This is a genomic window from Polyangiaceae bacterium (assembly GCA_020633235.1).
Classification (GTDB): Bacteria; Myxococcota_A; Polyangia; order Polyangiales; family Polyangiaceae; genus JACKEA01.
In genome coordinates this window covers 114,237-228,432 of the sequence record JACKEA010000005.1, presented here as the reverse complement: position 1 = coordinate 228,432, position 114,196 = coordinate 114,237, and the positions used below count along the sequence as shown (strand labels likewise).

The following is a 114,196-nucleotide window of genomic DNA, read 5'->3' as shown; positions in this document are numbered from 1 at the left end:
GACCAGATCGTAGGTCAGCGTCTTGCCTTCGGCGAGCACCGCACGCACCGCGCTCTCCACGGCATCCCCCGCTTTCACCAGATCCGCGTCGTCCTTGCGATCTCCGAGCCACTTGAGCGCTTCCCCCGTGGCCAGGATCATGGCCATGGGGTTCGCCTTGTCCTGTCCCGCGTGCTTCGGCGCGGAGCCGTGGATGGGCTCGAACATGCCGTGCTCGTCCCCCACGTTGCAGCCCACGGCGAGGCCCATCCCGCCCTGCAGCACGGAGGCGAGATCGGTCACGATGTCCCCGAACATGTTCGTGGTGACCACCACGTCGTAGTACTCCGGCTGCCCGATGAGCCACTGGGTGAAGGCGTCGACGATGGCCACGTCCTTGTCGATTTCCGGGTACTCCCGGCCGACCTCTCCGAAGACTTCGTCGAACAGGCGACAACCCTCGAGCACGTTGTTCTTCACCAGCACCGTCACTCGGCGCTTCCCGTCCTTGGGCGCGCCATTGCGCTTCTTGGCAAGCTCGAAGGCAAGCCGGATGACGCGCTCCGACGCCGCGCGGGTGATGAGGCGCACGTCCGTCGCGGCCAGCGCACGCCCGCCGGGGCGCGACGTGCCACCCATTCCGGAGTAGAGCCCCTCGGTGTTCTCGCGCACGAACACCATGTCGACGTTCTCGGGCTTCCACACCTGCTGATGCGCGCCGCTGATCCGATGCGTGACGCCGTCGTACAACTTCACCGGGCGGATGTTCGCGAACAGATCCAACCGCGTGCGGTTCCCGAGCACCGGCGAGTACCCCGCCATGTGACCGTTGGGCATCATCACGGGGCCCTTGCCCGTAGGCGACGGCCAGCCGACGGCTCCGAGCAGGATCACGTCGGCTTGATGACAGCGCGCCTCCGAGCCTTCCGGCCAATCGCGACCGTGCTCGAGGAAGTACTGCCCACCACAGGGGATCTCGTCGATCGCGAAGGAGAGTTTGAAAGCTTTCTGCACGCGGTCGAGCACGCGCCGCGCCTGGGTGGCGATCTCGCGACCAATGCCATCCCCCGGCAGCAGCACGACGTCGTAGGTCTTCGCCATGCCTAGCCATGCCCGCGTGCCCCGGATGGGTCAAGCGCGAGGAAAGACGCGCTGCGGCAACAACTGACGGGCGTCGCGCCGAACCAACAAACAAATGATCAGAGGCGGTCGGAGCGGTACAGCGTGGGAGACGTGCCCTCACTCACCGTGAGCAGGCTCGTGCCGTCGTGGGAGAAGCCGATGGCCTCGCCTTGGGGCTCCTTGGCGAGAGGCAGTGGGCACGGCTCGGTGGCGAAGGCGGCTTCGAGGCGCGCCCCCGCGGGCCGGCGCCACGCGAAGGCCGTGCCGTAGGTGCGCACCACCACCAGGCTGCCGTCCGGGGAGACGTCGCCTCCGGTGGCCAGGGTGCCGCCGCCGAGCTTGGCGAAGTCGACGACGGCGACCTGCTCGAGCTCCATGCTGCCCCCGAACGCGAGGGGTGCCCCGGCGCGAAACACCGGCGAGCTGCCGAGCACTTCCTTGGTGACGATGTACAGGTCACCGCTCAGCGGGTCCACGAGCAGCGTCTCGGCGTTCCAGGCCTTGCCCTCCGGGTACGTCAATGTGAGGGCTTCGGCGCTCACGCTCTGGGCGGTGGGCTCGGGGATGCGATACACGCGCACGGAGCTCCGCTGCTTGGCGTTGTCGCCGATGTCGCCCAGGTACAGCGCCACACCGGGGGCGCGCGCGATGTCTTCCCAGTCCACGGCCTGGGCGCCGGAGACGTTCACGGTGGCGGTGAGCTGACCCTGCGCGTCGAGGTGGAAGACGCGCGGGGAGTCCCCCGAGTCGTTGTGTACCCAGTAGCCCGTGGAGCCGGCGACGATGCCGCTGGCCTCGGTGATGGCGGGCGCATCCACCACGCCGGCGGCGACGGGCTCCGCGAAGCTGGGACACGCCGGCAAGCCGGGCGCGTCGGCACCGGAGTCCGCGGCGGCGTCGGCACCGGACTCGAGAGCAGCGTCGGCGCCCGAGTCGAAAGCGGCGTCGGCGCCCGAGTCCACTTCGGCTCGAGGCGTCGCCGCTTCGCTGGACGAGCAGGCGACGAGCAGCAGCGCGACGAGCACCTCACGCATCGCGCATCAGACTGCGGGCGATCTGAGAGACCTGGATCTCGTCGGTGCCGCCGTAGATCTGCAGCACCTTGGCGTCCCGGGCGAGCTGCTCCACCTGGTACTCCGCCATGTAACCGTTGCCGCCGAAGAGCTGCACCGCCTCCAGCGCGACCTCCATGGCGGCGCCGGCACAGTACAGCTTGCAGGCGCTGGCTTCCGCCAGGCTCATCTTCTTGCCGGCGCCCGTGAGCTCGATGATGCGATAGGCGAGGTTCTGGATGTTCATGCGCGCCACTTCCATCTTGGCGAGCTTGAGCTGGATCAGCTGGAACTCGCCGATGGGACGGCCGAACTGCACCCGCGTCTTGGCGTACTCCACACTGAGCTCGAGGCAGCGCTCCACGATGCCGAGGGCCATGGCCACCACGCCCGTGCGCTCCGCCTTGAAGGTGTCTTTCGCGCCGGTGCGATAGGAAATGTCCTCCGTTTCGCCGAGCAAGCGGTCCTTGTCGACCCGCACGTCGCTCAGGAACAGCTCCCCCGTGGGCGACGAATGCATGCCCATCTTGCGTAGCGGCTTGCTCTGCTCGAGGCCCGACATGCCACGCTCCAGCACGAAGCTCAGCACCTTGCGGTCCTTCGGGTCGTTGCCTTCATCGAGCTTGCAGATGAACACGATGGTGTCGGCGTAGGGGCCGTTGGTGATGAACGTCTTGTTGCCGTTCAGCAGGTAGCCGTCGCCATCCCGCCGAGCGCTGGCCTTCATGGATCCGAAGGCGTCGGAGCCCGAGCCCGGCTCGGTGATGGCCCAGGCGCCGATCTTGTCGAGGGTCAGCAGATCCCTGGCCCAGCGTTCTTTCTGGGCGCGGGTGCCCTTGCTCATGATGGTGCCGGCGGTGAGCCCGGCGCTCACCCCGAGCGCCGTGACCATGCCCGGGCTGTGGCGCGAGAGCTCCACGATGGGGATCATCTGCATCGCCATCATCTCGCCGGCGGCGGGATTGGGTTTGATCTCGTCCGACTCCGGCTTGGGCGTGCGCTCCAGATCAGCAGCGAAGCGCGCCAGCGCCATGTCTCGTAGACCGAAGGTCTCGAACATCTTGCGGAGCACGTCATAAGGCGGCAGGTCGCCGTGCTCGAGCTCCTCCCGGCGAGGGACGATCTCTTTTTCCACGAAGCGCCGAAAGGCGTCGCGAATGGCCCGGTGCTGCTCGCTCCACTCGATCATCGCCCCGAGGGTACGGCATCGGCGGGGCAGGACAAGAGCCGGGCGACGGCGGTCTCGCGGACCACGGCGCAGCGCGCGAGCTCTCGGTCGAGGGCGGGCAGCTCGAGATCGGGGCGGCTCAGCACCCAGCTCGGGCCCAGAGCCCGCAGCCGCCGCAGGGCCGCGGTGTCGGGATCCGCCCCCGGGGCGTGAGTCCAGACCAACGGCACCAGCGTCTCCGCCAGGCCCGCCACGCGGATCTCGTCCTCGCTCCGCCGGATGCGGTCGACTCGCAGGGTCACGCCCTCTTGGCGCGCGAGCTCGTAGGCGAGCAGCGTCGCATCGTAGAAGGCGACCGTCGCCACGCGGGTTTGGCCGGCGCGGCGGATCTCCTCGGCGAATCCCCGAAAGCTCGGCCCGGACGCGTACAGCGGCGGGAGCAGCGGTGCGGCACGCACCAAAAACGCGACTCCCGCCGCCGCGATCCACACCTGGCCGGCGACGGGCAGCTCCGCCTCGGCCACGACCTGGAGCAGGAGCGGTAGTGCCAGCACCGCGTAGTAGGGCTGCATGCGCACGAAGGGCGACAGCGCGAGCACGGCGATCAGCAGGCCGAGCGCCATGGTCCCCGCCAGCGTGGAGAGCACGCTCCGACGCCAGATCCAGAGCCCCGCCGCCGTCAACGCCAGCGCCACGCCCACGCCGCCGGCGATCTCGCTGCCCACGCCCAGGGAGATCTCCCCCAGGCTGCGCGCTCCCCAAGCGATCTGTGGCCGCGCCACAGCGACGTCGTGGGCGATGCGGTCCGCCATCCAGGCGCGGTAGCCCAGCACCAGCGACGGCGCGCCCAGCGCCATGCCCAAGAGCAGCCAGCGGGGTGGTTTGCGGTCGCGCCACCACAGCATGGCCACCGCGGGAAGGATCGCGAACAGCGCGAGGTAATCGAGCCAAAGGCAAAGCGCCGTGAGCACTGCAGCGGCGCGCGAGCGCCGCGTCGCCTCTCCCGCCAGCAGCACCAGCAGGAGGCCCACCAGCGTGAGCTCGCTGACCTCGCGGGACCGCGCCACGAGCACCGGCGAGAGCGCGGCCACGACGGCCGCCACGCATGCCGCCGCTCCGATTCGACCGCGTGCGCGCCAGAGCGCAAACACTAGCCCTGCCGGAAGTAATGCGCCCGCGAGCAGCGCCGGCAAGCGCACGACCCACTCCGCTTGCCCGAACACCTGCACGGCATGCAGCAGCACGAAGAGCCCTGGCGGCCGCCGATCACGGAGGCCCGCCCCGGCGAGGATCTCGCTCCAAGACGAGGCGCCGATCTGGATGCGCTGCACGTCCTGGTCCCAGGCAAAGGGCAAGTCGAGGTGTAGCGCTCGGAGCACCAAGCCCACGCTCAGCGTGGACAGCGCGACCCACAGGGCAGCGCGCGGAAGCGTGCCCAGGAGCAGCACGGCAGCGAGCACGCACAGCGCGAACGCGATGCCGGGGCGCGGCAACCTCGCGGCGCGCACCAGCGGCACGCCGTCCACGCTGAGCCCGCCGGGATCGCGCGCGCGAACGCGCTCCGCAAAGGCGCGCGTCACAGCCCCTGCGTCCGGCGCTTTCGAACGAGGCTCCTCGAAGTCGACGCCGAAGCTCGGAGTCTCCAGCACGTCCTGCCACTGGCCCTTGGGCACCACGTGGAGCTCGATGTGTTCGTCGCCCCGCGAGGCGACGAACACCACGTCGTGCTCCTGGCCCCGCCGCGGGGGTGACAGCCGATAGCCCGCGACGGGGGCGCCCAGGTCGCTCCACGCCCAGCCCCGCGCTCGGGCCCGCGGCCAGGCCAGCGCCAGGGCCACGCAGAACAGCAGCAGCGCAGCGACAGCGCGCTTCATGCCGGCAATGCTACCCTGCCGGGCCATGAGTGAGGCCTTCGAGCGCGAAGTCCGCGAGTTCATCGCGCGGGAACGCCCGCCGCGGCCGGAGTTCAAGCTGCCGCAGACGTTCCTGGAGGTGGAGTCGAAGGAGCAGTTCGACTACCTGCGGGCCTGGCAGGCCAAGGTGTACGATGCCGGCTACCTCGGCTTCGACGTTCCCGAGGCGTACGGCGGCCGCGGCATCCAACCCGACAAGAAGCGCATCGTGGAGCGGGAGCTGGCTCGCGCCCGCGCGCCCTTCTTCGTCAACACCATCGCCCTGACCTGGGTGGCGCCCACGATCTTGACCTACGGCACCGAAGCCCAGAAGCAGCGCTTGCTCCGCCCGTTGCTGCGAGCCGACGAGATCTGGTGTCAGGGCTTCTCCGAGCCGGGCGCGGGCAGCGATCTCGCGAGCCTCACGACGCGCGCCGAAGCGACGAGCGACGGCTGGAGCGTGACGGGTCACAAGGTGTGGACCACCCTCGCCCACTTCGCCAAGTGGATGATCCTGCTCGCTCGCACGGATCCGACGGCCCACAAGTACGCAGGGCTTTCCTACTTCTTGTTCCCCATGGACGCGCCCGGCGTGAGCGTCCAGCCGCTGATCAAGATGACCGGCGAAGGTGGCTTCAACCAGGTGGTGTTCGATTCCGCGCCGATGCCCCAAGACGCGCTCCTCGGAGAGCTGGGCCAGGGCTGGGCCATCGCGATGACGACGTTGATGTTCGAGCGGGGCGCCGCCGAAGGCTCGAGCAGCGAGCGGGCGGCGCCGTTCTTCGAGCAGCTCGCTCGGCTAGTGGAGCTGGCGCGGCGCACGGGACGGAGCGAAGACCCCGTGTTTCGCGATCGCATCGCGCAGCTTTGGCTCGAAGCGCAAGCGTTGGCCTTCGCGACCCCGCGGGCCGAAGCCGCGGCGCTCAACGCCGAGCGCCCGCTGGCGCTGCCGCTGATGAACAAGCTCGTCGGCTCGGAGTGGAACCAGCGCCTCGCCGAGCTCGCCTGCGAGCTGCTCGGCCCTGAAGCAGGGCTTTGGCTCGGAGAGCCCAGCGCCCCCGACGGCGGCGAGTGGCCGCGGGCGTACATGAACTCCTTCGGTATGACCATCGGCGGCGGCACCAGCGAAATCCTGCGCAACATCTTGGGGGAGCGGGTCCTCGGCCTGCCGAAGAGCAAATGACGCCCTGCTACGCTCCGCCCGCTCTCGGCTTCACTGAAGAGCACGAGCTCGCACGGCAGGCTGCGCGCCGCTTCCTCGCCGAGCGGGCGCCGCTGTCCGGCCTCCGCAGCCGCGGCCCCACGGACTTCGATCGCTCGCTGTATCGCGAGATGGCCGAGCTCGGCTGGCTCGCGCCGGAGGGGGGTGGCTTGCTGCGCGCTCTCTTGCTCGAAGAGATGGGCCGAGTGCTGTTGCCGAGCCCCTACTTCGCGTCCCTGCTCGCCCTGCTCACCCTCGACGCCGACGGCCCCGAGGCGTCCGCGATCCTCCGCGGCGAGCGCATCGCCACCTTGGCCCACGTGGAGCCCGGCGGCGCGTGGCTCCCGGACGCGCTCACCACCCGCAGCGATGGCCAGCTGCTCCACGGCGAAAAGTCCCGCGTGCCCTGGGGCGAGGCGGCAGAGCTCGCCGTCGTCGCCGCCCGAGAGCCCGGTGGTGAGGTCGCGCTGTTCTGCCTCGAGCTCCCGGGTCACGGCGTCACGGTGATCCCCGAGCAGTGCGTCGACGCCACGCGCCCGACGGCGCGCCTGCTCCTCGATGGCGCCCGCCCGAGCGCGCGTCTTGGCGGCGACGGTCGCACGCGTCTGTGCGACGCGCTCCTCCGGGGCGCCGCGCTGCTCGCTTCGGAAATGGTCGGCGCCGCCGAAGCGCTGATGACCATGACCCGCGACTACGCCATCGATCGCAAGCAGTTCGGCCGCGCCATCGGCAGCTTCCAGGCCGTGAAGCATCCCATCGTCGACGCCATGATCGGCATCGAGCTGACACGCAATCTCGCCCTCGGCGCCGCCAGCTTGCTCGACAGCGAAGGTTTTCAGGCTCCCGCTCACATGGCCAAGGCCATGGCCAGCGACGTGTTCTCCGCCACCGCCCGAAAGGGCGTCCAGCTCCACGGCGGCTTCGGTTTCACGTGGGACGCCGACGTGCACTTCTTCTTCAAGCGTGCCCTCGACAGCCGCTCCTCCCTCGGCGACGCCAGCTACCACCGTCGCGCGTTGGCCAAGCTGCTGTTCGACTGATCTCGTTTGGTTGTTGGTGCGGCGCGATGCCCGTCGCGGCGCTACGGCTTCGGCTTCTTGCGTCGCCGCTCCGGCGGGAACACGAAGCGCGCGTGGCCGGCTACCAGCGGATCCGGATCGGCCCGGTAGCCTTCGAGCACGGCGCGGCGCTCTTTGGTCCAGCCGCGCTTGGGGCGCGCGGCGAGCTCCAGGGCGGCGAGGCCGAGGCGGCGGAGCCGCGGATCGTCTGCGTCGCGGAGCAACGCTTCGAGCGCCCCCGGGCGCACGGCCCTGCCGATGGCCGCGACGGCGGCGCCCATGGCGTCGAAGTGGAGCAGGGAGCGCTGGGACAGGCGCGTGAGGAGCGCGACCAGCTCGCCCTCGCTCCGAAGCACCGCGGCCAGGGCCAAGCTCTCCGGCACCAACGTGGGCTCGGGCTCGATGCGCTCCAGAAGCCCGCGGCCCACCGCCAGCACGGGCACGGAGGCGTAGGGCCCCAGGCGTGCCACGAGCCCGGTGTGCAGCGTGCGAAACGTGCGCCGGCGGTCGATGAGCTCACAGATGCGATCGAGCACCTGGGGCGCTTCGTTCGGGGCCATGCGCTGGAGCACCGCGGCGAGAGCCGTGGTCACCTCGTCCTGGTACGGCGCGCCGAGGTGTGCGAGGCAGCTCTGAAATAGCAGACGATCGCGATCCACCAACGGCAGGTAGGCGGCCCGGGCCAGCAGATAGCGGCGCGCTTCCGGCTCCGGCCGCGCCAGCACTTGGGCCAAGAGCTCGGTGAGGCGTCGCTCCGCATCGGCCGCCAGGCGTGCCACGGGAACGTCCGCCAAGCGGCTGGCGACGACCCAGTCCGGATCGGCCAGCGCCTCGGCAAACACCGCCCAGCTGCGCTCGTCGTCCAGGTGATCCCACAGCGCCCGCAGCAGGGCGATCTTGACGTCGCGATGCAGCGCGCCGCGGTCCAGCCCGATCAGGAACTCGAAGCCTTCACGGCCCGCCAGCTCGCCGGCGAGGCGCAGCACTTCCTTGGCCACCGTCACCTTGCTCATGGGCGCCTGGCGCAAGAGCGCGAGCACGCGCTCTTGCGCCAGCTCCCGCAGCACTGCCCGCAACGCGTAGATCGCCCAGCGCGAGCGTTCGTCCCCGAGGGCCTCGAGCAGCTGCCGCGGGGCCATCGGATCGTCCACGCGACCGAGAGCGCGGGTCACCAGCTCCCGCATCGGGGGCCGCTCGTCCTCCGCCAGCGCCGTCCAGTGCTCGAAGGGCGCGAAATCCAGCATCGCCAACGCGCCCACGCCTCGACGGAGCGTCGGTACGTCGCGTTTCGGATCGTGCACCATGGCTGCCAAGAGCCCCGCCTGCGCCCGCTGTTGCGCCGCGCTCCAGGTGCCCAAGCCCGCGTCGAACTCGATCACCCACTGGCTGCGCCCGGAGGCGAAGCGGCCCTTGATGACCTCGCCCTTCAAGAAGGGCGGCAGCAGATCTTGTCGCGAGGTGCTCACTGCCCGCGACACTGCGGGCAGCACGATGGCGCTCGCGTCGCTCGCGAGCAGCGCGGGGAACAGCTCGCGGAACCGCTCCGGCGCGTGGCGGCGCAAGAGGTCGAGTGCTGGGCCAGCCACTTGAACGAAGGGCTGTTCGCTGGCGACGGTCTCGAGGGCCCGCACCAAGGCCGGAACCTGTGCGAGTCGATCTCCGAAGGAGCGCGCGAGCCACAGCAGCGCCCCCACGCGCTCGCGGTGGGTCCACTCCTGGCACAGCGTCTCCACCGCCGGAGCGAGCGCTTGCGCCTCGCGCGGAGTGAGGCCGTCCACCAGCCCCAGGCTGGACGGCACTCCGCGCACGGCCAGGAGCTTCGAGAGCCACTCCGCGGCCCAGGGCGCGTCCCGACGAAATAGCCGCACACATGTCCGCTCGATGTGAAAGGACGTCGTCGGCGACAGATCCGCTGCGTCGAGGGCGTGCTGAAACACCTCCGACAGCGCCGGCAGGATTTCGCGAGAGAAGGCCCGCAGCGGCAGCTCCGACAGCGCCAGGAGCATCGCCTGGCGCACCGGATCTTGCTCGAAGCGGCGCGACGCCACCCGCTCGAGGGCGCCCGCCATGGCCTCGGGGTACGTCGCGGGCACGGTCGCCAGGGCCCGCATCGCCACCGCTCGCACGGGTCCGTCGGGATGGCTGGTGAAGGACGCGAGGGCCGCCGCGGCTTCGTCCAGGGGCAACAGCGCGGCGTAGGCGATGCGCTCTTCCGGGCGCGTAGCCAGGGCCGGCACTTCCTCCAGATGGCGGCGCGCTTCCCGCGCCTTCAGGTCCCGCGGCAGCGTCGTCAGGTGCGCGAGGGGAATGACGCCCACCTCGTTCTGTGCGGCGGCGCGAAAGCGCCGGAAGGCGCGCTCGCGGTCCTTCGACTCGGGCGGCACGTAGCGCAACAGGAACGCCCCCCAGCGCCCACGGCCGTGGCGCAAGAAGCCGTCGATCACGATCTCGCGCTGCGCCGCGCTCAGCCGCAAGAACCAGCGCCGGGCGCGGGGGCCATCCGACAGCGTGGCCGCCGCGTGCTCGACGAGATAGGCGAGCCGCTCGTCGTCCAGCTGGTGCACCACCTTGTCGAAACGCACCGCGCCGAAGGGACCCGGTGGCGGCATCGGGCGCAGTGACTCCCGGAGCTGCCGCAAGAGGTCGAAGGTCAGGATCGGCTCCCGCCGCAGCAGCAGCGCCATGCTGGCGCTGAGCCAATGCTTCGGCTCCGTGCCCTGCTCGAGCAGCCGCTTCACGAGCGGTAGCGTGGCCGCCGCCGCGTGCTTGGCGAGGAGCGGCAACACCGCCAACAGTTGATAGCGCGTGCGCGGGTCGAAGGAGCTTGCGACGCGAGCCTCGAACAGCCGCGCCAGCTCCTCGGGATGGCGACGCGCCGCGCGGCGCAGCCCATCCGGCGACAGACCCTCGACGTACTTTGGGAGAGCGTCCGGCGCCGCGTGCCCGACGAGCTCAGGCTCCGCGTCCAGGGCCTGCGCCAAGAAACGCTGCAGCGGGGCGAGGCGCCGTCGCTGCACCAGCAACGCCACCAGCTGCCGGAGCGCCACCCGCGACGGAGCGCGGGACAGCGCAACCACGACGGCGTCGTCGTCGAGCACCACCGCCGCCGCCTTCTGGGCGCGGCGCCGCACGGCGCGCGACGTGTCCCCGAGCATGCGCTGCACCAGCACGGGGTCGCGACTTCCGTAGCAACTGGCGACCGCCAGGCAGCGCCGATAACGGTCCGGCGCCGCGGCAAGCGCCTCGATCGCGTCGTTCGCGCCGGCGTCCCCTGCCCGCGCCGCGCGCCCGAGCTCCACCAACTGCCGCACGCGCTCCACGTGACGGAGCGGTTCCACGCGTTCGACGACGTCCATCCCGACTTCGCACGATATCAAGCCGCGAGCTTCCGCGCCGCACCAACAATCCCCAAAACCAGGTACGGTAAGCGCGTGGGGCTCTTCGATCCCATCCTTCCGCCCTACGACCCTCTGAAATGGGAGAAGGCGTCGCTCCCCGAACGCGGACGCCAGGTGTGCGAAGCATGGGCGCTCCAGGGCTACGGCACCCCGCTGGGCGTGTACGGGTTCTACCTCTTGAAGCTCGCGCTGTACGTGGGCGGTTTCGTCGCCATCGCTAAGGCCACCCCCGGTATCACGAGCTGGCTGCATCCGCTCGCGTTCCAGAAGGCCATCGTCTGGAGCTTGCTGTTCGAGGTGCTCGGTCTCGGCTGCGGCAGCGGTCCCCTCACCGGTCGCTACGTGCCTCCCATCGGCGGCTTCCTCTATTTCCTGCGCCCTGGCACCACCAAGCTGTCGCTGCTGCCGCGCACGCCGCTGCTCGGCGGCGACACCCGCAGTTGGTTCGACGTGCTCCTGTATCTGGGCATCGTCGTCGGTGCGGTGCGCGCGCTGATCGCTCCTCGGCTCGGCCCCGCGGAGCTCCTACCCCTCGCCCTCCTGGTCCCAGTGGCGGGCCTCGCGGACCGTACGTTGTTCCTCGCCGCGCGGGCCGAGCACTACTGGGTCACGATCGTGTGCTTCGCCTTCGGGGGGCAGTGGGTCGCCGGCGCCAAGAGCGTGCAGCTCGCGCTGTGGCTATGGGCGGGCATCTCGAAGCTGAACCATCACTTCCCCGCGGTGGTGTGCGTGATGACCAGCAACAGTCCCTTCACGCGCTTCGCCTGGCTCCGGCGCCGGCTCTACCGCGACTACCCCCGCGATCTGCGGCCGTCGCCTCTCGCCACCTGGATGGCCCACGCCGGCACCGCTCTCGAGCTCGGGGTGCCCCTCGCCTTCGTGCTCACGCCGCTCGGCACTCCGCCGCTGGTGGCCATCGTGCTCATGCTGTTGCTGCACGGCTTCATCACCAGCAACGTGCCCATGGGCGTACCCATCGAGTGGAACGTGATGGTGGTGTACGGCGCCTTCGCGCTGTTCTGGGCCCACCCGGAAGTGTCGCCCTTCGCCGTCTCGTCCCCGCTCCTGGCAGCGTTCCTGGTGACGATGCTGGTCGTCGTCCCGCTGCTCGGCAACCTGTTTCCCGAGCGCATCTCGTTCCTGCTTTCCATGCGCTACTACGCCGGCAACTGGGCGCACTCCATCTGGCTCTTCCGCGGCGAGTCGTACCAAAAGCTCGCGCGCTTGAAGAAGAGCTCCGGCTGGATCTACGACCAGCTCGCCCTGCTCTACGACCGCGCGACCTCGGTGGGTCTGGCCAGCAAGGTGATGGGCTTCCGCCTGATGCACCTCCACGGCCGAGCGCTCCCGCGCTTGATCCCCAAGGCCGTGGATCGTCTCGACGAGTACGAGTGGGTCGACGGCGAGATCGTCGCCGGGCTGGTGCTGGGCTGGAACTTCGGCGACGGCCACTTGCACCAAGAAGCGCTACTCCACGCCGTCCAAGCGCAGTGCGATTTCGCCCCCGGCGAGCTCCGCTGCGTCTTCGTCGAGTCCGAGCCGTTGTTCCGCCCTCGCCTCGCCTATCGCATCGTCGACGCCCACAGCGGCGAGATCGAATCCGGAACCCTCCCGGTCACCGAGCTCCGACAGGTCCAACCCTGGAGCTCCTAGCTCACCGCTCGTACCTCGTAGCTCACAGCTCGTTGCTCACAGCTCGTTGCTCACAGCTCGTTACTCGTTGCTCACAGCTCGTTGCTCACAGCTCGTTACTCGTTGCTCACAGCTCGTTGCTCACAGCTCGTTACTCACAGCTCGTTGCTCGTTGCTCACAGCTCGTTACTCACGGCTCGCACCTCATGGCCTCGACCTCCAAGATCATGTCGGTCCGCCGCGGTACCACCGCGTCCCGCTCCCACTTTCGCCTCGTGGCTCGCCCGTCCACCCCGAGGGCGCCAGCGCACGGAAGTCCTTTCCCCGTCACACGCGCCGTGCCCGTCGTCCGTGCCCATCCCCGTGCCCCGTCGTCCGTGCCCATCTCTCCATGCCCGTGCCCGTCTCCCGCGCCCGTGCCCATTCCCATGCCCGTCTTCGACCGCGCTGTTTCCGCGGCGGGCCAACAAGAAATCAGTCCAGCAGCGCAGCCAGCTCCGACACGTGATCGTCCTCCGCCCCCATGTGCCGGAGCGCCGCAGCCAGCTCCGCGACGTATTCCACGTTGTGGCCGCTGGGCCCGCGGCTCTGCTTCACCTGCGCCGCGATGGCGGCAAGCGGCGCGGGCCCCAGGTAGTTCTCGTTGTCCTCGGTGGCGATGTACGTCACCCCGCGCGGGGCGAGCGCGCTACCGTCGCCCTTGAACAGCGGTAGCTCGAGCCGGCTGTAGCCGCCCTTCTCGCGATGATCGAGCTGCGCGATGACACGCTCCACGTCGTCCTGGCTCACGCGGTACGCCATGCCCCAGCAGCGCCCGCCGGGATCCGGCACCAGCGTCACCACGCGACCCGGCGCCCCCGGCACCCCGCGGTGATCCGTGGACCCCTGCCAAAAACGCCGCGCCCAGCCGACGACGAAGGCCGGCTCCTTGTCCAGGTGATCGAACGCCGGGCGCCACACCAACGAGCCGTAGCCAAACACCCACACGCCTCAGCCCTTGAACATCTTCTCGATGGCAAAGGCCACGCCCGCAAGGCTCTCCCCCGCGATCAGCCCCGAGGCGATCACGACCAGGAAGCGATCCGACCAGTTCTTGAAGCGCCGCGCGACCAGCCACGCGATGACGCCGCCCAAGAACATCATGATCGAATAGTAGGCCGGCACCACCAGGGCCAGTCCCATGCTCGCCGGGCTCGGAACGAAGCGCCGCACCTTGGGTGGCGAGAGCCGCTCCGCGATGGCGAGCACCACACCGACGGCAGCAGCGATGGCGATGGCGTGGAGCGCTCCCGCCGGCATGGTCTCGATGCCCTTTTGAAAGACCTCCGCAACGGCCTTCCACTGCGCCACCGCCGGTGCGGGCCAGTCCTTCGTGAGGAGCATGCCCTTCGGATCCGGCACCAGCACCAAATACGCCGCGCTGCCCACCAGCGCCCCAGCCAGCACGCCCAACACCTGAGCGATGGCCTGCGGCCTGGGCCACGCGCCGAGCAGGTGCCCCGCCTTGAGGTCGTGCAGCATGTCCGCACACTGGCTGGCGGCGCCGCCGGTGACGTTGGCCGCCATCAGGTTCGTGGTCGCGTCCCCCGGAGCGACGGCGCCGAAGCTCAGCTGCGTCACCTTGCCCATGGCTCCCACCGGCGTGATGCCCGTCTCGCCCGACACGCGCCCGGCAACGATGGCCAGCACGAAGGTCAGCCCCACGCCAAAGAGGGCAACGTACCAACGAATGCCGAACAAGGCGACCTGCAGCACGACGGACACCAGCGCCACCACCGCCAGCAGCGAGAAGAAACGCTTCCGTCGGAAGTCGTAGCCTTCGGCCTCTGCGACGGAGCGGCCACCGCCGCGAGCCCCGGCGAAGGCGCGGACGATGGACCGCGCCGAGAGCAAGAACGACGTCAGCGAAGAGCTGACCATCAGCGCCACGCCGGGCCACAGCATCCACTTCACCAGCGGCCCGAACCACACGTCCCCCGGCTTGCCCGCCATGGCCCAGCCGCGGTCGAGCACCTCCGGCGCGATGACGCCCCAGCCCACCGCAGCGCCCAGCAGCAGCGAGACGCACGCCCGCGGTCCGATCAGCGCTCCGACCCCGACGAACAGGAGTCCCGGCTCGAAGGCGAAGCCGAGGTTCTTCAGGGTGGCGGTGCCGGAGGCGAGCTTCATGCTGCCGGGGACCGGCACCTTGGGCAGCTTCAGGAGCTCTTCGGCGCTCTTGACCGCCGCCGCCATGCCACCGGCGAGCAGCAACGCCCGAACCCGCGCCATCGCTTCGGCGCCGCGGGCGTACATCTCCTTCAGCGTCTCGGCGGTGGCGATGCCGAAGGGAAACGGCAGCTTGTCCACCAGCAGCATTTGGCGTCGGAGCCCCACCCCCACCACGATGCCGACGCAGGCCACGGAAAACACCCACACGCTCAGCCACTGCCAGGCCAACGTCTGCCCCGTGAGCATGGTGAGAGCGGGGATGGGCGCCACCAGCCCCGCGCTCGAAATGCTGGCCCCCGCGCTGGCCGCCGTCTGGCTCACGGTGTTCTCCATGATGCCGAAGGGCGACGTCTTCCCCAGCCGCTGACCCAGCTGCCAGAAGGCGTAGCCGAGCAGCGCAGCCGTGATGCTCATGTTCGTGCCCCACCCGATCTTGAGCCCGCTGTAGATGTTGCACAGCGACAGCACGGCACCGAGCACCATGCCGCTCGCAACGGCGCGCAGGGTGAGCTGCGCCACGTCGGCGGAGGCGGGAGCGGAAGCTTCGAGGTCGGCCACGGCAAGCGAATGTAGGGGCAAGGCCCAACCGGTGCTAGCTTTCTCGACCTTGGCCAAGCACGCTTTTGTCGACCAGCGCCTGACGGCGACCGAGCCCGGCGCCCTCGATCGCGTGCTGCGCGATGCCCATCCCGGCGCCAGCTGGAACGACGTGCGGCGCCTGGTGGAGAGCGGCAAGGTGCGCGTGAACGATGCCCTCGAGCTCGATCCCACGCGCCGCGTGGACGCCGGCGCCAACATCGAGATCCGCCTCGCGTCGCCGCGCCCTCGGGGCTCCGCCGCCAAGCCCCGCATCGTGTTCGCCGACGCTCATGTCGTCGTCGTGGAGAAACCCGGCGGCATTTCCACCGTGCCCTACGACGAGCGCGAGCGAAACACCCTGGTAGATGTCACCAGAAATTTGTTGGAGCGGCGCGAATCCCGTCGCGCCGCCCCCTTGGGCGTGGTGCAACGTCTCGACAAGGAGACCAGCGGGCTGGTCGTCTTTGCCCGCACGCTGCCGGCGAAGCGCACGTTGAAGAACCAGTTCCGGGCCCACAGCGTCCATCGTCGCTACGACGCCCTGGTACACGGCGACACCACGGACGCGCGCTACGAGAGCCGCTTGGTCAAGGACCGGGGCGACGGTCTCAGCGGCTCCACCGACAACCCCAAGCTCGGCCGCGTCGCCATCACGTTCGTGACGGTGGTCGCGCGGCTCGACGGCGCGACCCACGTGGAATGCCGCCTCGAGACCGGGCGCACGCACCAGATCCGCATCCACCTCTCGGAAGCCGGACATCCGCTCCTCGGGGAGCGGGTGTACGTCCGCGGCTACGACGCGCCGCTCATCCCCGCGCCGCGACTGATGCTGCACGCGCGGGAGCTCGGTTTCGTGCACCCCAGCACCGGCCGCCCGATGCGCTTCACCCAGCCACCGCCGGACGACATGCGCGCGCTGATCGAACGCCTCACTTCGTCGGCTGGATCTCGATCACCGTCACCGCGCGACACTTCACGTCGACGGTCTGCCCCTCGCTGATCCAGCGCACGTTCTTGCCACTGCCGATGCGCACGTACTTCATGCCGCAGTTGGAGAGGTTCTTCGCGTTGGTCGACCCGATCTTGAACCCCGTCGCGTACACGTCCGCGTCGGCGGAAGACTTCACCACCAGGTAGCCCTGGCTCCAGTTCAGCTTGGAGCCGTCGTCGCCATCGTCCACGTAACCCTTGGCGCTGGCGCTCGGCGCGGCGCTGGCGATCGGCGCAGCGCTGGCGCTCGGCGCGGCGCTGGCCGTGGGCTCGTTCGACGGCTGGGCGGTGGGCGTGGGCACCTTGGCGATCACGGTGTTGGCCGTCGGCGACGCCGTTGGACGACCCATCAAGAAGTACGCGCCGGCCGCGCCGGCGATCACGAGCAGCACCACGACGACCAGCACGACCCCGACGCCCGAGGAACGCGGCACGGGGTCCGCCATCACCTCGGGCTCCACCGGCGGCGGCTCCAGAACGATGGGCTTCGCCGGCTCCGGCTCCGGCTCCGCTTCGGGCTCGGGCTCGGGTTCCGGTTCCGGTTCGGGCTCCGGTTCCGGCTCCGGTGGCGGGACGCTCTCCAGCTCGCTGTCCAGGATCAGCTCGCCCGACTCGTCCTTCACCGCCACGGGACGCGGGGGTGCGGGGCGCGCGCCAGCCTCCTCGATGCGCACGCCCAGGGGCGGTGCCAAGGACACCACCGCGGGAGAGCTCGCTGGTGGCGGCAGCTCCAGTCGCGGCGAGCTGTTACGCGGTCGATCCAACAGCGCGAGATAGCCGTCGCGCCACGCTTCCAGATCGCCCCCCAGGCCGTCCATGATCTGGACACCGAAGCCCGGCGGCACGGTGGCGGCCGCCGTTGCGCCGAAGGCTCGCCGCCACGCCACGCGCCCGAGGAGCCGCACGCGCTCCTTGGTGCGCGGCGGGTGCAGCTCGATCCAGACCTGCTCCGTGGTCGGCGCGGCCAGAGTGCGGATGTACACGCCACCCGCGCTCACGTTGTAGGTAAACCCCAGCTCGTCGTCGTCCTCGCCCGCGCCGCGGAACTGCACCGCCGTGCCGTACAGCACCCGAGGGCTCGAGCGCGCCGCCTTGTCCGCCCCGCTGAGCATTTCGTTGGAGGCAAACAGCACGCTTTCCGGCGGCATGTAGGCGCCCATCACGGACACGTGATCGAGGCCCACCACCGCTTCTCGCAGCGCCTCCAGCTCTCGGCGCTGGGCGGTGACGATCCACACGGCATCGCAGCCCGCCTTGCGGGCCTGCTCCACCAGTGGCCGCGGCGCACCCAGCTCCGCGCTGGCCACCACCACCTTCACGCCGCCCTGTTGCGTGTAGAACTTCAGCGCGACGTCATCCAGCGCGTATTTGACCTCGTAGCCCGCGTTCACGAGCACGCGACCGAAGACGTCGCTCCGCCCGCGATCGCGATCCGCCACCACGGCCTTGCCCCGCTGCCGCGCCGATTGGGGCGCCGCGCTCTCCGGCAGCGACCTCAAGCGCGCCATCAGCGCCGCGCGGGACGAGATCGAGATCACGTCGTCCGCGCCCAAGGTGTAGAGCTTCTCGATGTAGGCGTCGCTCACGTCGGCGGTGAGCGCGATGATCGGAACCGACGCCAGCTCCTTCTTGCTGCGAACCTTCTCGCAGATCTTCTCGGCCTTGCTGATGGCCGTATCGAAGGTGACCGCCGCCGGGTCGTGGCGCTCCAGCCACGCCAGCGCAGCGATGGTGGTCTCCACGTTGGCCAGCTCCAACTTGGCGGCCGTGGCCAGGGTGGTCAGGCTGCGGCGGCGCTCGGCGTCGAGCTTGCCCAGTACCAAGAAGAAGCGCTGGCCCATCCCAGCTCACGTTAGTAGACCCGGCCGCCGATCGCGATACCCCGGTCAGCTCGAACGACGGCCACGCCACAAAAGCACGGCCCCGACCAGGGCCGCAGCCAGCCCCGCCCAGCCGTCCACGTTGCCTCGCGGCTCCACGTGCGCACCGCATCCCATGGCCGGACCGCACAGGTCGCTGGCGCCCGCCATGTTGGGATCCAGCCCCTGCTCGAGCTCGTCGGTGTCGCTCACGCCGTCGTTGTCGCTGTCGGCGCCGCTGGCGCGCATGTTGTCGATGGCCGGCTTGAGGCCATCCGCGCTGCCGTCCCACAAGTTGTCGTACAGCGTGTTCACGAAAGGCTGCACCACCGGTCCACCGCCCGCATCGTCCACGTGGCACATCGAACAACGCACGTCGCAGGGCGTGTTGGCCACGTCCGAGAGCTTCTTGGCGAACTCCGGAAGCGCGAACGCAGCGCCCGCCAGGGTGAGGGTGAGAGCGAACGCCAGAGCTGAAACGGTCTTCTTCATCGTCGTCCTCACAAGTAGGCGTGCAGCTGCACCATGAACATGCCGCCGTTCTGGCGGCCAATGGCATCGACCCGTGCTTCGAGGTGCGGCAAGAAGAACCAGTCGGCGGAGAGCCAGCCTCCGAAGCCCGGCTGCCCGGCGCCGGGAACCTTGTCGAGCTCCGGCAGGCCGGGCCCCGGTGGAGTGGTGCGGTGGCCCGCGTCGAGCACCTCCGCGGCGGGCATCAGGTGCAGACCCTGAACCAGCTCCCAGTCCAGCTGCGCCAGACCGGTGTAGCCGATGGTGTGACGCGACAGGTGCAGCACGTCCCCTTCCGCCAGCAGCACCAGCGGCTCCGAGATCACGATACGGGCAAAGGCGCCGTGGGCACCGCGCGTGGTGCTGTCTTGCTCTCGGGTGATGGCGTCTGCCTTGGCGAAGGTCAGCAGGCTGGAGACGCCCACCGCCAGCGGCGTGGACACCCGATACTCCATGAACATGCTGTAGCCGCGCTCTCGGTACTTGTCCGGGTTGATCTGGTAGTTGCCCGCGAGGCCCATCACCTCCCCCCGGAGCTTCTCGCCGTTGTAGGCCACCGCCAGGCCGTGGGATTGATCCGACTCTCGATCCGTGCGCGTGGCATCCCGCACCCACATGATGTGCTCCGGGATGCGTAAGCCGAACGGTAGGTTCAGGCGCCCCGCGCGCACCGTCACTTGCCGTTGGCCACCCAGGTCCACACCCACCCAGTGCGTGCGGCTCAGCAGATTCCATTGGTTGCCGTCGTTCGCCGTCGTGACCTGCGCCGCGCGCGCGTGGGGCGAATTGTTCGCCACCCGCGAGGCACCAATGCTGCCGCCGAAGCGCAGGCGTCCGAGGGACAGCTGCCCGTACAGATCCGCCTGCATCGGGAACGTCCGCACGCCCCCGGCATTGGCCACCACCACGTGACGGTAGCTGCCGCCGAGCAGCAGGAAGTCTGGCGTCGGGAACAGGCCCCACATGAAAGCGGCGCTCTTGGCGACGCCGTCGTCGCCCTCGCTCTTCGCTTCGGCCTTGGGCTTCTCTTCGTGGGCCTTCGGCGCAGCGGCACCTCCGCCGTCGTCCTCGTCGAAGGAGTCGAAGGAGTCGAAGGAAGCACCCGACGTGTCCGTGGTGCTGGCCGCCGCCGAGCTGTCGTCCTTGCCATAGTGCATGCGCAAGAGCAGGTCGCCCTGTGCACGGCCGTACGCGGTGAGCAGCTCACCACCACTGGGATCCGCATGGCACACGTTGCAGCCGCCGTAGCCGTGGCGAATCATCCACGCGTACGCGTGGGCGGGGCGGCTCCAGCTCAACACCACCAAGATGGGCAGCAGCACGAGGGGAAGTCGGAGGGCGAGCGCGGACGCCCGCGCCAGCGGGGAGATGGGAGAAGAACGCATCGATCGTTGCTCCAACCGGGGTGCGCCCAAGCAGGGGCCTTCCCGGATTCGGACGCCTTAGTAACGAATTGTCGTCGATCGCAGGCAACGCGCCATGACGGTTGTCTCACGCCTGCGAAGCGCAACGTCGCTGTGCCGACCCGGGACACGCTTTCGCGGCAGTGCTGGCTGCCGCGAAAGGGTCACTCGGAGCGGGACACGAGGCTCGAACTCGCGACCCCAAGCTTGGGAAGCTTGTGCTCTACCAACTGAGCTAGTCCCGCAAGGTGGACGGGGAGTCTAGTCCCCGCCCTCGAAGCTGGCAATCCACCTTCGGCGCCCGGATGCTTGACCCGAAGCCCCGCCGAAAGTAATCGATGGGCCGGGCGCCACCGCTTTTCGGGGCCCAGCGGAGCAGCATTGAAAACGGCAACGATCCTTTCCGTTTGCGAGTGCCAGGCGCGGCTCGGCGCCGAGCTGGACGAGAACCGCCAAGTGGTCTCCGGTTGGGCGAAGGATCGCCGTCGCCGGCTGACCCGCGAGGCCCCCGCCCACAGCATCCATCCGGATCACGACGTGTTCCAGGTCGCCTGGTTCTGCCCGTTCTGCATCCGCAACACCACCCGCTCGTTCCAGAGCACCGGCCTCTCTTTCAAGGAGCCGCCGGAGCCCACGCCCGCGCCGGCAGCAGAGCCCGTCGCTGCCAGCTGATCAGGCGGCCTGCACGCGAAAGCTGTCTTGGCCGCCGGCGAGCTGGCCGAGCAGCGCCGTCATCACCCTGACGCGCGCATCGTCACGATCGCGCCGGCGGAGCCACAGCGCTTGCTTCAGCGCGTGCTCCGCTTCGTCGCGCCGCCCAGCGCGCACGCACTGCGCCGCGTACAGGGTCCACAGCCGCGGGCTCGAGCTCTCCTGGCAACACGCTTCCTTGAGCACCAGCATCGCGCGTCGGTCTTCGCCCCGGCGACGGTGTCGCCACGCTCGCCGAAGGAGCATCTCCCCCTTCGGCTCGGGCTGTACGGTTCGGCGACGACGGCGCATGACGATGGTTCCTACGGACGAGAAGCCGAGAACGATCTCGGCCCAGCCGTGGTTTCCATGGTCAGAGCGTCCGGGCCAAGTTCTCGACAGGACGTTTTCCGTGCGAGGCCCGTGCCAAAGCGAGGTTCCGCGGCGCACCAACATCCAGAAGCCCCAATGACTTCCAGCATTTATGTTGGTTCGCCGCGGAAACCGCGCGCCCCCGGAGCCCGCCGCGGCCCATGACAGCGCGGTCGCGGCGGAGTCAGAGCGCCGCGCGGTACATCGCGAGCAGCTCGTCGCGGCTGCAGGGCCGCGGGTTGTCACGGTGACACGCGTCCTTGAAGGCCTTGTCCGCGAGGGTCGGCAGCATGCTCTCGGTGACGCCCACCTCGGTGAGCGACCCGGGCAAGCCGAGCGCTTGGCGGAAAGCCGCGACGGCGCGCGCGGCGGCGCCTTGGTCGGGGTCGGCGCCGAGCAACAACGCGATGTGCAGCTCGCGCTCGACGGCCGCTTCTTCGTTGAAGGCGAGCACGACGGGCAGGCACAGGGCGTTGGCCAAGCCGTGGTGCAGACCATGCTCACTGGACAGCGGGTGCGCCAGGGAGTGACACGCGCCGAGACCCTTCTGGAAGGCGACGGCGCCCATCATCGCGGCCTTCATCATGCCACCCCGCGCTTCGAGATCCTGTCCGTTCGCGACGGCGGTGGGCAGGTGCTTGACCACCAGATCGATGCCGGCCACGGCGATGGCGTCTGCCATCGGATGATCGCCGGCGGCGAGGTAAGCCTCCACGTTGTGCGTCAGGGCGTCGAAGCCCGTCGCCGCAGTGGTCATCGCAGGCATGCTGCGGGTGAGCTCGGGATCGAGGATCGCGACCTTGGCCAGCATGTGGGGCGAGAACACCACCGTCTTCAGGCCGCTCGATCGCAGAGTGAGCACGGCAGCGCGACCCACCTCGCTGCCGGTTCCGGCGGTGGTCGGCAGCGCCAGCAACGGCGGGAGCCCCGCCGGCACGTGGGCACCACCGCCGATGGCGTCGTCGAGCTCTTCCCACTTCTTGTCGCTCCGGGCGCGCACGCCGATGAGCTTCGCGGCGTCCAGCGGCGAGCCACCCCCCACGGCGACGATGCCGTCCGCCGAGTGCGCGGCGAAGGCCTTGGCGCCGGCCTCCACGTTCGCTTCCGTGGGGTTGCTGGCGATGTCGTCGAACACCGCCGTCTCCACGCCCTTTTCGGCGAGCGAGGCGAGGATGCCGGCGAGCAGCCCGGCCTTCTTCACGCCGGCGTCGGTCACCACCAGCGCGCGCCGCACGCCGAGCGCCTGGGCTTCTTCGCCGGTGCGCTTCGCCTCCCCGTTGCCGAACACGATGCGAGTCGGAAAGCTCCAAAATGCGGTCATGGGTCGGTTCCTTCTTTCAGATCACTTCGAAGTAGCGCGACAGCTCCCAGTCGGTCACGGCCTTTTCGAAGCAGCGCACCTCCCAGTCGCGGGTGCGCGCGTAGTGGTCCACGAACTCGGCACCGAAGAGCGCGCGGGCCGCCTTGCTGGCGGCGAACAGCTCCGTGGCCTTGCCCAGCGTGGTGGGTAGCTTGCCCGGGCCTTCGCTGCCGGGATCCCCGCGCGTCTCCAGCGGTAGCGGGAGCTTCTTCTCGATGCCCCAGAGGCCGGCACCGAGAGACGCCGCCATCGCCACGTAAGGGTTCATGTCGGCCGCGGTCTGCCGATACTCGATGCGCTGCGACGTGTCGTTTCCCAGATCGATGAGACGAATGGCGCAGGTGCGATTGTCCTGTCCCCAAGAAGCGACCAGCGGCGCCCACACTCCCGGCACGTAGCGCTTGTAGCTGTTGATGGTCGGCGAATACATCGCCGTCAGCTCCTGCATCAGCGCCATTTGCCCGGCAATGTAGTGCTTCATCGTCTTCGACATGCCGCGCTTGTCCCGGGAGTCGAAGAACGCGTTCTTGTCGTCCTTCCACAGCGACTGATGCAGGTGTCCGCTGCAGCCGGGGAGGTCCGCGTTCCACTTGGCCATGAACGTGACGGAGAGACCATGACGATGCGCGATCTGCTTCACGGCGGACTTGAACAGCGCCGCCTTGTCCGCCGCCGCCAGAGCGTCATCGTAGCGAATGGCCGCCTCGTAGACGCCCGGGCCCGTCTCCGTGTGCAGCCCTTCCAGCCCGATGTCGAAGGCCTTGAGCCCTTCCATCAGGTCGCTCATCAAGTCCGAGTCCTGCCCGGAGCGCACCCAGCTGTAGCCGAACATGCCGGGGTCCAGCGGGGTCAGACCCTTGAACTGCTTGTCGTGCAGCGTGTCGCGCGTCTCGCGGAAGAAGAAGAACTCGTACTCGGCGGCCAGCTTGGCCGAAAACCCGAGTTTCTCTCCGCGGGCGATCACGCGCTTGAGCAAGGAGCGCGGGCAGGCGGGATGGTCCTTGCCACTGCCGTCGCGGAAGTCCGCGATGAAGGCGACCACCCCCGGCTCCCAGGGCACGAGGCGCAGGGTGCTGGCGTCCAGCACCGCGTGGGCGTCGGGATAGCCCGTATGCCAGCCCGTGACCTTGGCGTTGTCGTACAAGACGTCCGCCACGTCCCATCCGAAGATCACGTCACAAAAGCCGAACCCCTTGTCGAGGACGGAGCGGAGCTTTTCGAGACTGACGTACTTGCCGCGCAGCACGCCGTCCAAGTCGAAGCCGCCAATCTTGGCGCGCGAGATGCCCTGACGTTCCAGCTCGGCCACCAGCGCCGCGCCGTCGTGGTTGTCGGCGCGGGTCGCGCGCTTTCGGGTTGCCATGGCCGAGCAACGTAGCGAAGGCGCTCGGCTGCGGCAATCGGGCTCAGCCTGACGCCGTTGACCGCGCCTCGCCGACCACGCTCTCGAGCGCCTCGGCCAGCGCGTCCACCGTGTACGGCTTCTGCAAGTAGCCGACGACGCTCTGATGGCCGCGCACCGCGTCCGGCACGTCGTCTTCGGCGTAGCCGCTGGTGAGCACTACCGGCAGCCCCTGGCCTTCGGCCTCGAGCTGCTCCAGGAGCATCGTGGAACCCTCCCCCGGGAGGTTCACGTCCAAGAGCAGCGCGGAGAAGTGCGCGCCCGTGGTGTGCAGCTGCGCCAGGGCGTCTTCGGCGTCACTGGCGGTGTCCGCCTCGAAGCCGTGCTCCCGCAACAGCTGAGCGGTGAGTGACGCGAGGCGAAGCTCGTCGTCACAGATGAGCACCCTGTGAGTGCCGTGTTTCGTCCCCCCTACCTCTCGCTCCACCCGACGCACCTCCGACTGCGGCGCTCCTCCCGGAAGCACGACACTGAAGCGGGAGCCACCTCCCACTTCGCTCTCCACCTCGATGCGGCCACCCGCTTGTCGCACGATGCCATAGGCGGTGGCGAGGCCCAACCCAGTCCCCTCGGAGTCCGCCTTGGTGGTGAAAAATGGCTCGAAGATCTTGGCGCGAACCGCCGGAGACATTCCGATCCCGTCGTCCTGGACCTCGATCCAGACCTGACCGTCTGGGGTCTCACGGGTGGCGATGGTCACGGTACCCCCGCCGCGGACCGCGTCCCGGGCGTTGAGCAGCAGGTTCAGCACCACCTGATGGAGCTGACAGGATCCGATCCACACCCAGGGCGTGTCGGCGGCGAGCTCGGCGCGAAAGCGAACCCGAGGATCGGAGCCACGGGACACCAGAGTGATCGCTTCCTCGACGATCTCGTTGGCGTTCACGTCGGTGGCGTCCGCGTCCGAGCCGCGGCTGAAGGTGAGCAGCTGCCGGGTCACGTCCCGAGCCCGACGGGCCGCAGCCTCCGCGGCGTCCAGAGCGTGGGCCGCCTCCCGCGGCCGGGAGAGCTCCGCCCGCGCCAGCTCCAGACTGCGCATCATGGTGGCGATCAAGTTGTTGAAGTCGTGCGCCACGCTACCGGCTAGGCGCCCCAGGGACTCCAAGCGATTGGCTCGCTCGAGCTCCTGCGCCATGCGATTGCGCTCACTGACATCTCGAAAGAAGACGAAGCTGGCGTATCCATTTTCCACCGGAGCGCGAGACACCAACGCTTCCACGTCCACCGCCGTGCCATCGCGACGCAGAAATCGCTCCGCCCGGAGCGGCACTTCCCCGCCCTGCTCGGCGATGCGCATCCGCTCGCGCACCACCTCCCGGTCCTCCGGGTGCACGAACTCCAGGACGGATTGCCCCACCATGCCATCCGCCGACGAGTAGCCGAGCATGCGGACCGCCGCAGGGTTCACGTACAACAGCACGCCCCCGCGATGCACGGCGATGCCGTCCACGGCGGAGTCGACCAACAGGCGAAAGCGCTGCTCCGATGCTTCGAAGGCGCGTCGCATCTCTCCGCTCTCCGCCAGGCTCTCGACGAGCACGCTGACGGCTCCACCCACGGCGAAGGGCATCATCACGACGCGCCAAGGCGCGAGCTCCTGGGGCAACCCGAGGACCGCGTCGCGATCGAGCACCGACGCGGTTCCGGCCAGTGCCCGCTCCAGACAACCGGCGAGCTCCGGCACGTTCGCGGAGAACGCGCCGTCGTGCCAGTGCGACAGGGTGCGGTTCTCGGCGAGCAAGCGCCCTTCGCCATCGACCACGGCGAAACCCTGTGGCGCCGAGTCCAAGGCTCGACACACGAGCGCCGCTGCGGTCAGCAGGCGATCTTCCCGATGCAGCAAGCTGGCGGTACTCACGAACCCCATCCCCTCCTTCGACCCGAGAGCCTAGCCGAGTTTCCCGAGCAATGCTCGCTCAGCGGCGGAAATGCCGAGCGATTCCCAAGCCCAGCAGCAGCACCCCCACCAACATCAGAGGCCCCGCAATCCACCCCGCGCGCAGTGGTCCGATCGCGAACACCTCTCCACTGGAGGATGCATAGGTTTGATCCGCCACGGTCACGATGATGCTGAGGGCCAACAGCACGATGCCCGGCGCCAAGCGCCGCCCGAGCCCCGGCTCGGGCGTGGGGCCTGCGCTGGTGACGGCGTTGGGCATCGACCAGCGGGGTGCCTCGGGGGGTGGCACGCTGGCGACAGGATCCGGCGTGCCCACCACCGGGTGCTGCGCGCCGCTGACGCTGCGCGGCGGCGACGAGTCCACCGCGGCGAAGCTGCCGCTGGCGCTCCGAGGCGGCACACTGTCGACGGCCGGGTGCTGCGCGCCGCTCGCCACGCGCGCCCGACCCGAAGCCGGCGCCGGCGAGATCGGGGGAGACCAGTGCGGCGCGCTCCCCGCCGGGGCTTCCGCGGCGGGCCACGCACTGCCGCTCGCGGTGCGAGGCCGCTGCGCAGGAAATGTCCCGCTCCCTTTGCGTTCGGGGACCGGCCAGTTGGGCGAGCTGCCCGGCACTCGCAGCGATGGGCGTTCGCCCGGCGGCAAATCGAGATCGAGATCGACCGCTGGCGGCGTCTCCTCCAACTCGAGCTCGACCCGCGCCGCCGGCATCTGTGGTCGCGAGTGCGAGCGGGCGCGCTCGGGCACGGGCCCTAGATCGGGGATCTCGGCCAGCTCCGGCACGGCGTTCGAAAGCCGTGGCGCCACCTCCGCGGGAACCGTCTCGGCGAACCGTGACGACGGCGCCACGCTCGGCGGACGAGCCGGAGGCAAGGAGGCGATCTCCACCTGCTCCACCCGCGGCACGTGGCCACCTTCTGCCCGTGCGTCGAGGGGTGCTGGGGCGAACGCATCCCGAGCCTCTCCTCGCACCCCGACCGCCTGCACCAGATCGTTCCAGAACTTGCCGGCGTCGGGGTAGCGCTCGCGTGGATCCACGGCCAGCGCGCGCTCGAAGATGGCCTCCACGTCGTCGCTGACGCGAATCCCCTCGTTCCGTGGTGTGGGACGCCGCGTGGGGTCCAACACGGTCCCCATCATCCCCGCGTGATCACCGTCGATGATGGTGCGGCCCGCCATCACCTCCACCAGAGTCAGAGCCAGACCCCATACGTCGGTCCACGGCCCCGACTGTCCAAACCGCTTGGGCACCCACTGCTCGGGCGCGCCGTAGGCCGGTGTGAACGAGGAAAACGCGCTGTGAGTCTGGCTGGCGCGACCCGCCACTTGGCTGGCCACGCTCTTGGCCTTGCCGATGCCGAAATCCAAGATCTTCGGGATCTCGTCCCCCGCCACGTTCGCGATGAAGATGTTCTCGGGCTTCATGTCCCGATGCACGACCGAGATGGGTCCATCAGGGCCCATGAAGTTGTGCGCGCGCTCCAGAGCTCGAGCGACGGGAGTCAGCATGCGCACGAGTTTCTTCAACGACAGTGGAGCGAGGCCCTGGGCCTTGCGGCGTTCCACCACGGCTTCGAGGGTCTCTCCCTCCAGCCATTCGAGCGCCATGAAGGGAACGAAGGTGCCGTTGTCGAGAGTGACGGCGTCCACGTGAAGGGGGCGCACCACCGTTGGGATGCTCGCGGAGAGCCGGAACAACAGCTCCGCTTCTGCGCGAAACTGCTCCAGGAATTCCGCCTGGTGCTCGGACCCCAGTTGCTGCGGGATCTTCAGGCACTTCAAAGCGACGGGCGCGCGGAACCCGACGTGGTGCGCGCGATACACCACTCCAAAACCGCCCTCGGCGACGACCCGTTCCACCTGGTACGTGCCGGCGATGACGCTTCCAACGATTCCGAAGACGTCGTCCGCCATTTTCACCAAAGCGCCGGGTCCCCCGCGGCGTTCGTGCAGGGTACCAGATACGACGCCGAACGCCGAGTCAGCGATCCCGAGGCAGCAGCTGGTAGACGATGAGGCCGATGCCGGCGAGCAGCAGCACCCCAGCCACCAGCGTCGTGTTGACCGGCCCAAAGCCCAGGGATTGCCCGGTGTTGGCCTGATACACCCGCCCTGCGCCACCGACCGCCATGCCAACGGCGACCAGCACCAAGCCGATCTTGAGCCACGGCGGTGGCGTCTTGGGGGGCGCCTCCATGCCCAGGGCGGGCGGGACATGCCGCGCCAGGGGACGGCCGGCTTCGCGGATCTGCGCTCGGTCCCGCCCCTCGCCCACGTCCAGCTCCAGAGCACCGGGCGTACGAACGGGGGCCCGCGGCACCGACGGTAGAGGTGCTTCCATGCCATAGGAGCGGGCGAGCTGAGGCGGGGGCTCGGCCGCGGGGGGCGCGGGGGCGTGCGCAAATAGGTCTTCGGGCGGCGCGGGCGGCGCGGGCGGCGGGGGCGGCGGGTCCGGCAGGTCGCCGAAGGGGTCCCCCGCGGGCGCCGGCGGCGGGGCCGAAGCCACCGGCTCCAGCCCCGGCATCGAGTCCGGAGGGGGCGGTACGCTGTCGAGCTCGAACAAGTTCTGCGCCGCCGCGGCGGTCTGCTGCACCGTCATCCGCCCCGGCGCTCGTCGCGGTGGCGCTGGGGGCTTCGACGGCAGCGACGCTTCGCCTCCGAAACGCGGCGGCACCGAGGGGAACGAAGCCTCACTGCCGAAGTCCCCACCCGGCGGCACCGACGGCAGGGGCGCTTCGAGTCCCGGCGGCACGCTGTCGAGGCCGGCGTCGAGCTCGTCGTCGGAGTCCTCGAAGGGGTTGTCCACGCCCAAGGTCGGTCGCGTCGGAGCGCGCTGCGGCCTTGGCGGCGCCGGCCTTGGCGGCCCGCGTCGTGCTCCCGGGGGCAGCGCCGCTTCCACGACTTCCTCCCGAGGCACGGCGCCGGCCTCGCGCCGCGTGTCCCCGGCGCGCTCCTGCTTCATGCCGAGGGCCACCAGAAGCTCGCCCCAGAACACGCCCACGTCGCGCTGGCGTTCTCGCGGATCGACGCTCAGGGCGCGCGCGAACACGGCCTCCACGGCGTTGTCGACCTTCACTCCATGCGCCTGCGGCGTCGGCCGTTCCAGCGGATCCAAGGCGATGCCCATCATGGCCGCGGGATCGCCCTCGATCACCGGCTTGCCCGCCAGCGCTTCCACCATCGTGAGGGCCAAGCCCCAGACGTCCGTCCACGGTCCGATCTGACCGTAGTGCTCGGGCTTCCACTGCTCCGGCGCTGCAAACGCCGGCGTGAAAGACGTCACGTTGGCCTTCTCGCCCCCGCGCCCGGCCACCTGACTGGCAACGCTCTGAGCCTTGGCCACGCCAAAGTCCAAGATCTTCACCACCTCTTCGCCCGCCACCTTGGCGATGATGATGTTCTCGGGCTTGATGTCCGAGTGAACGATGGAGACCTGCCCCTGACGACTGCTGAAGTTGTGCGCCTTCGCCAACGCATCAGCGACGGGCCCCAAGAGCCGCACCAGCTTCTTGATCGGCAACGGGGCGCGCTGCTGCTCGTTGCGGCGCTCCACGATCACGTCGAGGGTTTCACCTTCGAGCCACTCGAGCACCATGTACGGCACGAAGGTGCCGTCGTTGGTGTTGAGAGCGTCGATCGCGAGCGGACGCACCACCGTGGGCAGCGCCGCAGACAGCGCGAACAGCAGCTCGCCCTCCGCCCGGAACTGACGCAAGAACGCTTCTTGACGCTGAGCATCGAGCTTCTCGGGAAGCTTCAGACACTTGAGCGCCACCGGCGCGTTGAAGCCTTGATGCTGCGCGCGGTAAACGACGGCGAAGCCGCCCTCGGCAACGACGGCTTCGACCCGATACGCGCCGTGGATGACGCTCCCGACGATGTCGAAGACGTCGGCCACCATGATCAGTCGCGGTACCTTATCCCGAGCGAAGCCTCGGGAACAACGCCCGCACTTTGCATCAGCGCTTCTTTTGGATACGAGATGACATCGTGACGGACGCCGCCCTGCCGCCTCGCCCCGGACTTTGGGCCGGATTTCGTGCGGTGTTCCGTGGTCTCGGATTCATGTTCCGAACGCCGGCGGCATGGCCCGCCGGCTTGGTCCCCGCGGCGATCTTGTTCGGCCTCTCGGCGCTGTTCGTCAGCCTCGCGGTGCTCTGGGTCCAGCCCGCCCTCGAGACCTGGATCGCTCCCAGCCACAGTTGGTATTCGGAGCTCGGCACCGCCATTGCCAGCTGGGTCGGCGCCCTGCTCGCCAGCGTGCTCGGCGTGATGATCGCCGCGGCCACCACGCCACCGCTCTCCGGCCCCGCGCTGGAGTCGATCATCGCGCGCCAGGAGAAGGCCCTCGGCATTCCCGAGCGCGCCGCTCTCGGCTTCTTCGCGGAGATGTGGTTCGGCTTGAAGGCGCAGGCCCTCGCAGCGCTGTTCGCGGGCCCGCTCCTGCTCCTCTTGTGGATCGTCGAGCTCCTCGCGCCGCCCGCCGCCGTGGTCACCATCCCCGCCAAGCTCCTGGTCGTAGCCCTGGGTCTGGCGTGGAACCTGTTCGACTATCCCCTCACCTTGCGGGGCGTACGCATGCGCGATCGCCTGCGTTTGGTGCGCGCCTACAAGCCCGCGGTGCTCGGCTTCGGGCTGGGCTTCGCGCTGTTGTTCTGGCTGCCGTGCTTCTCGATCCTGATGCTGCCCGTCGCCGTGGCCGCCTCCACGCGCCTGGTGTGGGAAATGCTCAGCGCGGACCGCGAGCTGCTCCCCGAGCTCCCGCGTCCGTGACGGGTATCGCGCCGGACCGAAAAGCTGCTGCCCCAAGCTCGGCTGCTTGGGGTTGGTCCGCCGCGGAAACCGCGCTCAGCTCAGGTCCACCGCGATGCCGATCTGCCGGCGGAGCTTGAAGTAGCGTTCACTCGTGCAGAAGGCGACCAGATCCTTGGCGAGCTCGCCGCTGGGCCCTTCCTCGGCGCTCAACACCTCGGTGGCCGTCACCAAATCGTTGGCCAACAGCAGCCCGGCGCGACACGCGGTCTTGTCCACCGCGGCGCTCCAACGCATCAAGTTCGTGCGGCCGCCCTCCTCCACAAAGCGCAGGAAGAAGCCCCTGAGAACGTCCTTCTGCTGCGGCTCGAGCACCGGCTCGATCGCCTGAGCGATGGGCGCCACGCGGCGCTTCATGTCCTCCGCAATGGGCAGCCCGGGGTTGCCCACGGTGAGCGCGGCGAGGAACAGATCCTCGAGATCGGGCACCGAGGAGTACAGCGTCTTCACGAAGTGATCCCCGCGATAGAACGCGAGGTGACGGCCGACGAGGAACGCGTGCTCCGGCTGCGTGCGCCCGGAGAGCACGCGCTGCCCCACCACGGTGAGGGGCGGCACGCCGGGAATGTGCTCGTAGCCCACCGCGCGATCCTTGTTCAGGAAGATGGGCGGCGGCGGCAGGCCGAGGATCGCCGCACCCCACGGCAGCGCGCGAACCGCGGTCACGGTAGCCTTGGCCGGATCCTGTCGCGTCGTCGCGTCCGGCACGTACAGCTTGCCGTCCCGGCGCAGCGCCGTGACCCGTCCGAGCAACACCGCCGGCACGATCACCGAGAAGATCTGGCCAGTGAGCACTTCCTGCTCGGGGTGGAACAGGAGGTCCGTCCAGCCATTGGCCGTCACGCTGGTGCGGGGCGCGATCAAGGTGTGGCTCTGGTGCTTCTCGTACACCGCCCGCTCCGCCGAGGTCGCGGCACCCAAGGCCACCAAGGCCTGGGCCACGCACCATTGGCGGTCGAGCTCGCCGCGCGCTTCGTAAATGCGGTACAGCGCCCGCACGGCGTCCGGATTGCTCGGATCCCGGCGGATCCGTCGCCACGCTTCGTCGGGATCCTCCGAGGCCACGTCCGCCGCGGTCTCCAGCTCCGTCAGATCCACCTCGACGTTGATCTGCGATTGCGCGCGTTTGAGCTCGGCTTCGAGCTCCCGCACCCGGCCTTCGAGCACCTCGATGCGCTTGAGCAGCAACGTGCGCCCCGGATCTCCGGAAGCCTCCACCTGGAGCGGCGAAAGCGACTGGGCCGGCTCCTCGTAGTGCTCCACGATGCGCACCTTGTGGCGCGTCTCGTAGGCCGCGACCATGGCCTGCTCCAAGCGCAGCAAGCGACTGCGGTCGAGCCCCAGGTTGTCCGCCGCCTTCTCGAGTCGGGCGCGCTCTTCGGCGGTGATGACGCCGTCTTCGAGGGCTTCCGCGAACAGTTCCTCGTACTGTTCTTCGAGCGGCCCGAGGCCCAGCCCGCCGCTCACCTCACCGGGAGTGAAGCCCGCTCCGAACTCGAACCCGCCTTCCTTCGGTGCGTCGGTCATCCCACACTCTCCTTCATCGGCTCCAACTCTTATCCGGTTTGTGGGCGTCGTAAAGCTCCACCGCGCCCGCGACCGCCCCTGGAAAAGCGTGATACGATTGGAAACACGCGCCGGTTGGGATGGCGCGCCACAGCTCCAAGGAGTCGCACTCGTGAGCCCTTATCGCACTACTCTTGTCGCCCTATCGAGCGTTTTGGCCCTCGCGTACTTCGGCTGCAGCAGCAGCGACGGCGGTGGCGGTGGTGGGGGCAACGGCGGCAGCGCCAACGGCGCGGGCAATGGCGGCACGTCGGGGACGGGCACGGGTGCGTCGTCCGGCAACGGCGGCACGGGCAACATCATCAGCACCGACGGCGGCGGCACCGGCGGCAGCGGCGCCACCGATGGCGGCTGCACCTCCGCCACGGCGATCGGCGAGCTGGTACCCGCGAACCTGCTGTTCTTGATCGACCGCAGCGGCAGCATGAACTGCAACTTGCCCTCCGACGGCCAGAGCACCGCGCAGTGCGAGGCCCAACCCATCCCGCTGATCGATCCCAACACCAGCAAGTGGATCCTGACCCGCAACGCCCTGAAGCAGGCGATCTCGGATCTTCAGACTGCGCCCAACGTGAGCGCGGGGTTGACCATGTTCCCGGTCGACGGCACCGACTGCGGCGTGCAGCAAACGCCGAACATCCTGGTGCAACAGTTGGACGCGACGCAGAACACGAACCTCGACAACTTCTTGGACACCGTCACGCCCAAGGGCAACACGCCTTTGGCCGGCGCCACCATTCTCTCCTACGCGTACCTGCTCGATCAGCTGAGCAAATCGAATCTGCCGGGCAACAAGTTCGTGGTGCTGCTCACGGATGGCTTCGAGACCTGCAAGCCCGACGAGATCCCGAAGCTCCTTGGCAAGGACGTGCCCGACGCCTACGGCTTGCTCGGCATCCGCACCTTCGTGATCGGCGTGCCGGGTAGCGAGGACGGCCGCGCGCTCCTATCGCAGATCGCCTACGAGGGCGGCACCGCCAAGAGCTCCACCTGCGTGCACAACGCCTCCCCGGCGGACGTGGGCGACTGCCACTTCGACATGACCACGTCGCAGAACTTCGGTCAGGACCTGAAGGACGCCCTCACCGCCATCAGCGGCGCGGCGCTGGCCTGCGAGATCGACGTCCCGGCGCCGCCCCCCGGCAAGAAGATCGACTTCGATCAGATCGGCGTGCAGCTGAACGGCGGCGACATCACCAAGGACGACTCCGTGGCGTGCGATCAGGGCGCCAATGGTTGGCAGCTCACGAGCGACAAGAAGAAGATCCTCCTGTGCGGCTCGGCTTGCGACGACGCCAAGAAGCCGAACGCCGAGCTCAAGGTCGTGCTCGGCTGCCTGCAAGACATCCGGTAGCGTGCGTCGAACGGTCGCATGGGCTGCGGCGCTCGCCGTCGCGGCCTGCGCGAGCAATGCTCGCCCGCCACCCCCCGCGCCGCCGCCACCGCCGCCACCACAAGTGCCCGTGGCCGCGGCGCCCATCCCCGACGCAGCAGTGGAAGTCGGCGCCGACGCCAACATCGACGCGGAGCCCACCGACGCGGGGGTGGACGCGCCGCCTCCAGCTCCGGTGCTGATGGAGCTCGAGACGCCCTTCAAGCTGTGGGAGCGCCCTCGCCCAAAGGGCGCCGTCAACGCCGCGGGAGAGGACGAAAAGCTGGCGCGCTGGAACGTGGGCGGCACGGGGGATCCCGAGTTCAAGTCCAACAAGAAGAGCTTTCATCCGGGGGCGCGAGTGGTGGTGAACACGCGCCTGGTGCGCGGCTACCTGCCCAAGCACGCACCCTACGACCGCCGCCGGGGGCGCTACGTGAACGTCTTGAGCCTCACCAGCTTGCTCGCGCGTTCCCGCTCTCGTGGCTATTGGCCCTTCCGGCTTTGCTTCGAAGACGGCCTGCGCAAGGATCAGAAGATCCACGGCAAGACGGAGCTCGGCCTGCGCATCGGGGGCGACGGACGCGTGCGCCGCTCGCGATTGCTGATGACGAAGCTCCCGGATCGGGACGTGGCGACGTGTCTGACGGAAGCCGCCAAGAAGCTGCCCTATCTGCCGCCACCGCGGGGCCGCAGCATCGACGTCGTGCTCACCGTCGAGATGTGGCCCGGCGACGCCCCCGTCGTCCAGACCGACGCACCCAAAGGCGCACCGGAGATCCCGGGCAAGCTCGACGCCAACGCCGTCGCCCAGGTCCTCGAAGCGCATCGTGACGCCCTCGCCGACTGCTACCGCACGGGGCTCGAGAAGGACGCCGGCCTGTGGGGCCGCGTGCAAGTGCGCATCGAGCAGGACGCCACGGGCAAGGTGCTCGACGCGCGAGAAGACGAAAGTCATTTTCCCGATCGCGGCGTGAGCCGCTGCGTGGTGAGCACGCTGCGCCCCGCGCACTTCCCCAAGCCCGACGGCGGCCCACTGATCTTCGTGGTTTCCGTGAGGTTTGGCGCGCCACCTCCACCGCCGGCCGAAGAGCCCTGAGCCTTTTCCACCGCGGCCCTTGGCCTTGGGGACCGGGTATGGAAAGGTCGCCGCACCAAATCCGCGGCTCGAGCCCTCCGCCCGTGCGGAAGACGACGCGGCATTTTGAGGAGGAACCTTGGCAATGCGATTCAATCAAAGCGTTCTCACCGCCATCGCGTTGTGCGCCTTCGTGGGCGGGCCGAACCTCGGCTGCACCGCCAGCGCACAGATGGGCACCCAGATGGAGACGGCTCCGCCACCCCCGCCCCCGCCACCCCCGGATGACGACGGCGACGGGATCCTGAACGCGGACGACAAGTGTCCGAGCGAGAAGGAAGACGGCAAGGCCCCGAATCCGAACGACGGCTGCCCGAACTTGGACGAAGACAGCGACAACATCCCGGTGCCGCAGGACAAGTGCCCCGCGGAACCGGAGACCGTGAACGGCTTCGAGGACGAAGATGGCTGCCCCGACAAGAAGCCCCTCGTGCAGCTGGTCGGCACGCGCGTGCAGATCAACCAGAAGATCCAGTTCAAGCACGCCTCCGCCGCCATCGAGAAGGAGAGCGAGCCGGTGCTCGACGCGGTGGCGGATCTGATGAAGAAGCACCCCGACATCCAGCTCGTCGAGGTCAGCGGCCACGCTTCCAAGGAAGGAGACCAGTGGTACAACCGCTCCCTCACGCAGAAGCGCGTGGATTCGGTGGTCAAGGAGCTCGTCAAGCGCGGCGTGGACAAGGCCCGCTTCCTGTCCCAGGGCTACGGTTTCTACTGCCTGCTCGACGAGGGCGCGACGGAGGAGGCCAACGAGAAGAACCGGCGCGTGGAGTTCAAGGTGCTCATCCGCGACGGCAAGGAGACCAGCGAGAAGCGCGGCTGTGAGGCCGCGGAGAAGGCGGGCCTCAAGCCCAAGGCGCTGCCCAAGGAGCCGTGGAAGCCGCCGGCGCCGCCGGCCACCGCGCCGGCCTCGGCAAAGGCGGATCCCAAGGCGGCCACCGGCAAGCTGGCGAACCCGAAGAAGTAGTCACCGTTGTTCGACGAGGATGCGACGGGCGCTGCCGAGCGGTGCCCGTCGTTTCTTTTTGTGATCGCCGTGGCCGCGCTGCCCCGACAACACTCGGCTCCTTCTGTTTGTTGCTGCGGCGCGATACCCGGCGCGGAACGGCGCATTCTCGGCCCCGGCGCTTGACGGCGCACTCCCCGCCCACCACCTTCAGCTCGTGCGCTGGCTGTTCCTCTTCTTCATCGTCGTCCCCCTGGTCGAGCTGTATCTCTTGCTCTGGCTCGGCAGCATCATCGGCTTCTGGCCGACGGTGGGGATCACGATCGTCACGGGCGTGCTCGGGGGCAGCTTGGCCAAGCGCGAGGGCATTCGCGTGTGGCGTCAGTGGCGCACGGCGCTGGCGGAGATGCGCCCACCGGAGACCGGCGTGGTGGATGGCGTGTTGGTGCTGATCGGCGGCGCGCTCTTGATCACGCCGGGCGTGCTCACGGATCTCACCGGCCTGTTCCTGCTCTTGCCGCCCACGCGCAAGCTCGTGGCAGCGGCGATCCGCCGGCGCATCGACGCCAAGATCGCGAGCGGCAGCCTGCAGGTGATGGACGCCTCCAGCTTCAGCATGGGGTTCGAGCCCGAGCCCATGCGCTGGAGCGAGCCAGCGCCGCGCGCCAGCGGGTCCGACGTGGTGGACACCACGGGCGAGAGCGTCGACCTGGACGCGCCGGTGCTGCCGCCGCGCGGAGGCTAGCTAGCTAGTTGCAGGTGGGGAGGCCGGGGCTGGTGCCGCCGTCTTCCGTCGTGGGTCCCGAGCAGTAGCCCTTCTGGCTGACCACCGTCGCGAGGGTCTCGAGGCCGGTACCCGCGAAGGGACGACACACGAAGCTCGGGTTCAGACAGTCGCCGTTGCAGGAGCAGAGCTGCGCGCACGAGCCTTGATCGCCGATGCCCGCGTTGCTGCCGAGCAACGTAGAGGTGAACAAGCAGAAGCCGGGGGCCTTGTCCCCCTGGACGCCGGACCAGCCGCACTGCTGGCTGGCGCCCAAGGTGCAGCGCTCCGTACACGTGTACGTGAACGGCACGGAGCTGCCGCCGTTCACGATACCGGTGCAGTTGCCCTTGCACTCGCCCACGCCACCATCCATCTGCGTGCACTGGGCACCAAGCGCCTTGCCCGTCGCCGCGTTGGCGCGACACACGCCAAGCGCCGGGTCGCAGAACAGGCCCGAGCCGCAGTCGCTGTTGGCATTGCACTGCGGCAGGCACGCTTGTCCGCTCAGCGTGGTGCCATCCGCGCTGAGGGGGCTACACGCCATTTCTTGTCGGCCGTGACACTTGCTGGGCAAGAACGAGCTGCCCGGATTGCCGAAGCTGCAACCCTCGAAGCAGAAGCCCGAGCCGGTGGTGTACTCGAGGCACACGGCGGTCGGATCGTACGCGGAGCAATCCGTATCTTGAGTGCAGCTCGTCGTGCACAGTCCCTTGGCGGGACCACCGCCATCGAGGGCGCCCGACGCGGGCGTGAGGCACGTTAGACCGCCGCACTCGGCGCTGGTCGCGCACGCACGCCCGAGGTCGCCGCCACCCGCGCCGCCAGTGGCGCCAACGCCACCCGTGGCACCCACGCCGCCGGTGGCGCCCACGCCGCCGGTGGCGCCCACGCCGCCGGTGGCGCCCACTCCGCCGAAGCCCCCCGTCGTTCCGGCAAAGCCACCGCTGCCGCCCACTGCGCCGAACCCTCCGCCGCCGGTGTTGCCGAAGCCACCGAAGTTGCCGGTCGCGCCATTGCCACCGCTACCCCCGCCACCACCGCCGCCGGCCGAGCACGCCACGACGATGAGCCCCACCGCGCTGCCCCCAAGCACCGCCTTCAGCATGCGCGGAGTATGGCCCCGTCACCCCGTACAAAGCAAAGCGCCCCCTCGGAAGAACCGAGAGGGCGCCAATGCTGTTGTGGGACTGGGAATATCAGTCCGTGGCCGCGTCCGTGGAGCCGGCGTCCGAGCCGCCAGCGCCACCCGCACCGCCAGCGCCGCCGGCGCCGCAGTTGACCAAACCGGTGCTCGTGCCGCCGTCCTCGTTTTGCGGCAAGGAGCAGTAGCCCTTCTGGTTGACCGCCGCTTCGAAGTTCGCGTCTCCAAACGACCGACAGATGAAGTCGGGGTTCTTGCAGTCAGCGTTGCAGGAGCACAGCTGAGCGCAGGAGCCACGATCGCCAATCCCGGGTGTGCCAGGAATCAGTGTGGAGCTGAACAGGCAAAAGCCCGGAGCCGTCTCCCCCGTAACCCCTGACCACCCGCACTGCGGCTGAGCACCGATGGTGCATTGCTGAGTGCAGGTGTAAGTGGCGGGCGTAGAGCTGCCGCTGGTCACGATACCGGTGCAGTTACCCTTGCACTGGCTCGCGCCGCCGTCCTGCTGCACGCACTGCTCGCCGAGGTCCTTGCCGCTGGCAGCACCGCTCACGCACAGGCCGCTGCCCGGATCGCAGAACAGACCGGCGCCGCAGTCGCTGTCGGCGTTGCACTGGGGCAGGCAAGCCTGACCGCTCAGCGAGCTGCCGTCGTTGGTCAGCGGGCTGCAAGCCATCTCCTGACGGCCATGGCACTTGCTGGGCAGGAAGGTGCTGCCCGGGTTGCCGAAGTCGCAACCCTCGAAGCAGTAGCCGGTGCCACCCGAGGTGAACGTGAGGCAGGCCGCGTTCGCATCGAAGGGCGCGCACTCGTTGCCGCCGTCCGTGCAGGTCGTGGTGCACAGGCCCTTGGCCGGGCCGCCGCCGTCGAGCGCGCCGGAATTAGGCAACAGGCAGGTGAGGCCATCGCCGCACTCCGCATCCGTCGCGCAGGCGCGACCGAGCTTCACGGTGCCGCCGCCGCTGCCGCCAGTACCGCCGCCGCCGGTGTTACCCGTCGCGCCGGTGCCCGTCGCCGCGGTGCCACCACTGCCGCCGATGACGCCGCCGCCGCTCCCACCGGAGCCGCCGCCGCTGTCATCGCTGCTACAACCAAAAGAAATGCCCGCGCCAGCCACGAGCACAGTCAAACCCAACCAAGGCAAAATTCTCTTCATGACGTCCCAAGCCTCCTCAACGGATCAGCGGCCGGCCACTTAGCACGGGCAGCCGGACCCACCAAGACTTACTTCTTTAAAAATCGACCGCTCTTCAACCGGAGGTTCTCCCGAACCCTGACAAGGATGGACGGAGCAGAGCCCGTCTCGTTTCAATCAGGGGTCTAGCGCACAACCTCGCCGAACGCCCGTGCCATGGAATATTCCAGCATAGTCACAAGCTCGCCAACAATTCTGGTGGCTCCAGACAAGCTCAAGGGTTCGCTTTCGAGCCGACAAGCGGCGGAAGCGTTGGCGTTGGGGGCGGCGCGGGCCGCCCCCAACGCACGCGTGGAGCAATGCCCCATCGCCGACGGCGGCGAAGGAACGTTGGAAGTGCTGGCGGCGCTCGATGCGTCGTGGCGCTGGCGATCCGCGCGGGTGTCCGGACCGAACGGCGCGCCGCTCGATGCGAAGTGGCTGCTGTCCGCCGACGGCACCACGGCGATCGTGGAGTCCGCCGAAGCCGTCGCCCTCGCCCACTGCACCGCGCGGGCGCCCCTGACGGCGACCTCCGCGGGCGTCGGCGAGCTCGTCGCGCTGGCCATCGCCGCGGGGGCTCGCCGCGTCGTGCTCACGTTGGGGGGCAGCGCGACGACGGATGGCGGCGCGGGAATGCTGCGCGCGCTCGGCGCCGTCATCGACGACGCCCGCGTGGATCTCGCGCCCGCGCGGGCGCGCCTCGCCGGCATCGAGCTCAGCGTCGCCTGCGACGTCGACAATCCGCTGCTCGGCGAAGCCGGCGCGGCGCGGGTGTACGCGCCGCAGAAGGGCGCGAGCCCGCGGGACGTGGACGAGCTCGAAGCACGCCTCGCGCGCTTCGCCGCCGCCACCGAGCCGGAGCTCGCGGCCGCCGGCGGCGCCGGAGCCGCCGGCGGCCTCGGCTTCGGCGCGCTGCTCCTGGGCGCGCGCGCCATGCGCGGCTGCGACTGGCTGCTCGATCGCGTGGGCTTCGACGCGCGCCTCGACGCGGCCACCCTGGTGCTCACCGCCGAGGGCCGGCTCGACGCTCAGTCCTTGCGCGGCAAGGCGGTGATCGCCGTCGCGGAGCGCGCGGCGCGTCGCGGCGTGCCGGTGATCGCCATCGCGGGCGCCGTGGACGTCGACCCGGCGGCACTGCGCGCCCGCGGCATCGTCGCGGCGTTCAGCTTGTGCCCGCGTCCTTGCAGCGAAGCCGAGGCCCGCGCCGAAGCGCGGCCCTGGCTCGAGCGCGCCGCCGAGCACGCCGTGGCGTGCCACGGCGTGCCCGCGCCGCACCAACAAAAGTAGCCGGACACTATTTCGCAGGGCACAGCACTCGGAGGGCGTTGTCGCTCGCGATCTTTCGGATCGCCGAGGCGCTCATGCCGGCGTCTGTGAGGGCCGCCCACAGGCGCGGGTAGCGGGACGCATTGATGAGCTCGTGGGGCGGCCAGATGCCACCCTCGAAGCCGGAGCCGATGGCGACGTGATCCACGCCCGCCACGCGCACCACGTGCCGGACGTGGCGCACGACGTCGTTCAAGTCGGGGCGACGCCCTCGGGCGAGCATGCTGGGCACGAAGCTGATGCCGATGACACCACCGGTCCCGGCGATGGACACGATCTCCTCGTCGCTGAGGTTCCGCGGGTGGTCGGTCACGGCGCGAGCGTTGGAGTGCGACGCCACGACCGGCACGCCGTCGGCGCGAGCGATCTCCACGACGTCGCGCACGGTCATGGCCGACGCGTGGGACACGTCGACCACTCCCCCGGCCTGGTGGATGGCGTGCACCAGCGTGCGCCCCTTGGCGCTGAGCCCGGTGAGAACCGGCTCCGGCGTGGACGCGGAGGTAGCGAGGTCGTCGTCCTCCGTTCGCACCAATCCGAACAGGCGCACGCCGCGGGTCACCCACAAGCCCGCGGAGGTGGGGGCGCCGGCGAGCTCCCCCGCCCCTTCGATGGCGAGCCACGTGCGAAAGCCGGAACCAGCGCGCCGACAGCCGGGCAGGCGCAGCTCCGGCGTCCGGTTCAAGGCACGCTGCACGCTGAGGTACACGGGCAAAAGCCGCTCGGCACGCGGTTCGCTGCGAAGCCCGCCAAGCAGCGGCAGCACCACGCCATACACGCCCCCGTGACGCATCCGCGCGAGATCCGCCTGACCGCTACCGAGGGCCATGGCGCGCCCCTTGGAGACGAGCTGGTACGGCAGGTGGACGCGTAGGTCGACGACGGCGACCTTCAGCGGAGCGGGCTTCGCACCGGCGACGGGCAACGGCAACAAGAGCAAGCCGAAGAGCGCCGCCAGCGCGAGGCGAATCATTGCTGGAGATCCGGACTGCGCGACGACGCCGGCAACACCACCACGCGTTGCTCGCCCTGAGCGCAGGTCTCGCTGACGCATCCGGGGCGTCCACACTCGAAGCGGAAGGCGAGCACCCGTGCCCCACTGGGCATGGGACCCATCACCGTCTCGAAGCGCTGCACGCCGGCCATCGCCCCGCCGGTGGGCAGCAACGTCTGGCGGCGCTCGCCGCCGTCGTCCACGCGATAGCGCAGGACTCCGGGGCAGTTCGTGCGCACGTGCAGGCGACTCTCGGCGGGCATCTCGTGCGCCTTCTCGGCGAAGGACCACGGCACGCTGCGGGGCACGATGCGACGTCGAACCTCCGCCGGTACGGAGAGGCCCGCCAGGCGGTACGCCGCCATGACATGCGCGCGAAACAGAGCGTCGAACTCGTCGTCGTGGCCCGAATCCTGGTCCGTCCCGTACCACCAGAACCAGTCGCTGCCCTCGGCGGCGTACAGCGCCTCGAAGGCCTCTGGGGCCGCCTCCGGCGTGAGACCCGCGTCGGACAGCGCACGGCGCAAGGCACCGAGCAAGTTCCAGGCGCGGTTCTCTTCTTCCTCACCGATCCAGGTGCCGAGATCCACCCCTGGTGCCGACCCGCTCTCGTCCGCCCAGGAGCCATTGAACAGCTCGTGCACGCGCTCGAGCCCGGCCACTGGATGCGGCGCCAGATCCCGCGCGGCGTTGCCGTCGAGATACTCGGAGAAGGTGACCGTCTCGATCTGCGGCTCTGCCACGCATTCGGCGTACAGCGCGCGCAGGAACGAACGGCCGTCGTCGACGTATCCGCCCCAAGGATTTTCGCCGTCGAGGGCAACGGTGACGACGCGGTCCTCCCCGCTGACCCGGCTGGCCAGGCGCTCTTTCAGATCCGTGAGCCAATGCCGGGCGGCGCGGGCGGGGTCCGCGTAGTGTTGATAGCTGAAGCCGATGGCGTCCGCGAGCTGGGTGTCGCGGAAGAACACGGTGAGCTCCGTGCCCGCCGCCTCGGCGCGATAGGGCTGACACGCGACGTCGGGATCGTCGACGGCGTAGCCCCACTTGCCGGAGCGCGCCAAGACGCCGCGGTCCGACGCCAGCCAGCGCACGCCGTGCTCGGCGAAGATGGGCACGACGAAGTCGGCGACGGCGCCCTCCGCCGGCCACATGCCTCGGGGCGGCACGCCGAAGCGCCGCGTGTAGTCCGCCACTGCAGCGCGCACCTGCGCATGTGCGTCCTCCGGGTGGGCGAAGCGCTCCGGGAGCCAGGTGCCCGCGCGGTCCAGCGTGGCGCGGTCCGTATCCACCAACAGCGGCAAAATGGGATGGTACTTGGGCGTGGTGCTCACCTCGATCTGCCCGCGGCGCTGCAGCTCGGCGTGGAGTGGGACCACCGCCTCCATCACCGCTTCCTGCTCCGCGATCATCTCGAGCACGTCTTGGTGAGAGAAGCCGGCGCCCTGCTCCACGAAGCGTCGAACCGAGGCGACCTTGCCGGTGGGCAACCGGAGCTCGCCGCGGCGGAGCTCGCTGGAGAACCACGCCAAGTTGAACCACATCTGCAGATCCCGCAGATCTTGGGCCGAGAATGGCTTCTCGGCGGCGTGCCGGGCAAACAGCTCCGCGTAGCGGGGATGACGCTCGATCTGGTTGTGCCAATGGGCATCGAAGAACGACGCCAGGAGCTGGCGGCGCTCTTCCGCATCCAGCTGCTCGGCGGGCTTCCTCGTGAGCTCGAGGGCCGCGTCGGTCATCGTGTGCGCGACGTAGCCATCGAGCTGCAAGAGCAGCACCGGCGACAGATTGATGGTCAGATGCAACGCCGGTTGCTCCGCCGCCAACGCCGCCATTCCGAGATAGTCCCGGAGCGCGTGCAAGCGAGCCCACGGCTGGCGCAGAATGGCCGGGCCCGGGCCTGCGTGGTGCGGCGCGTACAGCGGCTGGTGCTGATGCCACAAGAGAGCCAGCAGAAGCTTGGGACCGACGGAAAAAGCGAACTGCTCGCTGGAGCAGTCGCCCCCCTCGGCGTCGCTACCGAGCACGGTGTACTCGACGGAGTCGCCGCGCCGGAACCGCCCGAGCTCGATCTCCCAGATGCTGTTCGGACCTTCGTTACACAGCCAGCGCCCCTTGCGGACGAGCTCGGTGGCGCTGCCGTCCTTGCCTCGCACACGACACGTGGCCCACACCGACTGACCGGGAGCCACGGGCCAAGTGCCCACCCGCAAGCGTATCCGCTCCTCCGGCGCTGCGCGCAACGGCATGCGCGGCGCATCCGCCGTCATGTGCCAGATCCTCACCACCACCTCCCGGGAGCCGCGTTCATGCCTGAGCTCCTTCGTAGCGGAAGCATCGCGCACTTACTTGCCGAAGCAAACGCGCAACGCGGATTGGCTCCTCCACCTGCAAAAGATCCGTGATGCTGACCACCCCGGCCAGATGCCCGTTTGGGTCCACCACGACGAGACGAGACTTCTGATGCCGAGCCATCAAGGCTTCCACCTGGTCGAGGCTGTCGTCCCCACGGCAGGCGATGACGGCGGTCGTCATGATCGCGCTCGCGGTGGTCGTTTCCACCGGCAGCTGGTCCGCGCACACCCGGAGCGCGAGGTCGCGATCCGTGAGCACACCGACGACCGTTCCCTCGCGGTTGCACACCGGCAAGAATCCGATACCGGCGGCGCGCATCTCTCGCGCAGCCCGCGCTGCCGTCGTCTGCGGCGCAATTGCGGACAGCTGGCGCTTCATCACGTCCTCGCACTTCATGGGTCCCTCCCTCGGGCCGCGCGAGACGATGGGGCGCGTCTCGCGCGGCCCTCTGGGCCTCAGGTCTTCTTCACCGAGATTTGCTTGGGTTGTCCTTCAGGCTTCTTGGGGATCAGAACGGAAAGCACGCCGTCCTTGAGCTCCGCGTGGATCTTGTCCGCGTCCACGCCCTCGGGCAGCGTGAACGCTCGAGTGAAACTCCCCACGGTGCGTTCGTAGGCATACAGCGTCTCCCCCTTCTGGGTCTTCTCCGCTTCGCGCTTGCCGCTCACGATCAGGCGATTTTGCGCGAGCTGCAGATCGATGTCCTCCGTCTTGATGCCGGGCATGTCCGCCTTGAACACGAAGGCCTCGGGAGTCTCCTTCACGTCGAAGGCGGGCCAGAAGCTGGCGCCTTCCGGCTCGAAACGTGCGGAGGTGAAGGGGTCCCAGCGCATCAGCTCCCGCATGACGCGGAAGGGATCCCAGTGTCGCTGAGCGATCGCCTTGTCCTTCTGGACCTCGATGTCGGTCATTGTCACGTCCACCCCTTTCTCAGTGCGGCAGAACGCCGCGGAGCCTGGTGGAGCAATCTCCATTCCAAGCAACTGCCGGGATAGGAACGCTTTCTTGCGCACGCGGTGCGCAAGCCTCGATGGCCAGCGTCAGCCTTGCGCACACGACGGGACACCGAAGCAGTCGCACGTCGGCACGGCGAATGCAGTGCTTCGAGGCATGACCCGCGCCTTTGTCGTCGCCCTGTTGCTCACCGCCTGTGGTCCACCCCAAGTTCCGCCACCCTACCCTGCACAGCGCGGAGAAGCACCGCGCTCGAACGCCGCCATCGACGGCGAGGTCCTGGGCGTGGATCAGACGCCTCCCTCCGCCCAGCTCGACCGCTCCGTGAGCCTGGTGATCCGTCCCGAGGCGGACCAGCCCGTGGAAGTGCACCTGGCCCCGCAGTGGTACCTGGACGAGCACGGCATGCACATCGCAACCGGTGAGCGCGTGCGGATCCGCGGCAAGGGCGTCACCAAGGCGGGCAAGACCGTCATCGAGGCGTCCCGCGTGGAGAAGGGCAACCAGACGCTCGAGCTGCGCAACGCTAGCGGCAAGCCCTTGTGGCAGTCCGATGCGGATCTAACCGGGGGGCGGTGACGACGGCATTTGCGCCACCAGGCTCTGCAGGATCGCGAGCCCCATCGATATCTTCTCGAAGAACGATTGCGAGTGCGGCACCAGGAAGAAGCGCGGGTGTTTCGACCATTGGGCGCGGAGCAGCCGATCGAGCTCCCGGGCCTCTTCTACGGACTCGGTGCGAGCCGGATTGCCGCTGTTGATCTCCAGTCCTCCGGCTGCCGCGCTTTCGAAGAACACCACTGCGCCGTAGCGGGAGAGCTCCTGCTCCAGCGAGGTTCCCATTGCGTCGAAGAACTCCTCCGGCGGGCCGGGCCAGTACACCGAGCCGTCCACGGTACCGCGGTCGCACAGCAAGACGCGCGTGGGGTGTGCCGCGGATTGCACGTCCTCGATGCCGCGCTGCACGTGGAAGATCGCAGTCTGCACCGCGCGGAGCGCGTCGGGCTCCCGTCGCCGCGGAAAGCCGCCGGTGAACATGATGGTGGCGGCTTCGGGAACCAGCACCACCCGGGAGCCGATCTCCCGGCGAAACAGATCCGCGGCCGTGGTCTTGCCCCCACCGGGGCCGCCCGTCAGCACGATGCGGCAGTGGTTGTTCTCGGCGATTTCCTTGCCCATCTCGCTACTCTTCCCCGCGGACGGTGAGCACCGGGACCGGCGAGCTCCGGACCAGCTTCTCCGCCACGCTGCCGAGCATCCAGCGTTTGACGCCACCGCGACCGTGGGTGCCCATCACGATCATCGTGTGCTCCGGCCCCAGCGCGGCGAGCACCGCGCCGGCCGCGTTTCCGCGCACCACCCGGCTGTGCACCTTCACCTCCGGCGGCAACCCCGCGCGCCCGAGGAACTCGCGCATTTCTTGATCCGCGTTCTCTGCCACGATCTCTTCCAGCGGTCGCGGCCTTCCGGTTTCGTCCGTCACCCGCATGCCGGGCGGAGCGTCCGGCATGCACTCCCAGGCGAAGACGACGTCGAGCCCGGTGCCCAAGGCGCGCGCGAGATCCGCCGCCACCCCGAGCACCCTCAGGGAGTGCTCGGAGTAGTCGACGGGCACGAGCAGCGTCATAGCCGTTCTCGAGGCCGCATGGTCTCCGGCGGCGCCTTCGGCTCGAACGTCATCACCACGTGGTACACGCCGCCGTCCAGCTCGGTGCGCACCTCCATGCCGCTGCGATAGAACACGCCCAGCATCGCGGCGTTGGACGCGAACACGTCCGCCGTGAAGCCGGCCAGGCCGCGAGCCCGGGCGATGTCCCGCATGCGCCGCATCAACAAGGTGCCGAGGCCCTTGCCCTGCCACTCGTCCTGCACCACGAAGGCGATGTCCGCCAGGCTGGTCGCAGGGTCCACGTCGTAGCGCGCCATGGCCAGGATCTCGCCGCTGGGGTCGGTGCCTTCGCACACTACCAGTGCCATGTTGCTCTCGTAGTCCAGCTTGACCAGGTCCTGCATCTCTTGATGGGAGTGGCTCCGCTTGTACTGCATGAAGCGCTGGTAGGTGCTCTCGTCGCTGAGCCGGTAGAAGAGATCCTGCAGCGTCTCTTCGTCGGCCACGCGTACCGGACGCACCAGCACGGTGTGGCCGTGGAGATCCTCCACGCGCTCTTCCTCCCAGGGGTACACCGCGCGCGGCGCGACCTGGTCGGGAAACACGTAGCGTCGCCCCTTGGCCGCTGACAGCAGCTCTCCCCGGAAGTCCGGGTGAGCGATCTCGATCAGCGCCATGGCGCGCTGTCGGATGCTCTTACCCCACAGATCCGCGACGCCGAACTCGGTGACCACGTAGTGGACGTCCCCGCGGCTGGTGACCACTCCGGCGCCCTCTTCCAGCACCGCTCGGATGCGGCTCATCTTGCCGTCCTTCGCGGTGCTGGGCAGCGCAATGATGGGCTTGCCACCGTTGCTGCGACCGGCGCCGCGGATGAAGTCCACCTGCCCGCCGATGCCCGAGAAGAAGCGGCCCATGAGCGTGTCGGCGGCCACCTGCCCCGTCAGGTCCACCGCCAGGGCGGAGTTGATCGCGACCATGTTGTCGTGCCGGGCGATGGTGAACGGGTCGTTGGTGAAATCGCTGGCGCGCATCTCCACCGCGGGGTTGTCGTCGATCCAGTCGTACAGGCGCTTGGTTCCCATGGCGAAGCTGGTGACGATCTTTCCGGGCAACAGCGTCTTCTGGCTGCCGTTCACCACGCCGGACTCCACCAGGTCGATCACGCTGTCCGAGAGCATCTCGGTGTGCACGCCGAGGTCGTGATGATTGGCGAGGGCCTCGGTGACGGCGTGCGGGATGCGACCAATGCCGGTCTGCAGCGTGGCACCGTTGGGGATGAGCGTCGCCACGTGGCGACCGATCTCGCGGCACACGTCGTCCAAGGGCTCGATGGCGAGCTCCGGCAGGGCGGCGTCCACGGGCACCAGGGCATCGAAGCGATTGACGTGTACGAAGGAGTTGCCCAGCGTGCGGGGCATCCGTGGATTCACCTCCGCGATCACCAGCTCCGCGGCATCCACGGCGGCCCGCACGATGTCGAGGGACACGCCGAGGCTCACGTAGCCGTGGGCATCCGGCGGGCTGACCTGCACCAGCACCACGTCCACGCGCACCCGGCGCGAACGAATCAGCACCGGGATTTCCGACAGGAACACGGGCATGAAGTCCGCACGCCCTTCCTGCACCGCCTCGCGCACGTTGGCGCCGATGAAGAAGGCGGTGTGTCGGAAGCGCTTCTCGAGGCCGGGCTTCACGTAGGGCGCCGGCCCCAAGGTCAGCAGGTGGACGATCTCGTTGTCCGCCAGGTGATCGCCGTGGGCCACCAGGGCTTCCACCAAGCTGGCGGGCTCCGCGGCGCCGGATCCAATCAGGATGCGACGGCCCCGCGGGACGAGACGAATGGCTTCTTCGGGTGTAGCGACCTTGTCGGCGTAGAGCATACGCCAATCCATGTCAGGCATCGGGCTCCTGTAGCGCGACGAGGACTGCGCTTGTCGAGCGAGCAGCTCTCAGTCTTGTCGATTGATCAGAGGGGCATTCTCGTGGGAAGCGACGTTGCGATCCACGTAGTGATAAGTGTGGGCGCGGACGTGGTGCTCCTTGTGCCGAGCGCACCACAGCTCCTTGCCGTCCGAGTCCTTGCGCGCCTGCACGCAGGCGGGGCACGGCGGCTCGATCTCCGGCACCGGCGCGCCCTGATCCTTGGGCCGCACCACCAGCACCGGGCAGGGCGCCAGCCGCACCACGCCTTCGGCGACGGACCCGAGCAATAGCCGGCGCAACCCGCGACGCCCATGGGTGCCCACCACGACCAAGTCCGCTTCCAAGTCGGAGGCCAGCTGCGCCACCTCCTCCGCGGGGGAATCCAGCCGAAGATGCGTCACCGCCCGCTCGAACACCGGGCGATCGAGCGCCTCGCGGCGAGCGACGAAGTCCTCCAGCCGCTCTTCGACGTACAGCTTCAGCTTGTGGGAGGCCTCTTCCATGCTGAGCGTGGTGATGTCCCCGCCCGTGTCCAAATGCACCATCGGCCCATAGCCGCGAGCCACGTTGATCACATGGACCTCTCCGTTGGGCTTGTCGCTGGCCAGGGTGAACGCGTGCTCGAGGGCCGTGTTTCCGGTCTCCGAAAAGTCGATGCCCACGACGACCACGTACGGGACCTTGCTTCTTGCGTTCATGGCGGGCTCCTCTCGGCCGCTGCGCGAGCGACTCCGCCCGGCGAAATGTGCACGCTACGTGCCAATGCCGGGGGCCCCCGTCGCCCCGCTATCTCTCCCCCTGGGGTCGCAACCATTGCGCAAGAACGAGCAAAAGCGCATTCCTTTCGCCGGCAAGAAGCCGGTGTTTGCTGCAGTCGCGTGGCCCGAGCCTTGCTACGGTGACGGTCCGGCGCAGCATCTGCGGCTGCGGATGGAGAAAGACGATGAACCCCATCGACGTGCTCCAGCGTGAGCATCAGCTGATCGAACGGATGCTGAGCGTTCTCGACGCGCTCACTTCCCGCGCCGAAGCCGGAGAGCCGGTGGAGCGCGCGGATCTCGAGCGCTGCGTGAAGTTCTTCCGCGAGTTCGTCGATCTCGGCCACCACGAAAAGGAAGAATCGATCCTGTTCCCGGTCCTCACGGACCTCGGCTTCGATTGGAGCAGCGGTCCCCTGGCGCGCATCCGCAAGGAGCACGACCAGGAACGCTACCTGATGCGCTCCTTGCGCCACGCCGCACTGCAGAAGAGCGAGTGGAGCGTGGACGGTCGCCGCCACTTCGTCAGCGTTGCCCGCGAGTTCCTCGAGCTGCAGCGCACCCACCTCATGCACGAGAACCTCGATCTCTTTCCGCTGGCTCGCACGAAGCTCCCGGAAGACCGCGGCGCCAAGGTGGTGGCGTCTTTCGAGAATCTGGACGGCGAGCGCGAGAACTTCGACGAGCTCGTGGCTTCCGTCGGCGAGCTGTACACGCGCTACCGTCATTGATTTTTTGTCGGGGCAGCGCGGGCACGACGTTTCCGCGGCGGCCCGGCAAAATCAAGATCCGCGAGAAAGCTTACCGAGCAGTTTCTCGGCTTCGCCCACGAGCCACACGGCCATCGAAAGGCCCAGCACCACGGACACGTCGCGGAGCGACAGCGGCACCGTCTGGAACACGGACTGCAGCACCGGCACGTACACGGCCACCGCTTGCAGCCCCAGCGCGACGACGAAGGCACCGAGCAAGCGCCAGTTCTTGCCGAAGCCGAGGGTGAACACCGAATCCCGACGCGAGCGCGAGCTGAGCGCGTGGAACAACGGCGCCACCGCCAACAGCGTGAAGGTTGCCGTGCGCGCCACCGCGAGCTCGCCACCGGCGAGGTGAACGTAGCTGAGGCGGTAGCCCTCGAACACCAGCAGACCCAGGACGCCCATCAAGGTGCCGTAGCCGAGCAGCCAGCGGAGCTCCCCGGCGCTCACCAGCGCGGCCTCGCTATCGCGCGGCGCCTCCCGCATCGGATCGCCGGTCGCCGGTTCCATGCCCAGGGCGAGGGCGGGCAGTCCGTTGGTGATCAGGTTGATCCACAGGATCTGCGTCGGGGTCAGGATCGGCTGCCATCCGAGCAGAGCAGCGACCAACACGCTGAGCACCAAGCCGGTGTTCACCGCGAACAAGAACACGATGAAGCGCTTGATGTTGCCGTAGACGATGCGCCCCTCTTCGATGGCAGACACGATAGTGGCGTAGTTGTCGTCGAGCAGCACCATGTCGGCGGCCTCTCGGGTCACGTCGGTGCCGCCCTGTCCCATCGCCACCCCGATGCTAGCGGCCTTGATGGCGGGCGCGTCGTTGACGCCATCGCCGGTCATGGCCACCACCTCCCCCGCGGCCTTGAGCGCCTGCACCAGCTCGAGCTTGTCCTGGGCGGTGGCGCGCGCCAGCACGCGCAGATCCCGCACCCGCGCCCGGCGCTCCGCCTCGGACAGTGCTTCGAGCTCACGGCCGGTGAGCACGCTGCGGCTACGCTCGTCGTCGGACAGGTCGCTCAGCATGCCGATCTCCCTCGCGATGGCCTCCGCCGTGCGAGGGTGATCGCCCGTGATCATCACCGTCTTCACGCCGGCGCGGGCCGCCCGCCGTAGCGCTCGCGGCACCTCCGGCCGTGGCGGATCGGCGAGCCCCACCAGACCGAGCAGGGTCATGTCGCGCTCGAAGCGCGCGATCACGTCCACGCGGCGAGAGCTCGGCGGCGGGTCGTCGGCGGGGACCACGGAGCGCGCGACGGCGAGCACGCGGAGCCCGTCGGCGGCCCAGTCTTCCACGGTCCGGTGCACCCGCTCGCGCTCGGCGTCCCCCAGCGGACGAAGCTCGCCGTCGTCGTGGAGCACCGTCTCGGCGCGTTCGAGAATCGACTCCGGCGCACCGTGGGCGAAGGCGAAGAGCGCGTCCTCCCCGCGAGCCACCACCGTGGTCATCTTGCGCTCGCGGTCGAAGGGAACCACGCGCTCCACCGGGTAGCTCTCGCGCTTCTTGTCCGCGCGGCTGGCCAGCGCCGAGTGCAGCGAGAGCAGCGCGGCGTCGGTGGGATCCCCGCGGATCTCGCTCTCGCCCCGTTCGTTCTCGATTTCCCGTGCGGCGGGCGAGAATCCGCAGCCGAGCACCAGCTCGCCGAACGGGTGGTGCGGCAAGAAGCTGGCGGGCTCTTCGTCTCCGCGCTCGAACACCAGGGTCTGTTCGTCGGCGCCAAGCTCCACCGTGAGCTCGCGGCTGCCCGCCAGCATGCGCCGGACGGTCATGCGGTTCTGCGTGAGGGTACCGGTCTTGTCGGTGCAGATCACGGTGGCGGAGCCCAACGTCTCCACGGCGGCCAGCCGGCGCACCAGCGCGTTCTTCTTCGCCATGCGCTGGACGCCGAGCGCCAGCACGATGGTGGTGATCGCCGGCAAACCTTCGGGGATCGCCGCCACCGCCAAGCTCACCGCCGTGAGCAGCAGAAAGCCGATCGGCGCCTCGAGACGCACCAGACCGACGGCGAAGACCACGGCTCCGACCAGCGCGCAGCCCACCACCACCCAGGTGCCGAAGCGGCGAAGGCTCTTCTGCAGGGGAGTGTCCGGCGAGCGGACTTGGCCGAGCAGGGTGGCGATGCTGCCGAGCTCGGTGCGCATGCCGGTGTGCACCACGACGGCGCGACCGACCCCGCGCCCCACGTGGGTTCCCATGAACAGCATGTTGGCGCGCTCCGCGAGGGCGGTCTCCGCGTCGAGGCGCGTGGTTTCCTTCTGTACGGGTTGGCTCTCACCGGTGAGCGCCGCCTCCGTCACCACCAGATCCTCGGCCGCCACCAGACGCGCGTCCGCGGGCACGCGATCGCCCTCCGAGACCAGCACCACGTCTCCTCGAGCCACCTCCGCCGCGGGCACCCGAACCCGCTCGCCCGCACGAAGCACCGTCGCCTCCGGTGCCCCCAACCGGCGCAGCGCCCTCAACGCTCGCTCCGCCTTCCGCTCCTGCACGAAACCGATGGCGGCGTTCATCAACACGATGATGCCGATGGCGATGGCGTCGCCGAAGCGGCCGAGAAAGGTCTGCTTCTCGGGTTCGGACCACGCCAGAGCCACGGCGAGGGCCGCCGCCACCAAGAGTGCGATCACCGTGATGTCGGTGAACTGTTCCAAAAACTGACGCACCGGCGATGGCGGGGCTGCCTCCTCCAAGACATTGTCGCCGTCCCGCTGCCGCCGCTCGGTGGCGTCGGAAACGGACAGCCCCAGGGCCGAATCCACCGCGAATCGCCGCTCGATCTCCGCGATCTCGCTGGCCCACGGGGGAGCCACGTTTCGCAGATCATGCGTCAAGTCCGATTGGGGACGCAGCCGTTGCGCCCTCTTGATGGGGGCAAAGGAGCCTTGGCTCTGACCCATGTCGGGACACTCTTCTCGAAGCGGCGCCGGAGGCGCTGGATTGCAGTTACACCGTGTGACCGACCCGGGGGAAGTGCCACCCCTTTGGGCCCGGGCACGCTTCTTGCGATGCCGCGGCCGAAAATGTCTGAGCAGCCGTATCGTGGTTCGGAAGGGCGCCTGGAGAAGTTCACCTACGACGACGCCATCGTTCGCAAGTTCACCTTTGCGACGATCGTGTGGGGGCTCGTCGCGACGTTGGTCGGGTTGTGGGTGGCGCTGATGATGGTCGTCCCCTCCCTGTCCTTCAATCAGCCCTGGCTGACCTTCGGTCGCCTCCGGCCCCTACACACCAACGCAGCGATCTTCGCGTTCGCGGGGAACGCGATCTTCGCCGCCGTGTATTACTCGACGCAGCGCTTGCTCAAAGCCCGCATGTTCAGCGACAAGCTGAGCGCGTTCCACTTCTGGGGTTGGCAAGCGATCATCGTGTCGGCAGCCCTCACGCTGCCCTTCGGGATCACTCAGTCCCGCGAGTATGCGGAGCTCGAGTGGCCGATCGACATCGCCATCGCGGTGGTCTGGGTGGCCTTCGCGATCAACCTGTTCGGAACCATGGCGCGACGCCGCGAGCGGCACATCTACGTCGCCATCTGGTTCTACATCGCGACGGTGATCACCGTCGCGATCCTGCACATTTTCAACAATCTCTGGATCCCGGCGGGGCTGTTCAAGAGCTACTCGATCTACGCGGGCGTCCAGGATGCCTTCATGCAGTGGTGGTACGGCCACAACGCCGTCGCCTTCTTCCTGACCACGCCGTTCTTGGGCTTGATGTACTACTTCCTGCCCAAGGCGGCGAACCGCCCGGTGTTCTCCTACCGCCTGAGCATCCTGCACTTCTGGTCGCTGGTGTTCATCTACATCTGGGCCGGACCGCACCACCTGCACTACACGGCGCTTCCGGAGTGGGCCTCGTCCCTGGGCATGGTGTTCTCGCTCATGCTGTGGATGCCCTCCTGGGGCGGCATGATCAACGGCCTGCTCACGCTGCGGGGCGCCTGGAACAAGGTGGCCCAGGACCCGATCCTGAAGTTCTTCGTGGTGGGCGTGACCTTCTACGGCATGAGCACCTTCGAAGGACCGATGCTCAGCATCAAGAGCGTGAACGCGCTCTCTCACTACACCGACTGGACCATCGCCCACGTCCACAGCGGCACCCTCGGCTGGAACGGCATGATGACCTTCGGCATGCTGTACTGGCTGGCGCCGCGCCTGTTCCAGACCAAGCTGTGGTCCAAGAAGCTGGCCGAAGTGCACTTCTGGGTCGGCACGCTGGGCATCCTCTTTTACATCGTGCCCATCTACGCCGCCGGCGTGACCCAAGGGCTCATGTGGCGCGCTTTCGACCAGACCGGTCGCCTCGCCTACCCGGACTTCGTCGAGACCGTGGTGCGCCTGATGCCCATGTACTGGGTACGTGCTTTGGGTGGTACGCTGTACGTGGCCGGCGTCGTGATGGCTCTGGTCAACCTGCTGGCGACCTGGAAGACGCGCCCCAAGACCTACGAGGTGCCCGAGCACGAGGCTCCGGCTCTGCGCCCGGCCACGGGCCCCGAGCCTCACCCGGAGATCCCGGCTCACGCCACCAGCGCGCACCTGGCCTACAAGCTCAAGTACTTCGTGGACGCCGCTTGGCACCGCAAGTGGGAAGGCCGTCCGTTGAAGTTCACGGTGTGGGTGACCATCTCCGTGGCCATCGCGTCGCTGTTCGAGATCATCCCAACGTTCTTGATTCGCTCGAACGTCCCCACCATCTCGAGCGTCAAGCCCTACACCCCGCTCGAGCTCGCGGGGCGGGACATCTACGTGTCCGAGGGCTGCTACAACTGCCACTCTCAGATGGTGCGCCCGATTCGGGCGGAGACCGAACGCTACGGCGAGTACAGCAAGCCGGGCGAGTTCGTGTACGACCACCCCTTCCAGTGGGGCTCACGGCGCATCGGTCCGGACCTGCACCGCGTGGGCGGCAAGTACCCACACCTCTGGCACGTCCGACACATGGACGACCCCACCAGCACCACGCCGCAGTCGATCATGCCGCGTTACCCGTGGCTGCTCACGGACGACCTCGACTACTCGGTGATCCAGTCCCACGTGGACGCCCAAGCCATGTTGGGCGTGCCCTACGGCGAGGCGCTCAACAAGGCGGAGCCCATGGCTCACGCTCAGGCCCAGGAGATCGCCGCGGAGATCGTGAAGCAGGGTGGGCCGAAGGGCCTCGAGAGCAAGAAGATCATCGCCCTGATCGCCTATCTCCAGCGTCTCGGCACGGACATCAAGAAGGCCCCCCCCGCCGCGCCGAGCGACAAGAGCGTGGCGCACCTGACCGAGGAGAAGTGAGATGAGGCTCTCCGACATCATGAGCAACATGGCCCTCTCGGGCTGGGCGGAAGCTGCACTCGTCATCTTCTTCGCCGTGTTCCTTTTGGTGGCCTACCAGGTGCTTCACAAGAAGAACCGCGAGGCCTTCGAGCAGGCCCGCTTCATGCCACTGGACGATGAAACCCCTCAGTCTCCCCGAGAAGGCAAGTCATGAGCCCCGCGAAGAAAGCGCAAGCCGAAGCTCCCGTCGATCAGGACCTCTTGATTGGCGATCACGAGTACGACGGCATCCAGGAGTACGACAATCCCCTGCCCCGCTGGTGGAAGCTGATCTTCTGGGGCTCGTTCTTCTTCGCCATCGGCTACTTGTTCCACTATCACGTCACCGGCAACGGGACGTCGGTGGCGGAAGCGTACGCCGCAGACATGAAAGAGGCCGAGGAGGCCGAAGCGAAGCGAGCCGCCGCTGAAGTGGTCACGCCGGAGAGCTTGCAGAAGCTGATCGACAATCCATCCGCGGTCACCGAGGGTCAGGGCGTGTTCACCGCGCGCTGCGTTGCCTGTCATGGAGACAAGGGGCAAGGCATCGTGGGACCCAATCTCACCGACAACAGCTGGATCCATGGCGCTGGCAAGCCCATGGACATCTACAAGGTGGTGTCCGAAGGTGTCGCCGCCAAAGGCATGCCGGCGTGGAGCAAGCAGCTCACGCCGAAGGAGCTCCGCAGCGTCGTGGCCTACGTGGTCAAGGACCTGAAGGGCACCAATGCCGCTGGCAAGCCGCCTGAGGGCAACCCCGTGGAGTAAACCGTGGCAGGCCCCCTCGCCCCTGAGGAACGCGTCCTCCCGACGCTGAACGCCGATGGTACTCGGCGTCGAATCCGACCGAAGCTCTACAAGGGCCGCTACTACTGGGCGAGACTGCTGACCGCCTGGGGACTGATCGCCTCTTTCGTCGCGATCCCCTTCATTCGGATGAACGGCCATCCGCTGATCCTGCTGGACGTTCCCGCACGGCAGTTCCACTTGTTCGGTCGCACGTTCTTGGCGACCGACGGCGTGCTGCTCATGCTCCTGATGCTGTCCATCTTTCTCAGCATCATCTGGCTGACGGCGTTGGTGGGCCGGGCGTGGTGCGGCTGGGGCTGCCCCCAGACGGTGTACATGGAGTTCGTCTTCCGTCCCATCGAGCGCCTGTTCGAAGGCGGACGTGCAGACCAGCTGAGGATCGACAAAAAGGGCCCGAATGCCCGGCGCATCCTGAAATACGTGGCGTTCGGCCTGCTCTCGGTGGTCGTCGGCAACGTGTTCCTCTCCTACTTCGTGGGGGTCGAGCGCCTGTTCCATTGGATGACCGAGCCGCCGATGCAGCACGCCGGCGCCTTCGGCGTGATGGCGGTGACCGCCGCCTTGGTGTTCTTCGACTTCGCCTACTTCCGCGAGCAGATGTGCACCGTCATCTGCCCGTACGCTCGGCTGCAGTCCGTGCTGCTCGACAAGCGCTCCCTGGTCGTGGGCTACGACGCTCGGCGCGGCGAGCCCCGCAGCAAGGGCAAGCCCGTGGAGGGCAGTGGTGACTGCATCGACTGCAACGCCTGCGTCGTGGCCTGCCCCACCGGCATCGACATCCGTGAAGGGCTGCAGCTCGAGTGCATCGCCTGCACCCAGTGCGCCGACGCCTGCGACAGCATCATGGAGCGCATCGGCAAGCCGAAGGGGCTGGTCCGCTACAGCTCCCAAGAAACCCTGGAGTCGGGGGAGAAGAGCCCCCTCTTGCGGCCCCGCGTCGTGCTGTACCCGTTGGTGATCCTGATCGCCGTGAGCGCCCTGGTGTTCTTTGGCTCGCGACAGGGCAGCGCGGACGTCACGGTGCTCCGCGGCATCGGCGCGCCTTACGTGCTGCAGCCGGAAGGCGTGCAGAACCAGATCCGCATCAAGATCGAGAACCGCGGAAGCCAGGACCGCGAGTATCACATCGCGTTGGAAGACGGCGGCGATGCCAAGCTGATCGCGCCGGAAAACCCGCTGCACGTCGCCAAGGGAACCCACGAGACCACGACGGTGTTCGTGCTCTCGCCGAAGAGCTCGTTCCAAGGCGGCAAGCGCATGGTGAAGTTCGCCGTCCGCGACGACGGCGACTTCAAGACCGAGGTTCAATACAAGCTGCTCGGTCCCTTCGACGGAGACGTAAAATGAGCGACCGAGAAGACAGCCCCCGTTTCAACATCTGGCCGTGGGTCCCGGTGGTGTTGCTCACCTCGATGGTGGGCGGACTGCTGTACATGGCGAAGATCGCGACGGACGATCCGGGCTTCGCGGTGGAGCAGGACTACTACCAAAAGGCCGTCGCCTGGGACGACCACCAGGCTCAATCGGCGGAGAACACGCGGCTCGGCTGGAACCTCACCCTGGAGACGCGCACCGTGGGGCGTGACGTACAGCTCGTGGCCAAGCTGACCGACGATCGCGGCCACGCCCTTCCCAATGCCAAGGTTCGAGTGGACGCCTTCGCGAACGCACGGGCCGGCCACATCGTGAGCGCCGATCTGTCGACCGGCCCGGACGGCAAGCTCCACGGCAAGCTGCCGCTGGTGCGCGTCGGCCTGTGGGAGTTCCGCTTCTCCGCCGAGCAGAACGGTGAGCGTTTCACACAGATCATCCGGCAAGACGTGCTGCGCGGAGACGCCACGTGACGTCCGCGCTGTTGCTCTCGGTGGTCGGTGCCAGCTTGGTGGGCAGCCTCCATTGCGCGGGGATGTGCGGCGGGTTCGTCGCCTTCTACGCCGGGGAGGACGACAGCGGGTCGCGCTCTTTGAGTCACCTCGCCTACCACGGCGGGCGCCTGCTCACGTACACCGCCCTCGGAGCGGTCGCCGGCACCATTGGCGCCGCGGTGGACCTAGCAGGCAACGCCGCGGGCGTCGGGCGCGTGGCGGCGATCGTCGCGGGCACGGTGATGATCGTGTGGGGTCTGTCCCTGCTGCTCGAGAGCGCAGGCGTGCGGGTGGTGCGCTTCGTGGTGCCCAAGGCCCTCGAACGCCGCACCGTCGCCTTCTTGGGCCGGCTCAGAGCGCGGCCGCCCAAGGCGCGGGCGCTGCTCCTCGGGCTTTCCTCCACCCTGCTGCCCTGCGGCTGGCTGTACGCGTTCGCGGTCACGGCGGCGGGGACCGGGAGCACCCTCGGCGGCGCGATGGTGATGGCGGCGTTCTGGAGCGGCACGGTGCCGCTGCTCTTGGGGCTGGGCCTCGGCGTGCAGCGCCTGTCCCATCACCTCCGCCGCCACGTGCCCATGCTCAGTGCCGCGGTGCTGCTCGTGCTCGGCCTGTACTCGGTGCTGGGACGGGCCAACGTCCCGTCGCTGGCGGCGCGCTACAGCGCCGGCATGTTGCCCGGCGGAGTGCCGACGGAGCCGGCGTGCTGCCACCACGGAGCGGAGAAGAAGTGACCTTGGGCGCGCTGCCCGAGCCGGTGACGGCGCCGGGCGCGCTCGACGCGTCCGAAGACGTCGCCTGCTCGCACTGCGGCCTGCCCGTACCGCCGGCCCGCGTGGAGGACCACGCGCGGGTGCAGTTCTGCTGTGACGGCTGCCGCACGGTGTACGCCGTGATCCACGGCGCCGGCCTGGAGCGCTACTACAAGCACCGCGCGGCGCTGGACGTCGACGAGCCGCGCCCGGCCGCGACGTCCGAGCGGAGCTACGCGGAGCTCGACGACGACAAGTTCCGCGAGCTGTACGTGCGCGACGCCGGGGATGGCCTGCTTTCGGTGGAGCTGGCGCTCTCGAACCTGCACTGTCCGGCGTGCGTGTGGCTGGTGGAGAAGCTCGGCAAGCTCTCCCCCGGCGTCGTGGAAGCCACGGTGGATCTAGCCCAAGCCAGCGTGCGCGTGGTGTGGGACCCGAGCGTCGGCAAGCTCTCGGAGGTCGCCCAGGCTCTCGACTCCCTCGGCTATCCGCCGCACCCACGCCAGCGCGCCGCAGCGCTCGAGGCCCGGCGCCGCGAGGATCGCGCGTTGCTGTCTCGTATGGCCGTCGCGGGTGCAGTCGCCGGCAACGTGATGCTGATCGCCTTCGCGCTGTACGGCGGCGCAGACTCGGACCCGCAGTGGGTCGGCGTGTTCCGCTGGGTGAGCCTGGTGGTCGCCACACCCGCGGTGTTCTGGTCCGGCAGCGTGTTCTTCAAGGGAGGCCTGGCCGCGCTCAGGACCCGCACGCCGCACATGGATCTGCCGGTGAGTCTCGGCATCTTGGCAGGCTACCTGTGGGGCGCCGTGAACACGGTGCTGAACCGCGGGGACATCTACTTCGACTCCGTCACCGCCGTGGTGTTCTTGCTGCTCGTCGGCCGTTGGCTTCAGCGGCGCGAGCAGCATCGCGCCAAGAGCGCCACGGAGCTGTTGCTCTCGCTCACGCCCAGCACGGCGCGCTTGGTGGAGGACGACGGCATCCGCGAGGTGCCCGCGCACGCCATTCCGATGGGCGCGCTGCTCGAGATCCGCGCCGGCGAGCACCTGCCCGCCGACGGTATCGTGGAGACGGGCAGCTCGAGCATCGACGCCTCGCTGCTCACCGGAGAGAGCGTTCCGGTCGACGTGGAGCCCGGCATGCGCGTGCACGCCGGCTGCATCAACGTTTCGTCGCGCATCACCGTGCGGGCGGAGCAGACCGGCGAAGCCACGCGCCTCGGCAAGCTGGTGCAGAGCATCGAGGCAGCGGCGGCCCGCCGCGCGCCCATTCAGCTGTTGGCGGACCGCGTTGCCGGCCGCTTCGTGATGTCGGTGCTCGCCCTGTCCGCCCTCACGTTCGTCGGCTGGGCCTTCGTCGATCCCACCCGCGCCGTGGAGAACGCCATCGCGCTCTTGGTCGTCACCTGCCCCTGCGCCTTGGGGCTGGCCACGCCGCTGGCGGTCAGTGCCGCAGTGGGCCGCGCCGCCCGGGCGGGCCTGTTGATCAAGGGGGGCGACGCTCTCGAGCGCCTCGCCCACCCCGCCCTGGTCATCTTCGACAAGACGGGCACCCTCACCGCCGGCCGCCTGGAGCTGTCCGCGTGGCACGGCGACGAAAGCGTGAAGCCCTGGGTGTCCGCCGTGGAAGCACGCTCCGCCCATCCCATCGCGCGGGCGCTGGTGGCCGCGCTGCCCGAGCCGCCGGCGACGCTGAAGGTGGAAGCGCTGCTCCAAGTTCCCGGTGGCGGCGTGCACGCCCAAGTCGATGGCCACGAGCTGGTCGTCGGCTCCTTGGCCCACGTGCGCGAGACGGCCATGGTGCCCGAGGAGCTCGAAGCCCACGCGCAGGCAGCGGCGGGCGCGGGGCGCACCCCCGTGCTCGTGGCGGTGAATGGCGTGGCTCGAGCGGTCGCGGTGTTTGCCGATCCCATTCGTCCGGACGCCGCCGAGGCCCTCGCAGAAATGTCGCGCATGGGTCATCGCTTGGCCATCGAGAGCGGCGACCACCCGCTGGTCGTCGCCCGCGTGGCGGCGGAGCTCGGCGTCCCCTTCGTCTCGGTCCGCGGTGGCGTGAGCCCGGAAGAGAAGCTCCGCGCCGTGGAGAGCGCGGACGGCCCGGTGGTGATGGTGGGCGACGGCGTGAACGATGCGGCCGCCTTGGCCGCCGCGGGGGTCGGCGTGGCCGTGCAAGGCGGCGCTGAAGCCAGCCTGGCCGCCGCCGACGTGTATGCCAATCGGCCTGGGGTGCGTCCGGTGCTGGAGCTCCTGGGCGGCGCCCGGCGCACCTTTGGCGTGATTCGCCGAAACATGCTGCTCTCCCTCGCGTACAACCTGGTGTGCGCCTCGCTGGCCGTGGCCGGCGTCATTTCGCCGCTGATCGCGGCCATCCTCATGCCCCTGAGCTCGCTGTCCGTCGTGACCAGCTCCTACCGGGCGAAAACCTTTCGGAGTCCGCCATGAGCGCTCTTTACATCGTGTTGCCCCTGGCCCTGATTCTCGCGACTGGCGCGGTTCTCGCATTCCTGTGGGCCTCTCGCCGCGGGCAGTTCGACGATCTGGACACGCCCGCGGCACGCATGCTGCACGATGACGACGACTGACCCGTCAGTCCCCCAATCGCGAGCGTTCCCCATGCCTGAAACGACCATCGGTCAGTTCATGACCCCGGCTCCGCACTCCATCGGTTCGGAGCAGACCCTCACCGCGGCACACGAGCTGATGCGCGAGCACGCCATCCGCCACCTCCCGGTGCTGCACGGAGGCAAGCTCGTTGGCCTGGTTTCGCTTCGGGATTTGCACCTGGTGGAGACCCTGAAGGACGTCGATCCGGCGCAGGTCACCATCGATGAAGCGATGACCACGGACGTGTACACCGTCCCTTCCGCCACCCCCCTCCGAGACGTGGTGCGGGTGATGCTCGAGAGCAAGGTCGGGTCCGCGGTAGTGGTCGACGGGACCCGTGTCAGCGGGGTGTTCACCACCACCGACGCCCTCAAGGCCCTGCTGCATTTGCTGGATTAGCCGCGCACCGGCTGCACCCGACTTGCGCGCAGCCGCATTATTTGCGATAGCTCCCTGGCCGGGGGGTCGGATTACCCCAATATGTGCGCGGCATGCGTTGTGCACGCCGTTCGCCGGGCGCGCATCAACTGCGCCTGCTACCCGTTGGCCCCGAAAACTTCGAGGGATTGGTCGTGAGCAAAGGACGCATTCTAGTCGTGGACGACGAACCCAATGCACGCACTGCATTGGCCGAGATCCTGCGCGAGGAAGAGTACTCGGTGGAAACCGCGGCGGACGGCTTCAAGGCGCTGGCCCGCTACGAAGAGTTTTCGCCGGACCTGGTGCTGACGGACTTGAAGATGCCGGGGATGGACGGCGTGGAGCTGCTGCGCAAGCTCCGTAGCCACGAACCCGATCTTCCAGTGGTGTTGATGACGGCCTTCGGCGCCGTGGAGACCGCGGTCTCCGCGATGCGGGAAGGTGCCGCGGACTACCTGACGAAGCCGCTGAACACCGACGAGCTCGCCCTCGTGATCGATCGCGCGCTCGAGCGGGTGCGTCTGCGTCGCGAGACCGTGGAGCTGAAGACGCAGCTCGCCGAGCGCTACCGCTTCGACAACATCGTGGGCTCCTCGCCCGAGATGCAGGAAGTGTTCAAGAGCGTGGCTCAGGTGGCGCCCAGTCGCGCCACCGTGCTGCTCACCGGCGAATCCGGCACCGGCAAGGAGCTGGTGGCCGCCGCCATTCACCATCGCTCTCCCCGCAAGGACGGCCCCTTCGTGCGCTTGCACTGCGCAGCCCTGGCAGAAACGCTGCTCGAGAGCGAGCTGTTCGGACACGAGCGCGGCGCCTACACCGGCGCCGACCGGCGGCGCGAAGGCCGGTTCGAGCAGGCCGACGGCGGCACGTTGTTCCTCGACGAGATCGGCGAGATCACGGCGTCCACCCAGGTGAAGCTCTTGCGCGTGCTGCAAGAGCGCGAGTTCGAGCGCGTGGGCGGCAATCAAACGCTGCGCGTCGACGTGCGGGTGATCGCCGCCACCAACCGCGACCTGCGCGAGCTGGTCAACGAAGGGCACTTCCGCGAGGACCTCTACTACCGGCTGAACGTCATCAACATCACGTTGCCGCCGCTGCGCAAGCGCCCGTCCGACGTCCCCGCTCTGGCGATGCACTTCCTCGAGCGCTACGCCCGCGAGAACGACAAGCGCGTCGCGCGCTTCAGCGACGAAGCCCTGGCCCTGCTGGCCAACTACCCGTGGCCGGGCAACGTCCGAGAGCTCGAAAACGTGGTGGAGCGCGCGGTGGTGCTGGCGGACGGCGACTCGGTGGACGCTCACCACTTGCCGGCGGAGCTGGCCCGCAACACCACGGAGAACCGCGCGCCGCGCATCCCGGGCTCGTCCATGGCGGACATCGAGCGCTACGCGATCCTCGAAACCCTGGAAGCGCACGGCGGCTCCACCAGCCGCGCCGCGGACGTGCTCGGCATCAGCGTGCGCAAGATCCAGTACAAGCTCCACGAGTACGGCGCGGCCCCCAAGAGCGCCGTACCGGTGGTCCGCAACAAGGGCAGCAACGGCGGCGGCAAGATCGAAGCCGGCTGAGGTTTGTTGGGGCGGCGCGATGCCCGTCGCGCCGCTTCAGGCGTGCACGGTCAACACCGGGCACGCCGCCCGCCGAACCACGGCTTCCGCCACGCTCCCGAGGAGCAGGCGGGAGGCGCCGGTCTTGCCGTGCGTTCCCATCACGATCAGGTCGAAATCCGCGGCGCGCTCGAGGATCACCTGGCGCGGCTCCCCCATGCGCACCTCCCGCCGTAGGTCCGGCGCGAATGCCTCGAGCTCGCGCTCCGTGTGCTGGCGGCCGTAGTCGCCGATGCTCAGGTTCTCGGAGTGCGCCAGCACCATCAGATCCGCCCCGGCGAACTCGGGGGGCTGCCACACGGCCAGCGCCGTGATCTCGCCACCCATCGCGGCCGCGAGCTCGCGCGCCGTGGCCAGCGCTTTCTCGGAGCACGCCGAGAAGTCGACGGGCACGAGGATTCGCGAGAGCTTCATCACGAGGACGGCCGCACGGTGAGCACGGGACACGGAGCGGTGCGCACGACCTTCTCCGACACGCTGCCGAGCAACACTCGGTCGAAGCCCTTGCGGCTCTGCGTTCCCATCACGATTAGATCGTAGCCACCGCTGGTGGCGGCTTCGACGATGGCATCCGGCGGGTCCCCGGTCTCGATGGTGTGGGGCGGACGGCGCTGCTTGTCGATGCCGAGCTCGTCGAACATGCTCTCCATGTGCGACTCCGCCACCTCGCGGGCGTGATCCACCAGGCTCGTGCCCTGCGTCTCCGACCACAGCATGACGTCGGCGCGAATCACCCGCGGCGGCTCCCACACGAAGAGCGCGTGCAGCGTCGCGCCGAGGCCTTCCGCCAGAAACGTCGCATAGCTCAGGGCCTGCTTCGCGCTGCTCGAGAAATCGACGGGAACCAGGATCTTCCGATAGCTCATGGTCGAACCCTCCTGTACGGCTACCCCAACGCTAGCGCACTTGGCGCGGCGCGGCATGCCGAGCCGAAGCCCAATGAAAGCGCAGATTTAGTGTGGCGCCTTTGCACGAGTCGGCCGGGCCGGGCATCCTGAGGTCGGGCCCCGGGGACGGTCAGTGCTCCGCGAGCGGGCCCCCCGAGAAAAGAAGCCCGCTCGCGGAGCCGCTCCACGTCAGCCGCGCCAGTAGCCGCGCAGCGCCGGAGGCAGCTCGTCGCGCTCCACTTTGCGTCCCGCCGGAACACGTGGGTCGAACGTGTTCCAGAACAACACCGGAGACTCGAGCTTTGCGCTCTGGCCCGTCAGCGCCGCGAAGGCCTTCGCCGTGTAGGTCTCGTCCAACGCCAGCTCGTGCTCCCCTGCCAGCTCGAGGGCGCGCTCGCCGGCCGCCGTCGGAATCGCGTATCCAGCTCCGATGTAGCGATGCTCCACGTGCACGTTCGAGAGCTGCACGTCCGCGAAGCTCGGCTCGTGCTCCGCGAGCACCTTCGCCGCGCTGCGCGCCAGCGTCCGCACGCGACGGAGGGTCGGAATGCTGGAGGTGCGCACCGCGACGACGCGGGTCTCGAGCTTCGCCGCGCGCAGGCCGAGCGCGATCCCCGCTGCGGTGCCCGCGGTGCCCGCCGCCACCACCAGGGTGCGCGGTTCGGGCAGCTCGCCCCGCTCGATCTGCTCGACCAGCTCCAGCGCCGCGCTCACGTAACCGATGTCACCGATCGCCGATGACCCTCCCGCCGCGATGACCCAAGGCTTTTCGCCCGCGTGCTCGCGGGAGAAGCGCAGCACGTCCTCGGCCGAGCCGTGGGACGCGTTCACCGTGGCGTCGTAGGAGAGCATCGCGCGCAAGACGTTCTGCACCCGCGCGCTGGGACGCTCCGCCAGCAGAAAAAGCGCTACTTTGAGCCCCACCTGCTTGCCGTAGAAGGCCGTCGCCAAGGCGTGATTCGAGCCCACACCGCCGAAGGTGAGCACGTGCCGAGCGCCGGCGGCTCGTGCCGCCGCCAGAGAAAGCTCGAGCTTCCGCACCTTGCTGCCGCCGAGCTCCACGGCCGCGCGATCGTCGCGCTTCAGCCACAGCTCGCGCACCCCGACGCGCTCCCCCAATGCCTCGAGGCGCTCGACCGGCGTGGGGAACATGCCTAGCCGAAGCCGCGGCAGTGCTCCCGCGAGCGCCGGAAAACGCCGCTCGAGAGCGAGGGTATCCAGCCCGGTGCCCGCCGCCGCCGCACGCCCCGCGTCCGGCGCCGCATCGACGAGCCCCGCGCGCACGGCCCCGCCGCCGGCATCGTGGTGCAGCTTCGCTCGCGGGGGCTCGCTGACCCGTCGCCCTTCGGCGCAGCCGAGCAGGCTCAGCGCGGACAGCTCGAGCCACTGCCGCCGGGTAATGCCCATGGCCGCTCCGAACGCTCCTCTGCTCCGCCGCATTCCCCTACACTGCCGCCATGAGCGAAGGCGTGCTGCTCACCCTCCGATTCGACAAGCCGGGCTTCTTCGTGAACGACGCTCGCGTCACCGTGGATCTGAACGGCGAGCGCATCTACGACGGCAGCTTCCTGAGCGGCTTCGAAGTCAGTCGCAGCGTGCTCCCCGGCGAGCACTGGGCCGACTTCGCCATCGAATTCGGCCCGCTTCGCCGTACCCGCCGCTACCGCATTGCCGTTCCTTCATCCCGCGGCCTCGTCGCCACCGTGCGCTACAGCCGCATGTGGGGCAACTTCAAGAAGCAGCCGCTGTACGCCCCCTACTGAGCCGCCACTGCCGTCGGGCTCTTCGGATCGCTGGCGAGGGTATGTTGGTGCGGCGCGATCCCCGTCGCGCCGCGGGTCCGTCCACGAGGTTCCGCGGTGGACCAACCCCCTGCGGCTCTGGAGAGGTAGTGGGTCGACAGGGATTCGAACCCTGGACCTTCGGATTAAAAATCCGCGGCTCTAACCGGCTGAGCTATCGACCCTGGGCCGGAGTGGTAGGCGCTGGCGGGCGTTCTGTCCAGCCGAAAGGGTCAACGGCCGGAGCCACCAACGGAGGGCTCCGCGGGCGTGCGGGACGGCGGCCCGGAGGGCTGTGAGCCATAGTAGGCGCCCGAGCTCTCGACGCCTTGGCCTTGGGACGACTGCACCCGACCGTACTCGTCTTCGTTGAAGTTCTCGTAGGCGTCCGGCGTCTGGGAAGGTCGCCGGTTGGTGCAGGCGCCGAGACCGACGCAGAGCAGGATGAAGAGGAGGGATCGCGCGAACATGGTCATCGAGTTTGCAATCGCGGTGCCAAGGCAAAGCGTCGCGGATTTGGAAGGACTCGTGACGCCCGGTTCACGCGCACCGTGCCCAGCAGTCACGCTTGCGGTCGCAGCTTGCCGAGCACGGCCCCGACCTCTTTCTTGAGCTCGGCCTCCTTGTCGGAGCCGAGGGCGGTGCCGGCGCTGAACAGAGCGAAGCTCACGTACTCGTGGAGCATCTGTTTGAGGATGTTCTCGGGATCCGCGCCGGCCGCCACGATCACGGAGTTTTCCGCCACCACCTTGGCGTCCAGCACGCCCTCGGCGTCGGGACCCGCGCCGCGGAACAAGATGTCGTACACACCGGCGCCCACCGCGAAGGACGACAGGCTCTGGCGCAGCGCCTCCCCCTTGCCCGCCGAATCCGCGTGCCCGTGGATCACCCGAAGGGCGGTGTTGGCGACGGACACCAGCCCGGCGGGACCGCCGGTGGCGCGAGGACCGTGCACCGCCACGTGCTTGGACTGCACCAGGGCGTACACGTCCTTGGTGGTGACGAACTCGCCCTTGCCGGTTTCGCGGCCGATGTCTTCCACGCTGCGCTTACCGTCGACGGCGTTCCACGTCTCGGTGAACTCGTCCGGTGGCGGCGAGCTGGTCTCGAGGCGCACCGGCACGCAGTCCGCGGAGGGCACCTTCTGGCGGAAGTAACGGACCTCGTCCATGCGTGTGACGCCGTCCATCAAGAGGGCGCTGGCGCTGACGGTATGGCGCGACACCAGTCGCTCGTCGTCGAACCCGTCGAGGAAGAAGAAGGTTCCGTCGGCGATGGTGAGGGTGGCGTACACCACCTCTTCCACTTGGCGGCCGATGTACTCGTACAGCTTCTCGTGGGTCAGCGCGCCCACCTCGGCGGCGGCCTCACCGAAACGAATGCCGGAGCGCATCTTCTCGAGAATGGCCTCGTGCTGCTCGGTGCTGATGGCACCAAAGCGATACAACACCATCCCCAGGCGCTCGTCGTCCGCCGTGGTCTGCACGCCCACCACGTTGCCTTGATCGAAATAGATGGAGCGCGTGATCTCGGCGTCGCTCACCACCAGCTCACCGCGCCAACCGGCCTGGGAGACGAGGGCGATGATGTCGCACACGGCGCCAGGCTCGGCGATCTCGCCGGCCAAGCGTACCAGCGCGCCATCGGAGGCGTCGCGCCGGCCGTCCTCGCCGGTGTAGCGCATGAAGACCACGTGGTTCGGCGCCGGCAACAGGCGGTACGCGCCCTCTCGCGCCCGCAGCCGCTGGCTCGCCGTCACCCCGATCGGGTGGGCGGTGCCGCGGGAGTCGATCCGCACCAGCTCGTCTCGCGCATCCTTCATGGATCGCCCCGACTCTAGCAAGGAACCGCGGGTTCCGCGCGGCCGGTTTCAGCGCAGCTCGGCAACGGTGTCGCCAAACATGCGCTCCAGGCCCGAGAGCACCCGATCGCTGGGGGTCACCCGCGTCTCGTCCAGCGCGAGGATCGCCTCGGCACCGTCCGGCAGCGACAGCACCAGCTCCACCGGGCAGGAGCCAGGTGAGTCCTCCAGCAGCGCCCGTAGCTTCTCGAGCTCGGAGCGCGCGGCGCGCTCCGAGGAGAGCCGGATGGAGAGCGAGCGCGTCGCCTTCAGCACGGCGTCGCTCAAGAGCTCCACGGAGTCCACCAAGAGCGTGGGCTCGGGATCTTCTTCCGGCTCGTCGGTGATCGGGAAGCTCACCTTGCCCGTGACCAACACCGGCTCGCCACCGGTGAGGAGCTGTCCGAAGCGCTCGATGCGATCCCCCCGGAGCTTGGCCTGCACGCGACCGAACGCGTCCTCCAGCTCGAAGAACGCCGCCTTGCCCCCGCTCCCACCCTTGAACAAGCGCTCGCGGTAGCCCTCCACCATGCCGGCGACGTTGACCATGCTCCAGGCCTGCTCACCGGCCACCTTGATGGTAGCCACCGCCCCCAGGCGCTCGAGCTTGTTGCCGTAGCGGAACAGCGGATGGCCGGACACGTAGCAGCCGAGGGAAGCCTTCTCGCGACGGAGCAGCTCCAGCCGATCCCACTCCTCGCACCTCGGATACTCGTCGGCCTTGGCCGCGTCGCCGTCGGTCGCCGCCGACTCCTGTTCCGCCGCGGCGAACATGCCGAACAAGGTGGTCTGGCCGCGCTCGCGATCACGGCTCGCGCTGCGAGCGCGCTCGAGAGCGCGATCCACGGCGGCGTAGGCGCGCGCCCGGCTGATGCCAATGGGTGTGAGCGCGGAATCGAAGGCGCCGCACTGCACCAGCGCTTCGAAGACGCCCTTGTTCAGTCGCTTGGCGTCCACGCGCCCGGCGAAGTCGAACAAATCCCCGAAGGGGCCGCCGGCGTCCCGGGCCTCGAACACGGACTCGAGGGCGGCTTCGCCCACGCCGCGCACGGCGCCCAACCCGAAGCGAATTTGCGGCCCGCTTCGGTCGCGCAGCTTGCCGGGACCGCGCGCGGGACCGCGACCGTCGGGGTGCGCGTACACCACGGTGAAGTCCAGCGAGCTCGCGTTGATGTCCGGCGGCAGCACGCTGACGCCCCAGGCGCGCGCCTCGGCGATGGTGCGCACCACCTTCTCGATCTTGTCCTTGTCCGCGGTCAGCAGCGCGGCGAAGAACTCCGTCGGGTAGTGCGCCTTGAGATACGCCGTGTGATAGGTGACCAGCGCGTAGGCGGCGGAGTGGCTCTTGTTGAAGCCGTAGGACGCGAAGCCCTCCACCTCGCGGAAGATGGCCAGGGCCTGCTCCTCGCTGACGTCGTTCTTCTTGGCGCCGTCGACGAAGATCTGCTGCTGGCGCTTCATCTCTTCGGCCTTCTTCTTGCCCATCGCGCGCCGGAGCAAGTCCGCGCCGCCCAGGGAGTAGCCCGCCAGGTGCTGCGCGATCTGCATCACCTGCTCCTGGTACACGGGCACGCCGTAGGTGGGCTTGAGCACGTCGTCGACCAGCGGGTGGAGCTTGCGGATGGGCTTGCGCCCATGCTTTCCACCGATGAAGTCGTCAATCATGCCGGTACCGAGGGGACCGGGGCGGTACAGCGCCACCGCGGCGACGATGTCCTCGAAGCAGTCCGGCTTCAGCTGTCGAAGGAGCTGCTGCATTCCGCTCGACTCAAGCTGGAACACTCCGGTGGTGTCACCGCTGGAGATCAGCGCGTAGGTGTCGCGGTCGTCGAGGGCGATGGAGGACAAGTCCAGCGGGTCGTCCTTGCGGTCCGGCCGGGCGTTGACCAAACGCTGGGCGATGTCGATCACCGTGAGCGTCTTCAGGCCCAGGAAGTCGAACTTCACCAAGCCCGCGGCCTCGACGTCGTCCTTGTCGTACTGAGTGACGGCGTGGCTGTCGCTGGTGAAGATGGGAACGTGGTGGAACAGCGGGCCATCGCTGATCACCACGCCCGCGGCGTGCATCCCGGCGTGGCGCGTGAGGCCCTCGAGCTTCTTGGCCTGCGTGAGGAGCTCCGCCACCTGCGCATCGGAGTCCACCATGGCTTTGAGCTTGGGCTCCATTTCCAGGGCCTGCTCCACGGTGGCCGTCTTTCCCTGCCCCAGGTCCGGCACCAAACTGGCAATACGCTGAGCATCCGGCGCGGGGATGCCCATGGCGCGAGCCACGTCCTTGATCACGCTGCGAGCCTTGAGGTTCTGATACGTCGCGATTTGACCGACGCTGTCGCGGCCGTACTTCTCCGCGACGTAGGTGATGACCTCGTCTCGACGCGCCATGCAGAAGTCGACGTCGAAGTCCGGCATGCTCACGCGCTCCGGATTGAGGAAGCGCTCGAACAGCAGGTTGTAGGGCAACGGATCGATCTCCGTGATGCCCATCGAGTACGCCACCAGCGAACCGGCGCCGGAGCCACGGCCAGGCCCCACGGGGATGCCCCGCGCCTTCGCTTCACGAATGAAGTCCCAGACGATCAGGAAGTAGCCCGGGTACTTCATGCCCACGATCACTTCCAGCTCGCGCTCCAGGCGCTGTCGATACGCGCTCTCGTCGACCTTCTTGCCGACCCGCACGAACTCCGCGAACCGACGCGCCAGGCCTTCCTCGGCCACGTGGCGGAAGTAGCCGTCGACGTCGTAGCCTTCCGGCACCGGAAAGCGGGGCAGCATCGGCTGATCCAGCGTCAGCTCGAGCCCCGAGCACATTTCCGCGACCCGCAGCGTGTTGCGCACGGCGTCCGGCAAGTCCCGGAACGTCTCCGCCATTTCCGCGGGGCTTTTCAGGTACATCTCGAAGCTGCCGTGGTGGTTCTCGCGCTCTTGCTGAACCACCCGACCCTGGCGAATGCACTCGAGGTAGAGCTGCGCCTCGCCGTCCTCGCGCTTCATGAAGTGCACGTCGTTGGTGGCCACCAGCGGCAGGTCGAGATTCTTGGCGGCCTTGGCCAACAGGTCGTTGACCACCGGCTGCTCCGGCAGACCGTGATCCTGCAGCTCCACGAACAGCGAGCCTGGGTCGAAGGCCTCCGCGAGCTTGCCCAGCATCGCCTGGCCACGCTCGGGACCGTTCTCGAGAATGGCCTGCGCGGCGACGCCACCGAGGCAGCCGCTGAGCCCGACGAGCCCGGAGCGACGCGTCGCGATGTCTTCCAAGCGGATGCTGGCGCCGGCGTCGCTCGCCGGCTCGCGATAGCCGAGGCTCACCAGATCGATCAGGTTTCGGTAGCCGGCGTCGTTGGACGCCAACAGCACGAGGTGATCCACCACGCCCTTGCCGCCTTCGCGGGCGACGTTCACCTCGGCGCCCAAGATGGGACGCACGCCGATGGCCTTGCACTTCTTCCAGTGCCGGATGGCACCGTACATGTTCGCGCGATCCGTGAGCGCGACGGCGCTCATGCCGAGCTCTTTCGTGCGCGCCGGCAGCTCCGCGAGCTTCACCGTGCTCACCAAGAACGAGAACTGGGTGTGCACGTGGAGGTGGACGAACTCCGCAGACATCGGTCGCAGGGTGTACCACCACCCGGCGCGACTTGCGGCCTCGCATTTGACGCCGCGCGCCAACCACACGGACGCACACACGGAGCATCGGCCCGGTGTTCAATTACCGTTGCACTGCCCGTCGTTCCGGCTAATCTGCCGTCGCCCGTGGAGTGGCCGGCGTGAGGGTCGCTCTCGTGTAAGGATTTCCGGACAAGCCGGGGGAGAGCCCCGAGGAGGATCGCATGCTTCGACGTCACTTTGCTCTGCTTACTGTGTGTTTCGGTTCCATCATTTCCGTTGCTGCCTGCGGCGGTAGCGACGACAGCAGCCCGAGCGGCACCGGCGGCGGGGGCGCTACGGATGGCGGAACCGGCGGCAGCGGCGGTGGCACGGTCGACAAGCAGGAGCCGGGCGCTCAGCCTCCGGCGGATCCCGGTGGCACTCCCGGCGCTGGCACCGATCCCACGGTGATCGCTGTGCGCAAGCTGTTCGTGGGCGAGACGGATCGTCAGGGCAACCCGGATCCGAACGCTTGGAAGAGCTTCGGCTACAACCTCGACGGCCTGATCTCCACCAAGAGCGGCACCAACCACTGCGCGCCCGCCAAGGGAGCGAACCCCGCCAGCGTGAAGACGGACGGCAACGACGGCATCGACAACAGCTTCGGTGGCAACCTCATCCCCATCATCAAGACGTTCACCTCCAACCCCAGCGACGACATCTCCGCCTCGCTGGAAGATGGCTCCTTCACCATCATGGTGAAGATGGACAATCTGGACGCCAACGCGGACCAGACCGCTATCAAGGCCGCGCTGTATGGCGGCGCCAAGCTCGACCCGCCGCCGAACTGGGACGGCAACGACGAGTGGCCGGTGTTCCCGGAGCTGCTCAACAACGGCGACATCAATAACCCCAAGGTGAAGTTCGACACGAGCTATGTCGCGGGCGGCACTTGGGTCAGCGGCTCCCCCGGCACTCTGAACCTGGCCGTGAGCATCCAGGGCTTCGACCTGAACCTGAACATCACCCAGGCGCAGATCGGCATGGACGTCTCAGGTACGGGCACCAACGCCACGGCCTCCAACGGCATCATCGCAGGCGTGATCGAGACCGAGGTGCTCATCAACGAGCTCAAGAAGATCGCCGGCGGCTTCGACCCCAACCTGTGTGACGGCGCCACCTTCGACAGCATCGCCCAGCAGATCCGCGCGGCGAGCGACATCATGAAGGATGGCACCAACGGCGACTCCGCGAAGACCTGCGATGCCATCAGCATCGGCCTGGCCTTCGAGGGGCAGGCCGTGAAGCTCGGCCCCGTGGCCCCGCCGGCCACCCCCAGCCCGGACCCCTGCGCCACCAACTGAGCCCCTCCGGGTTCCTGACCGACGCCGGTCGGCCTTTGGGCCTGGCCGGCGTCGCTTTTTTGTGCCGCCGGGCCGGAAAAAGGTGCGAGAAGGGCGGCTCTGATTGAACAGGGCGAAACAGCCCTTCGTCTATCGCCCTGCGGGCATTCGGTGCGTAAGGAGTCGCCGGGGCTTGCGTTTCTCAAGGGAGTTGGACTACCGCTTGCGGGCCGGACAGCCGAAGAAAACCCCCGGCTACCACCCGCCTTCGAGGAGGATCGGAAATGGTTCGTAAGTCAGCTTTGGTCATCACCATTGCGGCGCTCGCCGCCTCGTCCCTCGCGGGCTGCACGATTCACGCCGCTGCCGGCGGAGAAGCGCAGACGGGTGGAGAGGCTCCGCCTCCGCCGCCCCCCGCGCCGGCTGCCACCCCGGCCCCCGCCGCCACCACGGAGCCCGCCCCTGCCCCCACGCAGAGCACGGCCACCGTCAAGGGCGACACGATTTCGATTCCGGGCAACATCACCTTCAAGACCAACTCCGCCGAGCTTCAAGAAGGCTCCGGCAGCGAGGTCGTCCTCGATCAGCTCAAGCTGTTCTTGGACCAGAACCCGCAGGTCACCAAGCTCCGGGTCGAAGGCCACACCGACAACGTCGGCCAGCCCGCGGACAACATCAAGCTGTCCGGTGAGCGCGCCCTGACCATCAAGCGCTACTTGGTGGATCACGGCGTTGCCAAGGACCGTGTCATCGCCGTCGGCTTCGGCGAAGCCAAGCCGATCGCGGACAACACCACGGAAGCGGGCCGCGCCCAGAACCGCCGCACCGAGTTCAAGATCGCCGAGCTCAACGGCAAGAAGTACCTGGGGATGGACCCCACGGCGGGCGGCAAGGTCTTCGACTACTGAAGACCCCTGTCCAATGCACCGGCGCGGCTCGATTCATCGGGCTGCGCCGGAGTCATTTTGTGCCGCTGGGATCGACTTTCTCGGGTTCGTGCTATGACCCCGCCCCGTGAAGCGCAGTCTTTGGTTCATCGTCGCCATCGCTCTGGCAGCGGGTTGCAGCCGCGACCCGGACGACCTGCGGGAGTGGCGCCCGTCGGATCACGACCACACGGATAACCCCTCGAACGATCAGGTCTCCGCTGCACCCGACTCCGGGCGTCCTCCGGACACCGGCATCCAAGGGGTGAACGAGGTCACCATCGCCACCTGGAAGGCCAAGTGCACCACCTGCCACGGCATGGTGGGTCGCGGCGATGGCCCGCGCGGCGCGATGGTCCGAGCGCGAAACCTCGCCGACAAGAACTGGCAGGACACGGTGAGCGATCAGGACCTCGCCGCCAGCATCAAGAACGGCCGCGGCGAGATGCCCGCCTTCGATCTGCCCCAGGAGACGATCGACGGTCTGGTGAAGCTGGTGCGCATGCTGGTGCCGCGGCCCAAGGCTGCGGCGGACGCCGGAGCGCCCGAGGGCGGAACGGCACCCGCCAATCCTCACGCCGGCGTGCCGGGCGCTCCGCCCATCGCAAACCCCCACGCCGGCGTGCCCGGCGCTCCGCCCATCGCGCCCAAGGGCTCCGCGCCGTGAAGCTCGATGCCCCGCGCCGTAGGCTCGGGGCCAAGCTCCTCCTCGGCGTCGGCGTCATCGCTGCCGTCGCGGTGGTCGCGCCGACCCTGCCCCACGACCAGCCGCTGGTGTTGCGCCTCGAGGGCGAAGGCTCCGTCCGCCGCATCGAAGGCAGCCTGACGCGCGAAGGCGAGCGCGAGCCCGCGCGAGGCTTCACCTTGTCGTTCGAGCGCGGAGCGCCGTCGCGGGTTCGCCACACCGTGTCGCTCCCCAACGGTCGCTACCTGCTCGACCTCGCGGTCGTCCACGATGGCTCGCCGACGGAGACACGCGTCGAGCGTCGGGTTAGTCTGGCGGGCGAGGAAGTCGTCATTCCCGTCACGCTGAGCCCATGAGCGAGCCCTCGACTCAAATGGCCACCCGTTCTGCGGGGGGCAGCGCCGCCACGCCGGACCAGCTGGTGCTGGTGGTGGTGAGCGGCCAGGCGCGCGGCCAGCGAGTTCCCGTTCGCGAGCGCCTCACCATCGGCAAGGCCCAGGACAACGACCTGGTGCTGCCGGACGACACGGTCTCGCGCCACCACTGCGTGCTGGAGCGCAAGAGCGGCGGCCTCAGCGTGCGGGATCTGGACTCCACCAACCACACCCGGGTGGGGCGCACGCAAATCCGCGAAGCCACCATCGCTCCCGGCGCCAGCCTGGTCGTGGGGGACGTGGAGCTCTTGCTGCGCACCGAGCCCAACCGCGCGCAGATCCTACCCAGCGAGGCGGTCCGTTTCGGTGAGGCCCTGGGCCCGAGCCTGGCGATGCGCACCGTGTTCGGCATGCTCGAGCACATCGCACCGACGGACGCGCCGGTGCTCCTGGAAGGCGAAACGGGCACCGGCAAGGACGTGCTCGCGCGCTCCATCCACCAGAAGAGCCGCCGCAGCGGCGGCCCCTTCGTGGTCGTGGACTGCGGCGCCGTCAGCTACAACCTGATCGAGAGCGAGCTCTTCGGCCACGAGCGCGGCGCCTTCACCGGCGCCGTCTCCTCCCGCGCCGGCGCCTTCGAGACCGCCGGTCGCGGCACGGTGTTCTTGGACGAGGTGGGCGAGCTGCCGCTGGACGTGCAGCCCAAGCTGCTTCGAGTGCTGGAGTCCGGCGAGTTCCGCCGCGTCGGTGGCAACAAGCCCCTCCGCGCCGAGGCCCGCATCGTGGCCGCCACCAAGCGAAACCTCAAAGAAGAGGTGGAGCGCGGCAAGTTCCGCGAAGATCTCTACTTCCGTCTCGCCGTCGTCCCCATCACGGTGCCGCCCCTGCGCCAGCGCCGCGAAGACGTCTCGCTCCTGGTCGAGCACTTCATCGAAGTCGCGAAGAAGCGCGACCCCGCCGCCGCCGCCGTGCGCTTGAGCAAGGACACCCTCGCCGCCCTCGTGGCCCACGACTGGCCGGGTAACGTGCGGGAGCTCCGCAACGTCCTCGACCGCGCCATCTACATCGCCACCGCCAGCGGGCAGAGCGACCTCGCGCTGGTGGATCTCCCCGTCACCGTGAGCCCCACGCCGGCTGCCGGAAGCTTCGAGGGCGGCTTCGATCCCGCCAAGAGCTACCGCGAGATCCGCTCCGCCTACGAAGCCGAGTTCGAGCGCGCCTACGTCTCGTGGCTCCTCGAACGCCACGACGGCAACATCAGCGCCGCCGCTCGCGAGGCGAAGATGGACCGCAAGCACCTTTACGATCTCGCCCGGCGCCACAACCTCCGTTAGCAGCTTCCATTGTCGGTTCGCCGCGGAACCGCGCGCAGCGACGGGCTCGCGCCGCCCCGACAAGACCCTACTGCGTCAGAATCCGCCGCTCACACCCAGGCCCAAGATGAAGGCCCAGGTGTCGTCCGGCGCTTGTCCGGCGAGGGTGAACTCCTCGAGGTTCGTCTTCACCACGTCCAGGTTCGCGCCGGCGGACGCCGTCAGCAGCATGCCGAAGATGCGATCTCCCGGACGGCCGCGCCACTCCCCGAGCACGCGGCCTCCGAGCATGTAGCTCTTGAGCGGTGACAGCTCGCGGTCCCCCGTCCAATACTGGCCGCGGGGGCCCATCTGCGGCTCGCCGCCGGTGTAGTCGTCGCTCCAGAACAGCGCACCGCCCTGGTTGTAGTAGCGCCCCCGCACGAGCAGCCGAAGCCACGGCAGCATGTAGCGCTCGGCATCGAGCTGGACCGTCTGGCTCAGGATGTCCCAGGTGTCGCGGTAGCCGCGAACGCCCAGGCCGATCGTGGTCTTGGCGCCCTTGATGTAGTACTTGCCGCGCACCGCGATGGCGCTCCGGGCGCGATTGTCGGGATGGTGCTCCTGGGCGATCTGCCCCGTCGCGCCGATCACGACGCCGCGGTACGGGTTGCCGAGGAAGCCGTGCTGGAGCTGGAAGCTGCCCACCACCTGGGTGGTGAACAGCGGCGTCCAGCTCTGAGTCCACGCCGCCTGGAAGGTGTCGATGTCGATGTCCTGCGACTGCTTGGTGGCGTCCGAGGTGAAGCATCCCTTGGAGCTGTCCAGGCGCTGTCGCAGCGTCGGGTCCCGGGTCACGGGATAGGCCACATTGCACACCTCGTCGAAGCCGCGAGCGTAGGACAGCTCGATCTGGGTGTTCTTCTTCAGGAAGTCGGTTCCTGCGGAGACGGCGATGCCGTTCGACTTGTAGTCGTTCTCGGCGCCATAGGTGTAGCCCGCCGTGAGGTGGGTGTCCTTGCGCTTCAGCGTGAAGCTGCCGCCGAACACGTGGCGGACGTCTTTCACGGAGGCCTGGCTGATGATGTCCGGGCTGGAGAGCGGGCCGGCTTTGATGGGCTCGCTGGCGCCGCTGACCACGTCCGCTTCGTAGTGGCCGCTCACCGTGAGCCACTCCCAAGGCATCACCGCGAGCGTGGCCGCGGGAGTCACCACCGTCATCTGGCTCTTCTTGCTAGATGGCTCGTGGAAGACGGTGGTGCGCAGGTTCACGTCCACCACCTGCGCCCGCGCGGGAGTGGCAAACAGCAGGGAGCCCAGCAGCGCAACGAACGCCGCGAGCAGCACGTGGAAGAGCGTGGAAGAGCGCGACATCAGTTGCAGCCGCAGCCTCCGCCTTCCACGCTGCCACCCCCGTAGGAGCCTTCGCGGTTGTCGAGCACGTGCTGCAGCGCCGCCTCTTCCTCGCTGTCCTCGTCGAACTGCATGGTGGGATCCGCCAGGTAGCTGCGCTGCTCCGGGCGCACGGTGACGCAGCCCGAGAGCGCCGAGAGGGCGGCGACCACCACGACGAACGTGAGGGAGCGCCAAGCGAGATGCGGAACGGCTGTGCTCATGGTGCGCCTCTCAGAAGTAGGTTCCGAGCCCTCCGTAGTAGGTCTGGACGTTGTCGTAGGAGTCCTCCGTGAAGATCACGGTGTTGTTGGCCTCGATCCGCAGCAAGATCCGCCAGCGCAGCGAGACCAAGAGGCCGCCTCCGGCGCGGGCGTGGAAGAAGTCCAGCGTCGGCCGTACGAACTCGTCGTTGGGGATCTCCCGCAGCCCGCCCGCGCCGATGTGCAAGAAGGGGGCGATGGCCCAATCCGGAGCCAGGTTGAGCGTCCCCCCCAGGCCGTAGATGAAACGCTTGCCGTCATCGAGCAGCGCGAGGCCCGCGTAGGGCTCGATGGCGATCGCCGGCGCCAGCACGAACGCAGGTCGCAGCTCCACGTAGCCGCTGCCATCGAAGAGCCCCGCCATCAACGCGAAGCCGCCGTGCGCTTCCTGAAGCGCCGGCGGCGCGAAGAAGCCAGGCTTGGACGCGCCCTCGGGAGCGTCTTCCCCGGCGCCGACGGGTTCCACGGTGTCTCCCAGCACCCAACCTTCGCGGCCGTCGGGGAGCACGACCTTGAGCCAGAACCCGGTTCCCTCGCGGCCTTCGATCAAGAACGTCTCGCCGCGGTGCGCGCGGTAGATCACCCGGTGCCCCACGCCGGGGCCCGAGCGCAGCGCGGTCTCGCCGACCACCACGCGGGCAAAGGCGTCGATGTCCTCTTCGCTGTCCGCCGCACGAGCGACGGCGGGAGCGGTGAGGAGCGCGACGGCCACAGTGAGCGAAGCGAGGAGCCTCATTGATTAGAAAACTTCGTGGCCCACTGGCGAATGATGTCCGCTTCGGGACCGTTGGCGTCGAAGATCTTCCGGGGGTGCACTGCCTGCTTCGTTGGATAGTTGAGCAATGGAGCCAGATCTGGATCAAGCTGCATGCGGGCTTGAGAAGTCTGGTAGTTGCCCTGGGCTGCCGCCGGCGGCCCCTGCGTCGGAACGATCCCGTTGCACGTCTCCCCTACCAGCGGGCTGTAGTCTCGCAGCCGGTAGGTGGTCACGTTGAAGTGACAGCCGCCACCGGAGTCGCCCTTGCCCGGGTCCCCTGGCCCGCAGCGGTTGGCGAAAATCATGGGCTCCACTTGGCAGTAGTAGAAGTTCTCGTCGTAGACGACGTCGGCGATGTTGAAGTCGCCACCCGGCTCGACGGTGGTGCATCCCGACGCAAAAGTCAGCAGCGCTGCCGCCACCAGGCTCCCGACCGACGCGCGTCTCACGTGAGGCACGCTAACAAAACCAGAGAGGGTGCGTAAGGTTATCGCGCGGGGTCGGACCCAGCCTGGTGCGCGTCGCCCCGCCATCCACCCACATAAATAAGCGCACCTGACCTTAACCCCTTGCTCACCCCGGTCCGGTTGACTAACAGTTGGCCCCGCCTGTGAGCGGTGTGGTACGATATCCTACATTGTCGCAGCTTGTCCTACTCGGCTTGATGGGGGCTCTGATTCTGGACCCGACCCTGCGGAGACGTTGATGAAGCTGAACCTGTGGTATCTGGCCGCCCTCCTGCCCCTGCCTTTGATCTACGCTGGGGGTGCCTTGGGCGCCCAGTTCGCGGTGCTGGGCCTCACGCTAGGTATCTTCTTCGGCACCCTGTCGCTCCGTAAACCCGCGGCGGGCGACGCAACCACGACGAATCCCGGTCACTGACAGCGCGACCCGATAGCCAGCCCCCCCAATCCGGCGAGCGGATAAGCTTCATTCCCCCCTCGCCTGGGCTGAAGTCCATCGACGAGCTGACGCTGCACGACGTCGAGGCCCTGCGCCTGATCTTGCGGGGCAGCTCCGTCGTCGACTGGCATCGACTGAACATCTCCAGCCCCGAGCAGGCGCTGGCGCTGCTCCGAAACCACGAGATCGATCCCGAGCTCGACGCCGACTACCTCGAGCACGTCAAGGGCGAGGCCATCAGCTTCCTGCGCCGCCACTTCACCTTCGCCATCCCGAAGCCGGTGGAACGGGCGCCCCTGCAGGAGATCATGATGATGGCCACGGGGAAAGGGCACCGCCAGATGTGCGCGTGCACCATCCTCAAGACGGTCCACATCATCAACCATATGGCCGGGCGCGAGCTCCTCTTCCGCCTGCCCATCAGCGACCGGGACCTGTTCCACTTCGTGGAAGAGAAGGTCTACCGCGTGGTGGGCACCATGCTGAGCTCCGGCTTCCCCATCACGGAGTTCGTGGGCGGGCGAAAGAACCTGGATTCGACCTACACGAAGCTGCTCTCGAAGTGGGAGGCCACCGCCGCGGCCTTGTACGACAAGCTCCGCTTCCGGATCGTGACCCGCACGCGGGATCAGCTGTTGCCGGTGCTGAACTACCTCACCGAACAGCTATTCCCCTTCAGCTACGTGGTGCCGGGGGAGAGCACCAACACCATCCTGCCCTTCAACAGTTACTGCGAGGCGCACCCCCATTTGAGCAAGATGGTGCCCAGCTTTCAGGGCGGTGTGGACGACGCGCTGACGCCGGTGGACAACCGCTTCAGCGCCCCCAACTACCGGGTGATCCAGTTCGTGGCCGACCTCCCGCTGCGCGTGCCCCCGCACCTGATGGAGCTGGCACCGCCGGGCTCCGAGAAGCTCGGTCCCATCGTGTACATGCTGTGCGAGTTCCAGCTGTTGGACGCCGAAAGCGAAGCCGCCAACGAGTCCGGGGACGCCAGCCACGAGGCGTACAAGGCCCGGCAGCGCGCGGCCGTGGCGCGGCGCCTGCGCCTCGGCGCCCGACGCAAGGACGGCTGACAAAAAAGCGCGATCGGGGCCGGCGTTCTCGTTTGCGGCGGGAGGCGCAAGACGGTACGGATCGGGGCCCATGCGTTTGCACAGCGCCAAGGTGCCGCAGATCGCGGCCGAGATGGTGAGCCTGCTCACCTCCGACAAGTCCGTCGAGACGGAAGAGCCCGCGGAAATGCAGGCCGACATCGAAGCGGTGCTCAATCAGTACGTCCGTGACGAGCAGGACGTGAGCGAGCGCGCCCGCGACCTGATGGCAGAGCGCAACCTGCCACCCTCCGAGCTCGGACGCACCCGGCGCCTGGTCGCGGACCAACGCAAGATCAAGATCGGCGACGAAGCCATCGACTACCTGTTGGACCAGCTGCTCGAGATGCTGATGCACTCCAACAACGTGGACGAGGTCTACGCCGAAGACTACGAGCTGCGCCGCCGCATGCGCGAGCCCCTGCGCCGCCAGGAAGTGGAAGAAGAGTCGCTGCAGCAAGAGGTGCGCAGCAAGCTCAAGCACGTGCAAGAGGGCACGGCCCTGTGGGAAGTGGAATACCGACGCATGATGGAGGATATCAAGCGTCGCAAGGGCCTTTAGAAGAGCGCTCGCGCCGTGCTCCATCTGGTCACCGGCGGGGCGGGTTTCATTGGTTCCAACTTGGTGCGTGCCCTGGTGCGCCAGGGGCATCAAGTGCGCGTGGTGGACGATCTGTCCACCGGCTTCTGGGAGCACCTGGGCGAGCTCCGAAATCACCCGGACGTGGAGCCCCTCACCGGGGACATCCGAGACCAAAGCCTGATGGCGCGCGCCTCGGAAGGCGTGAGCGTCGTGTTCCACGAAGCGGCGCTCGGCTCCGTGCCCCTGAGCATCGAGGATCCCGTTCGGGCGGATTCCGTCAACGTGCACGGCACCGTCACGGTGCTCGAAAGCGCGCGCCGCGCGGGGGTGAAGCGCGTGGTGTTCGCCGCCTCTTCTGCGGCCTACGGGGACGAACCCACGCTGCCCAAGCTGGAGCACATGCCCACGGCGCCGCTTTCGCCCTACGCGGTGAGCAAGATCGCGGCGGAGCAGTACCTCCGGGTGTTCGCCGAGCTGTACGGCATCGACACCGTGTGCCTGCGCTACTTCAACGTGTTCGGTCCGAACCAACGCCCGGACGGCGCCTACGCCGCCGCCATTCCCAAGTTCCTGTGGGCGGCGCTCCACGACGAGCCCATCAGCATCTACGGGGACGGCGGCGCCACGCGGGACTTCTGTTTCATCGACAACGTGGTGCAGGCGAACCTCGCCGCCGCGCAAAGTGAGCGGAAGCTCGCCGGGGAGATCGTCAACGTGGCCACGGGGCAGAGCGTCACCCTGACCGAGTTGGTCGACGAGATCGCCACGCTCCTCGGCAAGCGGCTCGACGTGCGGCACGACCCGCCGCGCGCGGGGGACATCCGCCACTCCGTCGCGGACATCGGGCGGGCGCGTGAGCTCTTCGGCTATGAGCCCACCGTCGCCTGGCGTGAAGGACTTCGTCCGACGGCGGACTACCTGCGCGAGCTTTCCCGGGAGCGAGGCCGGTCGTGAAGAGCATGACGGGCTTCGGCGCTGGGGACGCCCCGCTCGGGGACGGCCGCGTCGCGGTCGAAATCCGCTCGCTGAACCATCGCTACCTGGACGTGCGAGTGCGAACGCCCACGGAGCTCGGCGACCAAGGCTTCTTCGTGGAGCAGCTGGCGCGGGAACGGCTGAGCCGCGGGCGCTATGACGTCGGCATCCGACTGGAGGGCGCGGCCCTGCCGCCGCCCCGTCTCTCCCCGGAACGCGTGCGCGCGGTGTATCGGCAGCTGTGCGAGCTGCGGGACGAGCTGTCTCCCGGGAGCGAGCTGTCCATCGGCGTGGTCGCCACCATTCCCGACGTGTTCGAGTCCACCAGCGTGATGGACGTGGAAACCGTGCGCGGCGCCCTGTCCGAGGCGTTTCACGCTGCCTGCGCCGCGCTGGACCAGATGCGCAGCGACGAAGGCCGCGCGCTGCACGCCGACCTGGGGGGCCGCGTGGATGCGGCCGCCGAGATTTGCGAGCACGTCGCGAGCCGCGTGAGCGAGGTGGTGGAGGCGCAGCGGCAGCGCCTCTCGGCGCGCCTGGAGCGGCTGCTCGCCGACGCGCAGGTCAGCGTGGACGCCGGGCGGCTGGAGACGGAGCTCGCCATCTTGGCCGACAAGAGCGACATCACCGAGGAGCTGGTGCGGCTTCGGAGCCACTTCGAGCAGTTTCGCGCGCTGCTCTCGGCGAAGGTGCCCGTCGGCCGCAGGATGGACTTCTTGCTGCAGGAGATCGGCCGCGAGGTGAACACCATCGGCAGCAAGAGTCAGGATTCGGACCTGGCCCAGCACGTGGTAGCGCTGAAGGCCGAGGTCGAGCGCATGCGGGAGCAGGTGCAGAATGTCGAGTGACGGTCCGCTGCTCATCATCATCTCTTCACCGTCCGGCGCGGGCAAGACCACCCTCACCCGCCGCTTGCGGGAACAGGTCAGCGGGCTCGAGTTCAGCGTGAGCCACACCACCCGCAAGCCCCGTTCGGGAGAGAAAGACGGCCGCGAGTACCACTTCGTGAGCCGCGAGACCTTCGAGCAGTTGATCCAGCTCGACGAGTTCTTGGAGTGGGCCGAGGTCCACGGCAACCTGTACGGGACCAGCCGCCGGGAAGTGACCAGCGCCGGGGACAAGCGCGGGATCATCTTCGACATCGACCACCAGGGCGCGCGCCAGATCAAGAGCGTGCACCCCGGCGCCATCAGCGTGTTCATCCTGCCGCCCAGCATGGAAGTGCTGGAGGCACGTCTCCGTGGTCGCGCCAGCGAGGACGAGCCCACGGTGCAGCGACGCTTCGCCGTGGCTCGAGAAGAGATCGCCCACTACGGCCAGTTCGACTACTTGCTGGTCAACGACGATCTGGAGCAGGCCACACTGCAGCTCTCCTCCATCTTCTTGGCCGCCGAGTGCGCGCGCGCGCGGCGCGCCGCCGAGGCCGAACATCTGCTCGCCGAAGGCCGCGGCTTCGGCGGCTCGAAGCCGCCCGCCGCTTGATCGTGCGCGCTCTTGCGTGCTACGTCGGCGCGCGATGAAGAACGTGCTCGGCGTGATCGGGGGCAGCGGGATCTACGACATAGCGGGTCTCGAGTCGGTCGAGGAGCAGCGCGTGGACACGCCCTTCGGCGCGCCCAGCGACGCGCTGATTCGCGGCAAGCTCGGCGACACGGAGCTGATCTTCTTGCCGCGCCACGGCCGGGGTCACAAGGTGAGCCCCACTCACATCAACTACCGGGCCAACGTCGCCGCGATGAAGCTCGCGGGAGCGACGCACCTCCTGAGCCTGTCTGCCGTGGGCTCCATGAAGGAAGACATCGCGCCGGGGGACGTGGTCGTCGTCGACCAGTACATCGACCTCACCAAGCACCGCACCAGCACCTTCTTCGACGGGCCCATCGTGGCTCACGTGGGCTTTGCGGATCCGGTGTGCCCCCTCCTGGCGGATGCCCTGTTCGAGGCGGTGAAGCGCGCCGGCGGGCGCGTCCACCGCGGCGGCACCTACGTGTGCATGGAGGGGCCGCAGTTTTCGACCCGCGCGGAGAGCCAGCTCTACCGCTCCTGGGGCGTGAGCGTGATCGGCATGACCGCCATGCCGGAGGCCAAGCTCGCCCGCGAGGCGGAGCTCCCCTACGCCACCGCGGCGCTGGTCACCGACTACGACTGCTGGCACGACGTGGAAGAAGACGTGAGCGTGCAGAGCGTGCTGGCGGTGCTGGCCGCCAATGCCGACCTCGCCAAGCGCGCCGTGGTGGAGCTGTCCCGTACGCTGCCGGACGCGAGCCAGAGCCCCGCGGCAAGCGCCCTCGAGCACGCGGTGATCACCGCGCCCGGCGCCATGCCCGCCGAAGAAAAGCAGCGCCTCGCCTTCTTGCTGGGCGCCCGGAAGGACGGACAATGATTCGCAACGACAGCCCGGATCCGGTGCTCATCGTCGGCTCCATGGCCTTCGACGACCTCGAGCTCCCCACCGCCAAGGCCACGGACGTGGTGGGCGGCTCCGCCACCTATGCGGCGATGTCCACCAGCCTGTTCGCTCCCGCCCGCGTGGTCGCGGTGGTGGGCACGGACTTCCCGGACTCCGCCATCAAGACGCTGGAAGCCCGCGGTGTGGACGTCTCCGGAGTGGAGCGCGCCCAGGGCAAGACCTTCCGCTGGTCCGGCCGCTACGCGGACAACCTCGCGAGCCGCACCACGCTGGATACGCAGCTGAACGTGTTCGCGGACTTCTCCCCCAAGCTGCCGGAGAGCTTCTGCTCCAGCCCCTTCGTGCTGCTCGGCAACATCCACCCGGCGCTTCAGCTCTCGGTGCTCGACGCCACGGACGCCCCGCGCTTCGTCGCCGCCGACACCATGAACTTCTGGATCGATGGCGAGCGTCCGACCTTGATCAAGCTGCTCGGCCGCATCGATACCCTCGTGATCAACGACGAGGAGCTGCGCCAGCTCGCCGAGGAGCACAACATCAAGAAGGCCGCCCGCGCCGTGATGGCCATGGGCCCCAAGCGGCTGATCGTGAAGCGCGGCGAGTACGGCGCCATGCTGTTCGACGACCACGGCATCTTCTTCGCGCCGGCGTACCCGCTCGAAGAGGAGATCGATCCCACCGGCGCCGGCGACACCTTTGCCGGTGCATTCCTGGGCTATCTGTCCCGCGAGGGCGCCGTGAACGAAGCCACGCTACGCCGCGCGCTGATGGTCGCCGCCACCGTCGCGTCGTTCTGCGTGGAGGGTATCGGCACCTCGCGGGTGCAGAGCCTGGACCAGGACACCGTAGCCGAGCGCCTCGAAGTCCTGCGCACGCTGGTGCGCTTCACCCACTGACGTCAGTCCCGCAAACCCTTGCCGGCGAGGATCTGTGGGCGGACCTTCTCGATCCGTGCGACGCGCGTCTTGGACTGCTTGGCGCCGGAAAGGTAAAGGTTGTACTCGCGGCGTCGCCCGGGAGTCAGCTTCTCGAACGCCGCAGCGAGCTTCTTGTCGGCAGCCAGCGCTCGCAGCAGCTCGTCCACGAGCACCAGCTGCTTCGGCTTTTCGACCGTGAGGCCCGCCTGCTCCACGCGAATCGCCTCCCGCACGTAGGCTTTCAGCACGGACTTTTTCACGTCCTGGACCTGGGTGAAGCACATGCGGAGGGCGGAGCGGGAATTGGGCCCCTGGGACTCGAGCACGCCTTTCGGATCCTTCATCAGCGCGCCCTTGAAGAACATCAGCGCGAGATGCTCTTTCATCGGCTGGAGGATGCAGATGTTGTCGTCTCCGAACCCGTAGCAGGGCTTCCCCCACTTCAGCGCCTCGCTCAGCTTGCAGTCGAGCAGCACCGCGCGCACCGCTTCGATCTCGGGCTTCCATTTCTTCTGCCGGCGTACGAAGGCATCGACTTTCGCGTCCATCGGCGGCCATGCTGGTCCGTAGCGCGAAGGCGATCAAGCTCGAAGCGCCTGCGGGTCCGGTGTATGAGCGCGTCTCGGAGGCAGGCAGATGCGGGTGATCCTGTGGACGACGAGCGTGGCGATGCTGCTCGCCGCGGCAGCGTGCGGCAGTGACGAAAGCTCCGCGGGCAGCGGCGGCATGGCCGGCAGCGGCGGCATGGCCGGCAGCGGCGGCACGGCCGGCATGGCGGGAAGCGCCGGAAGCGACGCCGGCACTCCGGAGTGCATGCCCACGGCGGACGTCTGCTTCGTGAACGGACCCAGCGGCCCCGGCGCCGCATGCATGGCCAAGGCAGACTTCTCGTCCGCCGCCGTCACCCAGCTGCGCGCGACCTCGCACCAGGTGAAGAGCCCCGCAGCACTGGCGGAGCCCTTCGTGCAAGACGGCATCATCACCAAGAAGAGCGCCCTCGCCGAGCCCGAGTGCCACCTGAACGGGAGCGGCCAGTTCAACCTGCTGATGGAGATCGACAGCGCCCAGAAGCAGCTCACCATCGGCGGCGGAATTCCACAGGCCTTGGCTGGCGCCCCCAAGGACGGCACCTGCTACGCGAGCTTCACCGACACCGCCAGCGGTCTGGTCGTGAAGCCGGAAACCCAGGGCTACAGCGAAGAGAGCGATGGCTCCCTCAGCGCCACGTTCCCGAGCTTCGTGATGCCCATCTACCTGGCCGACACCACCACGGCCGACAGCTACGTGCTGGTGCCCCTGCACGACCTCACGGTGAACGCCACCCTCAGCGCCGACAAGAACTGCATCGGCCGCTACGCCGCCGAAACCCTGGACCCCGGGAGCGACTGCCAGCCCGCTGCCGGCGAGTTCGCCTGGAAGACCGGCGGCCACTACGAGGGCTACATCACCGTGGAAGAAGCCGACAAGGTCTTCGTGGTTTCCCTGGGGGAAACGCTGTGCGTGCTGCTCACGGGGGATCCCGCCATGTGGAAGGGCCCCGCGCCGGAAGCGAGCTGCAAGACGAGCGTGGGCTTCACCCAGACGGGTGGGCTGCCCAAGGGCGATTGGTGCTCGACGACCAACAGCGCCGGCGGTTGCCAGGACGCATGGCGCTTGGTCATCGACGTGGCCGCGCAAGCGATCCCGATCAAGGGCGTCTATCCGAGCGACTGCCCCTGAGTCCGTGACGGGGCGTTACCGCGGCGCCCCGACATCCAAACGATCCAGATCGAGGGTTTGTTGGTTCGGCGCGAGCCCCGTCACGCCGCAGCGCGCAACACACCCGGGCGCACACGAGACCACACTGATGCGTATCGGCCAACCGGTTCACGGCACAACCACGACGCGTTGACCTGCGCTAGACTGTGACTCGAACTCGCCCTGGGGCGCCGCGAGCGGCCGGGAGCCGCCTGCTTGGGAGAGCCTTATGCCGCGTTGGCTGAAGCACATCGTATTCGTCCTTTTCCTCGTCATTTTCGCCGGCTGCGCTGGTAGCTGCTCGAGCTGCTCGGGCTGCGGGATGACACCACTGCCGGGAGGCTTCCCGAGCGAAAACCGAATCGAGAACTCCGCCAGCGTCCGCCTCACGGACAGCGGCTTGAAGTTCCTCGGCGACAACCTCGGCACGCTGGCGCCGAGCCTGCTCGGATCCGGAAGCGCGAACGCGGGCGTCGTGACCTTCGACGTACCGAAGAGCAGCTTCAGCGCGAGCATCGCGAGCGGCACCGTGTGCCCGAACGGACCCAAGCCGAACGCGAACCCGCCCGAGTGTGTGGTGGAGAGCGACCTGTCGAAGGCGAACCTCACCGTGGCCACCAAGGCGCCGCACAACATCACGGTGAAGGGCACGCTGCCCGTGCGGCTGCGCAAGCTGCCGGTCGACGTCAAGGTGCTGTTCTCCTTCGGCATCGAGGCCGTGCTCACCAACGGTGGGAAGTGCAGCCCGCTGGATTACGCGCAGATCCCCGTCGACATCGACATCTCTCTGGAAGCCGATCAAGACCCCACGCACGTTTCACGCAAGGGCTACACCAAGGTCAAGATCGTCAACATCGGGATCGACAACAACGCCATCGAGAACTCGATCCACTTCTGCGGCAACAGCCTCGGCAACTCGGTCGCCAACCTCCTCAAGGGCCTCTTGATCGGAAACCTGATCGGCGGCCTCACGGATACGCTCAAGGGCACCATCGAAGACCAGCTGTGCGCCACGGAAGATCCCGCCACCGGCGTCACCTGCCCCACGGGCACGTATCCCGACAGCGGCGGCACCTGCCGCTACTGCACGCCGGACGGCACCGGCAAGTGCACGAGCTCGAACGACGAGTGCGTGGCCATCGCCCTGGGCGTGGACGGCAACATCAATCTCTCCTCCGCGCTCTCGAGCCTGTCTCCCGGGACCAAGGGCGGCTTCGACTTCCTCGCGGCCCTCGGCGGTGAGGGCGTGCGGGACGACAGCTCCGGCATGCTGTGGGGCGACCTGAACCCCATCAACAGCGGCGCGACGGTGGGCATGATGGGCGGCGCCGAGCCGACGCCGATCACCCAGTGCGTGCCCATCGCCAACCTGACCAAACCGGAGAGCATTCCCATCCCCGACGAGATCACGGCCAACACCGTGCCGGGCTGGACGGGAGAAGGGCCGCACGTCGGCTTCGCGCTTTCTGAGCGGTACCTGAACTACGCCCTGGGCGCCGTGTACAACAGCGGCGCGCTGTGCCTCGGTGTCGGCAGCTCCACCTTCGGCTCGCTCTTGAACAGCGACACCATCGGCCTCCTGATCCCGTCCTTCAAGGATCTGGCGCGGCAGAAGACGGCAGCACCCCTGGCCTTGATTCTACGGCCGCAAGAGCCGCCCACGGCCACCATCGGCAAGGGCACGGACCTCGAGACCGACCCGCTGCTCAACATCACGCTCAACAAGCTGAACATCGACTTCTACGTGTGGTCGAGCGATCGCTACATCCGGGCCTTCACGGCGCAGCTCGACATCGTCGCGCCGGTGAACCTGGACGTGACGCCGGCCGGCCTCGCCCCGGTGATCGACAAAGTCCAGGTGAACAATCCCAGCCTGGCCAACGCGGATCTGCTGCGCGAGGACGAACAGAAGGCGGCGGATGCGCTGGCCTCCATCGTGGCCAGCCAGATCGGCTCGGCCCTCGGCGGCGCCATCAGCCCCATCGACCTGAACAGCTCCCTCGCCTCCCTGGGCCTCACGCTGAACATCCCGCCCACGGTGCAGGGTCAGGGCAGCCCGGGTCTCACCAAGCTGGAGAAGGGCCCGGACCGCTTCCTGGGCGTGTTCGCGGCCTTCGGCGTGGCCAGCGGCTCGGCGAAGATGCTGCCGCCCGCCCAGGCGGACACCTCCGCCGAGGTGACCGGCAAGAAGGTGGAGCTCGCCGGCCTCACGCTGCCGACCATCACCAAGGACAATCGCCCCACGGTGGATCTGCGCGTGTCGAGCCCCCTCGACAACGGCGCGAACACCATCGAGTACCAGTACCGCCTCGACGGCGGCTTCTGGCACCCGTGGACCTACGACAAGAACATCACGCTCACGGATCCCGAGCTGAGCATCCAGGCGCGGCACCACGTGGAGGTGCGGGCGCGCGTCGTCGGCATCCCGGCGAGCATGGACGAGACGCCCGCGAAGGTGGAGTTCCTGATCGACAAGACTCCGCCGGACGTCACCTTCGGCGACAAGCCCGTGGCCGGCAAGCTCGACGTGAACGTGCGCGACGTCGTTTCTCCCGCCACCGCGGTGAAGGTGCGCTGGGCCGTGGACGACGGCGCCTTCAGCGAGTGGGTCACGGCGGACACGCTGTCCAGCATCGACGTGGGGAGCGGCGCCACCGTCAAGGTGGAGGCCGTGGATGAAGAGGGCAACGTGGGCAAGGTGCAGCAGTCGGTGATCCGCGGCGAGCAAGACGCATCCCTCGCCACCGGCAGCGGCTGCAATTGCAGCCTGCCGGGCTCGCCCTCCAGCGGTGGCGATCTTCAGCGCTACGGGTTCCCCGCCCTCTTGGCCCTGGCGCTGGGCCTCTTCTGGCGCCGGCGCCGGAGCGACGAGAACGGAGGCGACGCGCGGCAGACCCGCGCGTCCCACAAAAGCGTCCGCAGCGTAAGAGTCCTCGGCACGGTGGCGCTGATGGCGCTCGCCTCGTCGTGGTCCGGCTGCTCCTGCGGCAGCGACGACAAGGCTCCAGCGGGTGGCACCGGGGGTGCGGACTCCGGCAAGCCGCCGGGCGCCTGCCCCGACGCCGAGAACTGCGAGGTGCTCGACCCTGGACTGGTGGGCGCCTACTCGTCCGTCGCCGTCGACTCCGCCGGCACCATCTGGGTCGCCGGCTACGACGACATCGGCTACGGCAACTCGCCGGACTTCGGTGAGGTCGACTACACCTGGGGCGATCTGGTGGTCGGCAAATACACCGACGGCAAGGTGGTGTGGCAGACGGTGGACGGCTTGCCCGAGGTCGACGACACGCTCGACCCCGGCACCTCCGGCGGCCCACCGGATCCGTTCCTGAACGACATCACCGGCTTCCGCCAAGGCCTCACGGAGGCGGGAGACGACGTCGGTCTGTGGACCAGCATCGCCCTGGTGAACGACAAGCCCGTCGTTGCCTACTACGACGCCACCAACCGCGCGCTCAAGTTCGCCGCCTTCGACGGCAACAACTGGGCGGTCCACACCGTGCAGCAGAAGGACAAGAGCGACCTCGGTCGCTACGCCAAGCTGCTCGTGGTGGATGGCAAGCCGGTGATCGCCTACCAGGCCATCGAGGCCACCACGGAGGGCGCGATGAGCGCCGTGCGGGTGGCCACCGCCTCGAGCGCCACGCCCGGCTCCACCACTGACTGGACCTTCGCCGACGCCGTCGTCAACAACACGGAAACGCCCTGCCGCGCCTACATGTGCGGCACGGACGTGTGCGTGCAAGACACCGGCAAGTGCGTGGCCAAGGCCGCAGGCTGCGATCCGAAGTGCAGCAGCGGCGACGCCTGCATCGACGAGGGCGGCACGAAGACGTGCGTCGCGTCCTACGACAAGAGCTACCTCGACACCTATCCGGCCGGCATCGGCGGATACATCTCGCTGGCGCAGACCTCGTCCGGTCTCGGCATCGCCTACTACGACCGCCTGCACGGCAACCTGATGGCGGTCCGCTCCGAAGGCGGCACCTGGCAACCGCCGGTGTTGCTCGACGGTCAGGCGGACGGCCCCAACGGCCCCACGGACACCGGCGACGTGGGCATCGGCACCAGCCTGTTCGTGGACTCCGGCGGCGATTGGCACATCAGCTACGTGAACGGCTTCGAAGAGACCCTCGTGTACCAGAAGGTCACCGCTGGCACGACGCCCACGCCGCCGGAGGTGGTGGACGACGGCGCCACCGCCGACGGCCAAGCCATCGTGGGTGACGACTCCAGCATCTTCGTCACCGCCACCGGCGAGGTGCAGATCGCCTATCAAGACGCGACCAACGGCGAGCTTCGCTGGGCCGTCGGCGCGCCCAACGGCGGGACGCACAGCTGGGACAAGAAGTCGCTACCCGTGAGCGACTTCGCCGGCGCCTTCAGTCACATCGTGAGCGGCAGTGGCGCGACGCAGGTGGCCACCTGGTGGCGCCGCGGCAAGCCCCGCACGGAGGGCGACGTCACCATCGTCAACCCCTGAGTCCCCAAGCAGCGCGAAGCCACGTCTCCTCGGAGGCGTGGCTTCGTTCGTTTGTTGGTGCGGCGCGAGCCCCGTCGCGCCCGGCGCGTGCGACAGCTCAGTTCGGAATTTCACGCGCGCCGATCGTTGGCGCGTTCGCGTCCCGTTCGATGGGCGGCTCGCTCCCGTCGTACTCCACTCCCGGCAGCGCGACGCCCACTTTCAACCCGGCGTTCTTCGGGACGAAGCCCGCTAGATCCACGAACTGCGGATCTAACGTATGAGAGCTCGTTCCCACGGGGGCAAAGCCACCATGGAAGTCGTTGTGGTCGAAGGTGAAGCCGGTCACCTGGCTTGCCTGCTGGGCCGCCACCGAGCTGAAGATGCAGTTGACCACTTCGTTGCCGGACGAAGAAACGCCACCGTCGTTCGTGAAGAAGTACGGCGCGTTTTGAATGGTCCAGTTTTCGAACCTGTTGCCGTCGAAAGCGGCCGTGCCGCCCGTGTCGCTGAACAGCCGGACGACGTAGCTCGTGATGTCCTTCGCGACGATGTTCCTGAAGACGTTGTCGCTGCCTGCGGCCACGACGTCTTCCCCGGAACTGCTGGCGGACAGTGCCCATCTCAAATCGTGGAGATAGATGCGCTCGAAGACGTTGTGGTTGGCGCCCGACGTCAGCGTGATCCCACCGCGCCACTGTCCGTTATCGATATCCGTCTCGCCGTCCACTTCACAGTTCTTGAACACGTTGAATCGCGACGTGGAATGCCGTGCGTCCAGACTCTCCATCATGTTGATCGCGAGGCAGTTGTCGAAAAGGTTGTGCTCCGACACGTATTTGGTCGTGAACCCATGACCCCCGTGGCCCGTATAGGTGAGTCGCCGCGCTCGCGAATCCAGCACCTGGTTGTCGTTGCCTCTGACGTAGAAATAGTAGTCGGTCGTCAGCCCGAGCACGTTCGAGGGATCCACCTCGTCGCAATAGCTCGAACAGCCCTGAACGAGGTTCCCGTTGCCATAGATCGCGTAGTTGATGTGGGTGGCGTTGATCACGGTGCAGTCCGTGAACCTGTTCTTGTGCGAATCCCCGAGAAAGTTCACGAACTCGAAGCCGTAGCCTTCGGCACTCGTGGTTCCAACGTCCTTGATCAGGATGCGTTCGAACACGAGCTTGGAGGCGTTGTTATGGCTTTCGACGCCATTGAGGTAGTTGGTGACCTGGATGTTCTTGAAGATGACGTAGTTCGTGTCGTTCTCGATCGAAATGCCGCTCCCGGAGCTTCGATCGCCGCCGTTCAACGTGGGCATCTCCGTGGAGCTCAGTCCGCCGTCACCGTAGGAGTAGTAGAGTGAGGTAATGTCGCCTGGAGCCGTCTTGTAGCCGATGAACTTGATGGGCGCGGACGCGGTGCCTCCTCCGCTCAGCGACAGCTGCGCCGACGAGCTACCTGCCTTCATGTACACGGTCATCCCGGCCTTGGCGTTGGAGAAGGCTTGGCTGTAGGACCAAGCATTGGACTCACTGGTACCGTCGCCGTTGCCGCTGCCCGAAGCACTCGCGTATCTCACGACCCCCGCGCTGGGCTCGGCGATTGAGTTCACGATTCTGGTCAGCGAGAAGTCGTGAACGGCGCCGGTCCCTCCTTCTAGCCGAACGGTGCTGTAGTCCCAGAACGTGAAGGGCGCTGCTACCGTCAGGTAGTGGCCTGTCGTCGCCCCAGCATTGACCACGATGCCAGAAATGGTCTTGCCCGACACCGTGAAACCAGTGGCGCCGAGCTGGGAGGCGAGCAACGGCTTGCTGCTATCGAACTGGACGCGGTTCGGATACTCGGTCTCCACCCTGAAGTTCGTGAGTACCGGAGCCAGTTCGTCGGGGGGTGTCGTGGCATCGGAGGTGGCGTCGTCCAGAGGTCCAGCGTCCAAAGGCTCGCCCCCGTCCTGTCCGACAGATGCGTCCCCCGCCGTGCCGCCACCGCCTCCGCCCCCATCCGGCCCCACGCCTCCTCCGTCCACTCCATTGCCGACAGCTTTGCCCGAGAGCTCGCCGCTACAACCGAGCAAGCAGCAGCCCAAGGCAAGCCCACCCAAAGCCGTGAATCTCATCCTTGGCGCCGCTCCCATTGAGACAGCAGACTACGCTGCGTGAAAGCGAAGCGGGCACCGACATCGAGCCCTTAATCGTGCGGCGCACGATATCCCTTTGGAGGCTTGACTCAGGCGGCGACGGTGGTGGCGCCGGACTCGAGCGCAGCCGTCGCGGGGCCGTCGGCGAGCTCGCGCTCTTCCGCGACCAGCGCGAGCAGCTCGGTCTTGTCGGCGATGCCGGTCTCGAGCAGCACTCGCATGTAGCCATCCACGTAACCGTGGGCGCGGGCCAGCCGCGCATAGGCGACGCCGTCGGTGCGCAACCGGAACACGTCCCGCAACATGGCCCTGAGGTTGTCGAGCATCTGGGTCTTATCGGCGGTCGTGGACATTTCGCTGAAGCTCCTCGTGCCCACGGAAATGCAGCGTGGGAACACGTCGAGCCGTACCGGGAGCGCATGGCTTGGGCCAAGTTTGTACGCGCGCTTTTGGTCGTCTCTCGGAGCTCGGAAGCGGCGGGCGTCAGCCGAAGCCAACGAGTTGCCGACGATCACGAGGCAATGCCTTGAAAAGACCCAATGTTGCCCCTATGTTTCCGAAGTCCGGCAGGTGGACCCGTGCGGAGCGGGCCGCCATGACGCGACGCAGTAGGTAGAAAAAATGAAGCTCAACGTCTTCAAGTCGAAGATCCATCGGGCGACCGTCACGCACGCGGATTTGGAGTACGAGGGCAGTGTCACCATCGACGCGGACTTGCTGGATCGGGCGAACATCCTGCCCTACGAATCCGTGCACATCTGGAACGTGACCCGCGGCTCGCGCATCATGACCTACGCCCTCGAGGGCCCTCGCGGCTCTGGCGTGGTGTGCATCAACGGCGCTGCCGCCCACCTCAACAAGCCCGGCGACCTGGTGATCATGGCGACCTTCGCCGACATGACGCCGGAGGAGGCGCAGAGCTACAAGCCGACGGTGGTGCGGGTCGACTCCAAGAACCGCGCCCTGGACACCACGGCTGAAGAAAAGCCCGGCCCCATCCTCAATTCCCTGCCCACCGGCGTGGCCTGAGGAAAAAATCGGCCTTCGGAGGTCGAATTTCGACAATGGCTGGCGCCTCGTGCGGCGTTCGGATATCGAATGCCGGCTATGAGTCAGCCTGGTCCCGCCGCCCTCGCTGGGGAGCTGTCCGCCCTGCCGGAGCTGGAAGCGCTCGCGGCTCGGGTGCGTGCGGCGGCCCTCGCGGCAGCGGCTGAGCGGCGCGCGGACTTTCTCGCCCCGGGCACCGCAGCGGCACTGCCGGCGGATGCACCGGAGGTCGCGGACGGCACCACGCCCTGGGGCAACGTGCGGGAGATCCTCGAGCGGGGGGCGGCGAGCGCAGAGGAGCTCGCGCTGGCTTCGGCGCTGTTCAGCTACTCGCTCCGAGCGGACTACCCGAGCGCGCCGGAAACGGAGCGAGCCCGCGCCGAGAGCGTGCTCTGGCTCGCGGCGCACACCCGGCTCGATCCACTCTCCGCCGTCGACGCCACCCTCGGCGACCGCGCCGCGGCGCTGTGGTCGTCTCTGGCGCAGGTCGCGGCCACGGCGTCGCGCTCCGAGGCCGTGGTGGCGGCAGCAGCGCTATCCACCAGCGCGAGCCCCGCGGCGGCGCGCGCCCGCGCCACCCTGGCGGAAACGAGCAGCGAGCCGATGGTGCGCGCGCTGCTGCACAAGCCCAGTGAGCGACCGGACCGCTTGTCCGGCGAGCTCGCCCCCTCACCTCACGGTCCGGTGGTGACCACGCTCTTGGCCCTCACGGGCATCTTGTTCGTGATGCGGGGCGCGCGGCTGCTCGGTCGTCTCGCCCTCGCCTACAAGAAGCCCGCGGCGCTCAAGCTCACCGAGCGTGGGCTCGAGCTCGAGCACCGCACGGAGCTCCTCGGTCGCGTGCTCAAGAACCGCGAGACCATCGTGCCCGTGGAAAACCTCGCGCGCGTCACCCGCGAGGTGCGCTTCTCGCGCTTGGGCCTGTACGCCGGCCTCTTCGCTTTGGTGATCGGCAGCTACATCGGCATGGGTCTGATCGTGGACGGCGCCCGCGTGCCGGGCTCCTCCCCTCCGCTCCTGGGCATGGGCCTCTTGGTCATTGGTCTCGGCATCGCCATCGACTTCGGCCTCACGCTGGTGGGCGACGAAGCACGGGGCAAGGTGCGCATCGTCGTGATCCCGAAGAAGGGCCCGAAGCTCTGCATCGGCGCGCTGGATCCCAAGAGCGCCGACGCGATGCTCTCCGCCGTGGCCGAGCTGCCGCGTCAGAGCGTGCAGAACCCGTAGGGCGGCAAGATGATCTGGCAGCGGTAGCCCTCCGCTTGCCGGCACTCGCTGTCTTGGCTGCAGGGCGGCGTGCACATCGTCAGGGTCACGCTGCCCTGGCCGCCGGACACGCCAACACTGGCGCAGGCGGCAACGTCACCGCAGTCGTTGTCGCTCGATTGCGTGTCGCACGCCTTGGAGCAGAAGCCGCCGGGAAACGTGATGGTGGGCACGGGGCCGCCGCCAATCGTAGTCCAACACTCCGCGCCCGCGACGGCGGTGCAGTCCGCGTTGGTGGCGCACGGATCGCCGATCTGGCCGGTCCCGGTGGAGCCGCCACCGGTGCCTGCGCTCGCGCCGGTGCCCGCGCTCGCGCCGGTGCCGCTGCCCGCGCCGGTGCCGGTGGCGCCGCCGGTGCCCGCGCCGCCGCTTCCCGTCCCACCGCCGCTACCGCTGCTGCCGTCGTTCGCACTGCAGCCGAAGACGAAGACCACGAGCCCGAGTGCCGTCCACCGCATGCGGATAGTGTTCCACACTCCGACGCGGGGATTCCATGATCACGGTCCTGCGTCGGCTTGCGCTCCCTCGGCGGGTGCCTCGACGGCAGAGGGCGCCGCGCTGGGCGCTGGCGCCGCGCTCGCAGAGGGCGCCGCACTCGCGGAGGGCATGGCGCTCGCGGAGGGCGCCGCGCTGGCCACGGGCGCTGCGCTGGCCGGCGCTGCCGCACCGGCGTCGGCCTGAGCCTTCTTCGCCTTCTCCTCGGCCTCCTTCGCGAGCAGCGCCGCGTAGTCACTGACGGCCTCGAGGAGCGCCTTGAGCTGCTTTGGCGTCGCCACGACTTTCCCCCGAATTTCCGACTCTTCCGAGGTGAAGCTCACGGGTTCGATGAGCCGCATGGAGCCCAGGAACGGGATCTTCACGAGGGTCACGGCGTTGATGTTCCGGGTCAGCTCTTCCGCGTGGTTTCGCGCCGCCTCGGCATTCTCGTCCTCAGCCACCAGATCGGCCACGGCGCCTCCATCGGAGGTGGGCGTGATGCTCATGCGCACCCACTTGATGCTCTTCGGCACGTTGAAGGGGATGCCCACGAAGGCGCGCCAGGGGGTGGTCACGAAGGTGGTGAGCGCCTCGCTGCCCTTCGCCTTCGGAAAGCGCAGCGACGACCCCAGACTGAGGGCGTGATCCGCGGCGCTCGGTGGCGCCACCACCACGATGCCCGGCGCCGGCATCACGAACACCCGCTCCGCGCGATCCGCCCGCGCCTTGGCGGCTGGCACCCCGGCGTCGAGCCAGCCGCCTTGGGGATCGCGCTTCACGAGACCGTCGATGGCCGCACGGATGCGCGCCGGCGGCGCGCTGAGCCCCAGCACCGCCACCACCTCGGAGGAGTCGCGGAGCTGCGGCCCGGCGATCAGGATCTCGTCCACGTCCTTGATGGGATCGAGCCCGCCCGGCCCGAAGAAGTCCTTCCACTGCTGCGCGGCTCCGAGCAGCGTTCCGATGCGCGAGCCCAGCGGATGATTGCGGATGCGCTTCGCGTGGATCAGGAGCCGCACGTTGGCGTTCGCGTCCGCGACCTTCCCCGCAGCACCGCTGAGAGTCACCGGATCGCCGATGGCCTTGCCGGTGCCCGCGTCCGCTTCCCCGGCGGCTGCCAGCGCTCCCGCATCTTGGCCTGGCTTTTCTTTGGGTTGGTCCGGCGCGGTTTCCTCACTGAGCTCGGTGTCCGAGTCGAGATCTTCGTCGAGATCCGCGAACGGATCGTCACTGCTCGCCGGCCCCCCCGGGGGCTCGGGGCTCGCGGGCTTTGCCTCTTTCGCGCCCGCCCCCGGCCCCGGCGTGTCTTCCTCGACCAGCTCGACCGGGATGGCGTTGATTGGCGGCGAGGGTGGCACTGCCTCGGCGGGCGGAGGATTCAACAGCGAGATCAAGCCGAACAGCCCGAGGATCGGCGTGAGCGGCAGGTGCACCCCGAGAGAAAGCGCCAACATGCGCCACAGCCGGCGCCGGGAGGTGTCCCGTTGTCCACGCCACTGCGGGTCTGAATCCACGCTGCTCACCATACCGCTGTCAGGTTGGACGGGCGAACCTGGGCATTTCACGTTGGCACGGGCCTCGCTTTGCCCTCAGCGGATTTTCGGCTCACGGGCCAAAGGAGACCTCGAAAAGTGGTTCGACGACCCCTCATGTGGGTAGTAAGCCCCAGACCCCTGATGCGATTCCGTACCGGTTTCTCCGTTGCGCTGCTGGCCGCCCTGACGGCCGCCGCGGCCTGCGACCGCTCCCCCCCGCCGGGCGCGCAGCCCGCGGCGTCGGCCTCGGGGCGCTCGGTACGACCCCAGGGGCCTGCCGGGGACCCCACGCTACCAGAGGAGCTCGAGCCCAAGGCGGAGCCCGAAGCCAAGGGAGAGGAAGACGCCGGCGCCAAGGAGCTCGACTGGAAGGGGCCCTGGTTCGTGGTCACCTCCGTCGCGGCCGCGGTGTACCCGAACCCCGAGTTCGACAAGGACAAGAAGCTCGGCTACGTGCGCAACGGTGGTCGCGTCCCGGTTCAAGAGAAGCCGGTGTCGACCAAGAGCTGCAGCGGCGGCTGGTACCAGATCGTCACCGGTGGCTACGTGTGCGGCAACCTGGGCACCACGGATCTCGAGCATCCGCAGGTAAAGTTCGCGCTCAAGGCTCCGGACCTCGACGCTGTGCTGCCCTATCAGTACGCGCGCAACGCGAAGAACGGCACGCCGCTGTATCGCTCGGTTCCGTCGCGCGAACAGATGTACAAGTACGAGCCGTATCTTCCCGGCGCCAAGAAGGCGAAAGAGAAGGAAGAGCAGGAGAGCGACGACGACGACGACAAGACCGTGCGTCGCGCCTCCGTGGTGACGGATGGCGGCGCGCCGGATCGCCCGCAGATCGATCGCGCGTTGGCCGACGCGGGCATCCTCACTCAACCCACGGACGGCGGCAGCGACGAGCCGGAGAAGCCCTGGTGGCAGCAGGAGAACGCCAAGGACAAGCTGCACGAGGTGACGCTGGAGCAGCTCGAGGCCGAGGGCGACGACATCCTCGCCAAGCGCATGGTGGCGGGCTTCTACATCGCCGTCGACAAGACCTTCAGCTGGAACGGCCGCACTTGGTACAAGTCCACCAAGGGGCTGGTGGCGCCGGCGGATCGCTTCTGGATCACGGCGGGATCCAAGTTCCAAGGCGTGGAGCTCGGAGGCGACTTCAAGCTGCCCATCGCCTGGGTGTACGGCGGGCGGAAGACGGCGCCGACCTACGAAATCGAGGAAGGCAGCTCGTCCCCCAAGCCGGCCAAGGCCATCGAGGCCTTCACCGCCATCCAGCTCACCGGCAAGTCCCAGGAAGTCGGCGGCACGCGCTACCTCGAGACCAAGGACGACACCTGGATCAAGGCCATCCACGTGCGCGAGACCCATCCGGGGCCGCCGCCCAAGGACCTGAAGCCGAACGAGCGCTGGATCGACGTGAACCTCAGCGAGCAGACCCTGGTCGCCTTCGAAGGTGGGCGTCCGGTGTACGCGACGATGGTGTCCACCGGAAAGCACTCCAGCATCAAGGACAAGGATCACAGCACACCCACCGGTGCTTGGCGCATTCGTGAGAAGCACGTCACCACCACGATGGACGGCAACGGCACCGCCGCCGGGGACTTGCCCTATTCCATCGAGGACGTGCCCTACGTGATGTACTTCCACCGCTCCTACGCGGTGCACGGTGCTTTCTGGCACCGGAACTTCGGCGTGCAGATGAGCCACGGCTGCGTGAACCTCGCGCCGCTCGACGCGAAGCACTTGTTCTTCTTCGCGGATCCGCCGATGCCCAAGGGCTGGCACGGAGCCTGGTCGTCCGGCGACCGCCCCGGCAGCTTGGTGGTGATTCACGACTGATTGGGGTGCCTGACCGCCGGTGCTTGACGGCACGGCCGGCCGGGACCAGTAGTGCGCGGTCATGGATCAGTTTTCCGCGCATTTGGACCGCGGCTGGGATCTCGTTCAACGCGGGGATTCCCGCGGTGCCGAGCTGTCGGCCCGCCGCGCCCTGGAGCTCGATAGCCAATCGCCGGAGGCCTACAACCTCCTCGGCTACTGCGCGGCCCTGCAAGGGGACTTCGACGAGGCCATCGAGCACTACCGCCAGGCCATCGCCCTCGACGACACCTACCTCGAGGCGATGCTGAACGCGGCCGAGGTGTACATCCATCCGCTCGGCGAGTTCGACGAAGCGGTAGACATGTGCGAGCAGGCGCTCGACCTCGCGGAGTCCGACGACGAGATGGTGGACGCTTTGCTGCTGAAGTTCGACGCGCTGCTCGGCAAGGGCGACTTCGAAGAAGCCAAGGCGGTGTGCCGCCAGTTCCCGGATGGACCCTTCGACAATCCGAACCATGGGTTCTTGGTGGCACGGGCGCTGTACGAGGTCGGAGATCTCGGTCGGGCGCTGCCGCTGATCGACGCCGCCGTGAAGACGCACCCCGACAACCCCGAAGCTTGGTACTACCTCGGGCTCTTGAAGGACGAGAAGGGCGACACGGCGGCCGCGACGGAAGCGTTCCTGCGCTCTCGAGATCTCGACCTGGCGCTGCCGATGCCGACCTGGTCGCTCACCCGGGACACCTTCCGCATGACGGCGGAAGCGGTCGTGGACGAGCTCCCACCGGAGCTGAAGACGTTCCTACGCCCCGGCGAGGTGTACGTGTGCGACGTCCCCGGCGTCGAGGTCGTGGTCGACGGCGTCGATCCCCGCGCGCTGTTGCTGCTCGACGGCATTGCCTCGGACGGCGGCGGCCAGCTGCCCACGGCGCGCCTGTTCGTCTATCAGCGCAACGTGGAACGCCTGGCCGGCACGGTGGACGCGGTGGCCCACGAAATCCGCGTCGCCCTCACCCGCGAGATCACCGCCACCTTCGTGGAGCCGCCCATCAGCACCGACAAGAAGACGCTGAACTGATGGCGGACGAAAGCTGGTTCTGGGCCGATCTCGACGGCTCCCCCAAGCCCACGAGCTTGGCGGCGCTCCGCGCCTCGCTTTCGCTCTCGGCGCTGCCGCCCTTCGTGCTGGTGTGGCGCACGGGCCTGTCGGAATGGCTGCCGGCGTACCTGGTCGCGGACCTCGCCAAGGTGCTGGGCGTCGATCCGGTGGATCCGGCGGAGCTCGACGCGTCCCTCACCGAGCCGCCTGCCGCACCCGTCGAGTGGTACCTCGAGTGCTACGGCGGCACGCCTCCGGCATCGCTGGCGGAGCCGTCCGCCGGCATGTCGGCCACGCGCAACATGAACATCGGCAACCACTTCGATCCGCAGCAGATGAAGACGGTGATGGGCAGCAACAAGCCCCTGCCCATCGGCGCGTTCCGCAGCGTGGACGACTACCTCACCCACATCCGCAAGCTCAAGTCATAGGCTTGATTGTGTTTGGATCTTCACCGCTCCAAGCACTCCGCTCGACGAGCCGCACCAGCGTGCCGATGACGCGATCGAACTCCGCACGCAGCGGTGCGCGCGCGCAGCGCGCGGCGCGCACCGGGCGAAGCTCGGCTCGGCCTCGAGGCACGCGAGCTCATCCCCCCCTTGCCCGCTGCTCCCCGACCTCGGCGCGGCGCGCCGCGCGGTTCCGCGGCGGACCAACAAATGGATCTACTTGGAGAGCTCGATGCGCGACAGCGGCTCGGCGTCCAGCTTGGCGGTGTTCAAGAGGGCGTCCAGGAGTTGCTTGCCGAGCTTGGCGAGGCCGAGCAGCGCAGTGATGCGCACCTGCTGGAGCTTGGCGCGCTCCCGAGTCTTTTCGTCGTCGGAGCGAAGGTGCTCCTCGAGGGACGTGAGGGCTTCCTCGCAGGCGTCGATGGCAGCGGAGATCTCGCCGCCTTCGCGTTCGGCCATCACACGCGAGATCATCTTCCAGAGCTGGACCTCGGCGGCGAAGTAGTCGCGGCGCTGCCCCGGAGACCACACCTTCTTGACGACACCCCAGCGCAAGAGCTCGTTCAGCGTCATGCTCACGGCGCCGCTCGAGAGCTTGAGCGTGTCCTGCAAGTCCCGCGCGCTCATGGGCTCCGGCGAGAGATACAGCACCGCCCAGATGCGCCCCATGTTGCGCTTGAAGCCCCAGAACTCGATCAGCCGGCCGATGAGATCGGTGACGATGAGCTCGCTCTGCCACAAGCCGCGTCGCGGGGGCTTCTTGGCGGCGGCGTTCACGACGGCGTCAGGCGGCCCGTGCCGCGAGCTCCTGGGCGACGCCCTCGAGCAGCGTGCGGGCCGGCCCGGGCGCGAGGGCCCGAAGCGCGTCCAGTGCGCTGGCGGTGGTCTTGGCGGCGCGCTCACGCACGACGTCGCACACCCCCGACTCGATCACCGCGCGGCTCACGTGCTCCACCGGCGACAAATCCCCGGCGTGGATGCGGGCCAACGGCTCGAGCAGCTCCGGAGAACGGGCAGCGGCGAGCACCAGGGGCAGCGTGAGCTTGCCCTCTCGCAGATCCGCCAGCGGCGTCTTGCCGGTGTCGGGGCTGGCGTAGTCGAGCAGGTCGTCCACCAGCTGAAAGGCGACGCCGAGGCGCTCGCCGAATTGCTCCATCTTCTCCTGCGCGTCGGCGGGGGCGCCGGCGATGAGCGCGCCGGTGCGCGTGGCGAAGCCGAACAGGGACGCGGTCTTGTCCCGCAACACGCGCTCGTAGGTCGCTTCCGAAGCATCCAGCGAGGTGCGGCCGCGGAGCTGCACGATTTCGCCGTCGACCAAACGCCGGAGCGTCTCGATCAGGGACGGCAGCACGGCGGGCGCGGCCCGCGAGGTGCGCTCGAGAGCGTGCACCAAGAGCAGGTCGCCACCGAGCACGCTGACAGCGTTGCCCCACACGCGGCGTGCAGTCTCGGCGCCGCGGCGCTCGTCGCCGTCGTCGATGACGTCGTCGTGCAGCAGCGTCGCGGAGTGCACGAGCTCCACCACCACCGCCAGCTCCCGCGCGGCATCGGTGATGGGACCGAAGCACGCCGCGCTGAGCAACAGCGCCAAGGGACGCACGCGCTTGCCACCGTTTTCCACCAGGTGTCGCGCCGCATCCACGCCGGGGCTCGGCCCTTCCCGGGCGGCACCACGCAGGGCCGTCTCGACTTTCGTCAAGTCACCGGCCAGTGCGGCTTGCACATCCGTCAGACGCTGCTCGAGGCGCGCGGGCACGGTCACAGCGTCCGTCGTACGGACCAGGGCGTCCACTGCTTCAGGCAGGGAGAGGGGGCTGTTCGGAGTTTTCAAAGTTTCTTGAAAGGTATTGTGCCAGGGTGCCTCAGGTCAATCACCCGAGCGCGTTTGACGCGGCCCCGGGGCCGGGGGTAATCCGGGCGGCTGAGATGCCGACCCCTCCCCTCACCCGTGGCGAACGCCTGGGCCGCCGCCTGGGCATCGCCCTGTTTGCGCTGGTGGTCGGCGGCTTCACCATCACCTGCGCCACCGAGATCATCGTGCAGGTCTGGTTTTCGCCGCGTTCCGAGGAAAACGTCAGCTGTCGCCCGAGCATCGTGAAGCTGATCCACGCCGTGCGCCGCGCTCGCGGCGTGGCGGCGGCAGAGGTGGGCGGCGAGCGGGCGGCGGTGAGCCAGTTCCGAGGCGCCCTGGACCCCGAGTGGGCCCAACGCGACGCACTGGATCAGGCCTGTAGTGGCGATCCGGCGGCGCTGCGCGCGCTGCGGGAAGTGGACCAATACCGCTACGCCGAGGAGCACTCCGCCCGCATCGAGGCGCTCGACCTGGCGCGGCGTCGCCGACAAATGCACGCCCTGGAGCAGCACCTGAGCGGCGAAAACCGCTAAGCTCCGCCCCGCTTTCGAAAAGACGACCATGACGATGAATCCCGCCGAGCACGAGGCCCCGCCCACTTTCGACAGTCTTCGCTTGTCCAAGGAGGTGCGCCAAGCCGTCGACGATCTCGGCTACGTCCACCCCACTCCGGTGCAGCGCGCGGTGTTCGAGCCCGCCTCGCGAGGTCGCGATCTCGTGGTGCAGGCGCGCACCGGAACTGGCAAGACCGCAGCCTTCGGGCTGCCCATCGTCGACGCCCTGGTCAAGAAGGACGCGAGCGCGGTGCAGGCCCTCATCCTGTGTCCGACGCGGGAGCTGGCGTTGCAAGTCACCCGGGAGCTGGACGCCCTGAGCAAGCACGTCGACGTGAGCATCGTGGCCGTGTACGGCGGCGCTCCCATGCCCCGCCAGGTGGCGCAGCTCGAAGCGGGCGCGCAGGTGGTGGTGGGAACCCCCGGTCGAGTGCTCGACCATCTGCGCCGCGGAACTCTGGATCCAACGTCCATTCGCATCTTCATCCTGGACGAGTCCGACGAGATGCTGTCGATGGGCTTTCTGCCGCAGATCACCGACATCCTCTCGTTCCTGCCGGACGGACGCCAGACGCTCTTGTTCAGCGCCACCCTGCCGCCGGACATCCAGCGCATGGCGGAGACCCGCCTGAAGAACCCCGAGTTCATCACCTTGAGCGGGGATCACGTCGGCGCGCTGGAAATCGACCACTTCGTGTACATGAGCTTCGGCGACAAGGCCGGGGAGCTCTTGAAGATCATCGAAACGGAGGATCCCGAGAGCGCCATCGTCTTCTGCAACACGCGGGACGAAACCAAGCGCGTCGCCGCCGTGCTCCAGCAGCAGGGGTTTGCCGCAGACTGGCTCAACGCGGACCTGCCCCAGAACGATCGAGAAAAGGTGATGGCGGCCACGCGCAACAGCGAGCTGCGCTTCTTGGTGGCCACGGACGTCGCCGCCCGCGGCATCGACATCTCTCACCTCACCCACGTGATCAATCACGACTTCCCGGAGTCCGCAGAGAACTACGTGCACCGCACCGGCCGCACCGGTCGCGCCGGACGCACTGGGACGGCCATCTCGCTCATCACGCCGAGTGACATCGGAAATCTTTATTACCTGCGGCTCACCTACAAGCTGAAGCCCATCGAGCGACAGCTGCCGACGGATCGCGAGCTGCAGACCCGCGCGCAAACGGACCTGGTGCAGATGTTCGCCGATCTGTTCGCCGCTCGGCGCATTCACCCGGACGACCGCGCGTTGGCGCGGCGGCTGATGAGCCACGAGCTGGGCGAGGAGATCGTAGCGAACCTATTGCGGGATCACCTGGGGGCACGGCCCGAGGCCGTGGAAGAAGCGACCGCGGCGCGCCGCGCCCGAGCGCCGGAACCGGTGCGACAAGCCCCGGCACGCCGCGCGCGCACGCCGGAAGCGCCGGAGCCGACGCGCCGCGCCCGCGAAGACCGCCCGCGCGAGGACCGCCCGCGCGAAGACCGCCCGCGCGAAGACCGCCCGCGCGAAGACCGCCCGCGCGGCGCCGAGCGCCCGCGCCGAACGCGCCAGCGGCGGGACTCCTTCGACGACGACCTGCCGTCCTACGAGGTCTCCTCGATGGAGCCCGAAGCGCCGGTGGAAGGCGGCGATGTGGCGGAAGTCTACGTGAACGTGGGCAAGCGTGACGGCATCAGCCCCGAGGATTTTCACGAGCTCTTGGCAGAGCTTGGTCCGGATGCTGCAAGCACCGTCAACGTGCGTCACCGTCACTCTTTCGTACGCGTGCCAAGAGAGCTGCTCGACAAGGCCATCGACGCGTTGAACGGCGCCACCCTCGGCGGCAAGCAGGCGATGGCCGAAGAAGCTCGTCCGCGCTCGTGATTTTCTCTGCTACGCTAGCGTTCGCCCCGTGAAGAACGAGGACCAGCCCATCGAGAGCAGTGCCGAAGCGGAGACGGATCGTCTCGTGCGGGATGCGAGCTGGGCGCTCGAAAACGGACTTCCGGCTCGGGATCTGGTGCCGATGCTGAACAAGCTCATGCAGCGCGCCGAGCCCGGCTCCCTGCCCTGGCGCTTCGCGTGTCAGGAGCTCGCGGAGCAGCTGGTCGAGGCCGACCCCTGGCGCGCCGCGCTCATCGTGCGGCGTCTGTTGGCGGACGGCGAGAGCGACCGCGCTTGGGCGGTGCTCGGGCTGTGCCTGGCGCTCCTCGGTCACGCCCGCTCCTCGCTGTCGGCCTACCGGCGCGCTCTGGCGCTGGCGCCCCACTGCGCGGAGTACGCCCACAACGTCGGCCACCTGTTGGACGCCGGCCTGAACCGCCCAAAAGACGCCCTGCGCTACCTCAATCAGGCGCACCGCAGCCTGCCGTCGGACGTGGAAATCGCCGCTTCTCTGGCGCACGCGCTGGTCCGCCTCGGCCGCGAGGCGGAGGCTCGAGCGCTGCTCGCGCCGCGGCTCTCGGTGCCCGAGGTCGAAGAGCTGCTCGCGCGCTGGACGTGAAACGGCGAGGTATTGGAGACCCTTTGCCCTTTGCAGGCAGGGCTCACGGCACTATCTCGCGGCAATGGTCCGAACACGAGCCCTCGCCTCCGTTGCCCTGATCGCCTTCGCCGCGACCACCGCCAACGCGCAGCCCGCGCCCGAACCGCCGGATGCCGACAAGCCCGTCGCGGTACCGGAGCCCACCGGCGAGCCCAAGCTCCCGGAGGTCGACGACCCCATGCTGAAGCCGCTGCCCACGCCCAGCCACGAGCTGCACTCGTGGCGCGAGGCGCTGAAGCTGGTGCGCGGCAACAACACCAACTTGCAGCGGGCTGCCGCGCAGATCGCGTTGGCCAGCGGCCAGGCGCGCCAAGCGCTGGCGCGGGCGCTGCCCACCCTCACGGGCACGGCGCAGGTGCAGCGTCACCTGCTCACGGGCGACGGCGTGATCTTCAGCTCGTCGGGCATCCGTCAGGGCACCATCCCAGATCCCCTCACCACCTGGAACGCCGGCCTCGCGCTGCGCGTGCCGGTGTTCGCGCCCAAGGCCTGGTACGACCACGGCACCGCCAAGCAGAGCGGTGAGGCCGCCCGCCTGAGCGCGTCGGACGCGCAGCGTGTGGTGCTCGGAGCAGTGGCGGAAAGCATCGTGAGCGTGATCACCGCGGAGCGCGTTGCGGAGATCAGCCGCGTGTCCCTCAAGTCGACGCTCTCCACCTTGGATCTCAACAAGAAGCGGGCCCGGCTGGGCTCCGCCAGCGCCGTGGACGTGCTCCGGGCCGAGCAAGAGGTCAGCCTCACCCGCGCGCAGGTGGTGAGCGCCGACGAGAGCGTGCGCCGCGCTCGCGAGGCCCTGGGCCTGGCCCTCGGCTTCTCCGACCCGTGGGGCGTGGACCCGTCGGTGCGCATCAATACCCTCGCCTCCGACGCCCGCGCGGTGTGCAAGCCCGTGGGCTCACCGGACACTCGGGCCGACGTCCGCGCAGCGCGCTCCCGCCTGGACCTAGCCGAGCGCAACGTGAAGGCCGAAAGCTGGGACTACGCCCCCACCCTCGACTTCGTGTCCAACCTGAACTGGACCAGCAACGAGCGCTTCAGTGCGAACGGCAAGCCGGTGACCTGGACCATCGGCGGCGTGCTCAGCTGGCAGCTCTACGACGGTGGCCTGCGCTACGGCAACAAGGCCACCGCCGAGGCGCAGCGGCGGCTGGCCCAAACGGATCTATCCGACGCCAAGCGCCAGGTGCGCATCGAGGTCGTGCAAGCGACCCGCGCCGTGGACGTGGCCAAGGCCAACCTGGGCGTCAGCGAGAAGAGCCGGGAGATCGCCCGCCAGAGCGCACGCCTGTCGCGCATCGCCTTCGCCGCCGGGCAAGGCTCGAGCTTCGACCTGGTGGACTCCGCCCGGCGCCTGCGGGAGGCCGAGATCGACACCGCCATCAAGGAGTTCGAGTTGGTCCGCGCCCGCATCGCCGCGCTCCTGGCCCTGGCCAGCTGCGACGTGTAGCCGGCAAAGCGCAGGAACATGACGCCTCGGCCTTGTCTGGGGGCCCACCACACACTAGCGTTCCGCTCGTCCCATGGACCGGAAGAACACATTTTTCAACGTGCTCGCGGCCGCCACCACCGCGACGTTCATCGCTCTCATCGCCTTCGTGTTCTTCCGCGTGCCGGTGGCGCAGCCGGAAGCGGGTGGCATCGCCCAGAAGATCTTCTACTTCCACGTCCCCGCCGCCTACGGCATGTACCTCTCCGGCGTGATTTGCTTCATCGCCAGCGCGGGCTACCTGCTCAAGCTGAACGACGGCTGGAACGCCTGGGCCCGCGCCGGAGCCGAGTGCGCCGCGATGTTCGGCATCATGGTGCTGACCAGTGGTCCGCTTTGGGCCAAGAAGGCCTGGGGCGTCTACTGGGTCTGGGATCCCCGGCTCACCACTTCGCTGCTCAGCATGCTGGTGTACGCCGCCATCGTGGTACTGCGAGCGTTCTCCGGTGACGGCGAGGCAGAACGCAAGTTCGCCGCGGCCCTCGGCATCTTGGGCACCGTCAACCTACCCATCATCCACTACTCGGTCCGAAAGTGGGGCGGCAACCACCCCACCGTGATCACCAAAGGCGGCGGTGGCCTCGGTCACCCGGACATGAAGCTGGCGCTGCTCGGCGGCTTCATCGCGATGACGCTGCTCGCCGCATTGTTTCTCTGGTCCCGAGCACGGCTCCTGTGGCTCGACGCGCGGCTCAGCCGCGCCGAGGAGCGCGCCGTGTCCCTGGGTGCCACGGAGGAAGTCTGATCCATGCAGACCCCGCAAGCGCTCCACGACGACCCCGGCCTCGGCCCCGGCCTGCGCCTCGCTCAGAACGCCCCACCTCAGGGCACCCCGGCCACGCCGGAGGAGCGCGCGCAGGAGTTCAAGCCGGTTCAAGGCGGCAGCGACACCGCCAGCGCCGGCAGCCTCCTGGTCGCGGCCTACATCGTGATGTGGGCCATCTTGATGGGATTTTTGGTTTTGTCGTGGCGGCGCGGACAACGTCTCGCCACGCGTATCGGAGACTTGGAAAAGTCTTTGGACCGCGCCGAAAAGGCCGAAGCCGGCGACGACTGAGCCATGACCCTGGAGCACATGATCTACATCCCTGGCATGATCATGCTGGGGCTGATCATTGGTTACATGATGGGCGCGCGCGCCGTGCGCGCCGAGCACGCGCGCATGAAGAAGCGCGCAAAGGAGTGAGCCATGCTCGACTTCGGCCTCTCGGAAGAGCAAAAGGCATTGATCGATATGGCGATGCGCTTCAGCAAGGAGCGCATCATCCCGGTCGCTGCGGAGTGTGACCGCGAGAGCAAGTTCCCCAAAGAAGTGTTCGAAGCGGCCCACGCCCTCGGCTTCGTGAACACCTCGGTGCCGTCGGAGTACGGCGGGCCCGGCATGGGGGAGCTCGAGAACGCGCTCATCACCGAGCAGCTCGCCTACGGTTGCACCGGCATCACCACCAGCATGCTGGCCAACACCCTGGCCCTCACCCCCATCAAGCTCGCAGGCAACGAGGAGCAGAAGAAGAAGTACCTGGGCATGCTGACCGCGGAGCCGCTGTTCGCGAGCTACGCCACCACCGAGCCCAGCGGCGGCAGCGACGTCGCGGGCCTCCGCACGCGCTTCACCCAGCACGGCGACGACTTCGTGCTGAACGGCGAAAAGAGCTGGATCACCAACGCGACGCTGGCGAGCTTCTACGTGATCTTCGCCACCAGCGACACGGCCAAGCGGCACAAGGGCATCGCGGCCTTCATCGTGGATCGCGACACGCCCGGCCTGCGCGTCGGCAAGCACGAGGACAAGCTCGGCCAGCGGGCGAGCGACACCGCCGTGGTGCACCTGGAAGACGTGAAGGTGTCGAAGGAGAATCTCCTCGCGCCGGAGGGCCAGGGCTTCAAGCTCGCCATGGAAACCTTCAACCAGACGCGGCCGGACATCGGCGCCCTGGCCACCGGCTTGATGCAGCGCGCGCTGGACGAGAGCGTGGCCTACGCCAAGGAGCGCAAGGCCTTCGGCGTGGCCATCGCCGAGCACCAGATGATCCAGGCGATCTTGGCGGACATGGCCATCGGCGTGGAAGCGACGCGCCTCTTGTACCAAAAGGCCGCCTGGAACCTGGACAACGGCGTTCGCGACCCGATCGTGTCGAGCTACGCCAAGGCCTTCGGCGCGGACCGCGCCATGCAGACGGCCATCGACGCTGTGCAGGTCTTCGGCGGCAACGGCTACGTGCGGGACTACCCCGTGGAGAAGCTGATGCGCGACGCCAAGGTGCTGCAGATCTACGAAGGCACGAGCCAGGTGCAGCGCCTGGTGATCGCGCGCAACGTGATCGGCCGCGCCTGATCTTCGACGACGTGCGCGCTCCGCGGCTCACAAAAGGGTCGCGCGAGCGCCCTTCATTCTGCAATAACGGCCAAGATGAGCCGTATTGCCCTGGTTCTCGTGGTCGGCGCGCTGCTCGCGTGCAAGAGCGGGCCCAAGCAGAAGTGCGTGAGCTCGGTGCAAGTGGGCAGCGAGCGCTATAGCTCCCTGGGCACCCACAGCGACAAGGCCAAGGCGCGGGAGAGCTCGGTGATTGGGGCGTGCATTGCCTACTGTCAGTTCGGCGACCCCACGGTGAAGGCCGCCTTCGATCAGTGGAAGCGAGACAACCCGAGCTCTCCCGCCAAGCCCGATTCGATCATCACGATCCACCTGCAGCGCGAGGTGAAGGCGTGCCAATCGCGCTGCGACGCCCAGACCCGCTCCGGCGCTGCCACGCTGAGGACGGAATGTCTGTGAGCCGCACGGCCGTCGCCGGGTTGATCGCGCTCGTCGCCGTGCTCTTGGCCTGCGCGTCCGGCGGGGGCGGAAAGGACTGCAGCGCCCAGCTCACCCGCGAAGGCAAGCTGGCGACGGGCACAGGCGGGGATCGTCTGGAAGCACGGCACGTGGCGTGTCGCGCGTGGTGCACCCAGAACGACCCCAGCTCCAGCGACGCCTTCCTGCTCGCGGGCTGCGCCAGCCGCTGCGGCGGCGATGTACAGTTCGGCGTGGCCACGGCGACGGTCAGCTGCAAGTAGCCGTCAGTTCGTGGTGAACGAGCCCTGGACCGTGTTCCAGGAGTCGTTGTCTCCGATGCCGGAGAAGACCAGCACGAAGTCCTTGCCGTCGGCGCTGAGCCACTTGTTGGAGAAGTTCCAGAAGAACGCGTTCTGGGGCACTGCCGGGGGAGAGCCGAAGCCGCTCTGGTAGCTCACCGTGTACCAGGGTCCCCAGGCGTGGGCGCCTCGAACAGGCCCAGGTTGCCCTTGAACGACTCGCTGTGCTCGGTCATCAGCAGGTAGCGTCCGAGGGGCGCGTCGAAGCTCACGCTGGTGTTCCAGCCCACGCCTTCGGGATCCACGAACACGGGCTTCCGGCTCGCGATGTGCGCCACCCACGTCGGCTCGGCGTTTCATCGCTCCGTCCTACGCTGCCCGGGGACGCCCGACGACCCCATCCGCCCCGCGCGCCGCGACGTTTCCGCGGCGGGCCGACAAGCTATTGCTTGCCCACGAACACGCCCTGCTGATTCAGGCTGGAAAGCTCCCGCTTCACTTCCTCGATCTTGCGCGTCAAGCCGGCACCGCTCTCTCCACGGCGCAAGCGGTTCTTGAGGAACGCGAGATCGGCGAACAAGAGCTGCTTCTTGCGGGCGGACATGTAGCCCTTGGGGCTGCCCATCAGGGCGAACATGTTCACCAGCGGGATGAGCATGGTGCCGCTGGTGGTGAGCTTGAACTCCTTGGGATGGAGCAGCACACCGACCTCGTCGGCGAGGCCGCGCATGACGATGGCGCGATCGCGGAACGCCAAGATGTACAGCAGCACGAAGAACAACACCGCGAAGGTGAGGAACACGGCGAACTTCAAGAGCACGCCCGCGGTGCCCAAGAAGCTGACCAGGAAGTTGTGCAGGAAGTGGAGCCCCACCGCGGCGCTCCAGCCGCCTATGGGAGCGATGATCTTCACCAGTATGTTTCTGGACTCCGACGCCACGCCCACGCCGATGCCGGTCATGCTGGTGAAGGTCGCGTGCCCGAGACCGCCGAGGATGGTGCGGATGAAGAACAGCAGAATGAACCCGGCCGCTCCCATCTGCGCGGTGCCGTTCATGATGTACAGCACGTCTTCCGTGAGCGTGAAGCCGAGCCCGATGCAGCCGCCGTAGATGGCGCCGTCGAGAGCGCCATCGAGCTCCTTGAGCCACAAGGAGGAGGCGCCCCACACCACGAGCAGGAAACAGCCTTTGAAGGACTCTTCTACCAGGGGGGCCACGAAGGACGCCGTCGCGCCGCGAGCCACGGCCGCCTGATCCGCGGTGGCGGTGCCGACCGCCGAAGAGATCACGGCGCCACCGATGGTGTTGAAGATGAGCGAGAAGAAGGTGGCTCCCAGGGCGCCCCAGAAGAAGCAGATCATCAGCAGCCACCACGGCTCCGGCTCGTAGCGATCCACGCCCTTGATCAGCAGGCCGTAGAAGAACACGCAGCAGGAGACGAGGAAGACCGCCAGGAAGAACGCGATGACCACGGCGCGAGCTTATCCCGGTTTCCGCGGATCAGGGCAGCGTGAGATCCACCGTGGCGGGCGCCACGCCCTCGGCGATGGCGGGGAAATCCTGGGAATCCGAGCTGCCCGCGCGCTGGGTGACGAACAACAGGGTGAGCTTTGCGCGGGGCAAAACCGCTGGGGAGCGAGGATTTCGCGGGCCCGATAGGGAGGGAGCCGCGGCGGGGGTGAGGCGCCCTTCGCTCTGGTAGCGCGCGGCCAGCCCCACGGACTGGCTGCCGTCCTCGGCGGTGGCCGTGAAGTACACGCGGGTCACACGGCGGCCCTCCGCAGTCTGGCTCAGCCAAGCATCTGGATCCCCGACGGCCTGGCCGTCGAACTCGGTGCCACCGGGCTCGAGCACCGGCGCGCTGCCGATGCGGGTGAAGCTGCCCGTGCCCGACGAGCGCGCTTCGCCGATGCGCCCGTTGGCGGAGTAGAACAGCCGCACCTCACCCGACGGCAGCGCGAGCAGCGCGGGCGCCTGGGGAGCCGCTCCACCCTCCCAGGCGTCGCCCCCCGCCTCGAGCACCGGCGCCGGATCCTTCACGAACGTCTCGCCGTCGCTCGAGCGCGCGAGGCCAATGCCCCCGGCCGCGGCATAGGCCAGCCACAGCTCGCCGTTCACCCGCGCGACGCTGGGCTGGGCGATCGCGCCGCCTTCCCAGCTCTCCGTGGGCGTGAGCACGTCCGCGCCCGCGGGGTCGAAGCTGCGACCGTCCGGCGCGCTGAAGCGCTGGATGGAGTCCCCGCTCGGGCTGGTGACGGTGGCGTACAGCGTCGTGGGGCCGAGCTCCGAGCCCTCGGCGATCACGCTCGGATCGCGGAAGTCCGAGTAGCGCTTCTTGAGGATGTAGGGCGCGTCCTTGCTGCTGAGCTCCGGGTCCTTCAGCAAGCGAAACGGACCGGCCAGGGCGTTGGGGCGCTCCACGTCGAGATCTCCCGCCTCGTTCGCCAGCGTGGCGCAGGCGGTGGCGCACAGCACGGAGACGACAGCGAGCGCTCTCATTCGAACCCCAGACTCAGCGTAGCGCCGAGATTCAATATCGTCCCCCGCGCTCTGTAGTCTCCGGTGGTGTCCGCGGGGTTGTCCTTCAGGGTGACGCGGGTCGGCAACAGGGACAGCTGCGCGTGCGCGTCGAAGCGGAGGTTGCCGGGCAGCACGCGGCCCGGGTCGCTCCACTTCAGACCCGCACCCGCCGACACCACGTGGCGGTCGGCGTCGACGTAGTTGGTCACGCCGGTCTGAGGCGGCACCGGGGAGTGCTCGAAGAAGTAACCGGCGCGCACCGGCAGCTCGAGGTCCCGCATCAGCGGCAAGCGGTACTCGGCGCCGATGCGCGGCACCAGGCGGTTCTCGAAAGCCGGATCCTGCACCTGGGTCGGCTTCGGGTTGGGGGGCAGCTCGAAACCCTGCGGAACGTTGACGTCCAAGACCGTCTGCGAACGGCTCACCGGGCTCTCCCACGCGGCCCAGTTCACCCAGGTGACGTCCAGCCCCACGTCGAGCTCCTTGCTCGGATGCCAGTTTCCGCCCAGCACCACTTGCCGCGGAATGAACGCGTTCACCGTGGTGCTGGTGAGGGTGTAGCGGGCCGGCACCTTGAGCAGCGTGGCGTCGACGTCGCCCCGGAGCTCCGCACCGATGTCCAGCTTGATCTTGGCCTGACCGCGATACACCGCCGCGAGGTCCAGCTCCTTGGTGGGACGCACGGTGATGCCGAATTCCGGATAGCGCACCGCCGTCAGGTTCGCGTCCACCTCGTGGCGCAGCTGGGAGTCGTACTGCGTTCGATCTCCGGCGGGCAGCACGGCGGTGCCGGTGATATTGAAGGAGCCCTGGGTGGCCGCCAGGTACGTCATGCCGCCGCCGACGGAGAGCCAGGAAAAGGGCCGAATCGCGACGTTGGCCGACAAGTACAGGAGCTGCGGCCGGTTGTCGTACATCACCCAGCGGGGCTCGTCTTGGCGCGTGCTGCGGGCGCGGCTGAGGCGCTCGTCGTTCAGCAGCGTGGCGATGCCAAAGGCGAAGGGCAGCGTGCCGAAGCTGCCCGGCGCCACGATGCCACCGACGATGCCGTGAACGGGATCGGCGCGGCTGTCGACGCCGTTCATCGACAGGTGGTGATCCACCCGGACGTAGCCCACGCTGAGATCCGTGCCCCGCGCCAGGGCCAGCCCCGAGGGATTGTAGTAGTTGGCCGAAAAGTCGCGAGCGCTGGCGCTGACGGCGCCGCCCATGGCCGTCGAGCGCGAACCGAAGCCGTAGGTGTCCGCCGGGTTCGCCTTGGCGGTGGTGGCGAGGGCCAGCACGAGGAGCAGGGCGCGACGCATCAGAACTTCACCCCCAGGAACACGCCGGCGTTCTGCACCGTGCCACTGCTCTTCACCTGGGGCGCGCCGAGGTTGTCCGCGGGCACGTCGGCGCGCTTTTCGTGGGTGCGCGGCGCCAACAGGTGCAGCTGGTAGAAGGCGT

At 68.3% G+C, this 114,196-nt stretch carries 104 protein-coding genes and 2 tRNA genes (2 of these 106 only partly in view); 53 read left to right on the top strand and 53 right to left on the bottom strand.

Annotation, left to right across the window (positions count from 1 at the left end; all coding sequences use genetic code 11):
* The 4 genes from H6717_26850 to H6717_26835 form a co-directional block, all read right to left on the bottom strand.
* On the bottom strand, positions 1–1,080 hold the 5' portion of the coding sequence (locus tag H6717_26850) for an isocitrate/isopropylmalate dehydrogenase family protein (GenBank protein ID MCB9580678.1). 63 nt of this gene lie to the left of the window's left edge; only the first 1,080 of its 1,143 coding nucleotides appear in the window; the start codon lies at positions 1,078–1,080; its stop codon lies off the left edge, out of view.
* A 98-nt stretch (positions 1,081–1,178) separates the two neighbouring features.
* Positions 1,179–2,135 (bottom strand): hypothetical protein, encoded by a 957-nt coding sequence (locus tag H6717_26845; protein MCB9580677.1) that lies wholly within the window; start codon positions 2,133–2,135, stop codon positions 1,179–1,181.
* Positions 2,128–3,342 carry an acyl-CoA dehydrogenase family protein gene (locus H6717_26840; protein ID MCB9580676.1) on the bottom strand — a complete coding sequence of 405 codons (1,215 nt, stop codon included), beginning with the start codon at positions 3,340–3,342 and terminating at the stop codon, positions 2,128–2,130. The genes H6717_26845 and H6717_26840 overlap by 8 nt, the downstream gene beginning before the upstream one ends.
* Positions 3,339–5,195 (bottom strand): hypothetical protein, encoded by a 1,857-nt coding sequence (locus H6717_26835; protein ID MCB9580675.1) that lies wholly within the window; start codon positions 5,193–5,195, stop codon positions 3,339–3,341. Before H6717_26835 ends, H6717_26840 begins: the two co-directional genes overlap by 4 nt.
* On the opposite strand from H6717_26835, the gene H6717_26830 reads away from it, so the two are divergent.
* Together H6717_26830 and H6717_26825 are read left to right on the top strand one after the other, a co-directional pair.
* Positions 5,194–6,396, top strand: a complete 1,203-nt coding sequence (locus tag H6717_26830) for an acyl-CoA dehydrogenase family protein (protein MCB9580674.1) — start codon at positions 5,194–5,196, stop codon at positions 6,394–6,396. The genes H6717_26835 and H6717_26830 overlap by 2 nt on opposite strands.
* On the top strand, positions 6,393–7,454 hold the full coding sequence (locus H6717_26825) for an acyl-CoA dehydrogenase (GenBank protein ID MCB9580673.1): 1,062 nt from the start codon (positions 6,393–6,395) through the stop codon (positions 7,452–7,454). Before H6717_26830 ends, H6717_26825 begins: the two co-directional genes overlap by 4 nt.
* A gap of 41 nt (positions 7,455–7,495) precedes the next feature.
* Here the strand turns inward: H6717_26825 and H6717_26820 are convergent, their stop codons facing one another.
* Complete coding sequence (locus H6717_26820; GenBank protein MCB9580672.1) at positions 7,496–10,828, bottom strand: hypothetical protein; 3,333 nt, start codon at positions 10,826–10,828, stop codon at positions 7,496–7,498.
* A gap of 75 nt (positions 10,829–10,903) precedes the next feature.
* On the opposite strand from H6717_26820, the gene H6717_26815 reads away from it, so the two are divergent.
* Positions 10,904–12,523: a DUF3556 domain-containing protein gene (locus tag H6717_26815; protein ID MCB9580671.1), complete on the top strand. Its 1,620-nt coding sequence runs from the start codon at positions 10,904–10,906 to the stop codon at positions 12,521–12,523.
* A gap of 453 nt (positions 12,524–12,976) precedes the next feature.
* Here H6717_26815 and H6717_26810 read toward each other — a convergent pair whose 3' ends face one another.
* Positions 12,977–13,489, bottom strand: coding sequence for a gamma-glutamylcyclotransferase (locus tag H6717_26810; protein ID MCB9580670.1), 513 nt, complete (start codon positions 13,487–13,489; stop codon positions 12,977–12,979).
* A 3-nt stretch (positions 13,490–13,492) separates the two neighbouring features.
* The gene (locus H6717_26805) at positions 13,493–15,196 is read right to left on the bottom strand and encodes an OPT/YSL family transporter (GenBank protein ID MCB9580669.1); all 1,704 of its coding nucleotides are present in this window, start codon (positions 15,194–15,196) and stop codon (positions 13,493–13,495) included.
* 124 nt (positions 15,197–15,320) lie between these two features.
* On the opposite strand from H6717_26805, the gene H6717_26800 reads away from it, so the two are divergent.
* Positions 15,321–16,292 carry an RluA family pseudouridine synthase gene (locus H6717_26800; GenBank protein MCB9580668.1) on the top strand — a complete coding sequence of 324 codons (972 nt, stop codon included), beginning with the start codon at positions 15,321–15,323 and terminating at the stop codon, positions 16,290–16,292.
* Here the strand turns inward: H6717_26800 and H6717_26795 are convergent.
* From H6717_26795 to H6717_26780, 4 genes are all read right to left on the bottom strand, one after another.
* Complete coding sequence (locus tag H6717_26795) at positions 16,222–18,123, bottom strand: hypothetical protein (protein MCB9580667.1); 1,902 nt, start codon at positions 18,121–18,123, stop codon at positions 16,222–16,224. The two genes, H6717_26800 and H6717_26795, sit on opposite strands and share 71 nt — an antisense overlap.
* 45 nt (positions 18,124–18,168) lie before the next feature.
* Positions 18,169–18,633, bottom strand: a complete 465-nt coding sequence (locus tag H6717_26790) for a hypothetical protein (protein MCB9580666.1) — start codon at positions 18,631–18,633, stop codon at positions 18,169–18,171.
* A gap of 8 nt (positions 18,634–18,641) precedes the next feature.
* Complete coding sequence (locus H6717_26785) at positions 18,642–20,036, bottom strand: hypothetical protein (protein ID MCB9580665.1); 1,395 nt, start codon at positions 20,034–20,036, stop codon at positions 18,642–18,644.
* 190 nt (positions 20,037–20,226) lie between these two features.
* Positions 20,227–20,299, bottom strand: a tRNA-Gly gene (locus H6717_26780).
* A 136-nt stretch (positions 20,300–20,435) separates the two neighbouring features.
* Between H6717_26780 and H6717_26775 the strand changes: the two genes are divergently transcribed.
* A complete protein-coding gene (locus H6717_26775) occupies positions 20,436–20,726 on the top strand; it encodes a hypothetical protein (protein ID MCB9580664.1) in 291 nt (96 codons plus the stop codon).
* Here H6717_26775 and H6717_26770 read toward each other — a convergent pair whose 3' ends face one another.
* The 6 genes from H6717_26770 to H6717_26745 form a co-directional block, all read right to left on the bottom strand.
* Positions 20,727–21,056 (bottom strand): hypothetical protein, encoded by a 330-nt coding sequence (locus H6717_26770; GenBank protein ID MCB9580663.1) that lies wholly within the window; start codon positions 21,054–21,056, stop codon positions 20,727–20,729. It lies immediately after the preceding gene.
* A gap of 244 nt (positions 21,057–21,300) precedes the next feature.
* The gene (locus H6717_26765) at positions 21,301–22,437 is read right to left on the bottom strand and encodes an iron-containing alcohol dehydrogenase (protein ID MCB9580662.1); all 1,137 of its coding nucleotides are present in this window, start codon (positions 22,435–22,437) and stop codon (positions 21,301–21,303) included.
* 16 nt (positions 22,438–22,453) lie between these two features.
* Positions 22,454–23,839 carry a glutamine synthetase gene (locus tag H6717_26760; protein ID MCB9580661.1) on the bottom strand — a complete coding sequence of 462 codons (1,386 nt, stop codon included), beginning with the start codon at positions 23,837–23,839 and terminating at the stop codon, positions 22,454–22,456.
* 43 nt (positions 23,840–23,882) lie between these two features.
* Positions 23,883–25,736, bottom strand: a complete 1,854-nt coding sequence (locus tag H6717_26755) for a PAS domain S-box protein (GenBank protein ID MCB9580660.1) — start codon at positions 25,734–25,736, stop codon at positions 23,883–23,885.
* A gap of 58 nt (positions 25,737–25,794) precedes the next feature.
* Positions 25,795–27,690 (bottom strand): protein kinase, encoded by a 1,896-nt coding sequence (locus H6717_26750; protein ID MCB9580659.1) that lies wholly within the window; start codon positions 27,688–27,690, stop codon positions 25,795–25,797.
* A 67-nt stretch (positions 27,691–27,757) separates the two neighbouring features.
* Positions 27,758–29,677 (bottom strand): serine/threonine protein kinase, encoded by a 1,920-nt coding sequence (locus H6717_26745; protein ID MCB9580658.1) that lies wholly within the window; start codon positions 29,675–29,677, stop codon positions 27,758–27,760.
* An 89-nt stretch (positions 29,678–29,766) separates the two neighbouring features.
* Between H6717_26745 and H6717_26740 the strand changes: the two genes are divergently transcribed.
* Entirely contained in the window at positions 29,767–30,549 is a 783-nt protein-coding gene (locus H6717_26740) for an EI24 domain-containing protein (protein ID MCB9580657.1), read from the top strand.
* Positions 30,550–30,624: 75 nt separating this feature from the next.
* Here H6717_26740 and H6717_26735 read toward each other — a convergent pair whose 3' ends face one another.
* Positions 30,625–32,115 (bottom strand): hypothetical protein, encoded by a 1,491-nt coding sequence (locus H6717_26735; protein ID MCB9580656.1) that lies wholly within the window; start codon positions 32,113–32,115, stop codon positions 30,625–30,627.
* A 151-nt stretch (positions 32,116–32,266) separates the two neighbouring features.
* Here H6717_26735 and H6717_26730 point away from each other — a divergent pair, with 151 nt between their 5' ends.
* The 4 genes from H6717_26730 to H6717_26715 all read left to right on the top strand — a co-directional run bounded on the left by H6717_26730 (position 32,267) and on the right by H6717_26715 (position 36,355).
* A complete protein-coding gene (locus H6717_26730) occupies positions 32,267–33,508 on the top strand; it encodes a VWA domain-containing protein (GenBank protein ID MCB9580655.1) in 1,242 nt (413 codons plus the stop codon).
* A gap of 1 nt (position 33,509) precedes the next feature.
* Positions 33,510–34,625, top strand: a complete 1,116-nt coding sequence (locus tag H6717_26725; protein MCB9580654.1) for an AgmX/PglI C-terminal domain-containing protein — start codon at positions 33,510–33,512, stop codon at positions 34,623–34,625.
* A gap of 124 nt (positions 34,626–34,749) precedes the next feature.
* Positions 34,750–35,631 (top strand): OmpA family protein, encoded by an 882-nt coding sequence (locus H6717_26720; protein MCB9580653.1) that lies wholly within the window; start codon positions 34,750–34,752, stop codon positions 35,629–35,631.
* A gap of 196 nt (positions 35,632–35,827) precedes the next feature.
* Positions 35,828–36,355 (top strand): FxsA family protein, encoded by a 528-nt coding sequence (locus H6717_26715; GenBank protein ID MCB9580652.1) that lies wholly within the window; start codon positions 35,828–35,830, stop codon positions 36,353–36,355.
* 4 nt (positions 36,356–36,359) lie between these two features.
* On the opposite strand, the gene H6717_26710 is transcribed toward H6717_26715, so the two are convergent.
* Positions 36,360–37,481, bottom strand: a complete 1,122-nt coding sequence (locus tag H6717_26710) for a hypothetical protein (protein ID MCB9580651.1) — start codon at positions 37,479–37,481, stop codon at positions 36,360–36,362.
* A gap of 91 nt (positions 37,482–37,572) precedes the next feature.
* Positions 37,573–38,673, bottom strand: coding sequence for a hypothetical protein (locus H6717_26705; protein ID MCB9580650.1), 1,101 nt, complete (start codon positions 38,671–38,673; stop codon positions 37,573–37,575).
* A 195-nt stretch (positions 38,674–38,868) separates the two neighbouring features.
* Between H6717_26705 and H6717_26700 the strand changes: the two genes are divergently transcribed.
* Entirely contained in the window at positions 38,869–39,981 is a 1,113-nt protein-coding gene (locus H6717_26700; protein ID MCB9580649.1) for a glycerate kinase, read from the top strand.
* Positions 39,982–39,988: 7 nt separating this feature from the next.
* Here H6717_26700 and H6717_26695 read toward each other — a convergent pair whose 3' ends face one another.
* The 4 genes from H6717_26695 to H6717_26680 are packed head-to-tail and all read right to left on the bottom strand — an operon-like array spanning position 39,989 to position 44,280.
* Positions 39,989–40,993, bottom strand: a complete 1,005-nt coding sequence (locus tag H6717_26695) for a membrane dipeptidase (protein ID MCB9580648.1) — start codon at positions 40,991–40,993, stop codon at positions 39,989–39,991.
* Positions 40,990–43,299, bottom strand: coding sequence for a hypothetical protein (locus H6717_26690; protein ID MCB9580647.1), 2,310 nt, complete (start codon positions 43,297–43,299; stop codon positions 40,990–40,992). Before H6717_26690 ends, H6717_26695 begins: the two co-directional genes overlap by 4 nt.
* A gap of 22 nt (positions 43,300–43,321) precedes the next feature.
* Positions 43,322–43,765 carry a CBS domain-containing protein gene (locus H6717_26685; protein MCB9580646.1) on the bottom strand — a complete coding sequence of 148 codons (444 nt, stop codon included), beginning with the start codon at positions 43,763–43,765 and terminating at the stop codon, positions 43,322–43,324.
* 59 nt (positions 43,766–43,824) lie between these two features.
* Complete coding sequence (locus tag H6717_26680; GenBank protein MCB9580645.1) at positions 43,825–44,280, bottom strand: Hsp20 family protein; 456 nt, start codon at positions 44,278–44,280, stop codon at positions 43,825–43,827.
* 199 nt (positions 44,281–44,479) lie between these two features.
* On the opposite strand from H6717_26680, the gene H6717_26675 reads away from it, so the two are divergent.
* Entirely contained in the window at positions 44,480–44,902 is a 423-nt protein-coding gene (locus H6717_26675; protein MCB9580644.1) for a hypothetical protein, read from the top strand.
* Here H6717_26675 and H6717_26670 read toward each other — a convergent pair.
* The 4 genes from H6717_26670 to H6717_26655 are packed head-to-tail and all read right to left on the bottom strand — an operon-like array spanning position 44,885 to position 48,556.
* Positions 44,885–45,502, bottom strand: a complete 618-nt coding sequence (locus H6717_26670) for an AAA family ATPase (GenBank protein ID MCB9580643.1) — start codon at positions 45,500–45,502, stop codon at positions 44,885–44,887. The genes H6717_26675 and H6717_26670 overlap by 18 nt on opposite strands.
* A gap of 4 nt (positions 45,503–45,506) precedes the next feature.
* The gene (locus tag H6717_26665; GenBank protein MCB9580642.1) at positions 45,507–45,950 is read right to left on the bottom strand and encodes a universal stress protein; all 444 of its coding nucleotides are present in this window, start codon (positions 45,948–45,950) and stop codon (positions 45,507–45,509) included.
* A complete protein-coding gene (locus tag H6717_26660; GenBank protein ID MCB9580641.1) occupies positions 45,947–47,836 on the bottom strand; it encodes a GNAT family N-acetyltransferase in 1,890 nt (629 codons plus the stop codon). The genes H6717_26665 and H6717_26660 overlap by 4 nt, the downstream gene beginning before the upstream one ends.
* Positions 47,837–47,884: 48 nt before the next feature.
* The gene (locus H6717_26655; GenBank protein MCB9580640.1) at positions 47,885–48,556 is read right to left on the bottom strand and encodes a universal stress protein; all 672 of its coding nucleotides are present in this window, start codon (positions 48,554–48,556) and stop codon (positions 47,885–47,887) included.
* Between the two features lie 245 nt (positions 48,557–48,801).
* On the opposite strand from H6717_26655, the gene H6717_26650 reads away from it, so the two are divergent.
* Entirely contained in the window at positions 48,802–49,347 is a 546-nt protein-coding gene (locus H6717_26650; protein ID MCB9580639.1) for a hemerythrin domain-containing protein, read from the top strand.
* A gap of 51 nt (positions 49,348–49,398) precedes the next feature.
* Here the strand turns inward: H6717_26650 and H6717_26645 are convergent, their stop codons facing one another.
* Positions 49,399–52,179 carry a cation-transporting P-type ATPase gene (locus H6717_26645; GenBank protein MCB9580638.1) on the bottom strand — a complete coding sequence of 927 codons (2,781 nt, stop codon included), beginning with the start codon at positions 52,177–52,179 and terminating at the stop codon, positions 49,399–49,401.
* 195 nt (positions 52,180–52,374) lie between these two features.
* On the opposite strand from H6717_26645, the gene ccoN reads away from it, so the two are divergent.
* The 10 genes from ccoN (at position 52,375) to H6717_26595 (ending at position 62,684) form a co-directional block, all read left to right on the top strand.
* Entirely contained in the window at positions 52,375–54,648 is a 2,274-nt protein-coding gene (gene ccoN / locus H6717_26640) for a cytochrome-c oxidase, cbb3-type subunit I (protein MCB9580637.1), read from the top strand.
* A 1-nt stretch (position 54,649) separates the two neighbouring features.
* Entirely contained in the window at positions 54,650–54,844 is a 195-nt protein-coding gene (locus H6717_26635) for a cbb3-type cytochrome c oxidase subunit 3 (GenBank protein MCB9580636.1), read from the top strand.
* A complete protein-coding gene (locus tag H6717_26630; GenBank protein MCB9580635.1) occupies positions 54,841–55,437 on the top strand; it encodes a c-type cytochrome in 597 nt (198 codons plus the stop codon). The genes H6717_26635 and H6717_26630 overlap by 4 nt, the downstream gene beginning before the upstream one ends.
* A gap of 3 nt (positions 55,438–55,440) precedes the next feature.
* The gene (gene ccoG, locus H6717_26625) at positions 55,441–56,826 is read left to right on the top strand and encodes a cytochrome c oxidase accessory protein CcoG (GenBank protein ID MCB9580634.1); all 1,386 of its coding nucleotides are present in this window, start codon (positions 55,441–55,443) and stop codon (positions 56,824–56,826) included.
* Positions 56,823–57,323 (top strand): FixH family protein, encoded by a 501-nt coding sequence (locus H6717_26620; protein MCB9580633.1) that lies wholly within the window; start codon positions 56,823–56,825, stop codon positions 57,321–57,323. Before ccoG ends, H6717_26620 begins: the two co-directional genes overlap by 4 nt.
* Complete coding sequence (locus tag H6717_26615; protein ID MCB9580632.1) at positions 57,320–58,075, top strand: sulfite exporter TauE/SafE family protein; 756 nt, start codon at positions 57,320–57,322, stop codon at positions 58,073–58,075. Before H6717_26620 ends, H6717_26615 begins: the two co-directional genes overlap by 4 nt.
* Complete coding sequence (locus tag H6717_26610; protein MCB9580631.1) at positions 58,045–60,534, top strand: heavy metal translocating P-type ATPase; 2,490 nt, start codon at positions 58,045–58,047, stop codon at positions 60,532–60,534. The genes H6717_26615 and H6717_26610 overlap by 31 nt, the downstream gene beginning before the upstream one ends.
* Positions 60,531–60,674 (top strand): cbb3-type cytochrome oxidase assembly protein CcoS, encoded by a 144-nt coding sequence (gene ccoS, locus H6717_26605; GenBank protein MCB9580630.1) that lies wholly within the window; start codon positions 60,531–60,533, stop codon positions 60,672–60,674. The genes H6717_26610 and ccoS overlap by 4 nt, the downstream gene beginning before the upstream one ends.
* 58 nt (positions 60,675–60,732) lie before the next feature.
* Positions 60,733–61,095, top strand: a complete 363-nt coding sequence (locus tag H6717_26600; protein ID MCB9580629.1) for a CBS domain-containing protein — start codon at positions 60,733–60,735, stop codon at positions 61,093–61,095.
* Positions 61,096–61,187: 92 nt separating this feature from the next.
* Positions 61,188–62,684, top strand: a complete 1,497-nt coding sequence (locus H6717_26595; protein ID MCB9580628.1) for a sigma-54-dependent Fis family transcriptional regulator — start codon at positions 61,188–61,190, stop codon at positions 62,682–62,684.
* Between the two features lie 36 nt (positions 62,685–62,720).
* Here H6717_26595 and H6717_26590 read toward each other — a convergent pair whose 3' ends face one another.
* The 3 genes from H6717_26590 to H6717_26580 all read right to left on the bottom strand — a co-directional run bounded on the left by H6717_26590 (position 62,721) and on the right by H6717_26580 (position 65,017).
* Positions 62,721–63,137, bottom strand: a complete 417-nt coding sequence (locus H6717_26590; GenBank protein ID MCB9580627.1) for a universal stress protein — start codon at positions 63,135–63,137, stop codon at positions 62,721–62,723.
* Entirely contained in the window at positions 63,137–63,589 is a 453-nt protein-coding gene (locus H6717_26585) for a universal stress protein (GenBank protein ID MCB9580626.1), read from the bottom strand. Before H6717_26585 ends, H6717_26590 begins: the two co-directional genes overlap by 1 nt.
* 210 nt (positions 63,590–63,799) lie before the next feature.
* The gene (locus H6717_26580) at positions 63,800–65,017 is read right to left on the bottom strand and encodes a pyridoxal-phosphate dependent enzyme (protein MCB9580625.1); all 1,218 of its coding nucleotides are present in this window, start codon (positions 65,015–65,017) and stop codon (positions 63,800–63,802) included.
* A gap of 50 nt (positions 65,018–65,067) precedes the next feature.
* On the opposite strand from H6717_26580, the gene H6717_26575 reads away from it, so the two are divergent.
* Complete coding sequence (locus tag H6717_26575; protein MCB9580624.1) at positions 65,068–65,373, top strand: hypothetical protein; 306 nt, start codon at positions 65,068–65,070, stop codon at positions 65,371–65,373.
* Positions 65,374–65,502: 129 nt separating this feature from the next.
* Here the strand turns inward: H6717_26575 and H6717_26570 are convergent.
* From H6717_26570 to dnaE, 4 genes are all read right to left on the bottom strand, one after another.
* Positions 65,503–65,576, bottom strand: a tRNA-Lys gene (locus H6717_26570).
* Between the two features lie 48 nt (positions 65,577–65,624).
* The gene (locus H6717_26565) at positions 65,625–65,861 is read right to left on the bottom strand and encodes a hypothetical protein (GenBank protein MCB9580623.1); all 237 of its coding nucleotides are present in this window, start codon (positions 65,859–65,861) and stop codon (positions 65,625–65,627) included.
* 92 nt (positions 65,862–65,953) lie between these two features.
* Positions 65,954–67,213 (bottom strand): DUF4388 domain-containing protein, encoded by a 1,260-nt coding sequence (locus H6717_26560; GenBank protein MCB9580622.1) that lies wholly within the window; start codon positions 67,211–67,213, stop codon positions 65,954–65,956.
* 48 nt (positions 67,214–67,261) lie between these two features.
* The gene (dnaE, locus tag H6717_26555; protein ID MCB9580621.1) at positions 67,262–70,834 is read right to left on the bottom strand and encodes a DNA polymerase III subunit alpha; all 3,573 of its coding nucleotides are present in this window, start codon (positions 70,832–70,834) and stop codon (positions 67,262–67,264) included.
* A 224-nt stretch (positions 70,835–71,058) separates the two neighbouring features.
* On the opposite strand from dnaE, the gene H6717_26550 reads away from it, so the two are divergent.
* The 5 genes from H6717_26550 (at position 71,059) to H6717_26530 (ending at position 75,478) form a co-directional block, all read left to right on the top strand.
* Complete coding sequence (locus H6717_26550; GenBank protein ID MCB9580620.1) at positions 71,059–72,180, top strand: hypothetical protein; 1,122 nt, start codon at positions 71,059–71,061, stop codon at positions 72,178–72,180.
* Positions 72,181–72,443: 263 nt separating this feature from the next.
* A complete protein-coding gene (locus H6717_26545) occupies positions 72,444–73,067 on the top strand; it encodes an OmpA family protein (protein ID MCB9580619.1) in 624 nt (207 codons plus the stop codon).
* A gap of 106 nt (positions 73,068–73,173) precedes the next feature.
* A complete protein-coding gene (locus H6717_26540) occupies positions 73,174–73,752 on the top strand; it encodes a c-type cytochrome (protein ID MCB9580618.1) in 579 nt (192 codons plus the stop codon).
* Positions 73,749–74,126: a hypothetical protein gene (locus tag H6717_26535; protein MCB9580617.1), complete on the top strand. Its 378-nt coding sequence runs from the start codon at positions 73,749–73,751 to the stop codon at positions 74,124–74,126. The genes H6717_26540 and H6717_26535 overlap by 4 nt, the downstream gene beginning before the upstream one ends.
* Positions 74,123–75,478 (top strand): sigma 54-dependent Fis family transcriptional regulator, encoded by a 1,356-nt coding sequence (locus H6717_26530; protein MCB9580616.1) that lies wholly within the window; start codon positions 74,123–74,125, stop codon positions 75,476–75,478. Before H6717_26535 ends, H6717_26530 begins: the two co-directional genes overlap by 4 nt.
* Before the next feature lie 75 nt (positions 75,479–75,553).
* Here the strand turns inward: H6717_26530 and H6717_26525 are convergent, their stop codons facing one another.
* From H6717_26525 to H6717_26510, 4 genes are read right to left on the bottom strand one after another with little or no spacing between them, the layout of a single operon-like run.
* Complete coding sequence (locus H6717_26525; GenBank protein ID MCB9580615.1) at positions 75,554–76,810, bottom strand: DUF3570 domain-containing protein; 1,257 nt, start codon at positions 76,808–76,810, stop codon at positions 75,554–75,556.
* Positions 76,810–77,052, bottom strand: a complete 243-nt coding sequence (locus H6717_26520; protein ID MCB9580614.1) for a DUF4266 domain-containing protein — start codon at positions 77,050–77,052, stop codon at positions 76,810–76,812. The genes H6717_26525 and H6717_26520 overlap by 1 nt, the downstream gene beginning before the upstream one ends.
* A gap of 10 nt (positions 77,053–77,062) precedes the next feature.
* Complete coding sequence (locus H6717_26515; GenBank protein ID MCB9580613.1) at positions 77,063–77,827, bottom strand: SH3 domain-containing protein; 765 nt, start codon at positions 77,825–77,827, stop codon at positions 77,063–77,065.
* Positions 77,824–78,297 (bottom strand): hypothetical protein, encoded by a 474-nt coding sequence (locus H6717_26510; protein MCB9580612.1) that lies wholly within the window; start codon positions 78,295–78,297, stop codon positions 77,824–77,826. Before H6717_26510 ends, H6717_26515 begins: the two co-directional genes overlap by 4 nt.
* Before the next feature lie 256 nt (positions 78,298–78,553).
* On the opposite strand from H6717_26510, the gene H6717_26505 reads away from it, so the two are divergent.
* The 8 genes from H6717_26505 (at position 78,554) to H6717_26470 (ending at position 84,709) form a co-directional block, all read left to right on the top strand.
* Positions 78,554–78,730, top strand: a complete 177-nt coding sequence (locus H6717_26505) for a hypothetical protein (GenBank protein MCB9580611.1) — start codon at positions 78,554–78,556, stop codon at positions 78,728–78,730.
* 50 nt (positions 78,731–78,780) lie between these two features.
* The gene (locus H6717_26500; protein ID MCB9580610.1) at positions 78,781–79,827 is read left to right on the top strand and encodes a TIGR04552 family protein; all 1,047 of its coding nucleotides are present in this window, start codon (positions 78,781–78,783) and stop codon (positions 79,825–79,827) included.
* Positions 79,828–79,897: 70 nt separating this feature from the next.
* The gene (locus tag H6717_26495) at positions 79,898–80,407 is read left to right on the top strand and encodes a DUF507 family protein (GenBank protein ID MCB9580609.1); all 510 of its coding nucleotides are present in this window, start codon (positions 79,898–79,900) and stop codon (positions 80,405–80,407) included.
* A gap of 15 nt (positions 80,408–80,422) precedes the next feature.
* Positions 80,423–81,382, top strand: a complete 960-nt coding sequence (locus tag H6717_26490; protein MCB9580608.1) for an SDR family oxidoreductase — start codon at positions 80,423–80,425, stop codon at positions 81,380–81,382.
* Positions 81,379–82,251, top strand: a complete 873-nt coding sequence (locus H6717_26485) for a YicC family protein (protein ID MCB9580607.1) — start codon at positions 81,379–81,381, stop codon at positions 82,249–82,251. Before H6717_26490 ends, H6717_26485 begins: the two co-directional genes overlap by 4 nt.
* Complete coding sequence (gene gmk, locus H6717_26480) at positions 82,241–82,885, top strand: guanylate kinase (GenBank protein ID MCB9580606.1); 645 nt, start codon at positions 82,241–82,243, stop codon at positions 82,883–82,885. The genes H6717_26485 and gmk overlap by 11 nt, the downstream gene beginning before the upstream one ends.
* Before the next feature lie 34 nt (positions 82,886–82,919).
* A complete protein-coding gene (mtnP, locus tag H6717_26475) occupies positions 82,920–83,786 on the top strand; it encodes an S-methyl-5'-thioadenosine phosphorylase (protein MCB9580605.1) in 867 nt (288 codons plus the stop codon).
* On the top strand, positions 83,783–84,709 hold the full coding sequence (locus tag H6717_26470; GenBank protein ID MCB9580604.1) for a sugar kinase: 927 nt from the start codon (positions 83,783–83,785) through the stop codon (positions 84,707–84,709). Before mtnP ends, H6717_26470 begins: the two co-directional genes overlap by 4 nt.
* Before the next feature lie 2 nt (positions 84,710–84,711).
* Here the strand turns inward: H6717_26470 and H6717_26465 are convergent, their stop codons facing one another.
* Positions 84,712–85,278 carry a YdeI/OmpD-associated family protein gene (locus tag H6717_26465; protein ID MCB9580603.1) on the bottom strand — a complete coding sequence of 189 codons (567 nt, stop codon included), beginning with the start codon at positions 85,276–85,278 and terminating at the stop codon, positions 84,712–84,714.
* 88 nt (positions 85,279–85,366) lie between these two features.
* On the opposite strand from H6717_26465, the gene H6717_26460 reads away from it, so the two are divergent.
* Together H6717_26460 and H6717_26455 are read left to right on the top strand one after the other, a co-directional pair.
* A complete protein-coding gene (locus tag H6717_26460) occupies positions 85,367–86,449 on the top strand; it encodes a hypothetical protein (protein ID MCB9580602.1) in 1,083 nt (360 codons plus the stop codon).
* A 247-nt stretch (positions 86,450–86,696) separates the two neighbouring features.
* Complete coding sequence (locus H6717_26455; protein ID MCB9580601.1) at positions 86,697–90,950, top strand: hypothetical protein; 4,254 nt, start codon at positions 86,697–86,699, stop codon at positions 90,948–90,950.
* Between the two features lie 97 nt (positions 90,951–91,047).
* Here H6717_26455 and H6717_26450 read toward each other — a convergent pair whose 3' ends face one another.
* Both H6717_26450 and H6717_26445 read right to left on the bottom strand, forming a co-directional pair.
* A complete protein-coding gene (locus H6717_26450; protein MCB9580600.1) occupies positions 91,048–93,036 on the bottom strand; it encodes a hypothetical protein in 1,989 nt (662 codons plus the stop codon).
* 110 nt (positions 93,037–93,146) lie between these two features.
* The gene (locus H6717_26445) at positions 93,147–93,410 is read right to left on the bottom strand and encodes a hypothetical protein (protein MCB9580599.1); all 264 of its coding nucleotides are present in this window, start codon (positions 93,408–93,410) and stop codon (positions 93,147–93,149) included.
* 268 nt (positions 93,411–93,678) lie between these two features.
* On the opposite strand from H6717_26445, the gene H6717_26440 reads away from it, so the two are divergent.
* Both H6717_26440 and H6717_26435 read left to right on the top strand, forming a co-directional pair.
* Positions 93,679–94,086: an aspartate 1-decarboxylase gene (locus H6717_26440; protein MCB9580598.1), complete on the top strand. Its 408-nt coding sequence runs from the start codon at positions 93,679–93,681 to the stop codon at positions 94,084–94,086.
* Positions 94,087–94,164: 78 nt separating this feature from the next.
* Positions 94,165–95,331, top strand: coding sequence for a hypothetical protein (locus H6717_26435; protein ID MCB9580597.1), 1,167 nt, complete (start codon positions 94,165–94,167; stop codon positions 95,329–95,331).
* On the opposite strand, the gene H6717_26430 is transcribed toward H6717_26435, so the two are convergent.
* Both H6717_26430 and H6717_26425 read right to left on the bottom strand, forming a co-directional pair.
* Positions 95,310–95,828 (bottom strand): hypothetical protein, encoded by a 519-nt coding sequence (locus H6717_26430; GenBank protein ID MCB9580596.1) that lies wholly within the window; start codon positions 95,826–95,828, stop codon positions 95,310–95,312. The two genes, H6717_26435 and H6717_26430, sit on opposite strands and share 22 nt — an antisense overlap.
* Before the next feature lie 39 nt (positions 95,829–95,867).
* Positions 95,868–97,301 carry a hypothetical protein gene (locus tag H6717_26425; protein ID MCB9580595.1) on the bottom strand — a complete coding sequence of 478 codons (1,434 nt, stop codon included), beginning with the start codon at positions 97,299–97,301 and terminating at the stop codon, positions 95,868–95,870.
* Positions 97,302–97,523: 222 nt separating this feature from the next.
* Here H6717_26425 and H6717_26420 point away from each other — a divergent pair, with 222 nt between their 5' ends.
* The 3 genes from H6717_26420 to H6717_26410 all read left to right on the top strand — a co-directional run bounded on the left by H6717_26420 (position 97,524) and on the right by H6717_26410 (position 100,730).
* Positions 97,524–99,218 (top strand): L,D-transpeptidase, encoded by a 1,695-nt coding sequence (locus H6717_26420; protein MCB9580594.1) that lies wholly within the window; start codon positions 97,524–97,526, stop codon positions 99,216–99,218.
* A 61-nt stretch (positions 99,219–99,279) separates the two neighbouring features.
* Positions 99,280–100,278, top strand: a complete 999-nt coding sequence (locus tag H6717_26415) for a tetratricopeptide repeat protein (protein MCB9580593.1) — start codon at positions 99,280–99,282, stop codon at positions 100,276–100,278.
* Positions 100,278–100,730, top strand: a complete 453-nt coding sequence (locus H6717_26410; GenBank protein ID MCB9580592.1) for a DUF4339 domain-containing protein — start codon at positions 100,278–100,280, stop codon at positions 100,728–100,730. Before H6717_26415 ends, H6717_26410 begins: the two co-directional genes overlap by 1 nt.
* A gap of 234 nt (positions 100,731–100,964) precedes the next feature.
* Here the strand turns inward: H6717_26410 and H6717_26405 are convergent, their stop codons facing one another.
* Together H6717_26405 and H6717_26400 are read right to left on the bottom strand one after the other, a co-directional pair.
* Positions 100,965–101,525 carry a hypothetical protein gene (locus H6717_26405; GenBank protein ID MCB9580591.1) on the bottom strand — a complete coding sequence of 187 codons (561 nt, stop codon included), beginning with the start codon at positions 101,523–101,525 and terminating at the stop codon, positions 100,965–100,967.
* A 7-nt stretch (positions 101,526–101,532) separates the two neighbouring features.
* Positions 101,533–102,540 carry a polyprenyl synthetase family protein gene (locus H6717_26400; protein MCB9580590.1) on the bottom strand — a complete coding sequence of 336 codons (1,008 nt, stop codon included), beginning with the start codon at positions 102,538–102,540 and terminating at the stop codon, positions 101,533–101,535.
* A 134-nt stretch (positions 102,541–102,674) separates the two neighbouring features.
* Between H6717_26400 and H6717_26395 the strand changes: the two genes are divergently transcribed.
* The 9 genes from H6717_26395 (at position 102,675) to H6717_26355 (ending at position 110,210) form a co-directional block, all read left to right on the top strand.
* A complete protein-coding gene (locus tag H6717_26395; GenBank protein ID MCB9580589.1) occupies positions 102,675–103,133 on the top strand; it encodes a hypothetical protein in 459 nt (152 codons plus the stop codon).
* Positions 103,134–103,161: 28 nt separating this feature from the next.
* A complete protein-coding gene (locus H6717_26390) occupies positions 103,162–105,009 on the top strand; it encodes a DEAD/DEAH box helicase (protein MCB9580588.1) in 1,848 nt (615 codons plus the stop codon).
* Between the two features lie 28 nt (positions 105,010–105,037).
* On the top strand, positions 105,038–105,628 hold the full coding sequence (locus tag H6717_26385) for a tetratricopeptide repeat protein (GenBank protein ID MCB9580587.1): 591 nt from the start codon (positions 105,038–105,040) through the stop codon (positions 105,626–105,628).
* Positions 105,629–105,692: 64 nt separating this feature from the next.
* On the top strand, positions 105,693–107,117 hold the full coding sequence (locus H6717_26380; GenBank protein ID MCB9580586.1) for a TolC family protein: 1,425 nt from the start codon (positions 105,693–105,695) through the stop codon (positions 107,115–107,117).
* Between the two features lie 73 nt (positions 107,118–107,190).
* Entirely contained in the window at positions 107,191–107,901 is a 711-nt protein-coding gene (gene ccsA / locus H6717_26375; GenBank protein ID MCB9580585.1) for a cytochrome c biogenesis protein CcsA, read from the top strand.
* Between the two features lie 3 nt (positions 107,902–107,904).
* Positions 107,905–108,213 carry a CcmD family protein gene (locus H6717_26370; GenBank protein MCB9580584.1) on the top strand — a complete coding sequence of 103 codons (309 nt, stop codon included), beginning with the start codon at positions 107,905–107,907 and terminating at the stop codon, positions 108,211–108,213.
* Between the two features lie 132 nt (positions 108,214–108,345).
* Positions 108,346–109,491 (top strand): acyl-CoA dehydrogenase family protein, encoded by a 1,146-nt coding sequence (locus H6717_26365; protein MCB9580583.1) that lies wholly within the window; start codon positions 108,346–108,348, stop codon positions 109,489–109,491.
* A 75-nt stretch (positions 109,492–109,566) separates the two neighbouring features.
* Positions 109,567–109,929: a hypothetical protein gene (locus H6717_26360; GenBank protein MCB9580582.1), complete on the top strand. Its 363-nt coding sequence runs from the start codon at positions 109,567–109,569 to the stop codon at positions 109,927–109,929.
* Positions 109,920–110,210: a hypothetical protein gene (locus tag H6717_26355; GenBank protein ID MCB9580581.1), complete on the top strand. Its 291-nt coding sequence runs from the start codon at positions 109,920–109,922 to the stop codon at positions 110,208–110,210. Before H6717_26360 ends, H6717_26355 begins: the two co-directional genes overlap by 10 nt.
* Before the next feature lie 3 nt (positions 110,211–110,213).
* Here H6717_26355 and H6717_26350 read toward each other — a convergent pair whose 3' ends face one another.
* From H6717_26350 to H6717_26325, 6 genes are all read right to left on the bottom strand, one after another.
* Positions 110,214–110,387: a hypothetical protein gene (locus H6717_26350; GenBank protein ID MCB9580580.1), complete on the bottom strand. Its 174-nt coding sequence runs from the start codon at positions 110,385–110,387 to the stop codon at positions 110,214–110,216.
* Positions 110,384–110,566, bottom strand: a complete 183-nt coding sequence (locus tag H6717_26345; protein ID MCB9580579.1) for a hypothetical protein — start codon at positions 110,564–110,566, stop codon at positions 110,384–110,386. The genes H6717_26350 and H6717_26345 overlap by 4 nt, the downstream gene beginning before the upstream one ends.
* A 104-nt stretch (positions 110,567–110,670) precedes the next feature.
* Entirely contained in the window at positions 110,671–111,702 is a 1,032-nt protein-coding gene (locus H6717_26340; GenBank protein ID MCB9580578.1) for a PrsW family intramembrane metalloprotease, read from the bottom strand.
* Between the two features lie 28 nt (positions 111,703–111,730).
* On the bottom strand, positions 111,731–112,729 hold the full coding sequence (locus H6717_26335) for a hypothetical protein (GenBank protein ID MCB9580577.1): 999 nt from the start codon (positions 112,727–112,729) through the stop codon (positions 111,731–111,733).
* Positions 112,726–114,054 carry an outer membrane protein transport protein gene (locus tag H6717_26330; GenBank protein ID MCB9580576.1) on the bottom strand — a complete coding sequence of 443 codons (1,329 nt, stop codon included), beginning with the start codon at positions 114,052–114,054 and terminating at the stop codon, positions 112,726–112,728. The genes H6717_26335 and H6717_26330 overlap by 4 nt, the downstream gene beginning before the upstream one ends.
* Positions 114,054–114,196: the 3' portion of an outer membrane protein transport protein gene (locus H6717_26325; protein ID MCB9580575.1), read on the bottom strand. 1,132 nt of this gene lie beyond the right edge of the window; 143 of the gene's 1,275 nt are visible here — the last part of the coding sequence; its start codon lies off the right edge, out of view; it ends in the stop codon at positions 114,054–114,056. The genes H6717_26330 and H6717_26325 overlap by 1 nt, the downstream gene beginning before the upstream one ends.

Coding starts and splice junctions, on each gene's coding strand:
- H6717_26845 (MCB9580677.1), bottom strand. CDS start 2,135: ATGCGTGAGGTGCTCGTCGCGCTGCTGCTCGTCGCCTGCTCGTCCAGC.
- H6717_26840 (MCB9580676.1), bottom strand. CDS start 3,342: ATGATCGAGTGGAGCGAGCAGCACCGGGCCATTCGCGACGCCTTTCGG.
- H6717_26830 (MCB9580674.1), top strand. CDS start 5,194: ATGCCGGCAATGCTACCCTGCCGGGCCATGAGTGAGGCCTTCGAGCGC.
- H6717_26835 (MCB9580675.1), bottom strand. CDS start 5,195: ATGAAGCGCGCTGTCGCTGCGCTGCTGCTGTTCTGCGTGGCCCTGGCG.
- H6717_26825 (MCB9580673.1), top strand. CDS start 6,393: ATGACGCCCTGCTACGCTCCGCCCGCTCTCGGCTTCACTGAAGAGCAC.
- H6717_26820 (MCB9580672.1), bottom strand. CDS start 10,828: ATGGACGTCGTCGAACGCGTGGAACCGCTCCGTCACGTGGAGCGCGTG.
- H6717_26805 (MCB9580669.1), bottom strand. CDS start 15,196: ATGGTGCTCGGTGCCGTGCTGTCGCTGTGCAACATCTACAGCGGGCTC.
- H6717_26795 (MCB9580667.1), bottom strand. CDS start 18,123: ATGGGCCAGCGCTTCTTCTTGGTACTGGGCAAGCTCGACGCCGAGCGC.
- H6717_26790 (MCB9580666.1), bottom strand. CDS start 18,633: ATGAAGAAGACCGTTTCAGCTCTGGCGTTCGCTCTCACCCTCACCCTG.
- H6717_26785 (MCB9580665.1), bottom strand. CDS start 20,036: ATGCGTTCTTCTCCCATCTCCCCGCTGGCGCGGGCGTCCGCGCTCGCC.
- H6717_26770 (MCB9580663.1), bottom strand. CDS start 21,056: ATGCGCCGTCGTCGCCGAACCGTACAGCCCGAGCCGAAGGGGGAGATG.
- H6717_26765 (MCB9580662.1), bottom strand. CDS start 22,437: ATGACCGCATTTTGGAGCTTTCCGACTCGCATCGTGTTCGGCAACGGG.
- H6717_26760 (MCB9580661.1), bottom strand. CDS start 23,839: ATGGCAACCCGAAAGCGCGCGACCCGCGCCGACAACCACGACGGCGCG.
- H6717_26750 (MCB9580659.1), bottom strand. CDS start 27,690: ATGGCGGACGACGTCTTCGGAATCGTTGGAAGCGTCATCGCCGGCACG.
- H6717_26745 (MCB9580658.1), bottom strand. CDS start 29,677: ATGGTGGCCGACGTCTTCGACATCGTCGGGAGCGTCATCCACGGCGCG.
- H6717_26735 (MCB9580656.1), bottom strand. CDS start 32,115: ATGACCGACGCACCGAAGGAAGGCGGGTTCGAGTTCGGAGCGGGCTTC.
- H6717_26720 (MCB9580653.1), top strand. CDS start 34,750: ATGCGATTCAATCAAAGCGTTCTCACCGCCATCGCGTTGTGCGCCTTC.
- H6717_26710 (MCB9580651.1), bottom strand. CDS start 37,481: ATGCTGAAGGCGGTGCTTGGGGGCAGCGCGGTGGGGCTCATCGTCGTG.
- H6717_26705 (MCB9580650.1), bottom strand. CDS start 38,673: ATGAAGAGAATTTTGCCTTGGTTGGGTTTGACTGTGCTCGTGGCTGGC.
- H6717_26700 (MCB9580649.1), top strand. CDS start 38,869: ATGGAATATTCCAGCATAGTCACAAGCTCGCCAACAATTCTGGTGGCT.
- H6717_26695 (MCB9580648.1), bottom strand. CDS start 40,993: ATGATTCGCCTCGCGCTGGCGGCGCTCTTCGGCTTGCTCTTGTTGCCG.
- H6717_26685 (MCB9580646.1), bottom strand. CDS start 43,765: ATGAAGTGCGAGGACGTGATGAAGCGCCAGCTGTCCGCAATTGCGCCG.
- H6717_26680 (MCB9580645.1), bottom strand. CDS start 44,280: ATGACCGACATCGAGGTCCAGAAGGACAAGGCGATCGCTCAGCGACAC.
- H6717_26675 (MCB9580644.1), top strand. CDS start 44,480: ATGACCCGCGCCTTTGTCGTCGCCCTGTTGCTCACCGCCTGTGGTCCA.
- H6717_26670 (MCB9580643.1), bottom strand. CDS start 45,502: ATGGGCAAGGAAATCGCCGAGAACAACCACTGCCGCATCGTGCTGACG.
- H6717_26665 (MCB9580642.1), bottom strand. CDS start 45,950: ATGACGCTGCTCGTGCCCGTCGACTACTCCGAGCACTCCCTGAGGGTG.
- H6717_26660 (MCB9580641.1), bottom strand. CDS start 47,836: ATGCCTGACATGGATTGGCGTATGCTCTACGCCGACAAGGTCGCTACA.
- H6717_26655 (MCB9580640.1), bottom strand. CDS start 48,556: ATGAACGCAAGAAGCAAGGTCCCGTACGTGGTCGTCGTGGGCATCGAC.
- H6717_26650 (MCB9580639.1), top strand. CDS start 48,802: ATGAACCCCATCGACGTGCTCCAGCGTGAGCATCAGCTGATCGAACGG.
- ccoN (MCB9580637.1), top strand. CDS start 52,375: ATGCCGCGGCCGAAAATGTCTGAGCAGCCGTATCGTGGTTCGGAAGGG.
- H6717_26635 (MCB9580636.1), top strand. CDS start 54,650: ATGAGGCTCTCCGACATCATGAGCAACATGGCCCTCTCGGGCTGGGCG.
- H6717_26630 (MCB9580635.1), top strand. CDS start 54,841: ATGAGCCCCGCGAAGAAAGCGCAAGCCGAAGCTCCCGTCGATCAGGAC.
- H6717_26620 (MCB9580633.1), top strand. CDS start 56,823: ATGAGCGACCGAGAAGACAGCCCCCGTTTCAACATCTGGCCGTGGGTC.
- ccoS (MCB9580630.1), top strand. CDS start 60,531: ATGAGCGCTCTTTACATCGTGTTGCCCCTGGCCCTGATTCTCGCGACT.
- H6717_26600 (MCB9580629.1), top strand. CDS start 60,733: ATGACCCCGGCTCCGCACTCCATCGGTTCGGAGCAGACCCTCACCGCG.
- H6717_26595 (MCB9580628.1), top strand. CDS start 61,188: ATGCGTTGTGCACGCCGTTCGCCGGGCGCGCATCAACTGCGCCTGCTA.
- H6717_26590 (MCB9580627.1), bottom strand. CDS start 63,137: ATGAAGCTCTCGCGAATCCTCGTGCCCGTCGACTTCTCGGCGTGCTCC.
- H6717_26585 (MCB9580626.1), bottom strand. CDS start 63,589: ATGAGCTATCGGAAGATCCTGGTTCCCGTCGATTTCTCGAGCAGCGCG.
- H6717_26580 (MCB9580625.1), bottom strand. CDS start 65,017: ATGGGCATTACCCGGCGGCAGTGGCTCGAGCTGTCCGCGCTGAGCCTG.
- H6717_26575 (MCB9580624.1), top strand. CDS start 65,068: ATGAGCGAAGGCGTGCTGCTCACCCTCCGATTCGACAAGCCGGGCTTC.
- H6717_26565 (MCB9580623.1), bottom strand. CDS start 65,861: ATGTTCGCGCGATCCCTCCTCTTCATCCTGCTCTGCGTCGGTCTCGGC.
- H6717_26560 (MCB9580622.1), bottom strand. CDS start 67,213: ATGAAGGATGCGCGAGACGAGCTGGTGCGGATCGACTCCCGCGGCACC.
- dnaE (MCB9580621.1), bottom strand. CDS start 70,834: ATGTCTGCGGAGTTCGTCCACCTCCACGTGCACACCCAGTTCTCGTTC.
- H6717_26550 (MCB9580620.1), top strand. CDS start 71,059: ATGCTTCGACGTCACTTTGCTCTGCTTACTGTGTGTTTCGGTTCCATC.
- H6717_26545 (MCB9580619.1), top strand. CDS start 72,444: ATGGTTCGTAAGTCAGCTTTGGTCATCACCATTGCGGCGCTCGCCGCC.
- H6717_26530 (MCB9580616.1), top strand. CDS start 74,123: ATGAGCGAGCCCTCGACTCAAATGGCCACCCGTTCTGCGGGGGGCAGC.
- H6717_26525 (MCB9580615.1), bottom strand. CDS start 76,810: ATGTCGCGCTCTTCCACGCTCTTCCACGTGCTGCTCGCGGCGTTCGTT.
- H6717_26520 (MCB9580614.1), bottom strand. CDS start 77,052: ATGAGCACAGCCGTTCCGCATCTCGCTTGGCGCTCCCTCACGTTCGTC.
- H6717_26515 (MCB9580613.1), bottom strand. CDS start 77,827: ATGAGGCTCCTCGCTTCGCTCACTGTGGCCGTCGCGCTCCTCACCGCT.
- H6717_26505 (MCB9580611.1), top strand. CDS start 78,554: ATGAAGCTGAACCTGTGGTATCTGGCCGCCCTCCTGCCCCTGCCTTTG.
- H6717_26495 (MCB9580609.1), top strand. CDS start 79,898: ATGCGTTTGCACAGCGCCAAGGTGCCGCAGATCGCGGCCGAGATGGTG.
- gmk (MCB9580606.1), top strand. CDS start 82,241: ATGTCGAGTGACGGTCCGCTGCTCATCATCATCTCTTCACCGTCCGGC.
- mtnP (MCB9580605.1), top strand. CDS start 82,920: ATGAAGAACGTGCTCGGCGTGATCGGGGGCAGCGGGATCTACGACATA.
- H6717_26470 (MCB9580604.1), top strand. CDS start 83,783: ATGATTCGCAACGACAGCCCGGATCCGGTGCTCATCGTCGGCTCCATG.
- H6717_26465 (MCB9580603.1), bottom strand. CDS start 85,278: ATGGACGCGAAAGTCGATGCCTTCGTACGCCGGCAGAAGAAATGGAAG.
- H6717_26460 (MCB9580602.1), top strand. CDS start 85,367: ATGCGGGTGATCCTGTGGACGACGAGCGTGGCGATGCTGCTCGCCGCG.
- H6717_26455 (MCB9580601.1), top strand. CDS start 86,697: ATGCCGCGTTGGCTGAAGCACATCGTATTCGTCCTTTTCCTCGTCATT.
- H6717_26450 (MCB9580600.1), bottom strand. CDS start 93,036: ATGAGATTCACGGCTTTGGGTGGGCTTGCCTTGGGCTGCTGCTTGCTC.
- H6717_26445 (MCB9580599.1), bottom strand. CDS start 93,410: ATGTCCACGACCGCCGATAAGACCCAGATGCTCGACAACCTCAGGGCC.
- H6717_26440 (MCB9580598.1), top strand. CDS start 93,679: ATGAAGCTCAACGTCTTCAAGTCGAAGATCCATCGGGCGACCGTCACG.
- H6717_26435 (MCB9580597.1), top strand. CDS start 94,165: ATGAGTCAGCCTGGTCCCGCCGCCCTCGCTGGGGAGCTGTCCGCCCTG.
- H6717_26430 (MCB9580596.1), bottom strand. CDS start 95,828: ATGCGGTGGACGGCACTCGGGCTCGTGGTCTTCGTCTTCGGCTGCAGT.
- H6717_26425 (MCB9580595.1), bottom strand. CDS start 97,301: ATGTTGGCGCTTTCTCTCGGGGTGCACCTGCCGCTCACGCCGATCCTC.
- H6717_26420 (MCB9580594.1), top strand. CDS start 97,524: ATGCGATTCCGTACCGGTTTCTCCGTTGCGCTGCTGGCCGCCCTGACG.
- H6717_26415 (MCB9580593.1), top strand. CDS start 99,280: ATGGATCAGTTTTCCGCGCATTTGGACCGCGGCTGGGATCTCGTTCAA.
- H6717_26410 (MCB9580592.1), top strand. CDS start 100,278: ATGGCGGACGAAAGCTGGTTCTGGGCCGATCTCGACGGCTCCCCCAAG.
- H6717_26395 (MCB9580589.1), top strand. CDS start 102,675: ATGCCGACCCCTCCCCTCACCCGTGGCGAACGCCTGGGCCGCCGCCTG.
- H6717_26390 (MCB9580588.1), top strand. CDS start 103,162: ATGACGATGAATCCCGCCGAGCACGAGGCCCCGCCCACTTTCGACAGT.
- H6717_26380 (MCB9580586.1), top strand. CDS start 105,693: ATGGTCCGAACACGAGCCCTCGCCTCCGTTGCCCTGATCGCCTTCGCC.
- ccsA (MCB9580585.1), top strand. CDS start 107,191: ATGGACCGGAAGAACACATTTTTCAACGTGCTCGCGGCCGCCACCACC.
- H6717_26370 (MCB9580584.1), top strand. CDS start 107,905: ATGCAGACCCCGCAAGCGCTCCACGACGACCCCGGCCTCGGCCCCGGC.
- H6717_26365 (MCB9580583.1), top strand. CDS start 108,346: ATGCTCGACTTCGGCCTCTCGGAAGAGCAAAAGGCATTGATCGATATG.
- H6717_26360 (MCB9580582.1), top strand. CDS start 109,567: ATGAGCCGTATTGCCCTGGTTCTCGTGGTCGGCGCGCTGCTCGCGTGC.
- H6717_26355 (MCB9580581.1), top strand. CDS start 109,920: ATGTCTGTGAGCCGCACGGCCGTCGCCGGGTTGATCGCGCTCGTCGCC.
- H6717_26335 (MCB9580577.1), bottom strand. CDS start 112,729: ATGAGAGCGCTCGCTGTCGTCTCCGTGCTGTGCGCCACCGCCTGCGCC.
- H6717_26330 (MCB9580576.1), bottom strand. CDS start 114,054: ATGCGTCGCGCCCTGCTCCTCGTGCTGGCCCTCGCCACCACCGCCAAG.